Source organism: Streptomyces sp. NPDC053426 (genome assembly GCF_055585405.1).
Window position 1 is genome coordinate 1 of the sequence record NZ_JBVJKE010000006.1, and the last position, 115,343, is coordinate 115,343.

At 73.3% G+C, this 115,343-nt stretch carries 90 protein-coding genes, 1 tRNA gene and 1 pseudogene; 51 read left to right on the forward strand and 41 right to left on the reverse strand.

Annotated features, from left to right (window positions below):
• Positions 1-138 precede the first annotated feature (138 nt).
• Positions 139-723, reverse strand: coding sequence for a biotin transporter BioY (locus tag ACZ62B_RS13845; RefSeq protein WP_344563244.1), 585 nt, complete (start codon positions 721-723; stop codon positions 139-141).
• A gap of 381 nt (positions 724-1,104) precedes the next feature.
• On the opposite strand from ACZ62B_RS13845, the gene ACZ62B_RS13850 reads away from it, so the two are divergent.
• A complete protein-coding gene (locus ACZ62B_RS13850; RefSeq protein WP_344563246.1) occupies positions 1,105-2,484 on the forward strand; it encodes an amino acid permease in 1,380 nt (459 codons plus the stop codon).
• A gap of 230 nt (positions 2,485-2,714) precedes the next feature.
• Positions 2,715-2,957 (forward strand): hypothetical protein, encoded by a 243-nt coding sequence (locus ACZ62B_RS13855; RefSeq protein WP_344563248.1) that lies wholly within the window; start codon positions 2,715-2,717, stop codon positions 2,955-2,957.
• A gap of 3 nt (positions 2,958-2,960) precedes the next feature.
• Here the strand turns inward: ACZ62B_RS13855 and ACZ62B_RS13860 are convergent, their stop codons facing one another.
• Positions 2,961-3,608, reverse strand: coding sequence for a mycothiol-dependent nitroreductase Rv2466c family protein (locus ACZ62B_RS13860; RefSeq protein ID WP_344563249.1), 648 nt, complete (start codon positions 3,606-3,608; stop codon positions 2,961-2,963).
• Between the two features lie 138 nt (positions 3,609-3,746).
• Between ACZ62B_RS13860 and pepN (ACZ62B_RS13865) the strand changes: the two genes are divergently transcribed.
• Both pepN (ACZ62B_RS13865) and ACZ62B_RS13870 read left to right on the forward strand, forming a co-directional pair.
• Positions 3,747-6,341 carry an aminopeptidase N gene (pepN, locus tag ACZ62B_RS13865; protein WP_469690399.1) on the forward strand — a complete coding sequence of 865 codons (2,595 nt, stop codon included), beginning with the start codon at positions 3,747-3,749 and terminating at the stop codon, positions 6,339-6,341.
• Positions 6,342-6,520: 179 nt separating this feature from the next.
• Positions 6,521-7,573: a hypothetical protein gene (locus ACZ62B_RS13870; RefSeq protein WP_344563255.1), complete on the forward strand. Its 1,053-nt coding sequence runs from the start codon at positions 6,521-6,523 to the stop codon at positions 7,571-7,573.
• A gap of 89 nt (positions 7,574-7,662) precedes the next feature.
• Here the strand turns inward: ACZ62B_RS13870 and ACZ62B_RS13875 are convergent, their stop codons facing one another.
• A complete protein-coding gene (locus tag ACZ62B_RS13875; RefSeq protein WP_468878318.1) occupies positions 7,663-8,838 on the reverse strand; it encodes a serine hydrolase domain-containing protein in 1,176 nt (391 codons plus the stop codon).
• A 165-nt stretch (positions 8,839-9,003) separates the two neighbouring features.
• The gene (locus ACZ62B_RS13880) at positions 9,004-9,456 is read right to left on the reverse strand and encodes an NUDIX hydrolase (protein WP_199822052.1); all 453 of its coding nucleotides are present in this window, start codon (positions 9,454-9,456) and stop codon (positions 9,004-9,006) included.
• A gap of 252 nt (positions 9,457-9,708) precedes the next feature.
• On the opposite strand from ACZ62B_RS13880, the gene ACZ62B_RS13885 reads away from it, so the two are divergent.
• Complete coding sequence (locus ACZ62B_RS13885; protein ID WP_469690402.1) at positions 9,709-13,032, forward strand: S8 family serine peptidase; 3,324 nt, start codon at positions 9,709-9,711, stop codon at positions 13,030-13,032.
• A gap of 64 nt (positions 13,033-13,096) precedes the next feature.
• On the opposite strand, the gene ACZ62B_RS13890 is transcribed toward ACZ62B_RS13885, so the two are convergent.
• Both ACZ62B_RS13890 and ACZ62B_RS13895 read right to left on the reverse strand, forming a co-directional pair.
• Positions 13,097-14,047 carry a hypothetical protein gene (locus ACZ62B_RS13890; RefSeq protein ID WP_469690404.1) on the reverse strand — a complete coding sequence of 317 codons (951 nt, stop codon included), beginning with the start codon at positions 14,045-14,047 and terminating at the stop codon, positions 13,097-13,099.
• A gap of 1 nt (position 14,048) precedes the next feature.
• A complete protein-coding gene (locus ACZ62B_RS13895; protein ID WP_030858072.1) occupies positions 14,049-14,591 on the reverse strand; it encodes a sigma-70 family RNA polymerase sigma factor in 543 nt (180 codons plus the stop codon).
• Between the two features lie 334 nt (positions 14,592-14,925).
• Between ACZ62B_RS13895 and ACZ62B_RS13900 the strand changes: the two genes are divergently transcribed.
• The gene (locus ACZ62B_RS13900) at positions 14,926-15,942 is read left to right on the forward strand and encodes an aspartate-semialdehyde dehydrogenase (protein ID WP_344563266.1); all 1,017 of its coding nucleotides are present in this window, start codon (positions 14,926-14,928) and stop codon (positions 15,940-15,942) included.
• 55 nt (positions 15,943-15,997) lie between these two features.
• On the opposite strand, the gene ACZ62B_RS13905 is transcribed toward ACZ62B_RS13900, so the two are convergent.
• Positions 15,998-16,243: a type II toxin-antitoxin system PemK/MazF family toxin gene (locus ACZ62B_RS13905; RefSeq protein WP_469690407.1), complete on the reverse strand. Its 246-nt coding sequence runs from the start codon at positions 16,241-16,243 to the stop codon at positions 15,998-16,000.
• A gap of 171 nt (positions 16,244-16,414) precedes the next feature.
• Between ACZ62B_RS13905 and pepN (ACZ62B_RS13910) the strand changes: the two genes are divergently transcribed.
• Positions 16,415-19,003 carry an aminopeptidase N gene (pepN, locus tag ACZ62B_RS13910; RefSeq protein WP_469690410.1) on the forward strand — a complete coding sequence of 863 codons (2,589 nt, stop codon included), beginning with the start codon at positions 16,415-16,417 and terminating at the stop codon, positions 19,001-19,003.
• 12 nt (positions 19,004-19,015) lie between these two features.
• On the opposite strand, the gene ACZ62B_RS13915 is transcribed toward pepN (ACZ62B_RS13910), so the two are convergent.
• The 4 genes from ACZ62B_RS13915 to ACZ62B_RS13930 form a co-directional block, all read right to left on the reverse strand.
• The gene (locus ACZ62B_RS13915; RefSeq protein WP_468723472.1) at positions 19,016-19,921 is read right to left on the reverse strand and encodes an alpha/beta fold hydrolase; all 906 of its coding nucleotides are present in this window, start codon (positions 19,919-19,921) and stop codon (positions 19,016-19,018) included.
• Between the two features lie 165 nt (positions 19,922-20,086).
• Positions 20,087-20,377 carry a winged helix-turn-helix domain-containing protein gene (locus ACZ62B_RS13920; protein ID WP_344563281.1) on the reverse strand — a complete coding sequence of 97 codons (291 nt, stop codon included), beginning with the start codon at positions 20,375-20,377 and terminating at the stop codon, positions 20,087-20,089.
• A gap of 11 nt (positions 20,378-20,388) precedes the next feature.
• Entirely contained in the window at positions 20,389-20,850 is a 462-nt protein-coding gene (locus ACZ62B_RS13925) for a hypothetical protein (RefSeq protein WP_344563283.1), read from the reverse strand.
• Positions 20,851-20,918: 68 nt separating this feature from the next.
• Entirely contained in the window at positions 20,919-21,881 is a 963-nt protein-coding gene (locus ACZ62B_RS13930) for an EamA family transporter (protein WP_468723469.1), read from the reverse strand.
• A 110-nt stretch (positions 21,882-21,991) separates the two neighbouring features.
• Here ACZ62B_RS13930 and ACZ62B_RS13935 point away from each other — a divergent pair, with 110 nt between their 5' ends.
• On the forward strand, positions 21,992-22,498 hold the full coding sequence (locus tag ACZ62B_RS13935; RefSeq protein WP_468878299.1) for a MarR family winged helix-turn-helix transcriptional regulator: 507 nt from the start codon (positions 21,992-21,994) through the stop codon (positions 22,496-22,498).
• 24 nt (positions 22,499-22,522) lie between these two features.
• Here the strand turns inward: ACZ62B_RS13935 and ACZ62B_RS13940 are convergent, their stop codons facing one another.
• From ACZ62B_RS13940 to ACZ62B_RS13955, 4 genes are all read right to left on the reverse strand, one after another.
• Entirely contained in the window at positions 22,523-23,968 is a 1,446-nt protein-coding gene (locus ACZ62B_RS13940) for an FAD-dependent monooxygenase (RefSeq protein ID WP_469690414.1), read from the reverse strand.
• Between the two features lie 136 nt (positions 23,969-24,104).
• Entirely contained in the window at positions 24,105-24,380 is a 276-nt protein-coding gene (locus ACZ62B_RS13945) for a hypothetical protein (RefSeq protein ID WP_344563290.1), read from the reverse strand.
• Positions 24,381-24,664: 284 nt separating this feature from the next.
• The gene (gene malQ / locus ACZ62B_RS13950) at positions 24,665-26,758 is read right to left on the reverse strand and encodes a 4-alpha-glucanotransferase (RefSeq protein WP_469690416.1); all 2,094 of its coding nucleotides are present in this window, start codon (positions 26,756-26,758) and stop codon (positions 24,665-24,667) included.
• A 1-nt stretch (position 26,759) separates the two neighbouring features.
• The gene (locus tag ACZ62B_RS13955; RefSeq protein WP_468723463.1) at positions 26,760-27,041 is read right to left on the reverse strand and encodes a hypothetical protein; all 282 of its coding nucleotides are present in this window, start codon (positions 27,039-27,041) and stop codon (positions 26,760-26,762) included.
• Positions 27,042-27,278: 237 nt separating this feature from the next.
• On the opposite strand from ACZ62B_RS13955, the gene ACZ62B_RS13960 reads away from it, so the two are divergent.
• The 6 genes from ACZ62B_RS13960 (at position 27,279) to ACZ62B_RS13985 (ending at position 34,617) form a co-directional block, all read left to right on the forward strand.
• Positions 27,279-30,266, forward strand: coding sequence for a beta-N-acetylglucosaminidase domain-containing protein (locus tag ACZ62B_RS13960; RefSeq protein ID WP_469690418.1), 2,988 nt, complete (start codon positions 27,279-27,281; stop codon positions 30,264-30,266).
• Positions 30,267-30,337: 71 nt separating this feature from the next.
• On the forward strand, positions 30,338-30,946 hold the full coding sequence (locus tag ACZ62B_RS13965) for an RNA polymerase sigma factor (protein ID WP_468878287.1): 609 nt from the start codon (positions 30,338-30,340) through the stop codon (positions 30,944-30,946).
• The gene (locus ACZ62B_RS13970; protein ID WP_468878284.1) at positions 30,943-31,839 is read left to right on the forward strand and encodes a zf-HC2 domain-containing protein; all 897 of its coding nucleotides are present in this window, start codon (positions 30,943-30,945) and stop codon (positions 31,837-31,839) included. Before ACZ62B_RS13965 ends, ACZ62B_RS13970 begins: the two co-directional genes overlap by 4 nt.
• A 50-nt stretch (positions 31,840-31,889) precedes the next feature.
• Positions 31,890-32,657: an ABC transporter ATP-binding protein gene (locus tag ACZ62B_RS13975; protein ID WP_468878882.1), complete on the forward strand. Its 768-nt coding sequence runs from the start codon at positions 31,890-31,892 to the stop codon at positions 32,655-32,657.
• Positions 32,654-34,015: a hypothetical protein gene (locus ACZ62B_RS13980; protein WP_468878281.1), complete on the forward strand. Its 1,362-nt coding sequence runs from the start codon at positions 32,654-32,656 to the stop codon at positions 34,013-34,015. The genes ACZ62B_RS13975 and ACZ62B_RS13980 overlap by 4 nt, the downstream gene beginning before the upstream one ends.
• Positions 34,012-34,617, forward strand: a complete 606-nt coding sequence (locus ACZ62B_RS13985) for a hypothetical protein (RefSeq protein WP_468878278.1) — start codon at positions 34,012-34,014, stop codon at positions 34,615-34,617. Before ACZ62B_RS13980 ends, ACZ62B_RS13985 begins: the two co-directional genes overlap by 4 nt.
• Positions 34,618-34,920: 303 nt before the next feature.
• On the opposite strand, the gene ACZ62B_RS13990 is transcribed toward ACZ62B_RS13985, so the two are convergent.
• Positions 34,921-35,457, reverse strand: coding sequence for an HNH endonuclease (locus tag ACZ62B_RS13990; RefSeq protein ID WP_344563310.1), 537 nt, complete (start codon positions 35,455-35,457; stop codon positions 34,921-34,923).
• A 313-nt stretch (positions 35,458-35,770) separates the two neighbouring features.
• Between ACZ62B_RS13990 and ACZ62B_RS13995 the strand changes: the two genes are divergently transcribed.
• The 14 genes from ACZ62B_RS13995 to ACZ62B_RS14060 all read left to right on the forward strand — a co-directional run bounded on the left by ACZ62B_RS13995 (position 35,771) and on the right by ACZ62B_RS14060 (position 55,606).
• The gene (locus ACZ62B_RS13995; protein WP_468878274.1) at positions 35,771-36,859 is read left to right on the forward strand and encodes a mechanosensitive ion channel family protein; all 1,089 of its coding nucleotides are present in this window, start codon (positions 35,771-35,773) and stop codon (positions 36,857-36,859) included.
• A gap of 206 nt (positions 36,860-37,065) precedes the next feature.
• Positions 37,066-38,280: an ROK family transcriptional regulator gene (locus tag ACZ62B_RS14000; RefSeq protein ID WP_344563314.1), complete on the forward strand. Its 1,215-nt coding sequence runs from the start codon at positions 37,066-37,068 to the stop codon at positions 38,278-38,280.
• Between the two features lie 51 nt (positions 38,281-38,331).
• Positions 38,332-39,669, forward strand: coding sequence for an ABC transporter substrate-binding protein (locus tag ACZ62B_RS14005; protein ID WP_344563316.1), 1,338 nt, complete (start codon positions 38,332-38,334; stop codon positions 39,667-39,669).
• Between the two features lie 6 nt (positions 39,670-39,675).
• Positions 39,676-40,620 carry a carbohydrate ABC transporter permease gene (locus ACZ62B_RS14010; RefSeq protein WP_469690422.1) on the forward strand — a complete coding sequence of 315 codons (945 nt, stop codon included), beginning with the start codon at positions 39,676-39,678 and terminating at the stop codon, positions 40,618-40,620.
• Complete coding sequence (locus ACZ62B_RS14015) at positions 40,617-41,510, forward strand: carbohydrate ABC transporter permease (RefSeq protein WP_344563320.1); 894 nt, start codon at positions 40,617-40,619, stop codon at positions 41,508-41,510. Before ACZ62B_RS14010 ends, ACZ62B_RS14015 begins: the two co-directional genes overlap by 4 nt.
• Positions 41,511-41,512: 2 nt before the next feature.
• Positions 41,513-42,778 carry a 6-phospho-beta-glucosidase gene (locus ACZ62B_RS14020; RefSeq protein WP_469690694.1) on the forward strand — a complete coding sequence of 422 codons (1,266 nt, stop codon included), beginning with the start codon at positions 41,513-41,515 and terminating at the stop codon, positions 42,776-42,778.
• Positions 42,769-43,740, forward strand: a complete 972-nt coding sequence (locus ACZ62B_RS14025; RefSeq protein WP_344563322.1) for an N-acetylglucosamine kinase — start codon at positions 42,769-42,771, stop codon at positions 43,738-43,740. Before ACZ62B_RS14020 ends, ACZ62B_RS14025 begins: the two co-directional genes overlap by 10 nt.
• A 657-nt stretch (positions 43,741-44,397) precedes the next feature.
• Positions 44,398-45,837 (forward strand): hypothetical protein, encoded by a 1,440-nt coding sequence (locus tag ACZ62B_RS14030; protein WP_469690424.1) that lies wholly within the window; start codon positions 44,398-44,400, stop codon positions 45,835-45,837.
• A 35-nt stretch (positions 45,838-45,872) separates the two neighbouring features.
• The gene (locus tag ACZ62B_RS14035) at positions 45,873-46,916 is read left to right on the forward strand and encodes a glutamate ABC transporter substrate-binding protein (protein WP_344563326.1); all 1,044 of its coding nucleotides are present in this window, start codon (positions 45,873-45,875) and stop codon (positions 46,914-46,916) included.
• Positions 46,917-46,990: 74 nt separating this feature from the next.
• The gene (locus ACZ62B_RS14040; protein ID WP_344563328.1) at positions 46,991-48,325 is read left to right on the forward strand and encodes a hypothetical protein; all 1,335 of its coding nucleotides are present in this window, start codon (positions 46,991-46,993) and stop codon (positions 48,323-48,325) included.
• Between the two features lie 22 nt (positions 48,326-48,347).
• Positions 48,348-50,888: a serine/threonine-protein kinase gene (locus ACZ62B_RS14045; protein WP_344563330.1), complete on the forward strand. Its 2,541-nt coding sequence runs from the start codon at positions 48,348-48,350 to the stop codon at positions 50,886-50,888.
• Positions 50,889-50,891: 3 nt separating this feature from the next.
• Positions 50,892-52,358, forward strand: coding sequence for a PP2C family serine/threonine-protein phosphatase (locus ACZ62B_RS14050; protein WP_468723437.1), 1,467 nt, complete (start codon positions 50,892-50,894; stop codon positions 52,356-52,358).
• A gap of 112 nt (positions 52,359-52,470) precedes the next feature.
• Positions 52,471-53,820, forward strand: a complete 1,350-nt coding sequence (locus tag ACZ62B_RS14055; RefSeq protein ID WP_344563334.1) for a vWA domain-containing protein — start codon at positions 52,471-52,473, stop codon at positions 53,818-53,820.
• A gap of 82 nt (positions 53,821-53,902) precedes the next feature.
• Positions 53,903-55,606 (forward strand): FHA domain-containing protein, encoded by a 1,704-nt coding sequence (locus ACZ62B_RS14060; protein WP_469690427.1) that lies wholly within the window; start codon positions 53,903-53,905, stop codon positions 55,604-55,606.
• 9 nt (positions 55,607-55,615) lie between these two features.
• Here the strand turns inward: ACZ62B_RS14060 and ACZ62B_RS14065 are convergent, their stop codons facing one another.
• Positions 55,616-56,578, reverse strand: a complete 963-nt coding sequence (locus ACZ62B_RS14065; RefSeq protein WP_469690429.1) for a methyltransferase domain-containing protein — start codon at positions 56,576-56,578, stop codon at positions 55,616-55,618.
• A 56-nt stretch (positions 56,579-56,634) separates the two neighbouring features.
• On the opposite strand from ACZ62B_RS14065, the gene ACZ62B_RS14070 reads away from it, so the two are divergent.
• The 4 genes from ACZ62B_RS14070 (at position 56,635) to ACZ62B_RS14085 (ending at position 64,726) form a co-directional block, all read left to right on the forward strand.
• The gene (locus ACZ62B_RS14070) at positions 56,635-57,048 is read left to right on the forward strand and encodes a globin (RefSeq protein WP_344563762.1); all 414 of its coding nucleotides are present in this window, start codon (positions 56,635-56,637) and stop codon (positions 57,046-57,048) included.
• Between the two features lie 263 nt (positions 57,049-57,311).
• Positions 57,312-60,614: an FtsX-like permease family protein gene (locus ACZ62B_RS14075; protein ID WP_469690431.1), complete on the forward strand. Its 3,303-nt coding sequence runs from the start codon at positions 57,312-57,314 to the stop codon at positions 60,612-60,614.
• A gap of 1 nt (position 60,615) precedes the next feature.
• Positions 60,616-63,363: an FtsX-like permease family protein gene (locus ACZ62B_RS14080; protein WP_469690433.1), complete on the forward strand. Its 2,748-nt coding sequence runs from the start codon at positions 60,616-60,618 to the stop codon at positions 63,361-63,363.
• 391 nt (positions 63,364-63,754) lie between these two features.
• A complete protein-coding gene (locus tag ACZ62B_RS14085; RefSeq protein ID WP_344563764.1) occupies positions 63,755-64,726 on the forward strand; it encodes an ABC transporter ATP-binding protein in 972 nt (323 codons plus the stop codon).
• 19 nt (positions 64,727-64,745) lie between these two features.
• On the opposite strand, the gene ACZ62B_RS14090 is transcribed toward ACZ62B_RS14085, so the two are convergent.
• The 7 genes from ACZ62B_RS14090 to ACZ62B_RS14120 form a co-directional block, all read right to left on the reverse strand.
• Entirely contained in the window at positions 64,746-65,411 is a 666-nt protein-coding gene (locus tag ACZ62B_RS14090) for a DUF8010 domain-containing protein (protein WP_468878246.1), read from the reverse strand.
• Positions 65,408-65,830 carry an acyl-CoA thioesterase gene (locus tag ACZ62B_RS14095; protein WP_344563346.1) on the reverse strand — a complete coding sequence of 141 codons (423 nt, stop codon included), beginning with the start codon at positions 65,828-65,830 and terminating at the stop codon, positions 65,408-65,410. Before ACZ62B_RS14095 ends, ACZ62B_RS14090 begins: the two co-directional genes overlap by 4 nt.
• A 4-nt stretch (positions 65,831-65,834) precedes the next feature.
• Positions 65,835-67,499, reverse strand: coding sequence for an energy-dependent translational throttle protein EttA (gene ettA, locus ACZ62B_RS14100; RefSeq protein WP_344563348.1), 1,665 nt, complete (start codon positions 67,497-67,499; stop codon positions 65,835-65,837).
• A 331-nt stretch (positions 67,500-67,830) separates the two neighbouring features.
• Entirely contained in the window at positions 67,831-69,246 is a 1,416-nt protein-coding gene (locus tag ACZ62B_RS14105; protein WP_344563350.1) for a Cys-Gln thioester bond-forming surface protein, read from the reverse strand.
• A 280-nt stretch (positions 69,247-69,526) separates the two neighbouring features.
• Positions 69,527-70,006 (reverse strand): single-stranded DNA-binding protein, encoded by a 480-nt coding sequence (locus ACZ62B_RS14110; RefSeq protein WP_468878243.1) that lies wholly within the window; start codon positions 70,004-70,006, stop codon positions 69,527-69,529.
• A 226-nt stretch (positions 70,007-70,232) separates the two neighbouring features.
• Positions 70,233-72,086: a YfjP family GTPase gene (locus ACZ62B_RS14115; RefSeq protein WP_469690436.1), complete on the reverse strand. Its 1,854-nt coding sequence runs from the start codon at positions 72,084-72,086 to the stop codon at positions 70,233-70,235.
• A gap of 3 nt (positions 72,087-72,089) precedes the next feature.
• Complete coding sequence (locus ACZ62B_RS14120) at positions 72,090-73,700, reverse strand: dynamin family protein (RefSeq protein ID WP_344563355.1); 1,611 nt, start codon at positions 73,698-73,700, stop codon at positions 72,090-72,092.
• Positions 73,701-74,022: 322 nt separating this feature from the next.
• On the opposite strand from ACZ62B_RS14120, the gene ACZ62B_RS14125 reads away from it, so the two are divergent.
• Together ACZ62B_RS14125 and ACZ62B_RS14130 are read left to right on the forward strand one after the other, a co-directional pair.
• Positions 74,023-74,095 (forward strand) — tRNA-Arg (locus ACZ62B_RS14125).
• Positions 74,096-74,298: 203 nt separating this feature from the next.
• The gene (locus ACZ62B_RS14130) at positions 74,299-75,228 is read left to right on the forward strand and encodes an alpha/beta fold hydrolase (protein WP_344563357.1); all 930 of its coding nucleotides are present in this window, start codon (positions 74,299-74,301) and stop codon (positions 75,226-75,228) included.
• A 183-nt stretch (positions 75,229-75,411) separates the two neighbouring features.
• On the opposite strand, the gene ACZ62B_RS14135 is transcribed toward ACZ62B_RS14130, so the two are convergent.
• From ACZ62B_RS14135 to ACZ62B_RS14160, 6 genes are all read right to left on the reverse strand, one after another.
• Positions 75,412-75,684, reverse strand: a complete 273-nt coding sequence (locus ACZ62B_RS14135) for a hypothetical protein (RefSeq protein WP_344563359.1) — start codon at positions 75,682-75,684, stop codon at positions 75,412-75,414.
• A 146-nt stretch (positions 75,685-75,830) separates the two neighbouring features.
• Positions 75,831-76,094 carry a hypothetical protein gene (locus ACZ62B_RS14140; RefSeq protein ID WP_344563361.1) on the reverse strand — a complete coding sequence of 88 codons (264 nt, stop codon included), beginning with the start codon at positions 76,092-76,094 and terminating at the stop codon, positions 75,831-75,833.
• 190 nt (positions 76,095-76,284) lie between these two features.
• Positions 76,285-77,151: a tyrosinase family protein gene (locus ACZ62B_RS14145; protein WP_344563363.1), complete on the reverse strand. Its 867-nt coding sequence runs from the start codon at positions 77,149-77,151 to the stop codon at positions 76,285-76,287.
• Complete coding sequence (locus ACZ62B_RS14150) at positions 77,135-77,650, reverse strand: tyrosinase family oxidase copper chaperone (RefSeq protein ID WP_469690440.1); 516 nt, start codon at positions 77,648-77,650, stop codon at positions 77,135-77,137. Before ACZ62B_RS14150 ends, ACZ62B_RS14145 begins: the two co-directional genes overlap by 17 nt.
• 95 nt (positions 77,651-77,745) lie before the next feature.
• Complete coding sequence (locus tag ACZ62B_RS14155) at positions 77,746-78,018, reverse strand: hypothetical protein (RefSeq protein WP_344563367.1); 273 nt, start codon at positions 78,016-78,018, stop codon at positions 77,746-77,748.
• Between the two features lie 144 nt (positions 78,019-78,162).
• A complete protein-coding gene (locus ACZ62B_RS14160; RefSeq protein WP_468886306.1) occupies positions 78,163-78,867 on the reverse strand; it encodes a hypothetical protein in 705 nt (234 codons plus the stop codon).
• Positions 78,868-79,206: 339 nt separating this feature from the next.
• Here ACZ62B_RS14160 and ACZ62B_RS14165 point away from each other — a divergent pair, with 339 nt between their 5' ends.
• The 8 genes from ACZ62B_RS14165 to ACZ62B_RS14200 all read left to right on the forward strand — a co-directional run bounded on the left by ACZ62B_RS14165 (position 79,207) and on the right by ACZ62B_RS14200 (position 88,955).
• On the forward strand, positions 79,207-80,292 hold the full coding sequence (locus ACZ62B_RS14165; RefSeq protein ID WP_344563371.1) for a DUF3344 domain-containing protein: 1,086 nt from the start codon (positions 79,207-79,209) through the stop codon (positions 80,290-80,292).
• 47 nt (positions 80,293-80,339) lie between these two features.
• Positions 80,340-81,584, forward strand: coding sequence for a glycosyltransferase (locus ACZ62B_RS14170; RefSeq protein ID WP_469690443.1), 1,245 nt, complete (start codon positions 80,340-80,342; stop codon positions 81,582-81,584).
• Entirely contained in the window at positions 81,581-83,005 is a 1,425-nt protein-coding gene (locus ACZ62B_RS14175) for an exopolysaccharide biosynthesis polyprenyl glycosylphosphotransferase (RefSeq protein WP_344563375.1), read from the forward strand. Before ACZ62B_RS14170 ends, ACZ62B_RS14175 begins: the two co-directional genes overlap by 4 nt.
• A 6-nt stretch (positions 83,006-83,011) precedes the next feature.
• Positions 83,012-84,361, forward strand: a complete 1,350-nt coding sequence (locus ACZ62B_RS14180) for an O-antigen ligase family protein (RefSeq protein ID WP_344563376.1) — start codon at positions 83,012-83,014, stop codon at positions 84,359-84,361.
• Positions 84,358-86,343 carry a murein biosynthesis integral membrane protein MurJ gene (murJ, locus tag ACZ62B_RS14185; RefSeq protein WP_469690445.1) on the forward strand — a complete coding sequence of 662 codons (1,986 nt, stop codon included), beginning with the start codon at positions 84,358-84,360 and terminating at the stop codon, positions 86,341-86,343. The genes ACZ62B_RS14180 and murJ overlap by 4 nt, the downstream gene beginning before the upstream one ends.
• The gene (locus ACZ62B_RS14190) at positions 86,327-87,091 is read left to right on the forward strand and encodes a polysaccharide deacetylase family protein (RefSeq protein WP_469690447.1); all 765 of its coding nucleotides are present in this window, start codon (positions 86,327-86,329) and stop codon (positions 87,089-87,091) included. Before murJ ends, ACZ62B_RS14190 begins: the two co-directional genes overlap by 17 nt.
• Positions 87,091-88,230 carry a glycosyltransferase gene (locus ACZ62B_RS14195; RefSeq protein WP_469690449.1) on the forward strand — a complete coding sequence of 380 codons (1,140 nt, stop codon included), beginning with the start codon at positions 87,091-87,093 and terminating at the stop codon, positions 88,228-88,230. The genes ACZ62B_RS14190 and ACZ62B_RS14195 overlap by 1 nt, the downstream gene beginning before the upstream one ends.
• A 74-nt stretch (positions 88,231-88,304) precedes the next feature.
• Positions 88,305-88,955, forward strand: a complete 651-nt coding sequence (locus ACZ62B_RS14200) for a YveK family protein (protein ID WP_469690451.1) — start codon at positions 88,305-88,307, stop codon at positions 88,953-88,955.
• A gap of 16 nt (positions 88,956-88,971) precedes the next feature.
• Here ACZ62B_RS14200 and ACZ62B_RS14205 read toward each other — a convergent pair whose 3' ends face one another.
• Entirely contained in the window at positions 88,972-90,336 is a 1,365-nt protein-coding gene (locus ACZ62B_RS14205; protein WP_469690454.1) for a glycoside hydrolase family 26 protein, read from the reverse strand.
• Between the two features lie 171 nt (positions 90,337-90,507).
• On the opposite strand from ACZ62B_RS14205, the gene ACZ62B_RS14210 reads away from it, so the two are divergent.
• Positions 90,508-91,812, forward strand: coding sequence for a carboxylate--amine ligase (locus ACZ62B_RS14210; RefSeq protein WP_468878218.1), 1,305 nt, complete (start codon positions 90,508-90,510; stop codon positions 91,810-91,812).
• A gap of 2 nt (positions 91,813-91,814) precedes the next feature.
• Complete coding sequence (locus ACZ62B_RS14215) at positions 91,815-93,080, forward strand: NAD(P)-binding domain-containing protein (protein ID WP_344563768.1); 1,266 nt, start codon at positions 91,815-91,817, stop codon at positions 93,078-93,080.
• Between the two features lie 103 nt (positions 93,081-93,183).
• Here the strand turns inward: ACZ62B_RS14215 and ACZ62B_RS14220 are convergent, their stop codons facing one another.
• The 3 genes from ACZ62B_RS14220 to ACZ62B_RS14230 form a co-directional block, all read right to left on the reverse strand.
• Positions 93,184-94,143: a chaplin family protein gene (locus ACZ62B_RS14220; RefSeq protein WP_344563391.1), complete on the reverse strand. Its 960-nt coding sequence runs from the start codon at positions 94,141-94,143 to the stop codon at positions 93,184-93,186.
• Between the two features lie 153 nt (positions 94,144-94,296).
• The gene (locus ACZ62B_RS14225; protein WP_344563393.1) at positions 94,297-95,178 is read right to left on the reverse strand and encodes an ABC transporter permease; all 882 of its coding nucleotides are present in this window, start codon (positions 95,176-95,178) and stop codon (positions 94,297-94,299) included.
• Positions 95,175-97,820: an alpha/beta fold hydrolase gene (locus ACZ62B_RS14230; RefSeq protein ID WP_469690459.1), complete on the reverse strand. Its 2,646-nt coding sequence runs from the start codon at positions 97,818-97,820 to the stop codon at positions 95,175-95,177. Before ACZ62B_RS14230 ends, ACZ62B_RS14225 begins: the two co-directional genes overlap by 4 nt.
• A 246-nt stretch (positions 97,821-98,066) precedes the next feature.
• On the opposite strand from ACZ62B_RS14230, the gene ACZ62B_RS14235 reads away from it, so the two are divergent.
• Together ACZ62B_RS14235 and ACZ62B_RS14240 are read left to right on the forward strand one after the other, a co-directional pair.
• A complete protein-coding gene (locus ACZ62B_RS14235; protein ID WP_344563397.1) occupies positions 98,067-99,521 on the forward strand; it encodes a basic amino acid/polyamine antiporter in 1,455 nt (484 codons plus the stop codon).
• A gap of 48 nt (positions 99,522-99,569) precedes the next feature.
• Entirely contained in the window at positions 99,570-100,835 is a 1,266-nt protein-coding gene (locus ACZ62B_RS14240; protein WP_344563399.1) for an arginine deiminase, read from the forward strand.
• Here the strand turns inward: ACZ62B_RS14240 and ACZ62B_RS14245 are convergent.
• Positions 100,832-100,918 (reverse strand): annotated as a pseudogene (locus ACZ62B_RS14245) (DUF397 domain-containing protein); the annotation flags it as partial. The gene ACZ62B_RS14240 and the pseudogene ACZ62B_RS14245 overlap by 4 nt on opposite strands.
• Here ACZ62B_RS14245 and ACZ62B_RS14250 point away from each other — a divergent pair.
• The gene (locus ACZ62B_RS14250; protein WP_469690462.1) at positions 100,907-101,047 is read left to right on the forward strand and encodes a hypothetical protein; all 141 of its coding nucleotides are present in this window, start codon (positions 100,907-100,909) and stop codon (positions 101,045-101,047) included. The pseudogene ACZ62B_RS14245 and the gene ACZ62B_RS14250 overlap by 12 nt on opposite strands.
• 109 nt (positions 101,048-101,156) lie before the next feature.
• On the opposite strand, the gene ACZ62B_RS14255 is transcribed toward ACZ62B_RS14250, so the two are convergent.
• The 3 genes from ACZ62B_RS14255 to iolC form a co-directional block, all read right to left on the reverse strand.
• Complete coding sequence (locus tag ACZ62B_RS14255; RefSeq protein ID WP_468878207.1) at positions 101,157-102,557, reverse strand: APC family permease; 1,401 nt, start codon at positions 102,555-102,557, stop codon at positions 101,157-101,159.
• 302 nt (positions 102,558-102,859) lie between these two features.
• On the reverse strand, positions 102,860-104,362 hold the full coding sequence (gene mmsA, locus ACZ62B_RS14260) for a CoA-acylating methylmalonate-semialdehyde dehydrogenase (protein ID WP_469690464.1): 1,503 nt from the start codon (positions 104,360-104,362) through the stop codon (positions 102,860-102,862).
• Between the two features lie 391 nt (positions 104,363-104,753).
• On the reverse strand, positions 104,754-105,704 hold the full coding sequence (iolC, locus tag ACZ62B_RS14265) for a 5-dehydro-2-deoxygluconokinase (protein ID WP_468723485.1): 951 nt from the start codon (positions 105,702-105,704) through the stop codon (positions 104,754-104,756).
• Between the two features lie 403 nt (positions 105,705-106,107).
• Between iolC and ACZ62B_RS14270 the strand changes: the two genes are divergently transcribed.
• The gene (locus ACZ62B_RS14270) at positions 106,108-106,308 is read left to right on the forward strand and encodes a helix-turn-helix transcriptional regulator (protein ID WP_344563407.1); all 201 of its coding nucleotides are present in this window, start codon (positions 106,108-106,110) and stop codon (positions 106,306-106,308) included.
• A gap of 31 nt (positions 106,309-106,339) precedes the next feature.
• On the opposite strand, the gene ACZ62B_RS14275 is transcribed toward ACZ62B_RS14270, so the two are convergent.
• Positions 106,340-107,386 carry a zinc-dependent alcohol dehydrogenase family protein gene (locus ACZ62B_RS14275; protein ID WP_469690466.1) on the reverse strand — a complete coding sequence of 349 codons (1,047 nt, stop codon included), beginning with the start codon at positions 107,384-107,386 and terminating at the stop codon, positions 106,340-106,342.
• Between the two features lie 157 nt (positions 107,387-107,543).
• Here ACZ62B_RS14275 and ACZ62B_RS14280 point away from each other — a divergent pair, with 157 nt between their 5' ends.
• Both ACZ62B_RS14280 and ACZ62B_RS14285 read left to right on the forward strand, forming a co-directional pair.
• Positions 107,544-107,783, forward strand: a complete 240-nt coding sequence (locus ACZ62B_RS14280) for a heavy-metal-associated domain-containing protein (protein ID WP_344563411.1) — start codon at positions 107,544-107,546, stop codon at positions 107,781-107,783.
• A gap of 110 nt (positions 107,784-107,893) precedes the next feature.
• A complete protein-coding gene (locus tag ACZ62B_RS14285; RefSeq protein ID WP_469690468.1) occupies positions 107,894-110,137 on the forward strand; it encodes a heavy metal translocating P-type ATPase in 2,244 nt (747 codons plus the stop codon).
• 714 nt (positions 110,138-110,851) lie between these two features.
• Here the strand turns inward: ACZ62B_RS14285 and ACZ62B_RS14290 are convergent.
• Positions 110,852-112,141: a citrate synthase gene (locus tag ACZ62B_RS14290; protein WP_344563415.1), complete on the reverse strand. Its 1,290-nt coding sequence runs from the start codon at positions 112,139-112,141 to the stop codon at positions 110,852-110,854.
• 219 nt (positions 112,142-112,360) lie between these two features.
• Positions 112,361-114,640 (reverse strand): SF1B family DNA helicase RecD2, encoded by a 2,280-nt coding sequence (gene recD2 / locus ACZ62B_RS14295; RefSeq protein WP_469690470.1) that lies wholly within the window; start codon positions 114,638-114,640, stop codon positions 112,361-112,363.
• 66 nt (positions 114,641-114,706) lie between these two features.
• Between recD2 and ACZ62B_RS14300 the strand changes: the two genes are divergently transcribed.
• Entirely contained in the window at positions 114,707-115,297 is a 591-nt protein-coding gene (locus tag ACZ62B_RS14300) for a Uma2 family endonuclease (RefSeq protein ID WP_344563419.1), read from the forward strand.
• The last annotated feature ends 46 nt before the right edge of the window (positions 115,298-115,343 follow it).

A 115,343-nucleotide genomic window follows, 5' to 3' on the forward strand; every position in this document is an offset into this window, starting at 1 on the left:
GGGTGAGTGCTGTGGTGTTACGGGGGAAATGTGACGGGGATTGGGGCGCGGCTGGGGGGGGGAAAAAGGGGGGGGGGGGGGGGGGGGGGCCCCCCCCCCCCCCCCCCCCCCGGGCCTCTTCCCGTGGAACCCGGGCGGTCACCGCTTGTCGACGAACTTCCAGGCCGTCGGCAGTACGCCCATCGCCAGGGCCGCCTTCAGGGCGTCGCCGACGAGGAACGGGGTGAGGCCGGCCGCGATCGCGGCGGAGGCGGACATGCCGGTGGCGAGGGCCAGGTAGGGCACGCCGACGGCGTAGACGACCGCCGAGCCGAGCACCATGGTGCCCGCCATGCGCCAGGCGGAGCGGTCGGCGCCGCGGCGGGCCAGGGCGCCCACGACGACGGAGGCCAGCAGCATGCCGAGGACGTAGCCGAAGGACGGCATGCCCATTCCCGACTTGCCCTCCGCGAACCACGGCACGCCGGCCGCGCCCACCAGCGCGTACACCGCGAGGGAGGCGAAGCCGCGGCGGGCGCCGAGGGCGGTGCCGACGAGGAGCGCCGCGAAGGTCTGGCCGGTCACCGGCACCGGGGAGCCGGGGACGGGCACCGCGATCTGGGCGGCGAGGCCGGTGAGCGCGGCGCCGCCGAGCACGAGCGCGGCGTCCCGGACGCGGGAGGCCGGGAGGAGGTCCGCGAGGACCTGTCCGGATCGGGCGGACGTGACGGTGGCGGTGCTCATGAGGTCTCCGCGGGGTGAGGGCAGTTGGGGACACCGCGACGCTATACCGGCGCCCGCGCGCCGATCACCGTCAGCGCTCGACAAAGGCGCCGACGCGGTCTTGGTGGGCTCCGGACAAAGGGCGGGGCGATGAGGTGCGTGGGGTGACGCCGGTCACTGAGGTGAGGTGGTTTCGCCGACACCTCCGGGTGGTACGGCGGCTGTAGGGATCCACCAAACGGGCCGTACGGCGCCTCGCGCCGCGTGACGACCGCCCAGTAACCGGAGCATCACCCTCCGGATGACACGTGTCCATATGCTGGGCGACCTCTTCGTGCGCGCGAGAGGGCCGCCCAGACTGGGTGACGTTTTGCCGTCTCCCTCATTGGACGAGTCGCGCCCATGCCCAGCACCACCACCGAGACGCCCCCGAAGGCGGACGGCGTCTCCCTCTCGCACGGCCTGAAGCAACGCCATCTGTCGATGATCGCCCTCGGCGGGGTGATCGGCGCCGGGCTGTTCGTCGGCTCCGGTACGGCCATCGCCGCCGCCGGCCCGTCCGTCGTCGTCGCCTACACCCTCTCCGGCCTCCTGGTGATGCTGGTGATGCGGATGCTGGGCGAGATGTCCGCCGCGCATCCGTCGTCGGGCTCCTTCTCCGCGCACGCCGAGCGGGCGTTCGGTCCCTGGGCGGGGTTCACCGCCGGCTGGTCGTTCTGGGTGCTGCTGTGCACGGCGGTCGGCCTGGAGGGCATCGGCGCCGCGACGATCGTCACCGGCTGGCTGCCGGGCACGCCCGAGTGGGCGTGGGTGGCGCTGTTCATGGTGGCGTTCTGCGGGACGAACCTCGCGGCGGTGAAGAACTTCGGCGAGTTCGAGTTCTGGTTCGCGGCCCTCAAGGTCGGCGCGATCTCCCTGTTCCTGGTGCTCGGCGCGCTGGCGATCGCCGGTGTGCTGCCGGGCACGGACTCCCCGGGCACCTCCCACCTCACCGACCTCCTCCCCAACGGCGGCGAGGGCCTGGTGATCGGGCTGCTCGCCTCCGTCTTCGCGTACGGCGGTCTGGAGACGGTGACCATCGCGGCGGCCGAGTCGCAGGACCCGGTCAAGGGCGTGGCGGGCGCGGTCCGTACGGCGATGTGGCGGATCGCGCTGTTCTACATCGGCTCGATGGCGGTCGTCGTCACCCTGGTCCCGTGGGACTCCCCGGCGGTCGTCGAGGACGGTCCGTACGTCGCCGCCCTGAACCGCCTCGACATCCCGGGCGCCGACCAGGTGATGAACGTCGTGATCCTGGTCGCGCTGCTGTCCGCGATGAACGCCAACATCTACGGCGCCTCGCGCATCGGCTACTCGCTGGTCGAGCGCGGACAGGGCCCGAAGGCGCTCGGCCGGGTGTCGGGCGGGGTGCCGCGGGTCGCCGTACTGGCCTCCTCGGCCTTCGGCTTCCTGTGCGTGCTGCTGAGCTACTGGCGTCCTGACGACGTCTTCGCCTGGCTGCTGAACACCATCGGCGCGGTGATCCTGGTCGTCTGGATCTTCATCGCCGCCTCCCAGCTGCGGCTGCGCCGCCGGCTGGAGCGCGAGGCGCCGGAGCGGCTCACGGTGCGGATGTGGGCGTTCCCGTGGCTCACCTGGGTGGCGCTCGCCGGTATGGCGGCGGTCTTCGTCCTCATGGCCCGGGAGCCGGACACACGGGTGCAGCTCTACTCGACGGGCGCCATGACGCTGCTCCTGGCGGCCGGGGGATACGCCTGGCAGCGGGCGCGCGCCCGGAGCTGACGCCCGCCCCGACGGCCCTCGCGTGAACACGCGGGGGCCGTTTCGCGTGCCGGGGGCTCACGGACGGCCCTTTCCGCTGTTAGCGTGTAGTTGCAAGTAATGTGCAATAAGAGTCGCGCCCCGTGATCGTCTTCTCACCGTTCACCCGGCGGGCGGAAAGAGGGAGGCCCCCGCGAGGACAGGACTCGCGGGGGCTTCCGGTATGCGGCAATCCGGGTCACTGTTACGCAATGACGACACAGAGGACGACCACGGAGTTCTGCTGGACCTGCGACTCGGAACAGCCGCACCGTCGACTCGACAAGGCGGAGGAGACGGCGCTCAAGGAACGACTGGGCCGCGTGAGCGTGAACGAGTTCCGGCTCTGCGTGAACGTACTGGACCCGGACACCGGGAAGCAGTGCCGCAACCTGCGTACCGGCTGGGACAAGAAGCCCTTCACCCCGCCCATCAAGCTGCCCGTGATCGAGTGACCGTCACAGGTTGCTGAAGTCCGGCCCCTTCGTCCGCGTGCGCTTGATCTCGTAGAAGCCGGGGACGGAGGCCACCGCGAGGGTGCCGTCCCACAGGCGGGCGGCCTCGTCGCCCTTGGGCGCCGGGGTGACGACCGGGCCGAAGAAGGCGATCTCCTCGCCGTCGGGTCCGGGGACCGCGATGACCGGGGTGCCGACCTCCTGGCCCACCTTCTCGATGCCCTCCTTGTGGGAGGCGCGCAGCTCGGGCTCGTAGGGGGTGGAGTCCCAGTGCTCCATGAGGGACTCGGGCAGGCCGACGTCCTTCAGGGCGGCAGCGACCGTCTCCCTGCCCGGACCCTCGTCCTGGTTGTGGATGCGGGTGCCGAGCGCGGTGTAGAGGTCGCCGAGCACCTCCGCGCCGTGCTCCTGCTGGGCCGCGATGACCACCCGGACCGGACCCCAGGCCTTCACCTCGAGCATCTCGCGGTACTCGGCGGGGAGCTCGTCGAGCTTGTCCTCGTTGAGGACGGCGAGGCTCATCAGATGCCAGCGGACCTCGATGTCCCGCACCTTCTCCACCTCCCGCACCCAGCGGGAGGTCATCCAGGCCCAGGGGCACAGCGGGTCGAACCAGAAGTCGACGGGCGTGGCGGGGGTCTTGTCCGGCATGTCGCTCCTCGAAGAAGGAAAAGTGTGTCCGGGGTAACAACGTGAAGGGTCCCGGCCATTCCCGCCCGCCCCCTGTCAGGAGCGCATGGCAGGATCGGTCCTGATCATCCATGTCGACGACGCATGAGGAGTCCGCCCGTGCCCGGTGAAAATCTGACCCGTGACGAGGCCCGGGAGCGGGCAGCCCTGCTGTCCGTCGACGGGTACGAGGTGTCCCTGGACCTGCGTTCGGCGGTCGGCGAGCACAGCGGCGGAGGGCCGCGCACCTTCCGCTCCGTCACCACCGTCCGGTTCCGCTGCGCCGAGCCGGGAGCGAGCAGCTTCGCGGACCTGATCGCACCCGGCGTGACGGCCGTCTCCCTCAACGGGCGGGACCTCGACCCCGGCCAGGTCTTCGACGGCTCGCGGATCGCGCTGGAGGACCTGGCCGCCGAGAACGAGCTCGTCGTCGACGCGCAGTGCGCCTACTCCCGCACCGGCGAGGGCATGCACCGCTTCGTCGACCCCGAGGACGGCGAGGTGTACCTCTACACCCAGTACGAGCCGGCCGACTCCCGTCGCGTCTTCGCCAACTTCGAGCAGCCCGACCTCAAGGCCCCGTACCGCTTCGAGGTGCGCGCCCCCGAGGGCTGGACGGTGTGGAGCAACGGCGCCGGTGAACTCGCCGACGGCGTGTGGCGGTTCGCGGAGACCAAGCCGATCTCGACGTACATCACGTGCGTGGTGGCCGGCCCGTACCACTACGTGACCGACTCCTACGAGCGGGAGTTCGAGGACGGTACGCGGCTGGAGATCCCGCTCGGCGCGATGTGCCGCAAGGGTCTCGCCCCGCACTTCGACGCCGACGACGTGTTCCTGGTGACCAAGCAGGGCCTGGACTTCTTCCACGACCACTTCGACTACCCGTACCCGTTCGGCAAGTACGACCAGGCGTTCGTGCCCGAGTACAACCTGGGCGCGATGGAGAACCCGGGGATGGTGACCTTCCGGGAGGAGTTCATCTTCCGGGGCAAGGTGACGCGGGCGTCGTACGAGGGCCGGGCCAACGTCATCCTGCACGAGATGGCGCACATGTGGTTCGGCGACCTGGTCACCATGGAGTGGTGGGACGACCTGTGGCTGAAGGAGTCCTTCGCGGACTTCATGGGCGCGTTCTCGCTGGTCGGCGCGACCCGCTTCACCGACGGCTGGATCACCTTCGCCAACCGCCGCAAGGCGTGGGCGTACCGCGCGGACCAGCTCCCCTCCACGCACCCCATCACCGCCGACATCCGCGACCTCCAGGACGCCAAGCTCAACTTCGACGGCATCACCTACGCCAAGGGCGCCTCGGTGCTCAAGCAGCTGGTGGCGTACGTCGGCCAGGACGCGTTCCTGGAGGGCGCCCGGCGCTACTTCAAGCGGCACGCGTACGGCAACACGCGCCTCGGTGACCTGCTGTCGGTCCTGGAGGAGACCAGCGGGCGGGACATGGCCGCCTGGTCGCGGGCCTGGCTGCAGACGGCCGGCGTCAACTCCCTCACCCCGCAGGTGCTGCTGCGCGAGGACGGCAGGATCGACGAGCTGGCGATCGTGCAGGAGGCCGCCGAGTCGTACCCCGAACTGCGCCCGCACCGGGTGGCGGTGGGCCTGTACCGGCGCACCGAGGACGCCGGGGGGCTGCCGGCGCTGGAGCGGTACGCGCAGGCCGAGACGGACGTCGAGGGCGCGCGTACGGTCGTGGCGGAGCTGGCGGGCGCCGAGGCGCCGGACCTGGTGCTGGTCAACGACGACGACCTGACGTACTGCAAGACGCGGTTCGACGAGACCTCGCTGGCGGCGCTGCGGCGCGGCCTCGGCCACATGACCGACCCGCTGGCCCGCGCCCTGTGCTGGTCGGCGCTGTGGAACATGACGCGGGACGCGCTGCTGCCGGCCCGGGAGTTCATCGGCCTGGTGGTGAAGTTCGCGGGCCAGGAGACCGACATCGGCGTGCTGCAGATGCTGCACGCGTGGGCGGAGTCGGCGGCGGTGCACTACACCGCGGCCGAGCGGCGGGCGGAGGCCGGGCGGGAGCTGTGCCAGGCCGCCTCCGTCCAGATGTACTCCGCCGAGGCGGGCAGCGAGCACCAGCTCGCGTGGGCGCGGTTCTTCGCGCGCGTGGCCGATCTGCCGGCCGACTTCGAGCTGCTGACCTCGCTGCTCGACGGCACGGTGACCCTGCCGGGCCTGGAGGTCGACCAGGAGCTGCGCTGGGCGTTCCTGGAGCCGCTGGCCGCGCACGGCGTGGCGGACGAGAAGCGGCTGGACGCGGAGCTGGCCCGCGACGACACCGCGTCCGGCAAGCGGCACCACGTGCGCTGTCTGGCCGCCCGCCCGTCGGCGGCGGTCAAGGCGCAGTGCTGGGCGCAGGTCGTGGAGTCGGACGCACTGTCCAACGCGCTGGTGGAGGCCACCATCTCGGGCTTCGCGCAGGCGTCCCAGCGGGAGCTGCTCGCGCCGTACGCGGAGAAGTACTTCGCGGCGATCGAGCGGGTGTGGACCGAGCGGTCGATCCAGATCGGCATGGACGTGGTGCGGGGCCTGTTCCCCTCCTACCAGGACTCGCAGGCGACGCTGGACGCGACGGACGCGTGGCTCACCTCCCACGAGGACGCGGCCCCGGCCCTGCGCCGCCTGGTCCTGGAGTCCCGCGACGACCTGGCCCGCGCCCTGCGCGGCCAGGCCTGCGACGAGGCCGCCGCCGGCCGCTGAGTGCCGCGGCCGGCCGTTCCGTCACCGTTACAAGATGCCCGTGACCCCTGGTCCGTACCCGAACGGACCAGGGGTTTCCGGTATCCGAACATACGTCCTTCAGGGCGGCCTTGTCCTCATTTGTCGACGAGCCTGTAACAGGGGTTCAAGGACGGCCCGGAGGCGGGAAATTGCCGGGCATGAACCACAACACCCCGCTCTCCCCCCGCCCCCTGCACCACCTCTCCGCCGGCGCCGGACGCCGGGTGCTGACCCACGCGCAACTGCGCGCCCACGGCGTCTCGGCCGCGAAGGCGAGCGAGCGGTGCCGCCCCGGCGGGCCCTGGCTGCAACTGCTCCCGGGCGTCGTCCTGCTCCACCCCGGCCCGCCGACCAGCGAGGAGCGGCTGCACGCGGTGCTGATGTACGCGGCACGGGAGCGGACCGTGGGCGTCCCCGTCCAGCCCGGTACGGAGAGTCCTCCCGCGTCCGCCTACGGGGAGGCGATGATCACCGGGCCGGCCGCGCTGACCCTGCACGGCTTCTCCTCCTCTCCCCCGCTGCCGTCCCTGGAGGCCTTCGACGTCCTGGTCCCGCGGCTGCGCCGGCTGCGTTCGACGGGCTGCGCCCGGATCGTCCGTGCCTCCGAGCTGCCCGTCCCGGAGCAGGTCACGGGCCTGCCGGTGGCCCCGGTCCCGCGCGCGCTGGCCGACGCCGTGGCCGGCCTGCGGGACGCGGGCACGGTACGCCGGCTGCTCACCGAGGCGGTGCGCGGCGGCTTCTGCGACCCGGCGGCGGTGGTGCGCGAGCTGACCGCGGCGAAGCTGCTGAACCGGCCGCACGTGGTGGACGCGGTGGACTCGCTGCTGGCCGAGGGGCGGACGCTGGCGGAGTCCCGGCTGTACCGGATGGTGCGCGAGCACGGCCTGCCCGACCCGTGCTGGAACGTCGACCTGCGGCTGCCGGGCGGACCCCACCTCGGCGGGCTGGACGCGTACTGGCCGGAGCACGCGGTGGCGGTGGAGCTGGACACCCGCGCGCCGCGTCCGGGCCGGCGGCCCGACGACGAGGCCGAGTGGTCGGAGTACGCCCGCAAGCGCGAACACCTGGAGCGCCTCGGCATCACGGTCGTCCACATCACCCCGCGGGGGCTGCGGGACGCGATGGAGCAGCAGGCGGTGGTGGTCCGTACGGCGCTGATCGCCTCAGCCGACCGCGACCCGTCGGCGCATGTCGTGGTGCTGCCCCGGTAGGGGGCCGGGGCGGCACCGTCAGGAGGGGGTGGAGGGGCCGCCGGGAGCCGTCGCCCGGTGGCCCCTCCCGCGTGTCCGGGCCGCGGGCGTCAGTCGCCGCAGAACTCCGCCTCGATCACCGCCTCGGTGTCCCCCGCCCAGTCGCCGTTGAAGTTGAACGCCAGGGAGTGCCGGCCGTCCTTCGTCGTGACGGCCTCGGACAGGGAGCCGTGGATGCCGCCGCCGTGGCCCCAGACGTCCACGCCGCAGCTCAGCGTGGTCCTCATCAGGCCCAGGCCGTAGGCGTGGGTGGCGTCCACGGGGATCATGGTGGTCATCTCGCTCAGCTGCTCCCGGGGGAGCAGCCGGCCCGTCAGCAGGGCGCGGTAGAAGCGGTTGAGATCCTTGGAGTCGGAGATCATCTCGCCCGCCGAGTAGGCGATGGACGGGTTGAGGCGTGTGACGTCGTACGTGGGGCCGGTCGCGGTCTCCGCCAGCTTGGAGTAGGCGCGGCTGCTGGGGCGGGGCAGGGAGGTACGGGTGCCGGGGACCGAGGTGGCGGTCAGGTGCAGGGGGTCGATGACGCGCCGGCGGACCTCCTCGCCGTAGGGGCGGCCGGTGGCCTTCTCGATCACCATGCCGGCCAGGACGTAGTTGGTGTTGGAGTAGTTCCAGGAGGTGCCGGGCTCGAAGTCCGGCTCGTGGGCCAGGGCGATCCGTACGAGTTCCTCCGGGGCCAGGGTGTCGTAGCGGTGCTCGAAGAAGCCGCCCTCCTTCGTGAAGTACGTGCGGCCGAAGTCCTCGTCCGCCGTGTAGTTGAAGACGCCGCTGGTGTGGTTCAGCAGTTGCCTGAGGGTGATCCGGGTGCCGTCGTGACCGTTGCCGGTCACCAGGCCGGGCAGCCAGGTGTCGACGGTGTCGTCCAGGGACAGCTTCCCCTCGGCCTCCAGTTGCAGCAGCACCGTCGCCACGAAGGTCTTGGTGATGCTGCCGACCCGGTAGCGGTCCTGCGGGGAACGCTTCCGTTCCGTGCGGAGGTCGCCCACCCCGGCTGTCGCCGCCCAGGTGCCCCTCCCGTCCCGCGCCGTCGCCGTCACACCGGGCACGCCCGCGGCGACCGCGGCCTTCATCGCCCCGCGGGTCGCCTGGTGGTCGCCGGTGCCGGTGGCGGCGGTGGTGTTCCCCGTTCCGGCCCCGGTGTCCGAAGGCGCCGCCACGGCGGGGGCCGCCAGGGCCGCCGAAAGGGCCACCGCCACCGTCGCCACCGCTGTCGTCCGCATCCGCATGCTCGTGTCTCCCCTGTTCATCGGGCATGGTCGCGGGGAGGGACCGCGGACGGGCCGGCGGGGTTGCCGCCGGACGCGGTGGTTGACCGGGTTTCGGCCTTTCTCCGGGGGCGGTTCGGCAGTGCGGTCCTCCGGGCGCCGGCCGGGTCCGCACCCGCGCCTCCCCTACGCGGACTCCACCCGCCCCGCCGCCGGACGTTCCCGCCACAGCCGCAGCCCGATGTCGACCATGCGGACGCGGACCAGGTCCGGGACGGCGTCCAGGGGCTGCCAGGCGGCGAGGTCGGTGGAGCCGCCGATCTCGTTGCGCAGTTCACCGCCGGTGATCCGGCCCTCGTAGACCAGCCGTACGCCGTGGTGGTCGACGGAGCGGCCGAAGCGGGCGGGGAAGGTGCGGCGGGTGGAGTTCACCCCGAGCAGGCCGGTGACCTCGATGCGGTAGCCGGTCTCCTCCTCGACCTCCCGCCGCACGGTGTCGTAGGGATCCTCGCCGTGCTCCATGCCGCCGCCCGGCAGCACCCACTCGGGGACACCGCCGGGGCCCGGTGACCGGGCGAGCAGGAACTGTCCGTCGCGCACCACCACGGCGTAGGCCGCCACCCTCAGATTCCGTCGCATCCGGGGACGTTAACCCGGCGGCCGGTACCGCGTGGGCCGCATGGGCGACTTGTCGCCTTCGGCGCCCCATCTCCCCATAAGGGCATCGGGGGTTTTCCCCATACATCCATTTCGACTCGGCCAACTCTCGCCAAACACCCGCCCCTTGCGTAAGGCTCGACGATCGTCCGGAATCGCGTTCCGGACCGTCGCGACCAGGGTCGATCGGCTCCGGTCGCTCCACGATCGTTCCTTTACTCACAAGGGATGCCGATGACCCACTCCCCACAGCGCGAACCGATACCGGGCGCCAGACGCGTGGCCCGTATCGCCGTGGCCGCCGGTCTCGTCGCCGCGCTCTCCGCGGCCGGGCCGATCCCCCTGGCCATGGCCGCCGACGCGCCGCCCGCCGTCCCCGCCGACGCGGACGTCAAGTCCGCGCACGACAAGCTCGGCGCGGACGACGCGGACCTGCTCGCCGAGGCCAAGGCCGACGGCGCCAAGAACGTCACGATGATGATCGCCACCACTCCCGGCAAGACCGAGCAGGTCGCCGGGCAACTGGACGCGGTCAAGGGCGGTTCGGTCGGCCGGACCCACGACGAGCTCGGCTACGTCCGGGCCACCGTCCCCACCGGCAAGGCGGACGCGGCGATCGCCGCCGCCGCCAAGCTCTCCTCCGTGCACGGCGTCGACCTGCGCGAGGAGATCCCGCTGGACGACCCGACACCGAGCGCGGACACCGCGGAGCGGGCCGGGGGCGAGCACCGCGGGCACGGCGACCGCACCTACCCGGCACCCGGCAAGCGGACGCCCGCGGAGAACCCGTACAACCCGTCCTTCGAGACCGGTGCCGTCGAGTTCGTCGAGGACAACCCGAAGGCGGACGGCCGCGGGGTCACCATCGGCATCCTCGACTCCGGCGTCGACCTCGGCCACCCCGCGCTGCAGAGGACCACCACCGGCGAGCGCAAGATCGTCGACTGGGTGACGGCGACCGACCCGATCGTGGACAACGACCGGACCTGGCGTCCGATGGTCTCCTCCGTCTCCGGACCGACCTTCACCTACGGCGACAAGACCTGGACGGCGCCCGCCGGTTCGTACCGGATCAGCACGTTCCTGGAGTCGTACACCGCCGGCGGCGACGCCAAGGGCGACGCCAACCGCGACGGCGACACCACCGACTCCTGGGGCGTCCTCTACGACGCCGCCGCCGGCACGGTCCGCGTCGACCTGAACGGCAACCAGGACTTCGGCGACGACACCCCGATGAAGCCGTACAAGGACGGCTTCCAGATCGGGTACTTCGGCACCGACGACCCGAGGACCGACATCGCCGAGCGCCAGCCGTTCGTCGTGGAGATCCGCGAGGACGTCCCGATGGACCCCTACGGCGGTGACTGGACCGGCAAGACGGCCGACTTCGTCAACATCGGCGTCATCGAGTCCGAGCACGGCACCCACGTCGCCGGCATCACCGCCGCCAACGGCCTGTTCGGCGGGCGGATGGACGGCGCCGCCCCCGGCGCGAAGATCGTCTCCTCGCGCGCCTGCACCTGGTCCGGCGGCTGCACCAACGTGGCGCTCACCGAGGGCATGATCGACCTCGTCACCGAGCGCGGCGTCGACATCGTCAACATGTCCATCGGCGGCCTGCCGGCGCTCAACGACGGCAACAACGCCCGCGCCGAGCTGTACACCCGCCTGATCGACACCTACGGCGTCCAGCTGGTGATCTCCGCGGGCAACTCCGGCCCCGGCGCCAACACCATCGGCGACCCGTCGCTCGCCGACAAGGTCATCTCCGTCGGCGCGTCCGTCTCCAAGGAGACCTGGGCCGCCAACTACGGCTCCGTAGTGGAGAAGAAGTACGCCATGATGCCGTTCTCCTCGCGCGGTCCGCGTGAGGACGGCGGCTTCACGCCGACGCTGGTCGCGCCCGGCGCGGCGATCAACACCATCCAGACCTGGATGCCGGGCGCCCCGGTCGCCGAGGCGGGCTACGACCTGCCGGCCGGCTACGGCATGCTCCAGGGCACCTCGATGGCCTCCCCGCAGGCCGCCGGCGCCTCCGCGCTGCTGCTGTCCGCCGCGAAGCGCGAGCACATCGACCTCACGCCCGCCGAGCTGCGCACCGCCCTCACCTCCACCGCCGAGCACATCAAGGGTGTGCAGGCCTACGAGGAGGGCGCCGGCCTCATCGACGTCGAGGACGCCTGGGACGCCATCCGCGACGGCGCCACGGCCCACACGTACACGGTGAAGGCGCCGGTCGACACCGCGATCGACCAGTTCCTGGAGACCCCCGGCTTCGGCACGGGCCTCTACGACCGTGAGGGCGGCCTGAAGGCCGGGCAGAAGAAGACGTACGACATCACGATCACCCGTACGTCCGGCCCCGACCGCGCGGTCCGGCACGAGCTGGACATCGAGAACAACGAGGGCCGCACCTTCCGCATCGTCGGCGACGACGACGTCCGGCTGCCGCTGAACGAGCCGGTCACCGTCAAGGTCCAGGCCGCGCCGCGCTCGGCCGGCATCAAGAGCGCGATCCTGGAGGCCGACGACCCGCGCACCGAGGGCGTCGACCAGCAGATCCTCACCACCGTGGTCGTCTCCGAGCCGCTGGAGCACACCTTCTCCACGTCCGGCACGGCCCAGCGCAACAGCACCACCTCCTACTTCGTCACCGTGCCCGAGGGCGCGAGGACGCTGGAGGTCGCGATGAGCGGGCTGAAGGACGGCAGCCAGACCCGGTTCGTCGCCATCCACCCGTACGGCGTCCCGGCCGACCCGACGTCGACGATCAACTGCTACCCGAACTACGACAACCCGGCCAACACCTGCCGCCCCGACGTGCGCTCGTACGCGGACCCGCAGCCGGGCGTGTGGGAGATCGAGGTCGAGGCCCGGCGCACCTCGCCGCTGCTCGACAACCCGTACGAGCTGGACGTCGCCGTCCTCGGCGCGGCCTTCGACCCGGAGACCGTGACCGTGTCCGAGGCGAAGGTCGGCACCCCGGCCGCCGTCTCGTGGACGGTGACGAACGAGTTCGCCGCGCTGGAGGGCGAGCTGGTGGGCGGCCCGCTCGGCTCGTCGAAGACGGACCGGCCGGCCATCGCGACCGGTGACACGCACACGACCACGGTCGAGGTGCCCGAGGGCGCCACCTCCCTCGACGTGGCCATCGGCAACGTCTCGGACACCTCCGCCGACCTGGACCTGACGGTCTACGACGCCGCCGGCGACCAGGTCGCCCAGTCCGCCGACGGCGACTCGGAGGAGTCGGTCTCCATCGCCTCCCCGGCGGCCGGTACGTACACCGTCGAGGTCGTGGGCTACTCGGTCCCGGCCGGTTCCACGGAGTACGACTACCGTGACGTGTTCTTCTCCGCCTCGCTCGGCTCCGTCACCGTCGACGGCTCCGCGCCGGTGGAGCTCGGCACGGGCGACTCGGCCACCGTCTCCGGCGACGTCACCGTCGCGGCGGCGGCTCCCGAGGGGCGTGCGTTCTTCGGGCGCGTGCAGCTGGTGAACGCGCGCGGCACGGTCGCGGGCGTCGGCAGCGTGGCGATCGGGAAGGTCGTTCCGTAAGGAACGGGCCGGTTCTTCCGGGAGGGGCGGGCGTCCGTTGCGGGCGCCCGCCCCTTCGTCGTGCTCAGCCGCAGGTGAGGGTGCGCGACTCGGGGAGCGAGGCGGTGATCCGGACCCGCTCGGGGGCGATGTCCGCCTCCCCCACGATCACCGTGTCCGGGCGGACGCCCTCGGCGGGCATGCCGACCAGCACCTGGTCGCCCTCGTGCAGCGGGGCGTCACCGGCGAGGTCCCGGAGGAAGGCGACCTCGCCCCCGCCCTTGTAGTAGCGGCTCGCCTGCAGCGTGACCCGCTCCGCCCCGGCCCCCGGTACGGGGTCCACCGCCAGCACGGTGCCCTCGGCGACGAGGCGGGCGCAGGCGAGGTAGCGGGGGCTGCCGAAGGCGGCCCCGCCCGCGTCCTCACCGCCCGCCTCCTTGGAGTCGGCCCGCGCGGCGGAAGCGCCCGCGTCCGAGTCGGACATCCCCCCGGTCTGCGTCACGAGCCACCCCATGCCGACGACGACGGTGGCGGCAGCGGCGGCCACGAGGGCACCGAGGGCGGCCTTGAGGGGCCGACGCCGGCCACGGTGCGGCCCACGGGAGCCGCGCACGGTACCGGGACGCCCACCGGCCGGGTGCCTCATCGCCGGCCGGGCGGCCGGCGGGTTCGCGGGCTCGTGCCCGGTCTCCGGGCCGTTTCCGCTCCCGGCCCGCGCCCCGGAGTCCGGTCCGTCCCCGGGCTCCGGTCCGCCGCTCGGCCGCCCGGCCCCGGCTCGCCCCGCCGGTTCACCGGCCCCCTCCCCGTCCGCCGTCTCCTCGCCGGGGGCCGCGAGGGCGTCCCCGATCAGCGCCAGCTGCTCCCTCAGTACGGTGATGTCGGCGGCGGCCGCCCGGTGCGCGGCCGTGAACACCGGGTCCTGCCGGGCCCGCGCGGGCAGCGGCTCGTCGAGGACGGCGGCCATCAGCGCGTCCATGCCGTCGTACTCGACGCTCTCGGCGTTCTCGGCGTCCCGGGGTTCGTCGTGGGCGGGCATGTCAGACCACCTCGTCCTCGTGCAGGCGGGTGCGCAGGGCGCGTACCGCCGTGTGCAGCCTGCTCTTGACCGTGCCCTCCGGGACGCCGAGCTGCTCGGCGATGGACCGGACCGGCAGATCGGCGTAGAAGCGCAGCACGACCACCTGGCGCTGCGCGTCGGGCAGCTCGTCCAGGCCGCGGGCCACGGCGAGGGAGAGCAGGCTGGTCTCCTCGCCGGAAGGGGCCGCCTCCGCCGGACGGAGCGCGGCGAGGCGCTCGCCCAGCCGCTCCTGGCGGCGTTTGGCCCGGTGCCAGTCCATGGCGAGGTTGGAGGCGACCACCGCCGCCCACGCCGAGACGTCCCGCGGCGCCTCCCGCCCGCTCGCGGCGCGTTCCAGCAGCCGCAGGCGGACCTGCTGCACCCCGTCCGGCAGGTCCGCCTGCGGTACCCCGCCCAGCGCGAGCACCGCCCGCACCCGGCGTTCCTGCGCCGCGTCCAGCGGGTCGTCGTCCGTGGCGACGTACGACGACCCCCGGCCGCGCCGGATCCTTCCGCGCAGCACCGGCCACCCCCCTCACGCTGTTTCCTCTACGACGCCGCTTCCGCCCGGAACGTTCGGCCGGGTTCTCCGGATCCGGCCGAGGCGTACGTCACACCTTCGTGTGACCGGGACCGGACCGGGCAGGGGACCTTGCGGTCCACGGCCCCCGACGGCTGAATTTCTGCAGCTCAGGGGCGTGGCGGCCGAAGGTCCGCAACCGGTGGCCGCCGCCGGTGTGTCCCACTTCGCGGGCGGGGTCCGCAAAGAATTGGACAGGTGGGCCGTGGTCGGCCGCATGATGGAAGAGCCTCGGCCAGGCATTCGGACACGAATCAGGACACAGTAGGGAGTCGCCGTGAGGGTCGGAATCGTCGGAGCCACCGGTCAGGTGGGCACGGTCATGCGCAGGATCCTCAAGGAGCGGAACTTCCCGGTCACGGAGCTGCGCCTGTTCGCCTCGGCCCGCTCGGCCGGCACGGAGCTGGACGGCGTGACGGTGGAGGACGCGTCCACCGCCGACTACAGCGGCCTGGACATCGTGCTGTTCTCCGCGGGCGGCGCGACCTCGAAGGCGCTGGCCGAGAAGGTCGCCGCGCAGGGCGCGGTCGTGATCGACAACTCCTCCGCCTGGCGCAAGGACCCCGAGGTCCCCCTCGTCGTCTCCGAGGTGAACCCGCACGCGATCGCGAACCGCCCCAAGGGCATCATCGCCAACCCGAACTGCACGACGATGGCCGCGATGCCGGTCCTGCGTCCGCTGCACGCGGAGGCGGGCCTTCAGGCGCTGGTCGTCGCCACGTACCAGGCCGTGTCCGGTTCCGGCCTCGCGGGCGTCGCGGAGCTGCACGGCCAGGCGCAGAAGGTGATCGACGAGGCCGACAAGCTGACCCACGACGGCTCGGCGGTCGACTTCCCCGAGCCCGGCGTCTACAAGCGCCCCATCGCCTTCAACGTGCTGCCGCTGGCCGGCAACCTCGTCGACGACGGTCTGAACGAGACCGACGAGGAGCAGAAGCTGCGCAACGAGTCCCGCAAGATCCTGGAGATCCCCGAGCTGAAGGTCTCCGGCACGTGCGTGCGCGTCCCGGTGTTCTCCGGGCACTCGCTGCAGATCAACGCCCGTTTCGCCCGCCCGATCAGCGCCGAGCGCGCGACCGAGCTGCTGGCGGACGCCCCCGGTGTCGTCCTCACCGACATCCCCACCCCGCTCCAGGCCGCCGGCCAGGACCCGTCGTACGTCGGCCGGATCCGCCCCGACGAGACGGTGGAGCACGGCCTCGCGCTGTTCGTCTCCAACGACAACCTCCGCAAGGGCGCGGCGCTGAACGCCGTGCAGATCGCGGAGCTGGTGGCGGCGGAGCTGAGCGCGTAACACCGCGGGCATGACCGAGGGGGCCGTCCACCCGTGGACGGCCCCCTCGGGGCGTTCAGAGCGCCAGGTGCCGCCGCAGCGCCACGTCGATATCGGCCATGCGCTGTCGGGGGACGGCACCGACCCGTTGCAGCAGACGCTCCGGCGCGACGGCGCGCACCTGCTCGCACTGCGCCTTGGAGTCCTTGGGCAGACGACTCTCGTCGGCGACGCGGGGGACGGCCGGGCGGCCGGCGTCGTCGAGGGTCAGCAGTTCCTTCCGGACGGCCGGGGGGACGGGGCGTGCGGTGTGGGTCGTCATGCCCCCAGACTCGCTCCCGCCCGCCCCGGCCGCCGGCGGGTTCCGGACGTCGAGCCCACCCTCGCCCGCCGGACGACACAGGGGAATCCCCATGGTCCGGCTCGGTCATCGCCTCATCCCGATGTCGCGTGGAAGGATGGCGCAACCCACACATATCGAGGAGATGACCGCGTGCCTGGCACAAACCTGACTCGCGAAGAGGCGCGGCAGCGGGCGAAGCTGCTGACCGTTGACTCGTACGAGATCGATCTCGACCTCTCCGGCGCGCAGGAGGGCGGTACCTACCGGTCCGTGACCACGGTGCGCTTCGACGTCGCCGAGGACGGCGACGGCGCGGAGTCCTTCATCGACCTGGTGGCCCCCACCGTGCACGAGGTGACCCTCAACGGGGACTCCCTCGACCCCGCCGAGGTCTTCGCGGACTCCCGTATCGCCCTGCCTGGCCTGCTGAAGGGCCGCAACATCCTCCGGGTGAGCGCCGACTGCGCGTACACCAACACCGGTGAGGGTCTGCACAGGTTCGTCGACCCGGTCGACGACCAGGCGTACCTGTACACCCAGTTCGAGGTGCCGGACGCCCGCCGCGTCTTCGCGAGCTTCGAGCAGCCCGACCTGAAGGCGACCTTCCAGTTCACCGTGAAGGCGCCGGAGGGCTGGACCGTCGTCTCCAACTCGCCCACGCCGGAGCCGCGGGAGAACGTCTGGACGTTCGAGCCGACCCCGCGCATCTCGTCGTACATCACGGCGCTGATCGTCGGCCCGTACCACTCCGTGCACAGCGTCTACGAGAAGGACGGCCAGTCCGTCCCGCTCGGCATCTACTGCCGTCCGTCGCTGGCCGAGTACCTCGACTCCGACGCGATCTTCGAGGTCACCCGGCAGGGCTTCGACTGGTTCCAGGAGAAGTTCGACTACGCGTACCCGTTCGCCAAGTACGACCAGCTCTTCGTGCCGGAGTTCAACGCGGGCGCGATGGAGAACGCGGGCGCGGTGACCATCCGCGACCAGTACGTCTTCCGGTCGAAGGTGACGGACGCGGCGTACGAGGTGCGTGCGGAGACCATCCTGCACGAGCTGGCCCACATGTGGTTCGGCGACCTGGTCACCATGGAGTGGTGGAACGACCTGTGGCTGAACGAGTCGTTCGCCACGTACACGTCCATCGCCTGCCAGGCCGCGGCGCCCGGTTCGCGCTGGCCGCACTCGTGGACGACGTTCGCCAACTCGATGAAGACCTGGGCCTACCGCCAGGACCAGCTTCCGTCCACGCACCCGATCATGGCGGACATCCGCGACCTGGACGACGTGCTCGTCAACTTCGACGGCATCACGTACGCCAAGGGCGCGTCCGTGCTGAAGCAGCTCGTCGCGTACGTCGGCGAGGACGAGTTCTTCCGGGGCGTGCAGGCGTACTTCAAGCGCCACGCGTACGGCAACACGCGCCTGTCCGACCTGCTGGGCGCGCTGGAGGAGACCTCGGGGCGCGATCTGAAGACGTGGTCGAGGCAGTGGCTGGAGACGGCCGGCATCAACGTGCTGCGCCCGGAGATCGAGACAGACGGTGAGGAAGGGGCCGGTGTCATCACCTCCTTCGCCGTCCGCCAGGAGGCCCCGGCGCTCCCGGCCGGCGCCAAGGGTGAGCCGACGCTGCGCCCGCACCGCATCGCGATCGGCCTGTACGACCTCGACGAGGCGACGGGCAAGCTGGTGCGCGGCGAGCGCGTAGAGCTGGACGTCGACGGCGAGCTGACGGCCGTACCGGAGCTGACCGGCAAGCGCCGTCCGGCGGTCGTCCTCCTCAACGACGACGACCTGTCCTACGCCAAGGTGCGCCTGGACGAGCAGTCGCTGGCGTTCGTCACCGAGCACCTGGGCGACTTCGCGGAGTCCCTCCCGCGTGCCCTGTGCTGGGCCTCCGCCTGGGACATGACGCGGGACGCGGAACTCGCCGCCCGCGACTACCTGTCCCTGGTGCTGTCGGGCATCGCCAAGGAGTCCGACATCGGTGTCGTGCAGTCGCTGCACCGCCAGGTGAAGCTGGCGATCGACCTGTACGCGGACCCCAAGGCCCGCGAGGCCCTGCTGGCCCGCTGGACCGACGCCACGCTGGCCCACCTGCGGTCCGCCGAGCCGGCGAGCGACCACCAGCTCGCGTGGGCGCGGGCGTTCGCGGCGACGGCCCGTACGCCGGAGCAGCTCGACCTGCTGGAGGGCCTGCTGGCCGGTACGCAGACCGTCGAGGGGCTGGCCGTGGACACGGAGCTGCGCTGGTCGTTCGTGCAGCGGCTGGCGGCGGTGGGCCGGTTCGACGAGGCGGAGATCGCGGGCGAGTACGAGCGGGACCGGACGGCGGCCGGTGAGCGGCACGCCGCGACCGCCCGCGCGGCCCGCCCGACCGAGGAGGCCAAGGCGGAGGCGTGGGCCTCGGTCGTCGAGTCCGACAAGCTGCCGAACGCCGTCCAGGAGGCGGTCATCGCCGGCTTCGTCCAGACCGACCAGCGGGAGCTGCTGGCGCCGTACACGGACCGGTACTTCGAGGTGCTGGCGGACGTCTGGGAGTCCCGCTCGCACGAGATGGCCCAGCAGATCGCGGTCGGCCTCTACCCGACGGTCCAGGTCTCCGGCGAGACCCTCGACAAGACGGACGCCTGGCTGACGTCCGCCGAGCCGAACGCGGCCCTGCGCCGCCTGGTCTCGGAGTCCCGCGCGGGCGTGGAACGCGCGCTGCGCGCCCAGGCGGCGGACGCGGCGGCGTCCTAGCCGGTACGCGCGTCAGGGGCGCCCGGTGCCGTTCCGGGCTCCCCTGACCTCCGGCCGCTGCCGGCCGTCCCCGGCCAGGAACCCGGCGACGGTCCGGACGAAGTCGTCCGGACCGTCCACCCACGGGTTGTGCGCGGCGCCCGCCTGGACGACGTGCTCGCCGCGCGGGAAGAGCCCCGCCACCTCGGCGGCGGAGTCCGGACGCGGGGAGCCGTCCAGCGCACCGGACACGACGAGGACGGGCGCGTCCAGTTCGCCCAGTACCGCGCGGGCGGCGTCCGCGCCGTCGAAGGCTCCCGGGGCCAGGTAGGCGGCCGCAGCTTCCTCGTCGAACCACTCCGCGCACGCGGCGGCGTGCTTCTGCGCGGCGGCGTCCCAGCGGCCGTAGGACAGGCGGTCGAGCAGCGCGAAGTCCGCCTCGCCCGCCTCCCCCGACACGGCCCGCTCGAAGGCCGGCCGGACGTCCTCGTACCAGGGCTCGTCGCGGCGCAGCTCCAGCGCCTCGCGGCGCCGCTCGACGGGGAAGTCGATCCCGGCGGTGCGCGCACGCGCGCAGACCAGGACGAGCGAGCGCACCCGCTCCGGATACCGGGCCGCGTAGGCCAGTACGAGGTCACCGGAGGCCGAATGGCCGAGAAGGTCCAGCCGCTCCAGGCCGAGGGCGGTCCGGAGCGCCTCGATGTCCTCGGCCTGTCTGTCCACGCGGAAGCCCGCGGGATCGGCGGGCCCGGCCGAGTCCCCCGTGCCGCGCAGGTCCAGCAGCACCAGCTCCTGCCGTGCGGCCAGCCCACCGAGGTCGCCGAAGTAGGCGGAGGGCATCATCGGACCGCCGGGAACGCAGACGAGCGGTTGATCACCCCCGGAGCCCTTCCGGTGGTAGGCGAGTCGGATCCCGTCGGGCGCGTCGAAAGTCGGCATGAGCCGGATGCTCGCAGGCGGGGTGACGATCCGCCACGCCATTTACCGATCACGCACGGGCGGGAGCCGGCCCCGGCGGTCACCGGACGCTCCAGCGGTGGAGGTGGCACCGGTCGGGCGACAGCGCGCTGTGGACCGGGGCGTGGAACGCGGACCCCGTGCCGGTCAGGTGTCCTGCGGGCGGTCGGCGAGGGGGCGGCCGACGATCTGCTGGAGGGCGTCGACGTACGCGGTGAAGGCCCGGCGGCCCTGGGCGCTGAGCTTGAGCCAGGTGCGGGGGCGCTTGCCGACGTAGCCCTTGCGGATCTCGACGTAGCCGGCCTTCTCCAGGGCGGCGGCGTGTTTGGACAGCACCGAGTCGCTGATCTCCAGGCTGTCCCGGACGAAGGAGAACTCGGCCTCGGTCGCCGCCGCCAGGAGCGAGACGATCTGGAGCCGGGCGGGTGCGTGGATCACCGGATCGAGGTTCACCGGACCACCCTCCCCGCCGAGTGGGCCAGCACCTGGTTCTCCGCCCAGCGGGTGGTGGCCGCCGCGTAGAGGGCGGCGACGGCCCCGGCGACGGCCTTCTGCCAGACGGCGGAGTCGGTGAACGAGCCGGCGACGACCGGGACCAGCCCCCAGACGGCGAAGATCGAGACGAACCACAGGGCCGTCCGGACACCGGCGTTCACGGTCCAGGTGCGCGGCCTCCAGCGGACGCGCATCCGGGCGGCCAGCGCGCCGGTGAGGAGGGCCAGGCCCGCGACGTCCGCCACGGTGAGCGCGATCTGAGCGGTGCCGTCCAGTTCCGCGGCGATCGCGGCGACGGTGACCAGGGCGACCGTGCCCGGCAGGTACCAGAGCGGGAGGCGCTGGGCGGCGTAGGCCCTCTGCTGGACCCGCTCGATCTCGGAGAGGGTGTCGGCGGGGCTCGGCGTCGCGTCCATGCGGGAGATACCTGCTTCCTCGTGAACTACTTGACGCAATGGAAAGTACCCGCCCACTTTCCATTGCGTCAAGTAGTTTCCACCGAGGGAGTGGAGGGGTGCCGGCGCAGGGCTTCGGCGCCATCGGACGACGCGGCGCGGGAGGGCGCGGGCGCCGCAGGGGCCGTCCGGGCGGACGGGGCGGCACTCTGCCCCGCCACCGTCGCGCCGAACGCCAGCGCCATGCCCGTCAGCTGCAGCGGCGTCAGGCTCTCGCCGAGGGCCGCCCAGCCGACCACCGCCGCCGTGAGGGGGCTGAGCGGGCCGAGGAAGGTGACCTGGGTGGCGGTGAGGCGGCCGATGCCCCGGAACCAGAGCCAGTACGCGATCGCCGTGTTCGCCAGGGCGAGGTAGAGGTAGCCGCCGACCGCCGGGGCGTCCAGGGCCGGCGGGGCACCCTCGGCCAGGAAGGCGACGGGCGCGATCAGCAGGCCCCCGGCCGTCAGCTGCCAGCCCGTCAGGGCGAGCGGGCCGACGCCCTCCGGGCGGCCCCAGCGCTTGGTGAGGACGGTGCCGGCGGACATCGAGGCGGTGGAGGCGAGGGCCGCGGCGACACCCAGCACGTCCAGCGCGCCGGCCGCCTTCAGGACCACCAGGCTGACGCCGAACGCGGCCACGACCCCGGTGACCACATTGCGGACCGTCGGCCGCTGCCCCAGCAGCAGCGCCGAGAGGCCGACCACGAGCAGGGGGCCCGCCGAGCCGACCACCGCCGCCATGCCACCGGGCAGCCGGTACGCGGAGAGGAACAGCAGCGGGAAGAAGGCGCCGATGTTGAGCGCGCCCAGCACCGTCGCCTTCCACCACCAGGCCCCGCGCGGCAGCACCCGGACGAGTGCGAGCAGGACCAGCCCGGCGGGCAGGGCGCGCATCAGGCCGGTGAACAGGGGCCGGTCGGGCGGGAGGAACTCCGTGGTCACGGCGTAGGTGGTGCCCCAGGAGACGGGGGCGAGGGCGGTGAGCGCGATGAGGGTGGCACGGTTCGCGGCCATGACGGGCGCACCTCTTCCGAGTAGGTCGATGACAAGTAGCTTAGTCGCAAGCTACTTGCCGTCAATCCACTTTCTTGCGGCTGACCGGTTTTCGGCGGATACTCCTGCCCATGACCCCGGAGCAGCGCCCCCAGGACCCCGTCGACGCGATCATCGAGCAGTGGGCGCGGGTGCGGCCCGATCTCGACACCGCCGGCATGGAGGTCTTCGGGCGCGTCTTCCGGCTCGCGCGCGCCATGGGCGACCGGATGGAGAAGGAGTACGGCAAGTACGGGATCTCCCGAGGGGAGTTCGACGTCCTCGCCACCCTGCGCCGCTCCGGGGAGCCCTACACCCTCTCCCCCCGCCAGCTCTCGGCCACGCTGATGCTCACCACCGGCGGGATGACCGGCCGCCTCGACAAGCTGGAGCGCGCGGGACTGCTCCGCCGCTCCCCCGACCCGCACGACCGCCGCGGACTGCAGGTCACGCTCACCGAGGCGGGCCTGCGCCTGATCGACGCGGCGGTCGGCGCGGGTCTCGCCGTCCAGACGGAGGCCCTGTCCACCCTGGAGGGGGAACGGGCGGGGGAGCTGGCCGACCTGCTGCGGGAGCTGCTGCTCGCGACCGAGAGGTAGGGGCCGCCCCTCCTCCCCGGCCCCTCAGCCGACGTGCGCGGCGAGCGCGGCCTCGACGTCGGCCGCACCGGCGGCGTCCGACGCCCAGGCCACGTATCCGTCGGGGCGCACCAGCACGGTCGTACGGCGGCTCCCGGACGCCCAGCGTTCCACCGCGAGCCGTTCCTTGCGGGCGCCCCCGTCGTCGTACGGCTCCGGCGTGATCAGTACGAAGCGGCCGCCGCGCAGCGCCTGGTGCAGGCGGCCTCCGCCCCCGAGCGCCACGTCGGGGACGCGCAGGCCGGTCATGCGGTGGGCGCCGAGGGGCGCGGCGTACCGGACGCCGACGCCGGTGACCTGGCCGAGCGTCCTGCGGCGGACCGGGGCGACATGGGTGACCACCGCGGCCAGGGCCGCGCGCAGCGCCAGGGTCGTGGAGCGCCGGGCCATGGCGAGCCGGACGATGCCGCCGCTGCTGCGCAGCACCGCCCGGCCGACCGGGTGCCGTTCGGCGTGGTACGTGTCGAGCAGGGAGTCGGGGGCGCGGCCGTCCAGCACCTGGACGAGCTTCCAGCTCAGGTTGGCCGCGTCCTGCATGCCGGTGTTCATGCCCTGTCCGCCGGCCGGGGTGTGCACGTGCGCGGCGTCCCCGGCGAGGAGGACGCGGCCCACGCGGTAGGCGGGCGCCTGGCGTTCGTCGCTGTGGAAGCGGGACGTCCAGCGGGCGTCGTGCATGCCGTGGTCCCGGCCGAGGGCCAGGCGGGCGATCTCCTTGACCTCTTCGAGGTCGAGGGGTGTGTCGTCGGGGACGTCGTGGGCCCGGTTCCAGCCGATGACCCGGTGGTAGCCGTCGCCGAACGGCGCGAGGAAGGCGAAGGCGTCCCCGACGGCGTTCACGGTGAGCAGCGTCCCCGGCGGCTCGGCGAGCCGTACGTCCGCCAGGACCACGGACCGGATGACGGAACGTCCGGGGAACGGCAGCCCGACCGCCTCCCGCACGGTGCTGCGCATTCCGTCGGCGCCGACGACGTACGCGGCCCGCAGCTCCCCGCGCTCCCCGCCGGGACCCTGGGTGGTGAGGGTCACGCCGTCCGCGTCCTGGGTCAGTCCGGTCGCCTCGGTCTCGTACCGGAAGTCCGCGCCGGCCTCGACGGCCCGCCGCAGCAGGGCCTTCTCCACCTCGTACTGCGGGACGACCAGGAGATGGGGGAATCGGGAGGGGAGCGCGCGGAGGTCGAGTTCGAGCCGGTCGAACAGGCGCAGCCGGTCGAGCGGGCGGCCGACCGCCTCCAGCTCGTCGGCCAGGCCCCGCACGTCGAGCTGTTCGAGGGTGCGGGCGTGCAGGACGAAGGCGCGGGAGAGGTTGCTGATCCCGCGGGCGCGCTTCTCGACGACGGTGACGGGGACGCCGGCGGCCGCCAGGTCACCGGCCAGCAGCAGGCCGGTGGGGCCGGAACCGACCACGGTCACGGTACGGGTGGTGCCGTTCATCAGGACCTCCTCGGTGCCATCTGCGAGGAGATCGCGCCGGGGCGCGACGCGCAAGGGCGCGTCCCGGCAGCGCGGAGGGCGCCGGCCCCGCGTACGGCGGTGACGGCGCCCTCTTCAAGAGCGGGTGAGCCCCGGATCAGGCCTTGGCTTCGGCCTTGGTGCTGATGTTGGAGCTGGTCGTGTCCTTCTTCTTGTGCGACTTGTCGCCGACCATCACCAGGGCGGCGATGATCACGAACAGCGCGATCGGGGCCACGACGTAGAGGCCCAGCGTCTCGACGACGCTCAGGCCGGTGCCGGGGTCGTCGCCGTCGTCGCGGGTGAGCGCGAGCGCGGGGGACGACATGAGCAGCATCATCAGCGTCGTACCGGCTGCCAGGGCGCCGGCGCGCAGGGCGTTCTTCTTGTCCACGGTGCCCAAACTATCCAACACGGTCGGACTCCGCGCGGGCGGGGTGCCCGATAGGCGCTTCCGCGCCCCCACGCTCCCGCGTTCCCGCGGGCAGTCGTGCCTCCCCCAGTGCCTCAAGGGCCTGGGAGGTGCCCCCGGGGCGGCACGGGTGGGCGCGACAGCACCCCGTAAGCGCCGGGCTGCGCGGACACCCCCGCCCAGCACCGACGCCGTGAGCGGCCAAGCGGGCGTTACGGGGGCTGCCGCCCCCGGGCCCCCGCTTCGGCCCTGAACGGGCCTCGTCCTCAAACTCCCCCAGAGGGGGCACCCCCAGACGGGCTGTCCGGCCTCAGCACATCCATAAGTGCCCGGAGTCTCGCCGACCCCGTCAGTTCCTCCAGCGTCACCGGCCTCCCCCGCGCGTCCGCGATCGGCAGGCGCCAGTTCGGGTACTGGTCCCAGGTGCCCGGCAGGTTCTGCGGGCGTCGGTCGCCGATGCCGTCGGGCAGCCAGACCCCGATCATCCGGGCCGGTGTGCGCAGCAGATACCGGTGGACGGCCTGGATCTCCGTCTCCTCGGAGGCCCCCGCCCCCACCAGCCCCAGCCGCACGAACAGCTCCCGCCACTCCGCCGTGTCGGCCGCCGCCTCCGCCCGCTCCTCCGCCAGCGGCCGCGTGAGCAGCCCCAGACTGTCCCGCAGCTCCACGTGCTCCCCGCTGAGCCGCGCGGCCGTCGGCGGCAGGTCGTGGGTGGTGGCGGTGGCCAGGCAGTCCGCGCGCCAGTCGTCCGGCGGCAGCGGGCGCCGGTCGCCGTCCCAGTCCCGTTCGAACCACAGCACCGACGTGCCGTACACGCCCCGCTCCCGCAGCGCCTCGCGCACACCGGGTTCGACGGTCCCCAGGTCCTCGCCGATCACCATCGCCCCGGCCCGGGACGCCTCCAGGACGAGGACGGCGAGCATCGCCTCGGCGTCGTAACGGACGTACGTGCCCTCCGTGGGCGGGTGGCCCTCGGGGACCCACCAGAGCCGGAACAGGCCCATGACGTGGTCGATGCGCAGGGCGCCCGCGTACCGGAACAGTCCTCGGAGCAGGGCGCGGAACGGGGCGTACCCGGACTCGGCGAGCCGGTCGGGGCGCCAGGGCGGCAGGCCCCAGTCCTGGCCGCGCGCGTTGAACGCGTCCGGGGGCGCGCCGACGGACATGCCGGCCGCGAAGTACTCCCGCTGCGCCCAGGCGTCGGCGCCGCCGGGGTGGACGCCGACGGCGAGGTCGTGGACGATCCCGACCGGCATCCCGGCCTCGCGCGCGGCCCGCTGGGCGGCGGTGAGCTGGATGTCGGTGAGCCAGACGAGCCGGGAGTGGAAGTCGACGCGGTCCGCCAGCTCGCGCCGGGCGCGGGCGGTCCCGGGCGAGCGCGGGTCGCGCAGCTCGGCGGGCCAGCGGTGCCAGTCGGCGCCGTGGGCCTCGGCGAGCGCGCACCAGGTGGCGTGGTCCTGAAGGGCCTGGCCCTGTCCGGCGCGGAAGTCGTCGTAGGCGGCGCGGCGGCCGGGCCCGAGCGGGACCCGGTGCAGCAGTTCCAGCGCCTCCCGCTTGGCCTCCCACACGGCGTCCCGGTCGATCAGGGCGCCCTGGTCCAGCACCGCCTCGCGCAGCCGTCCGGCCCGCTCCAGCAGGGCGCGTACGCGGTCGCGGTCGTCGACGTACGCGAACTCGGGGACGTCCTCGATCCGCAGGTGGACGGGGTCGGGGAAGCGGCGGGAGGAGGGGCGGTAGGGGGAGGGGTCGGTCGGCGAGCCGGGGACGGCCGCGTGCAGGGGGTTGACCTGGACGAATCCGGCGCCGAGGGCGCGCCCGGCCCAGCCGGCGAGTTCGCCGAGGTCGCCGAGGTCGCCCATGCCCCAGGAGCGGCGGGAGAGGAGGGAGTAGAGCTGGACCAGGAGGCCGTACGAGCGTCCGGGCGGCGCGGGCAGCCCGGTCGGGGCGACGATCAGGTGGGCGTGGGCGGTGCGGCCGTCGGGGGTGGTGACGGTCACCTCGTGGACGCCGGGCGGGAGGTGCTCGGCCCGGTCGCGGGTCTCGCCCTGTTCGGTGCGGACGAGCAGCCGGGTGTCCCGGGGAAGCGCGGCGAGGGCGGCCGGGATGCCGGCGCCCCAGCCGACCACGGTGGGGGGCAGCAGCCGCTCGCCGAGTTCCCGTTCGCGGGCGGTGAGGGCGGCGCGTACGGCCTTCGGGGTGGCCGTGTCCACGCCGAGGGCGGCCAGCGCGAGGGTGACGGCGGTGGCCGTGGCCGCGACCGTGCGGTCCGGGGAGGGGTGGTACGAGGTGGCGACGCCGTGCAGGGCGGCGAGCCGGGACAGGTCCTCGGAAGGGGGCTCGGCCGGCCGTGGCGCGCTCACCCTAGGGCTCCGGGCGGTACTGGGCCGGGAAGGAGTCGAGTCCGGAGGAGTCCGAGGTGTCCAGGAAGGCGTCGGACTCGCTGGTCAGGGGGGCGGCGTCGGCGAGCGGCGGTTCGCTGGTGAGGGGCTCGGCGTCGGGCATCGGCGGTTCGCTGGTCAGCGGGACCTCGGCGCAGGGGCCTTCCGCGCTGAAGACGCAGAAGTGCGGCTCCTCGAAGTCGGCGGAGGGCTCCGCCGCGGGTTTGGACAGGGCCGGGGAAGGAACGTAAGCCGGTGCAGCCACAGGTGGCCTCCTCGTCGAGCACGGCGCGCGGATCACGCGGGGCGTGCGGGTCGTGCGGGTTATCCCGCAGCCCTACCCAGGGGGCGCGATGCCAGACGCACAAAGTCTTCCAACGTGGTCCTGATCACATTCTCCCCTCTTCCCCTCCCTCCACAGTGGGACAAACGCGCCACAACGACCACCCTCATTGACACGTTCACCACAGAGATGGTGGGCTCGGGCTTTCCCGGTAACGGAATGGACACGGCCGCACCGGCCACCGGGCCGGGCGACCCGTCGAGCGACCAGGAGGACCCCGTGCGGCTACGGCGTGGGAGGACGGCGAACGCGACGGCGAACGCCAGGAGGACCGCCCTCGCCCTCGCCGTCCTCGCCGGAACCCTGGGCGCCGGAACCCTGGGCGCCGCGCCCGCCGCCGTGGCCGCGCCGCCCGCGCCGGGCACCACCGCGTCCCCGGGCACCACCGCGTCCCCGGCCGCCGACACGGTGCGGGCGGCGGAGCCGTCCGTGTGGCCGCGGCCGCACTCCCTGCGTGCGAACGGCGCCCCGGTCGCGGTGACCGAGGAGGTCGCCCTGGTCGCGGACGCGACGGCGGACCCGTACGCCCTCGACGCGCTCCGCGCGCTGCTGCGGGAGGCGGGCGCGCGCTGGTTCACCGCCTCCGGCGCACAGGCGCCCGAGGGGGCGCTCGTGGTGCGCGTGGGCAGGGAACGCGCCCCGGGCGACCCCCGGCACGCCCTCCCCGCCGGCGGCTACGCGCTGACCGTCGGCGAGGGTGCCGTCTCCCTGTCCGGCGCGGACGGCGACGGCCAGTTCCACGGCGTGCAGACGCTGCGCCAACTGCTGCGCCCGGACGGCACCACGTTCACCGCGGCCGTCGTACGCGACTGGCCCGGCACCGCCGTGCGCGGCATCACCGAGGGCTTCTACGGCACCCCGTGGACGCACCGGCAGCGGCTGGCCCAGCTCGACTTCATGGGCCGCACCAAGCAGAACCGGTACCTCTACGCGCCCGGCGAGGACCTCTACCGGCAGGCCCGCTGGCGGGAGCCGTACCCGGCCGAACGGCGGGCGGAGTTCCGGGAGCTGGCGGAACGGGCGCGGCGCGACCACGTCACGCTCGGCTGGGCGGTGGCGCCGGGGCAGGCGATGTGCTTCGCCTCGGACGGCGACCTGCGGGCGCTGACCCGCAAGCTGGACGCGATGTGGGCACTGGGCTTCCGCGCCTTCCAGCTCCAGTTCCAGGACGTCAGCTACAGCGAGTGGCACTGCGGGGCGGACGCCGACCGGTTCGGGTCGGGGCCCGGTGCCGCCGCCCGCGCCCAGGCGCACGTGGCGAACGCGGTGGCCCGGCACCTGGCGGAGCGTCACCCGGACTCCGCCGCCCTGTCCCTGATGCCCACCGAGTTCTACGAGGACGGCTCGACGGCGTACCGGCGTGCCCTCGCCGAGGAGCTGGACGCGGGCGTCGAGGTGGCGTGGACCGGGGTCGGGGTGGTGCCGAGCACCATCACGGGCGGCCAACTGGCGAAGGCACGGGAGGTGTTCGGGCATCCGCTGGTGACCATGGACAACTACCCGGTGAACGACTACGCCCCCGGCCGGATCTTCCTCGGTCCCTACCAGGGCCGCGAACCGGCCGTCGCCGCGGGCTCGGCCGCGCTGCTCGCCAACGCGATGGAGCAGCCGGAGGCGTCCCGCATCCCGCTGTTCACCGCCGCCGACTTCGCCTGGAACCCGCGCGACTACCGCCCCCAGGAGTCCTGGCGGGCCGCGATCGCCGACCTCGCCGGCGGTGACGCCCGGCGCGGGGAGGCCCTGTCCGCGCTCGCCGGGAACACCGCGTCCTCGGTGCTGGGCGGCGAGGAGTCGGCGTATCTGCGGCCGCTGATCGAGGCGTTCTGGCGGGCCCGTACGACCGCCCCCGGCACGGACGGGACGGAGGAGGAGGCGCGGCTGCGCGCGGCCTTCACCGTCCTGCGCGAGCTGCCGGAGCGGCTGTCCGGGACCGGGCTCGCCGCCGAGGTCGACCCGTGGTCCCGGCGGCTGGCCCGTTACGGCGAGGCGGGCACCACGGCCCTGGACCTGCTGCGCGCGCAGCGGGCCGGGGACGCGGGCGCCGCCTGGACGGCGTACCGGCGGCTGGGCGAGCAGCGGGCGGGACTGGAGTCCTCCCGGGTGACGGTCGGCGAGGGGGTCCTCGACCCGTTCCTGAGCCGGGCGCGGCAGGCGTACGAGAGCTGGGCGGGCATCGCCCACGAGCCGCCCGTGCGGTCCGGCGGCGACCGAGTCCTCGACCTCCCGCGCGCCCGCGCGATGGACGCCGTGACGGTGCTCAGCGAGCCGGGCACGCGGGGGGCCGTGGAGGTCCACGTGCCGGGCGAGGGGTGGCGCCGCCTGGGCGCGCTGTCCGCGTCGGGCGCCACCGAACTGCCGCCCGGCGACCGCCCGGTGGACTCCGTCCGGGTCACCGGCGCCGACGCCTCCCGGGTGCGGCACCTGGTCCCCTGGTTCGCGGACGCGCCCGCCGCCTCCCTGGAGCTGCCCGAGGACCGCGCGGACACCGACATCGGCGGCACCCGGCGGCTGACGGTCGCGCTCGGCTCGCCGCACCCCGACGAGGTGCGCGGCCGGCTGACCGCGACGGCGCCGAAGGGGGTCGGGGTCCGGGTGCCGAAGGACGCGCTGACCGTCCCGCGCGGCACGCCGGTGGAGGTACCGGTCGAGGTGACGGTGGAACCGGGCACGCCCACCGGGTCGTACGACGTCCGGCTCACCTTCGCCGGCACCACCCGCACGCTCACGGTCCACGCCGTCCCCCGCACCGCGGGACCCGACCTGGCCCGCGCCGGCCGGGCGAGCTCCTCGGCCGACGAGACCCCCGACTTCCCGGCCCCGGCGGCGAACGACGGCGACCCGGAGACCCGCTGGTCGTCCCCGGTCGACGCCGACGCCTGGTGGCAGGTCGAGCTGGAGCGCCCGGTGCGGCTGGGCAAGGTCGCGCTGCACTGGCAGGAGGCGCACCCGTCGGCGTACCGCGTGGAGGTGTCGGCGGACGGCCGCACCTGGCGCACGGCGGCGACGGTACGGGACGGCCGCGAGGGCCGGGAGACGGTCCGCATGGACGAGCCCGGCGTCCGCCACATCCGCGTCCAGGGCGAGAAGCGGGCGACGCGGTACGGCTACTCGCTGTGGTCGGTGGAGGCGTACGCGGTCGCCCGGTGAACGGACCGCCACCACGGTGAACCGGCGCCCCGGGGACCGTCGATAGACGGGGTGTGAAACTGTTCCGCCCCGTGGGGGGCCATCGGGAGAAGGACGAGGGGGACGTCGACGCGGCGCTGCTCCGGGCCGTCGCGGGCGGTGACCCGGCGGCGATGGCCGCGCTGTACGACCGGCACGCGGGCTGGCTGCACGCGCGGCTGAGCCGGCGCTGCGCCGATCCCGAGACCGTGCGGGAAGTGCTCCAGGACACGTTCGTCACGGTGTGGCGGTCGGCAGGCGCCCACCGCGGTGAGCAGGCCGGCGGCTGGCTGTGGACCATCGCCGCGCGGCGCCTGGTCGACACGTACCGGGCGCAGGAGCGTGCCGCTCGGCTGCGGACGGCACCGATGGAGGAGGCGTGGGACCGCTGCCCACCGGCCGGGGCCGCGTCGCCGTCCGCGGAGGACAGGGTGCTGGCGGGGCTGGAGTACGGCGATGTGGGAACCGCCCTGGACCGGATCTCGCCCGAACTGCGCGCGGTGCTGCGCGCCACCGTCGTCGACGGGCTGAGCACCCGTGAGACCGCGCGGCTGCTGGGCATCCCCGAGGGAACCGTCAAGTCCCGCGCGATGCGCGCCCGCGCCGAACTGCGGGCGGTCCTGGCACAGATGAGCCCGTCACCGATGGGAGGTCCGGCATGACCGGCTGGCACGCGTCCGACCACCTGGTCACCCGTTACGCCGACGGCAGCCTGCCGGAGGCGGACGCGTGGTCGCTGGAGAAACACCTGGAGTCCTGTGGCACCTGCGCCCACCGCGTCTCACACGCGGTGCGCGGGACGGCGGCGGGGACGGTACTGGCCGAGATCCGGGAGGCGGTGCTGGCCGGGACACGGAGGGCCGCACCGGTACCGGCGCCTGTGCCTCCGCCGGCATCCGCGTACGTATCCGTGTGGCGGAGCCTCGGCTCCGGTCCGGTCCGTGCCCTGTGGGCGATGGGGCCCGCCGTGCGGGGGGCGTGGCTGCCCGCCGTCCTGCTCGTGGCCGTCGGCGCGGTCGCGCTCTCCCACGGGGGCGGCCTGCCGGACGCACGGCCCTGGCTGCTGGCGCTCGCCCCGCTCGTCCCGGTCGCCGGGGTCGCCCTCTCCTACGGGCCGCACGCCGACCCGATGCACGAGATCGTCGCGTCCACGCCCTCGGCGGGACTGCGGCTGATGCTGATGCGGACGGCCACGGTACTGGCGGTGAGCCTGCCGCTGCTGACCCTCGCCGGGGTGCTGCTGCCGTCCTCGGACGCCCCGAACGCCGCCGCCTGGCTGCTGCCCGGGCTCGCGCTGACCCTGGCCGCACTCGCCCTGGGCGATTACCTCGGTCTGCGGACCGCCACCCTCCTGACCGGCGGTGGCTGGCTGTGCGCCGTTCTCGGTCCGGTGCTCGCGGCACCGGGCGGACGGCTCACCGTCCAGCTGACCGAGCGGCTCTCCTCCGTCCTCGGCGGCGCCCCCGCGCAGGGCGCCTGGGCGGCCGCGGCCGCCCTGTGCGCCGCGGTGCTGGCCGTGCACCGTCCCGCCTTCCACCGCCTGGAAAAGAACTGAGCGAAGAGTTGAGTGAAGACTTGAGTACGGACCCCGACACCACGATCCGGATCTCCGGCCTGAGCGTCCGGCACCGCCGGACCGTCGCGCTCGACTCGGTGGACCTGGACTTCGGCCCCGGCGTCCACGGGCTGCTCGGCCCGAACGGCGCCGGCAAGACCTCGCTGATCCGCGTCCTCGCCACGGTCGCCGAACCGGCCGACGGCCGGGTGGAGATCCTCGGCCACGACGCCGGCGACCCACGGCAACGCGGCCCGCTGCGCCGCCGGCTGGGCTATCTGCCGCAGGACTTCGGCTACTACCCGGGCTTCACCGTGCGGGAGTTCGTCGCGTACGTGGCGTGGCTGAAGGAGATGCCCGCGTCCGTCATTCCGGCGGCGGTGGAGCGGGCCGTCGCCCGCGTCGGCCTCGCCGACCGTGTCGACGCGAAGGTGCGTCGCCTGTCCGGCGGCATGGTCCGCCGGGTCGGTATCGCCCAGGCGATCGTCAACGACCCCCGGGTGCTGCTGCTCGACGAGCCGACCGCCGGTCTGGACCCGGAGCAGCGGGTGGAGTTCCGTGAGCTGCTGCGCGAACTCGGCGGCTCCTCCACCGTCCTCGTCTCCACCCACCTGGTGGAGGACGTGGCGGCGGCCTGCACCGGGGTCACCCTCGTCGATGCGGGCCGGGTCGCCTACCGCGGCACCCCCGAGTCGCTCTCCGCGCTCGGCGAGGAGGCGGGCGGCATCGGGGACCATCCCATCGAACGGGGTTACACGGCAGCGCTGCGGGCCCACCGCCCGTCGGACGCTCGTATCGGGGAGGGGGCGGTCCGATGAGCCTCGCAGCGGAAACGGAACAGCGGTCCCCCACCGCCGGCACACCACCGCGCCCACCCCTCACCCGGCACCCCCTGCGCGGAGAGATCCTGCGCGGTTTCGCCCCCTTGGCCGGGGCCGCGATGCTGCTGATGCTCCTGGTGGCGATGGGGGTCTCGGCGAGACAGTGGCAGGGCGGCTGGGCGGAGACGCGCGAACGGCTGCACCTGGCCGCCCTGCTGCTCGGCGCGCCCCTCGCCCTGGCGGCGGGCTGCTGGCAGGGCCAGCGGGAACACCGGCGCGGCACGGAGGAACTGCTGGCGACGACCGCCCGCAGCCGTACGGCCGGTCACCTGGCGTCGGCCCTCCCGGTCGCCCTCTGGCTGGTCGCCGGGTACGCCCTCGCGGCGGCGGCCGCCTGGCTCGCCACCTGGTACTGCGCCATGGGCGACCGGCCCCGCCCGGCCACCCCGCTCATGGACGCGGCCGTCCTGGTGTCCGTGGCGCTGCTGGGCCATGTGGCGGGCCGACTGGTGTCCTGGCGACTGACGGCACCGCTGCTGGCGGCGGCCGGATACGTCGGCCTCGGCATGCTGGAGCACGGCAACCGGGACACCGTCCGCTACCTCTCCCCGCTCGCCGACGGCCCGCTGACCTCGGTACCGGTGTGGTGGCAGCCGCTGGTGACGGTGGTGTGGACGGGCGGTCTCGCGACGGCCGCGGTCCTCGCGTGCACCGCCCGCCGCCGCACGGTGGCGCTGCTGCCGCTGGCCGCCGCGACCGCCGCGGGCGCGCTGCTGCTGCAGACCGGCGACGACATGTGGCACACCGACCCTCTGGCCCGCCGCCAGGTGTGTGACACCTCCACCACCCCCCACATCTGCGTCAACGCCCGCTACGAGAAGCTGCTCCCCCAGGTCACCGAGGCACTCTCCGGACTGACGGACCGCCTGGAAGGCGTAAAGAACCTCCCGGTCCGCTTCGAGGACCTACCCGGCCGACCGGGTCCCGACGAGGTCGAACTGCCGATGACGACACCGATCGGCTGGTCGGTGGTGCGAGGCCGGCTCACCGACCCGGAGCAGTTCGCTTGGTCGGCCGGGGGGATGCTGCACGGCCGGTACGAGTGCGATCGCCTGGACAGGCGGGCGATGAGGGTGGACGAGGCCGTGGAGCACTATCTGGCACCCAGCCCGTCGACGCAGAAGTTCGACGAACTGCAGGCCCGAGGGGACGAAGCCCACCGCGCCGAACTGAAGAAGGAACTCGCCGCCCGCGCCCGCCTGTCCTCCATGAGCGCCGAGGACCGTCGCGCATGGCTCTCGACGTACTTCGCAGGCCGCGGCGACTGCGACCCGAGCGCGGTGCCGGCGCCATGACCCACGGCCTCGTCCTCTACGCCCGTTCCCGCATCCTCCCCCGCACGGTGCTCGTGCTCCTCGCGACGGCCGCCCTCGCCGTCTGCGGCGCCCGGGGCCTGAACGCCTACTTCGACCCGTACCGCCAGGTTCCGGTGGTCGCCCTGGCCCCCCTGTTCGCGGCGGCGGTCATCGGCACCAGCCTGCACAGCGCCTCCGAGGAACTGGACCGCACCGCCGTACGCCCCTGGTGGCGCCGGCGCCTGCTCCACCTCCTGGCCCTGACCTGCTGCGCGGCACTCCTGCTCGCGGCAGCCGTCCACGGCCACCCGTCCCCCTTCGGTTCCCCGGCGATGATCCGCAACACCCTCGGCTGCACCGGCCTGACGGCCGCCGCGGTCACCCTCCTCGGCGCCCGCCTGAGCTGGCTCCCGGTCTTCGCCTACGTGAGCGCGGTGTACATAGGCTCCGCAAGTGCCCGGGGCCCCCTGGTCCAGCTCTGGGCCTGGCCCGTACAACCAGCCGGGCGGCACGTCGCCTGGGTGACCGCCGTCGTGCTCCTGGCAGCGGGCACGGCACTGTACGCCGTGCGCGGGGCGCGGCCGGAGGGGCGGCGCGACTGACGCGCCGCGCGGGGGCTCGCCACGGTCCCGGGGGAACGGGGGTTCCCCGGGACCGGATGGTCCGGACCGTCGTCGGGCCGCGCGGCTCGTCTCCGGGTGAGGGGCGGCCGGGAACCGCCGGCGACGTCGCCCTCGGTCACCGCACCCCGCGGGTCGAGGACCGTCGGCATGACGGGGTACGCCGAGTGGGACGTCCCGGCCCGGGACCCGTCCGCGCGAGCGTGAACACCTGACGCCGACGTGTTCGCGCCGCGCGGAGCGCCCGGAACCGGGCCCCTGTCATGCGTGGGCCCGGATACGGCGTCAGGCGGAGATGCCGTCGATCCGGGCCATCGCGTCGTCCGCGCCGTACGGCTGCAGGTAGGGCAGCCAGCGCGGGTCCCGGTGGCCGGTGCCGATGATGCGCCAGGCCAGGCCGGTGGGCGGGGCGGGTTTGTGGTGCAGGCGCCAGCCCAGCTCGATCAGGTGACGGTCGGCCTTCACGTGGTTGCAGCGGCGGCAGGACGCCACCACGTTGTCCCAGACGTGCTTGCCCCCGCGGCTGCGCGGGATGACGTGGTCGACGCTGGTTGCGACGCCACCGCAGTACATGCACCGGCCCCCGTCACGAGCGAACAGCGCCCGGCGGGTGAGGGGAACGGGCCCCCGGTAGGGGACCCGCACGAAACGCTTGAGCCGGACCACGCTGGGTGCGGGGACTGTGATGGTCGCGCTGTGCAGATGGGCGCCGGTCTCCTCGAGGCAGACTGCCTTGTTCTCGAGGACGAGCACGAGCGCGCGGCGGAGCGGTACGACGCCGAGCGGCTCGTACGACGCGTTGAGGACCAGGACATGCGGCACGGACGGCCTCCTTGTACGCCGGCGGCGCGTGGCTCGCGCCGGGACGATCCGTAGTCAGTCTCCCCTCATGCCTGGTGGACGCGCCACCATGTCCCGGTAACGGGCTGGGAGTGTTTTCGACCACATCCCGATTCATCCCCAGGATCATGGCCTGTTCAAGCGCGGGTGAGGACTGTCTCTTCTTCACACATGGTGCCGATCCCCGCACAATGCCCCGTTAGTGTGGTGGTTCTGCCCGTCCGGTGACCCGATCGTGACCTTGAAGACCTTGACCGCCGCATCGTGGGCAGACATGCACCTGGAGGTACCTGCCGTGTCCTTGTCCGCCGTCCTGTCGGCCGCCGATCCGTCGCCGACGCCCTCGGAGTCCGGGACACCGCGGGTGCCCTCGCTCCAGGACGCCCAGGAGAGCGCCACGAACGCCGCCGGCTGGGTCGAGGAGAACTGGTCGACGTGGCTCGCGATCGGGCTCAGGGTCCTGCTGATCCTGGTGATCGCGATGGTGCTGAGAGTCGTGGTGCGGCGGGCGATCACCAAGCTGGTCGACCGGATGTCCCGGACCGGCCAGGCGGTGGACGGCACCGCGCTCGGCGGCCTGCTGGTCAACGTCGAGCGGCGCCGGCAGCGCTCGCAGGCGATCGGCTCGGTGCTGCGTTCGGTGGCGTCGTTCCTGATCATGGGCACGGCCGCGCTGATGGTCCTCGGCACCTTCCAGATCAACCTGGCCCCGCTGCTGGCCTCGGCCGGTGTCGCGGGTGTGGCGATCGGCTTCGGCGCGCGCAACCTGGTGACGGACTTCCTCTCCGGCGTCTTCATGATCCTGGAGGACCAGTACGGCGTCGGCGACACCGTCGACGCGGGGGTGGCGTCCGGTGAGGTGATCGAGGTCGGGCTGCGGGTGACCAAGCTGCGCGGCGACAACGGCGAGATCTGGTACGTCCGCAACGGCGAGGTCAAGCGCATAGGCAACCTCTCCCAGGGCTGGGCGACCGCGGGCGTCGACGTCACGGTCCGTTCCGACGAGGACCTGGACCGGGTGAAGGCCGTGCTGAGCGAGGTCGCCGAGAAGATGGGCAAGGAGGAGCCCTGGAACGAGCTCCTGTGGAGCCCGATCGAGGTGCTCGGCCTGGACTCGGTGCTGCTGGAGTCGATGGTGGTCCGCCTCTCCGCGAAGACCATGCCGGGCAAGTCCCTGACGGTGGAGCGGGAGCTGCGCTGGCGCATCAAGCGGGCCTTCGACGCGCGGGGCATCCGCATCGTCGGCGGCGCCACGGCCACGGAGGACGCGCCGGCCGCCGATCCGACGGCCGGCATGGCGGCCCCGTCCGTCTACGCGAGCTCGGTCTCCCCGCAGTCGATCGCCGCCTCCCCGCTGCCCCCGCCGACGAGCACCACGAAGTAACCGCCGGCTCGCGAAGGGCGGCACCCGGAACTCCCCGGGTGCCGCCCTTTCCCGTACTCCCCTCTTGACGCCCCTTCCGCGCCGGGCTTACGTTCCTCCCCACCGATAGGAAACTTTCCTAACAGTGATCGCGACCGCCCGGGATGGACGTCCCGCACCGGCCGCTGAGAAGCTGGGCGGCCGAGGAAGGGCAGGTGTCGCACCCCATGGCAGGAACCGCCGGTACGCCGGGCACCCCGCGTGTGCTGCGCGCCATGAACGACCGCACCGCCCTGGACCTCCTGCTGGAGCACGGGCCGCTGTCCCGCACCCGGATCGGCAAGCTCACCGGCCTGTCCAAGCCGACCGCCTCCCAGCTCCTGGCCCGCCTGGAAGCGGCCGGACTGGTCCTCGCCACCGGCACCACCGAGGGCCGCCCGGGCCCCGGCGCCCAGCTCTACGAGGTCAACCCGGCCGCCGCGTACGCCGCCGGACTGGACGTCAACCACCGGCGGATACGCGCCGCCGTCGCCGACGTCACCGGCCGCACGGTCGGCCGGCACGAACTGCCCGTCCCCGGCCGCCGCTCCGGCGTTCCCGTCGTCCAGCAGGTCACCGACGCCCTGGACGGCGCGGTGAAGGCGGCGGGGCTGTCCCGCGCCGACGTCCACCGCCTGGTCATCGGGACGCCGGGCGCCTTCGACCCGAACACCGGCCGCCTGCGCTACGCCTCCCACCTGCCCGGCTGGCACTCCCCCACGCTGCTGGACGAACTGGCCGCCGCGCTGCCGATGCCGTTCGAGTACGAGAACGACGTCAACCTGGTCGCCCTGGCCGAGCAGCGTCTCGGCGCGGCCCGCAGCCACTCCGACTTCGTCCTGCTGTGGAACCAGGAGGGCCTGGGCGCCGCCCTGGTGCTCGGCGGCCGGCTGCACCGGGGCTGGACCGGAGGCGCCGGCGAGGTCGGCTTCCTCCCCGTGCCGGGCACCCCCCTGGTCCGCCAGGTCACCAAGGCCAACAGCGGCGGCTTCCAGGAGCTGGCCGGCTCCCAGGCCGTCCCGCGACTCGCCCGCGAGCTGGGCGTCGAGGACATCCCGCAGGACCCGTACCCCGAGACGGCCGCCACCCTCCTCGCACGCGCGGCGGCGGCCCCCGACGACGACAGGCTCCACCGCCTCCTGCGCACCTACGCCACCCGCCTGGCCACCGGCCTCGCCTCCCTGGTCTCCGTCCTCGACCCCGAACTCGTCGTCCTGAGCGGCACCGGCCTCACCTCCGGCGGCGAGGCGCTGCGCACCCTGATCCAGGCCGAACTGGAGGAACTGGCCGCCTCCCGCCCCCGCCTGGTCGTGGGCGACGTCCATGAACACCCGGTCCTGCGCGGCGCGCTCGAAAGCGCGCTGGCGACCGCCCGCGACGAGGTCTTCGACACCTCCCGCTAGCCCCACCCCTTCCCCTTCCGCCCTCCCACCCCTGCCCAAGGGAGCACAGTCATGCCCGGAATATCCAGAAAAGCGACCCTCGCGCTGGCCGCCACCGCCTCCCTCGCCGTCCTCACCACGGCCTGCACCGGCCAGTCCGAGACCGGCGCCACGGACGACCCGAACGCCGAGACGACCATCACCTTCTGGCACGGCTGGAGCGCCCCCGCCGAGGTGAAGGCGGTCCAGGAGAACGTGGACCGCTTCGAGAAGGCGCACCCCAACATCAAGGTGAAGGTCGTCGGCAACATCAACGACGACAAGCTCAACCAGGCCCTGCGCGCGGGCGGTTCGAACGGCCCCGACGTGGTCTCCTCGTTCACCACGTCCAACGTCGGCAAGTTCTGCTCCTCGGGCGCCTTCCTCGACCTGAAGCCCTTCATCGAGAAGTCGAAGCTCGACCTCGAGGCGACGATCCCGAAACCGATGCTGGACTACACCCAGTTCGAGGGCGTCCGCTGCGCCCTCCCCCTCCTCGGCGACGCCTACGGCCTCTACTACAACAAGGACGCCTTCGAGGCGGCGGGCATCGCCGAACCCCCCAAGACCTGGTCGGAGTTCGCCGAGGTGGCCAAGAAGCTCACCAAGTCCGAGGGCGACACCTACGACCGGCTCGGCTTCATGCCGAACTACCACGGCTACGAGACGGTCGTCGACCACTACATGTCCCAGTGGGACCACGCCTACTTCGACGCCGACGGCAAGTCCAACATCGCCAAGGACCCGGCCTTCGCCGAGATGTTCACGTACCAGAAGAAGCTCGTCGACGACCTCGGCGGCTTCGACAGGCTGGAGAAGTACCGCAACACCTTCGGCGACGAGTGGGGCGCCGAACACCCCTTCCACACCGGCCAGGTCGCCATGCAGCTCGACGGGGAATGGCGCCTGGGCATGGCGAAGGACGCCGGCGTCGACTTCGAGATCGGCACCGCGCCCCTGCCCGTCGCCGACGACGAGGTGGACGAGTACGGCAAGGGCTTCCTCTCCGGCACGATCATGGGCATCGCCCCGCAGAGCAAGAAGCAGAACGCCGCGTGGGAACTGGTGGAGTACATGACGACCGACACCGAGGCCGTCGTCTCCTTCGCCAACGCCATCCGCAACGTGCCCTCCACCTTCGAGGCCCTGAAGTCCCCCGACCTGAAGACGGACCCGGCCTTCAAGACCTTCCTGGACATCGCCCAGCACCCCGAGTCGAACACCCCGCCGGCCTCCGTCAACGGCTCCACGTACCAGACGACGCTCCAGGACTTCGGCTTCCAGTACGAGTCCGGCAAGGTGAAGGACCTCGAGGCGGGCCTGGCGAAGACCGCCGAGCAGATCGACCGCGACATCGAACAGGCGAAGTAGCGGTCCATGTCCACGACCACCCTCCGTACGAAGCACCGCGCCTCGGCGCTCCGGACGCTCGCCTTCCTCTCCCCGTGGCTCATCGGCTTCGGCGTCTTCTTCGCCTACCCGCTGGTCTCCACGGTGTACTTCTCGCTGATGAGGTACGACGGCTTCGGCGTCCCGGAGTTCCGGGGCCTGGACAACTGGGCGTACGTCTTCCAGGACTACCCGCTGTTCTGGCCGGCCCTGCGCAACACCCTCTGGCTGGTCCTGGTCATGGTGACCTGCCGGGTGGTGTTCGGCCTCGGCGTCGGCCTGCTCATCACCAGGATCAAGACGGGCACGGGAGTCTTCCGCACCCTCTTCTACCTCCCCTGCCTGGCCCCACCGGTCGCCGCGACGCTCGCCTTCGTCTTCCTCCTCAACCCCGGCACCGGCCCGGTCAACGCCGTACTGGAGGGATGGGGCGTGCCGGCGCCGGGCTGGTTCACGGACGCCGCCTGGTCCAAACCGGCACTGACCGCGCTCGCGCTCTGGGGCGTGGGCGACCTGATGGTCATCTTCATGGCCGCCCTGCTGGACGTCCCCAAGGAGCAGTACGAGGCGGCGTCGCTGGACGGGGCGTCCCCCTGGCAGCGCTTCCGCTTCGTCACCCTCCCCAACATCTCCCCCATCGTGCTGTTCGCCGTGGTCACGGGCGTGATCCAGACGATGCAGTACTACACACAGCCACTGATCGCGGGAAAGGTCGCCTCGGGCGTCATCGGCGGCTCCGGCCAGCAGTTCGAACCGGGCTACCCCGACAAGTCGACCCTCACGCTCCCCCAGCTCGTCTACAACCTCGGCTTCCAGCGCTTCGACTACGGCTCGGCCTGCGTGGTGGCCCTGGTCCTCTTCGCCCTGGCGATGGCGTTCACGGCGCTGCTGATGCGCCGCCGGGGCGGACTGATCCAGGCAGGTGACCGATGACCCAGCTACTGGACGAACCCGTACGCCTCACCGCGCCGCCGCCGCCCGAGCGGCGCACCGCACGCCGCCGGGCCCTGCTGGAGTGGATCGCCGTCCACGCGCTCGGCGTGGCCGCCGCGCTCTTCTTCACCCTGCCGTTCGTCTTCGTCGTCCTCACCTCGCTGATGAGCGACCAGCAGGCCCTCACCCGCGACCTGGTGCCGGACACCTGGGAGTGGGACAACTACCGCAGGGTGTGGGACACCCCCGGCTTCCTCACCTGGTGGCGCAACACCCTGCTCTACGCCGGTCTCGGCACCGTGCTCACGGTCGTGTCCTCGCTCCCCGTGGCGTACGCGCTCGCCAAGTTCCGCTTCCGGGGCCGCAACCTGTCGGTCATGCTGGTGATCTCGATGATGATGCTGCCGCCCCAGGTGGTCATCATCCCGATGTACCTGTTCTGGGCGAAACAGCTGGACCTCTCCGGCACCCTCTGGCCCCTGATCGTCCCGATGGCGTTCGGCGACGCCTTCTCGATCTTCCTCCTGCGCCAGTTCCTCCTCACCATCCCCGACGAGTACCTGGACGCGGCCCGCGTGGACGGCTGCGGCGAACTCCGCACCCTCCTCAGGGTCGTACTCCCCATGGCCAAGCCCGGCATAGCGGCCGTGGCCCTCTTCCAGTTCTTCTACGCCTGGAACGACTACTTCGGCCCGCAGATCTACGCCTCGGAGAACCCGGCCGCCTGGACCCTCTCCTACGGCCTGGAATCCTTCAAGGGCGCCCACCACACCGACTGGAACCTCACCATGGCGGCGACCGTGCTGGTCATGGCCCCCGTGATCCTCGTGTTCTTCTTCGCCCAGAAGGCGTTCGTGGAGGGCGTCACCCTCACCGGAGTCAAGGGATGACTATGAAACTCACCGTGGTCGGCGGAGGCTCGACCTACACCCCCGAACTCGTCGACGGCTTCGCCCGTCTGAGGGACACGCTCCCGATCACCGAGCTGGTCCTCACCGACCCCGCGACGGAGCGCCTGGAGCTGATCGGCGCCCTGTCCCGCCGCATCTTCGCCCGTCAGGGCCACCCCGGCACCATCACCACCACCGCCGACCTGGACGCGGCGGTGGACGGCGCCGACGCGGTCCTCCTCCAGCTCCGGGTGGGCGGCCAGGCCGCCAGGCAGCAGGACGAGACCTGGCCCCTGGAGTGCGGCTGCGTGGGCCAGGAGACGACCGGCGCCGGCGGCCTGGCCAAGGCGCTGCGCACGGTCCCGGTGGTCCTGGACATCGCCGACCGCGTACGGCGGGCCAACCCCGACGCCTGGATCATCGACTTCACCAACCCCGTGGGCATCGTCACCCGGGCACTGCTCCAGGCCGGCCACAAGGCACTGGGCCTGTGCAACGTGGCCATCGGGCTCCAGCGCAAGTTCGCCGCGCTCCTGGACACCGACCCCACCGCCATCCACCTGGACCACGTGGGCCTGAACCACCTCACCTGGGAGACGGCGGTACGCCTGGGCGGCCCGGCGGGCGAGGACGTCCTCCCCCGCCTCCTCTCCGCCCACGGCGACACGATCGCCGCCGACCTCCGCCTCCCCCGCCCCCTGCTGGACCGCCTGGGCGTGGTCCCGTCCTACTACCTGCGCTACTTCTACGCGCACGACGAGGTCGTACGGGAACAGCGCACCAAGCCCTCCCGGGCGGCCGAGGTGGCCGACATGGAACGCCGCCTCCTGGCCCTCTACGCCGACCCGACGCTCGCCGAGAAACCGGCCCTGCTGTCCCAACGGGGCGGCGCCTACTACTCGGAGGCGGCCGTGGACCTGGCGGCGGCGCTCCTGCGCGGCGCGGGCTCCCCCCACCAGGTGGTCAACACCCTCAACAACGGCACGCTGCCCTTCCTCCCCGACGACGCGGTGATCGAAGTACCGGCGGCGGTGGGCCCCGAGGGCGCCGTCCCGCTCCCCGTCCCCTCCGTGGACCCCCTGTTCGCGGGCCTCATGGCCGGCGTCACCGCGTACGAGGACCTGGCCCTGGAGGCGGCCCTGCACGGCACCCGGAACCGGGTCTTCCGTGCGCTCCTGGCCCATCCCCTGATCGGCCAGTACGAGTACGCCGACCGGCTCACCGACGAGCTCGTCGCACACAACCGGGAGCACCTCACGTGGGCCTGACCGCGGGCGTCCTCGCCATCGACGCCGGCAACAGCAAGACGGACGTGGCGGTGGTCGCCCACGACGGGACGGTGCTGGCGACGGCGCGGGGGGAGGGGTTCCGGCCGCCGGCCGTGGGCCTGGAGGCGGCGATGTCCGCTCTCGCCGAGGCCGTCGACCGGGCGCTCGGCGCCGCCGGCACCCCGGCCGTCTCCCACGTCTCGGCCTGCCTGGCCAACGCCGATCTGCCCGTCGAGGAACAGCTCTTGGCGGCGGCGCTGGCGGAGCGGGGCTGGGGCGCGAGTGTCGAGGTGCGCAACGACACGTTCGCGATCCTGCGGGCGGGGGTGGCCGAACCCCGGGGAGTGGCCGTCGTCTGCGGGGCGGGCATCAACTGCGTGGGGATGCTTCCCGACGGCCGTACGGCCCGCTTTCCGGCGGTGGGGCGGATCTCCGGGGACTGGGGCGGGGGTTGGGCGCTCGCGGAGGAGGCGCTCTGGTACGCGGCGCGTGCTTGGGACGGGCGGGGAGCGCCCACCGCTCTGGCCCGCGCCCTGCCTTCCCACTTCGGGCTTCCCGACATGCCCGCGCTGATCGAGGCGCTGCACCTCGAGCATGTGCCCGCGGCCCGGCGGCACGAGTTGACTCCGGTGCTCTTCGGTGTCGCGGCGGAGGGGGACGGGGTCGCGCGGGCGATCGTCGACCGGCAGGCCGAGGAGATCGTGACGATGGCCGTCGTCGCGCTGACGCGGCTGGGGCTGCTGGACGAGGAGACGCCGGTGCTGTTGGGGGGTGGGGTGCTGGCGGCGCGGCACCCCCGGCTCGACGACCGTATACACGGCCTGCTGGCCGCCCGGGCACCCAAGGCGATGCCTCGGGTGGTCACCGCGAGCCCTGTACTGGGGGCGGCCCTGCTGGGGTTGGACCACCTGGACGTGCCCGAGGAGGCACACGAGCGGCTGCGCGGGCATTACGAGGCTTGACGGCCCCGCGCGTCGGGGTGGGCCGGGGGGTGTTCGCGCGGCCCGGCGCACTTTACGGGGTGCCCCGCGTTGCTGCGGGCCGGGGCGGGGTTGCGCGGCCCGGCGCCTTACGGGTGCCCCGTGTTGGTGTGGGCCGGGGGGTGTTCGCGCGGCCCGGCGCTTGCGGGGTGCCTCCCCCACTCTCGGCTTCGCTCGAGCGGGAGGTACCCCCACCGCCCACCCGTGCCGCCCCAGCGGCACGACTGCCCGCGGAGGACGGCGCCTACGGCGGGGAGGGGACGGGGCGGGGGTGGCCGCCCGCAGTGGCTGGCGCGTCCGCACCCCGCGCCCCCACCAAGGAACGCAGTCGCGCCAGTCCGAGGACGGGCACCCCCGACGCGGCCCCGACCCACCCACCGACCGTGGGCGCTACGCACGCCCCCACCGAAGCCGCACAGGCGCCGCAGGCATAAAACCCAAGCCCCCACCGAACCGAACCCCGCACCACAGCCACCCGCATGGGAACCGAACTGATTTCCTGGGCGTGTTCGTGGGCAGGGTGGGGGCGGGGGTTCTCGGCGGTCGCGCTGCGATCGGATCAAGATCGTGCCAAGGCCGGTGCATATGTCAGTCGCGGCGGCGATACTTGCCGCGAGGGATGACCATGGGGGAGGTCACATGACACACACGCCGAACGGCACGGCGCCACCCGGCACCGCCACGCCCACGCCCACGCCCGTGTCCACGCTGCCCGCGGTGCCGCCCCAGCCCACCCCCGCCCCCACCCCGCCACCGCCGGAGGCCCGCCGCACCGCCTTCGCCGAGGGCGTCGACCGCCTCCGCAGGGCCTCCACCACCGAACCCGGCCGCCTCCGCATCATCGGCGCGCTCCTCGCCGCCCTCGTCGTCGCCTTCGGCGCGGTGACCGCCTGGCAGATGACCGACCGGGCCGAGGCCGCCGACGACGTCCTCACCAGCAGCCAGCCCCTCAGCTCGGACGCCGCCGACATCTACCGCTCCCTCGCCGACGCCAACACCGCCGCGTCCAGCGGCTTCCTGGCCGGCGGTCAGGAGACCGCCGCCTCCAGGGTCCGCTACGAGAACGACATCCGCACGGCCGCCGCGAAGCTCGTCAACGCCGCGGCCAACTCGGACCCCGACTCCCCCTCCGCAAAGACGATCACCAAGCTCAACCGCCTGCTCCCCGAGTACAAGGGCCTGGTCGAACGCGCCCGCACCTACAACCGCCAGGGCTTCCCCGTCGGCGGCGCCTACCTGCGGTACGCGAACGAGAAGATGCAGAAGGAGATGCTCCCGGCGGCGGAGGACCTCTACACCAAGGAGAACCAGCGCCTCCGCGACGACTACGCGGACGCGACCCCCTACCCCTGGCCCGCCATCGCCCTCGGCGTCGTCACCCTGGCCGCCCTCGCCTGGGCCATGCGCCGCAACTACCTGCGCACCAACAGGGTCCTCAACCACGGCCTGGTGGCGGCGACAGCGGCGGCCGCGGTCGTCCTCCTCTGGCTGACGGCCGGCCACACCCTCGCCCGCTCGAACCTCGACGACTCCTACGACCACGGCGTCCGCTCGCTCAACGTGCTGCACGACGCCCGGATCGCCTCCCTGAAGGCGAGGGGCAACGAGAACCTGACCCTGGTGGCCCGGGGCGCCGAGACGACGAAGGTCGGCGACGAGACGTTCGACGCCTACGACCACGACTTCGGCCGCGACATGGACGCCCTCGCCAAGGGCCTGGCACAGGCGCAGCGCCTCGCGGACGACGACAGCGGCGAGAAGCCGGTCGACGCGGCGGTGGGCAACATGACGGAGTGGAGGAAGCGCCACGCGGCGGCCCGCGAGCAGGACGAGAACGGCAACTACCAGCAGGCGCTGGACATGGTGATCGGCGCGAAGGGCGCGACCGGCGAGTGCTTCGACGGTGTCGACGAGAACCTGGCCACGGCGCTCGCGCACGAGGAGAGCGAGTTCGCGCAGGCGGCCGGCGACGGCCGGGACGCGCTGACGGGCCTGCCGGCCGGCGCGGCCGTCCTCGCCGTACTGGGCGCGGCCGGCGCGGTGCTGGGCATCGGCCGCAGGCTGTCGGAGTACCGATGAACGGACGCGTGAACGAGCCGAAGGGGGCCATGACGATGATCGCACGACACCTGCGGGCCCGCCTGAAGGGCTGGGGCGGAGTGGGCGCGATGGCGACCGCCTGCGCCCTGGCCCTGGTCTTCGCGCTGGTACTGGCCTGCACCGGCCCCCCGGCCGGCGGCCCCTCGAGGACCACCGGCCAGACCGTCTCCCACGCCGCGCGGACCCAGGCGGACGAGGACTGCACGGCCCCGGAGAAGCAGACCCTCTCCCCCTCTGACGCCGACGGCCCCACCATCGAGGCGATCAAGAACCGTCGGGGCGAGAAGCGCAAACTGATCGTGGGGGTCGACCAGAACAGCTACCGCTGGGGCTACCGCGACCCCAACAGCGGCGAGAGCGGCACCCTGGAGGGCTTCGACATCGACCTGGTGCACCGCATCGCCGAGGACATACTCGGCGACCGGGACGCGGTCCAGTTCAAGGCGATCCCGACCGACCAGCGCATCCCGGCGATCCAGGCCGGCCGCGTCGACATGGTCGTCCGTACGATGACGATCAACTGCGCCCGCATCAAGGACGTGGCGTTCTCCGCGCCGTACTTCAAGACGGGCCAGCAGGTCCTGGCCCCGAAGTCCTCACCGATCAAGGGGTACGACGAGACGCTCGCGGACCAGGAGATCTGCACGGCGACGGGCTCGACCGCGTACGCGAAGCTGGAGACGGACAAGGAGACGGGCGACCTGCCGGCGTCCACCGACATCCGCACCACCGTCCCCAACCAGCTCGACTGCCTGGTGCGGCTGCAGCTCGGCGAGGTCGACGCGGTGGTCACCGACGGCGCGCTCGCGGCCAGCCAGGCCGCGCAGGATCCGACGGTCCAGCTCAAGGGCGAGGCCTTCACGACCGAGTACTACGGCGTGGCGATGAAGAAGGACGCGGACGACCTGGTGCGCCGGGTCAACCGGATCCTGGTGGACTTCCGCGAGGACACCACGGACGGCTGGCAGGACGCGTACACCGAGTGGCTGTCGGCCACGCTGGGCGACGACTCCTCCGAGTCGAGGCCCCCGGCCCCGGAGTACCTGCGCGAGAACTGACCCCGGAGCAACCCGACCCGACCCCAGCCGGACGCACCCCCAACCGTCAACAACCCCCCAGCGAGAGGTGATCGATGGCCGACGCGGATCCCACCGGGCCGGTGATGGACCGGGACGAGGTGGACCGTGCGCTGGCGCGGCTCGGCGCGGAGCACGAGGCGATCGAGACCTCGCTCCTCGCCCTGCAGGACCACGCGGGCCGAAGACTCCTGGAGGGCGCGCGGCTCACCGGCATCACCGAGGAGCGCTGGACGGCCACGGAGGCGTCGATCACGCTGCTGTGGACGTACTTCGACGCGTACACGGACGCGCTGCGCACGGCCCGGGACATCCGCTCCCGCCGCCGCTGGTCCAGCCGTGAGGACCTGGTGGAGCTGACGGAGCTGCTGCGCGGCGAGTCGGTGACCGTGGCGGGCAGCGCGGCGGCGACCGCCAACGCGCCGACGCTCCACGCCGCCCCCGGCAAGCTCAGCGAGCGGTACTCGCTCACCACCCTCGTCGACCGTATGAACGAGCTGTACGCGACCTCGCTGGACATGGTCGTCGCCGCCGACGCGGTGTGGTCGGCGCTGCCCGCCCGGATCGACCTGCTCGCCGCCGAGCTCCAGCGCACCGGCCGGCTCGCGCACTCGGTCGGGGTGCGCCCGGGCGAGCATCCGGCGGGCGACGACCTGGAGCGGATCACCCGCACGCTGGCGAAGCTGCGCGAGCAGGTGGTGTCGGACCCGCTGGCGTACTGGAACAAGGCGGAAGGCAGTTCGGCGCCGGGTGGCGGACGCCCCGACACCACGGTCTACGACCGTGAGGCGCGCGCGCTGGAGGACGTGCGCCGGGAGATCGACGCGGTGCTGACGGTCCGCCAGGACGCCGAGAAGCGGATCGTCAGGCTGCGGGACGTGCTGTCCCGCGCCGACCGCACCCTCGCCGAGGCCCGTACCGCGCGCGGCGAGGTGCTGGCGAAGATCGCCGCGACGGAGGTGCCGGTGGTCAGCGGGCCGCCGACCGTGCTGCAGGAGCAGCTGTCGACGGCCGCCGAGTACCGCAGACACGCCCAGTGGCACCGCCTGTCCCCGCTCCTGGAGTCCCTGGAGCAGAAGGCGGAGGACGAACTGCTGCGCGCCCGTGAGTCGTTGACCGCGGTGACGGCACCGCTGGCGGTCCGTGCCGAGCTGCGCGGCCGGCTGGACGCGTACAAGGCGAAGGTGGCCCGGCACGGTCTGGCGGAGGATCCCGTCCTGGTGGAGCGGTACGAGAAGGCGCGCCGCATGCTGTGGAGCGCGCCCTGTGATCTGCGCGCCGCCGACCGGGCGGTGCTGCGCTACCAGCAGGCGGCGGCGGAGGTCCTCGGCACGGCGCCCCGGGTGCCGGGCCAGGGCGTGCCCGACGACCGGAGGGAATCCGGCGCATGAGCGACGAGGGGGAGGCCGCGTCATGAGCGAACCGGAGAACCGGGCAGCCGGGGCCGGGTGTCAGCGCCCCGAGTGCGGGGGCGCGTACGAGGACGTCGGCGGCGGCGAGCTGTACTGCGACACCTGTGGCCTCGCCCCGGTGGTGTCGCCGACCGGCATGGTCGGCTCGGCCCCGACCGGCGTCACGGTGGGGGGCCGCGACTCGCGCGGCTCGGCGGGCAGCGGACGTTCCAGTGGCCGCAGCGGCCGGAGCGGCCGCAGTTCCCGGACGTCGTCCCAGTCGTCGAAGTCCCGCCGTTCGGTCTCCGGGCGGCTCTCCCGCTCGCTGTCAGGCCGGACCACGAACCGCTCGGTGTCGGTGCGCGGTTCCGGCTCGGGCGCCGCCTCGTCCGGCCGGGGCCGCCTCGGTGCCGGTCTGGTCGAGGTGCCGCCGATCCCGCGCCCCGATCCGCGCGCGATGGTGCTGGACGATCCCGAGGTGCCCGAGCGGAAGCGGTTCTGCTCGCGCTCGGACTGCGGGGCGCAGGTGGGCCGGGCCCGCGGCGGCCGGCCGGGGCGCACGGAGGGCTTCTGCACCAAGTGCGGCCACCCGTACTCGTTCGTCCCGAAGCTGCGGGGCGGGGACGTCGTGCACGGCCAGTACGAGGTGGTCGGCTGTCTGGCGCACGGCGGTCTGGGCTGGATCTACCTCGCCGTGGACCGGGCGGTCTCGGACCGCTGGGTGGTGCTGAAGGGCCTGCTGGACACGGGCGACCAGGACGCGATGGCGGCGGCGATCTCCGAGCGGCGCTTCCTCGCGGAGATCGAGCACGCCAACATCGTGCGGATCTACAACTTCGTGGAGCACCTCGACCAGCGCACCGGCTCCCTCGACGGCTACATCGTCATGGAGTACCTGGGCGGCAAGTCGCTGAAGGAGATCGCCAACGGCCGCCGCACCCCGGAGGGCAGGCGCGATCCGCTGCCGGTGGAGCAGGCGTGCGCGTACGGCATCGAGGCCCTCGAGGCGCTCGGCCATCTGCACAGCCGGAACCTGCTGTACTGCGACTTCAAGGTCGACAACGCGATCCAGACCGAGGACCAGCTCAAGCTGATCGACATGGGCGCGGTGCGCCGGATGGACGACGAGGAGTCGGCCATCTACGGCACGGTCGGCTACCAGGCGCCGGAGGTCGCCGACGTCGGTCCTTCGGTGGCGTCGGACCTGTACACGGTGGCCCGTACGCTCGCCGTCCTCACGTTCGACTTCCAGGGCTACACGAACGTCTACGTGGACTCGCTGCCCGACCCGGACAACATCGAGGTCTTCCGGCGGTACGAGTCGTTCTACCGCTTCCTGGTCCGCGCCACCGACCCGGACCCGGCCCGCCGGTTCTCCTCCGCGCAGGAGATGGCCGAGCAGCTGACGGGCGTGCTGCGCGAGGTGGTCTCCCTGCAGTCGGGCCGGGCGCGTCCGGCGCTGTCCACGCTCTTCGGCCCGGAACCGCGGGTGACGGACACGGAGTTGTTCCCCGCGCCGGGCGGGGACGTCTCCCGCCTGGGCGCCCGCCCGGACCGCTCCCGCAAGTCCCGCGGGTCCCGTGAGGGCGCACCTCACGCGCTCCCGCCCGCCGCCCTCGTCAAGCCCGTCGACTGCGCCGCCGCCGCGCTCGCCCTGCCCGTGCCGCACGTCCACCCGTCCGACCCCAACGCCGGTTTCCTCGCGGGTCTGCTGGCGTCCGCGCCCGGTGAGCTGATCAACGCGCTCGCCGCCGCGCCCGCCCCGTCGGCGGAGACCCGGCTGCGTGAGATCCGCGCCCGGCTGGAGACCGGCGAGTGGCCCACCGCGCTGGCGGTGCTGGGCGCGCTGGAGGAGCGGGACCCCGACGACTGGCGGGTGGTCTGGTACCGGGGGGTGGCCTCGCTGGTCACCGGCGACCACGAGGGTGCCGCGCTCGCCTTCGACGCGATCTACGACGCGTTCCCCGGCGAGATCGCGCCGAAGCTGGCGCTCGGCGTGTGCGCGGAGGTGCTGGGCCAGCTGGACAACGCCGCCGAGTACTACCGCCTGGTGTGGTCGACCGACCCGAGCCATGTGAGCGCCGCGTTCGGGCTGGCTCGGGTGCGGTTGGCGGCCGGGGACCGCGGCGGCGCCGTGCGGACGCTGGTGTCGGTGCCGGAGTCCTCCATCCACTACACGGCCGCGCGGGTGGCGTCCGTCCGGGCGCGGTTGCGCGGGCGTACGGCAGCCGCCGGTGACGTACCGTTCCTGGACGACCTGAGCGCCGCCGCCGGGCAGGTCGAGGCCCTGGAGGCGTACGGTCTGGATCCGGCACGGCGCGAGCTGTTGGCGGCCGAAGTCCTCGGTTGCGGGCTGGACTGGGTACTCTCCGGGGGCCAGGGTTCCGCTCCTCCCGCCGCCGCCGGGGGACGGACGCTGCTCGGCAGCGGCCTGGACGAGCGGGGCCTCCGTTTCGGCCTGGAGCGTTCGTACCGCACGCTGGCCCGGCTGGCGCGCAGCGGCGAGGAGAGGATCGACCTGGTGGAACGTGCCAATCGTTACCGCCCCCGGACATGGGTGTAGTTGATGTCGCAGATGCCTCAGCAGGCCGCTCTGTCGAAATGCCCGAGCTGCGAGGAACCCCTCGAGTCGGGTGATCGTTTCTGCGGTGCGTGCGGATACGACCTGTCCGTGGTCCCCGCACGGCCGCGGGACGAGCCGACGACCGCCATGAACGGCTCGGTGCCGCCGCAGGCTTCGGCGGACCGTGACCGGCCCCGGCCGCCGTCGGCCCCGCCCGCCGCGCCGTCCTGGCCCACCACCCCACCGGCCCACCACCCGGCCGGCACCCCCCTGCCCGACACGCCGGCCGGCCGGGGAACACCGGCCCAGGGTGCCCCCGTACCGCCGCCCCCGGCGCAGGTGACGCCCGTGCCGCCGTCCCGGGCCGAAGGCGCCCCCGTACCGCCGGAGTCGGCTGGTGCCGTGCCGCCGCCCCCGTCGGCGGAGCCCCCCGCGCCGTCGTCCGGGGTGCGGTTCGACCGGCGTGCGCGGTCGGAGGAGCGGGCCGCGCAGCCCGACGAGTATCCGCTCCAGGCGCCGGACCCGCGGGTGGCGGCCGAGTCGGCGGGGACCGGTGCCGCGGTGTGTGTGGCCTGCCGTGCGGGACGGGTCGACGACGACGGCTACTGCGAGAACTGCGGCCACGCCCAGCCACGCGAACGGGACCACATGGAACAGGAAAGCGGACCGATCGGCGCGGTCAGCGACCGCGGCCTGCGCCACCACCGCAACGAGGACGCCTTCGCCGTGAGCACCACGGCGCTGCCCGACGGCTCCCCCGCCTCCGTGGCGATCGTCTGCGACGGCGTCTCCTCCGCGACCCGCCCCGACGAGGCGTCACTCGCCGCCTCCCGCGCGGCGAACGAGTCCCTGCTCGCGGCCCTGCCGCGCGGCACGCACCCGCAGCAGGCGATGCACGACGCGATCGTCGCCGCCTCCGAGGCGGTCAACGCGCTGGCCGACGAGCCCGCGGCGGCCCGTGAACACGCCCCGCACCAGAACGCCCCGGCGTGCACCATCGTCGGCGCCGTGGTGACGGCCGGTCTGCTGGTGGTCGGCTGGGTCGGCGACAGCCGCGTCTACTGGATCCCGGTCGACCGCTCCACCCCGGCGGCCCGGCTCACCGAGGACGACTCGTGGGCCGCGCAGATGGTCGCCGCGGGCCTGATGGGCGAGGCCGAGGCGTACGCCGACCAGCGCGCCCACGCGATCACCGGCTGGCTCGGCGCCGACGCGTACGAACTGGAGCCGCACACCGCCTCGTTCAAGCCGGACCGGCCCGGTGTGGTCGTGGTCTGCACGGACGGCCTGTGGAACTACGCGGAGTCGGCCGACGAGATGGCCGAGGCCGTGCCCGCGGACGCGGCCGTACGACCGCTGCACGCCGCCCGGGTACTGGTCGGTCACGCCCTCGACGGCGGGGGCCACGACAACGTAACAGTGGCCCTCGTGCCGTTCCCGGCCGTCCCGCAGGGGGCAGGATCGGCCTGAGGCCGCTTACGGGACGCCTCGCACGGGGAAGCATCGACGGACCGGAGGGGACCGGTCCGTCATCCGTCGTCGCCCCGCGCCGTCGGGGCACCCAAGGGGGATCGAAACAGGCATGGCCAATTTCTCGAAATCGAACGTGCCGCAGTTCTCGGTGGACGTGTACCAGAACGAGTACCTGCCGGAGGGCGGCCGCGAGGTCAACGCCATCGTCACGGTGACCGCGACCGGCGGCGGCACCATCGGCAGCGCGGTGGCGGCGCCCCACCTCTACCCGCCCGGCCAGGGCCCGTCGGCGGCCGTGGTCCTCATGGTCGACTGCTCGGGCTCGATGGACTACCCGCCGACCAAGATGCGCAACGCCCGCGACGCGACGGCCGCCGCGATCGACGCCCTGCGCGACGGCGTGAACTTCGCGGTGGTCGGCGGCACGCACGTGGCCAAGGAGGTGTATCCGGGCGGTGGCGGCCTGGCGGTCGCCGACGCCGCCACCCGCGAGCAGGCCAAGCAGGCGCTGCGGAAGCTGAGCGCGGGCGGCGGCACGGCGATCGGCACCTGGCTGCGGCTGGCCGACCGGCTGCTGGCGTCGGCGGACGTGGCGATCCGGCACGGCATCCTGCTCACCGACGGCCGCAACGAGCACGAGTCGGCGGAGGACCTGAAGGCGGCCCTGGACGCCTGCGCCGGGCGTTTCACCTGTGACGCCCGCGGTGTGGGCACCGACTGGGAAGTGAAAGAAGTCACAGCCATCGCCTCCGCCCTCCTCGGCACCGCCGACATCGTCGCCGATCCGGCCGGTCTCGCCGCCGACTTCACGCGGATGATGGAGACGGCGATGGGCAAGGAGGTCGCGGACGTCTCGCTGCGGCTGTGGACCCCGGTCGGCACGACGGTGAGGTTCGTCAAGCAGGTCGCGCCGACGGTCGAGGAGCTGACCGATCGCCGTACGGAGGCGGGTCCGCGCGCGGGCGACTACCCGCTGGGTTCCTGGGGCGACGAGTCCCGCGACTACCACGTCTGCGTCGAGGTGCCGCCCGCGAACATCGGGCAGGAGATGCTGGCGGCCCGGCTGTCGCTGGTGATCCCGCAGTCGTCCGACGGCAGCGTGCGCAACCTCGGGGCGCAGGGTCTGGTCCGGGCCGTGTGGACGGACGACATGGCCGCCTCGACCTCGATCAACCCCCAGGTCGCCCACTACACCGGGCAAGCGGAACTGGCGGAAGTCATCCAACAGGGTCTGGATCTCCGCAAAGAGGGGGATATCGATGGAGCGACGGCCAAACTGGGCAGGGCCGTGCAGCTCGCGAGCGCGTCCGGCAACGCGGATACTGCGAAACTGCTTTCGAAGGTGGTGGACGTGGTCGACGCCGCGACGGGTACTGTGCGACTGAAGGCGAAGGTCGAGGAGGCCGACGAGATGACGCTCGAGACTCGGTCGACAAAGACTGTTCGTGTAAAGAAGTGATCCGTAAGTAGTCGAGCCCGACCCCTCGGGGTGGGAGAAACCGGCCGGAACCGGCCGGACAAGGAGAGGGGGAAGCGCCGACATGCCGACCTGCCCGAACGGACACCAGTCGGGTTCCGACGACTGGTGCGAGGTGTGCGGTCACCGCATGGCGGGTGCCGTGCCCCCACCTCCTCCCCCGCCGCCGCCCGCACCCGGTGGCGGCGGTTACGGATTCCCGCCGCCCGGCGGCGGTCCCGGCGGCCCTGGTGGTTTCGGCGGCGGCCCCGGCGGCGGCCGGACGGAGCTGTGCCCGCAGTGCCGTACGCCGCGTGAGGGCGCGGCGCCGTTCTGCGAGGAGTGCCGGTGGAACTTCCTGACGAACACGGCGACCTCGTACACCCCGGCCGCCCCGCGTCCGCCGGCCCCCGGCCCGGGTCCGGGCGGTCCCTTCCAGCAGCCGCCCGGCGGACCGTCGTACGGCGGCGGTGACTCGTACGACTATCAGGGCTCACGCCCCTCACAGATGAACCGCCCCGCCGAACCGATCCCCCCGGGCCCGCCCGGCTTCGGCGGCGACCCCTCACGACCGGTACCGCCGCCTCCGGGTCCGGGCGGGCCCGGAGGTCCGGGCGGACCGAACGGACCCGGTGGTCCGAACGGACCTGGTGGCCCCGGCGGCTTCGGCGGTCCCGGCGGCCCTGGAGGCCCCGGCGGTCCGAACGGCCCCGGTGGCCCGGGCGGCTTCGGCGGTCCTGACGGACCTGGTGGACCCGGCGGTCCGAACGGCCCCGGCGGGCCCGGTGGCTTCGGTGGGCCCGATGGGCCGCCAAGGCCTAACGGTCCCGGCGGGTCCGGCGGTCCTGGCGGCTTCGGTGGTCCGGGCGGTCCGAACGGTCCCGGCGGGCCCAACGGACCCGGTGGCCCCGGCGGGTCCGGCGGTCCTGGCGGCTTCGGTGGGCCTGGTGGCCCGAACGGCCCGGGTGGACCCGGTGGTCCTGGTGGCCCGAACGGTCCCGGCGGCTTCAGCGGCCCCGGTGGTCCGAACGGTCCGGGTGGACCTGGTGGCCCGAACGGTCCCGGCGGCTTCGGTGGCCCCGGCGGCCCCGGTGGTCCGAACGGACCCGGTGCTCCGCAGGCGTTCCAGCCCGGATCGTCGGCCCCGCCCGGGTTCCCGCAGGAGACCGGCCGCCCCCAGCCGGGCGGGTCGCCCTTCGGCGGCGGTGACGACGACTGGGTGATCTCCCCGCCGACCGGCGGCCCCGGTGGTCCCGGCGGCCCCGGTCCCGGTCCCGGTGGCCCGAACGGTCCCGGTCAGCGCGGCGGTTACGGCTATCCGCAGCCCGGCGCGACCCAGGCGCCGCCCGGGCCCGGCGGCTTCCCGCAGCAGCCGCAGGGCCCGGCGACCTGGACCGCGACCATCGGTCCGGACCGCGAGTACTTCATGGCGATGATGCAGCGCTCCGGCCCCGAGGCCGCGGGCCTGAACCTGCCCGCGTACTCGCCCGAGCAGCAGCGCACGCTCACCGGCAACCAGATCACCATCGGGCGCCGTCGCCACTCCACCGGCGACACCCCCGACATCGATCTGTCGACCCCGCCGGAGGACCCGGGCGTCTCCCACCAGCACGCGGTGCTGGTGCAGCAGCCGGACGGCACCTGGGCGGTCGTCGACCAGAACTCGACGAACGGCACGACGGTCAACGGCTCGGACGAGCCGATCCAGCCGTTCGTCCCGGTCCCGCTCCAGGACGGCGACCGGGTCCACGTGGGCGCCTGGACGACGATCACCATCCGCCGGGGCTGAGCACCGGCGCTAGGCGGCGGGCACCGGCCAGGCGTGCGGCCCTGCGGGGTCGTCCAGCCAGGCTCGGTCGCCCTCGGCGTCGACGGTGAGGCCGTAGCGTTCGCGCTGCGGCCTGCCCTCGCGCTCCCAGAGGCCGTACGCCTCCCGCGGTTCGAGGGCACCGGCGGTCAGCGCCAGCAGGAACCGGAACAGATCGCTTCCCCGGGCCACGGCCGGCAGCCCTTCCGGATCGGGCTGCTCCTGCCACGAGCGGCTCGCGCCTCGCAGCGGGACGAAGTAGGCGGGCGTGTGCAGGAAGCGCCCCTCGGCGTGACCCGCGTCGCGCACGGTGAGCACGACCAGGCCGGTGGCGAACGGGGCGAGGATCCGGCCGCCCGGACGGCACTGGGCGAGCCAGGCGCGCGGGACGGACGGCAGGGCGCAGGTCGCGATGATCCGGTCGAAGGGGGCGCGTGCGGGCACCCCGCGCGCGCCGTCGCCGGTGACGACGGCCGGACGGTGTCCGGCGGCGGCCAGGTGCCGGGCGGCCGGCTCGGTGATGTCCGGGTCGAGATCGACCGTGGTGACCAGGTCGTCGTCGCCGAGCCGGTGGGCGAGCAGGGCGGCGTTGTACCCGCTGCCGGTGCCGATCTCCAGGACGCTCTGCCCGTCCCGCACCTCCAGGCCGGCCAGCATCAGCGCCATGAGGGAGGGCTGGCTGCTGGAGGAGAGCAGCTCGCCGTCGCGCAGCCGGATCGCCAGCGGGGTGTCCTCGTACGCGCCGCGCAGCCACCGCTCGCGCGCCTCGGGGTCGGGGTTCTCGCCCCACCGGCGTTCGTAGCCGCCGACGACGCCCACGTAGTAGTACGGCACGAACAGGTGGCGCGGCACGGCGGCGAACGCCTCCCGCCACACCGGGTCGGCGTCGAAGGCCCCGCTCGCACCGATCTCCCGCACGAGCGCGGCCCGCAGCCCGCGGTCCTGTCCACCCATGTCTCCACAGTAGGGCGGTCCTAGGCCTCAAGTCCTATGCCGGCGTGTCTGAGACCATGGACGACGTGACAGAGATTCGGCGCGGCACGCTTCAGGAGCAGACCTTCTACGAGCAGGTCGGCGGGGAGGAGACCTTCCGCCGGCTCGTCCACCGTTTCTACGTGGGGGTGGCCGACGATCCACTGCTGCGGCCCATGTACCCCGAGGAGGACCTGGGCCCGGCCGAGGAGCGGCTCGTGCTGTTCCTGATGCAGTACTGGGGCGGCCCGACCACCTACAGCGAGAACCGCGGCCACCCGCGCCTGCGGATGCGCCACGTCCCGTTCAAGGTCGACCGGGCGGCACACGACGCATGGCTGAAGCACATGCGCGACGCCGTCGACGAACTGGGCCTGCCCGAGGAACACGAACAGACGTTGTGGAAGTACATGACGTACGCGGCGGCATCCATGATCAACTCCCCGGACTGAACCAGCCCCTCCGGCACAATCCAGCCCCTCTGGGGGTGCCCCCTCTGGGGGAGTTTGAGGAGCGGGGTCCGGGGCGGAGCCCCGGGACGGGACGGGAAGGGGCGGCGGGGCGAAGAAAACCCTCCCCCTCCCCGATCGCATTCCGGTACCCCGACCCCGATTTCCGATCACGATCCGATCAAACCCACCCCCCGAACGGTTACCCCCACCCCACCCCCTCTGACAACATCACCCGAAGGTCCGGACAACCACGGGGGGTTGCGGTGCCATCCGCAGGGGACTCGGCGAGATTCACACTCGCCCGCGCACACGCGCACAAACCCCTCCTCGCGGCCGCCCTCCTCACCGTCCTCCTCACCACGGCCGTCCTCGCCACCCTCACCGCCTACTCCACCACCATCGGCGACGCCTCCCTGCGCCACGCCCTGGCGGCCCCCCGCGACGCCGCCGACACCACCCTCACCGTCAAGGCCGAGACCGTCCCGGCGGCGAGCCGCACCGCCGCCGACACCGCCGTACGCGAAGGCACCCGCGAGGCCTTCGACGGACTGCCGGTGACGCTGCGCACCCTCGTCCGCTCCGGCCCGTACGCCCTCCCCGGCTCCCTCCGCTCCCCGGACGAACGCGCGAGGACGGACGAACCCGACCTCACGCACTTCGCCGCACTGGACCGCACCCAGGTGCGGATCACCGAGGGCCGGATGCCCGCGAAGGTCACCGGCGCGGAGATCGAGGCCGCCCTCCCGGAGACCGCCGCCCGCGCCCTCGCCCTGGAGCCGGGCGCCCGCCTCACCCTGGACAACCGGCTCGACGGACCACCGGCGAAGATCCGGATCACCGGCCTGTACCGGCCCGTGGACACCGCCGCGCCCTACTGGCGGCTGGACGACCTGAACGGCCGCGGGATCGTCAAGGGACACTTCACGACGTACGGCCCCCTGCTCGCCGACCCCACCCTGTTCACCGGAGCCGGAGCCGGAACCGGAACCGGGGACAAGGTCAGCACGGGCCCCTCGGGATGGCTGGCGTCGGCCGACTTCTCGACGATGACGACCGAGCGGATCGACGCGCTGCGCGAAGCCGTGCGCGAAGGCATCGCCGACCTGCCCGAGGCCGAGGCACTGGACGGCACGGCGACCGCCACGAGCGAGCTGCCCGCCGCGCTGGACCGCATCGAGCGCTCCCTGCTCGTCTCCCGCTCCACGCTGCTGGTCATCGCGCTCCAGCTCGCCCTCCTCGCCGCGTGCGCCCTGCTGCTGGTGGCCCGGCTGCTGAGCACCGAACGCGCGGGCGAGACCCTGCTGCTGCGGGCCCGCGGCGCCTCCCGCGCCCAGGTGGCCCGGCTCGCCGCCCTGGAGGCGCTGCTGCTGGCCGTGCCCGCGGCGGCCTGCGCCCCGCTGCTCGCGGGACCGCTCGTCCGGCTGCTCGCCGGGCAGGGCGCGCTGGCCCGGATCGGGCTGCGCCTGGACGCCTCCGTCGGCGCGGTCGCCGGACGCGGCGCGGTGTGGCTGGTGGCGGCGGGCGTGGCGCTGGGCTGCGCGCTGGCCGTCACGGTCCCGGCGCTCGTCTCCTCCTTCACGGCCGGCCGTGCCAGACCGCTGCCGGGCGTGGTGCGCGCGGGCGCGGACGTGGGTCTGCTGGTGGTGGCCGGTGTGGCGTACTGGCGGCTGAGCCGCCGGCCCTCCGGTGCCGTCGGCGAGGACCTCGGCGTCGATCCGCTGCTCGTGGTCACCCCGGCGCTGGCGCTGCTCGCCGGTACGGTGCTGACGCTGCGGCTGCTGCCGCCGGCGGCGCGGCTGGCCGAGCGGTGGGCGGCCCGCGGCCGGGGGCTGCCGGGGGCGCTGGCGGGCTGGCAGTTCAGCCGCCGCCCGATGCGCGGGGCCGGCCCGGTGCTGCTGCTGGTGCTCGCCGTGGCGCTGGGCATGCTGGCGATCGGCCAGGGCTCCTCGTGGGAGCGCTCGCAGGACGAGCAGGCGGACTTCCGGGCCGGTGCGCCGGTGCGGGTCCTGGCCACCGGGGAGGACGTGTTCGGCCGCGGTCAGGCGTACGCGGCCGTGTCCGGCGTACGCGCGTCCGCTCCCGCCTTCCGTACGACCGTGCCGCTGTCCGGCGGGCGGACGGCGACCGTGCTGGCGCTGGACACCGCGCACGCGGCGGACACGGTGCTGATGCGTTCCGACCTGGCGCCGGTGCCGGTGCCCGCGATGGTGTCCGAGCTGCCGCCGAAGGGCGCCGCGGCGGGCGTCCGCGTGCCGGCGGGCACCGCGCGGCTGGCGCTGACGGCGGCGCTGCGGGGCGCGGACGCGGGGGCCTCGGTCGACGTCAGTGCCACCGTGGAGGACTCCTACGGCACCCCGTACACGCTCGGCCTCGGCGGGCTGCCCGCCGACGGACGCCCCCACGACCTCGCCTTCGACCTCGCGGCGGCCGCCGAGGCGCCGCTGGGCGCGCTGACGCTGACCGGGCTCCGGCTGGAGCTGGTCCAGCCGGTCGGGAAGGCCGAGCGGCACCGCCTCACCCTGGCGGCGCTGACCGCCACGGACACCGGCGGCCGGGAGCGGGAGCTGTCGCTGCCGGACGAGTGGAAACTGTCCGTCCGCGCCGGTGGCGCGGTGTCCTCCCCCGGCGGGGACACCGGCCCCGACCGGCCCCGCGTGGTCTCCGACGACCCGACGACCGTCGTCTACGGCACCGGCTACCTCCCGGCGGACCTGGCCTGGCGTCCCTCTCCGCTCACCGTCGGCCTCCAGGTGCCGCAGCCGTCGTCGTCCGAGGTCACCGCCGTGGCGACGGACCGCTACCTCGCCTCCACGGGCGCGCGGGCGGGGCAGCGGGTGGACGTGCGGATCGGCGGGGTCACCGTGCCGCTGCGGCTCGTGCGGGCGGTGCGGGAGCTGCCGTCCACGCCGGTCGGCGGGAAGGACGACGGCGGGGCCCTCCTCGTCGACCTGCGGTCCGTCAACCGGATGATCCAGGCGCGCCAGGGGGAGAGCGTGCTGCCGAACGAGTGGTGGCTGGCGACCGAGCCGGGCGCGTCGGCGCGGGTGGCGGAGGCGCTGCGCGGCCGGCCCGACATCGATCCGTCCCGGGTGGTGGTGCGGGACGAGATCGCCGAGGAGCTGCGCGACGACCCGTTCGGCGCCGGGCCGGGCACCGCGTTCGGGGCGGCGGCCCTCGCGGCGGCGGCGCTGACGGCGGTCGGGTTCGCGGTGAGCGCGGCGGGGTCGCTGCGGGAACGGTCCGCCGAGTTCGCGGTGCTGCGCGCGCTCGGCGCCTCCCGGCGGCGGCTGGCCCGGGTGGTGCTCGTCGAGCAGGGGGTGCTGGTCGGTCTGGCGCTGGCGGTGGGCGTCCTGCTCGGCGCGGTGCTGGCCCGTGCGGTGATCCCCCTGATCATGCTGACCACGGAGGCCACCCGCCCGGTCCCCGGAGTCCTGGTGGAGCTGCCCCCCGCCCGGGTGGCCGCCCTCCTGGCCGCCGTGGCCGCGGCCCCCCTGCTGATCACGGCCGTACTGGCCCTGCGCAGGGCGGACCCGGTGACGTCACTGCGGGAACGGGGAGGCGAGTGACGTGAGCGAGCGGACTTTGGGGCGGGTGCGGGTGGGCGTGCCCTGGGTGCGTACCCGGTTGCGGTCGGCGCCCGGCGCGGCCGCGGCGCTCGCGGTGCTGGTCGCGGTGACCGCGTTCCTGGCCGCCGCGCTGCCGCTCGCGGTCGACCGGTACGGCGACGCGGGGCTGCGCCGGTCGATGGAGGTGGCCGGGCCCGGCCGCACCACCGTCCAGCTGTACGCCTCCCGGCCCGACGGCGTCGTACCCCTCGAAACGTGGGAGGAGCAGCTGCGCGAGGACGCCGTGCGCGGCCCCTACGCGAAGCTCTTCGCGCTGCCCGGCCGTTCCCTCCCGCTCGACCCGGACCAGTCGTCCTACGGTGTGCGCACCACCCGGCGGCTGGCGGCCCCGGAGCCGTATCTGTCCCGGCCGGACGGGATCGCCCCGCAGTTCCACCTCGTCGCCCCGAGCGGGCTCGCCGGCCACTCCCGGCTGCGGGAGGGCCGGCTGCCGAAGGCCCCGGACGGCGTCACCGCGTCGACGACGGAGGTCGAGGCCGCCGTCACCGCGGAGACGGCCCGGAAACTGAACATCGAGGTGGGCTCGGTCCTCCACGTGCCCGGTGTGGAGCGCGCCCCGCTCGCGGTGCGGGTCACCGGCGTCGTCGAACCGCGCGCGCCGCGTCAGGCGTACTGGTCGACGGACCCCGTGCTGCGCGGCCCGAGCCTGATGACCGTGCCCGGCGATCCGTCGCGCAGCGTGTTCTGGGTCGGCGCGCTGCTGCTGCCCCCGGACGCGGCCCCGGCGCTGCTGGGCACGGGCGGGCTCCCGGAGCGGTACTGGATGCTGGCCCCCGAGGTGTCCGCCCTGCACGGCTACGACCTGCCGCGGCTGACGTCGGCCGTCGCCTCCCTGGAGGCGGGTCCGCTGCTCCAGCGGGCCCGTGCGGTCGCCGCGCCGACCGTGGAAGCGGAGACCTCGCTCGACGAGGTGTTCGCCGAGTACACCGGGCTGCGTTCCGTCATCGGTCCCCTGGTGGCCGTCGCCGCCTTCGGCACCGGCACGGTCGCGGCCGTCGTCCTGCTGATGGCGGGCGGTCTCGCCGCCGACCGGCGCCGCGCCGAGCTGACCCTGCTGCGTGCCCGCGGCGCCTCCCTGCGCGGTCTCACCGGACGGCTGCTGGCGGAGACGGCGGTGGTCGCCGTGCCGGCCGCCGCCCTGGGCCTGGCCGCCGCCCGGCTCGCGGTCGGCGGGGGCCGGTCGTCGTACGCCGTGGCCGCCGCCGGTGCCGTCGCCCTGCTCGCCTCCGTGGCGCTGCCGCTGCGGGCCGTCGCCGCGCACCGCGCGGTACGGGTGCACGCCGCCCGTGACGACCTCGCCTCGGCCCGCCCGTCACGGCGTCGCACGGTCGCCGAACTCACGCTGCTCACGCTGGCGGCGGGCGCGGTCGTGGCGCTGCGCACGCGCGGTGCGCCGGACGGCGAGGGGGCGTCCGGGGACGGGCTGGTGTCGCCGGCCCCGGTGCTGGTGGGGGTGATCGCCGCGCTGGTGCTGGTGCGGCTGTACCCGCTGCCGCTGCGCGGGCTGGCCCGTCCGGCCGGGCGGCTGCGGGGTGTGGTGGGCCCGCTGTCGCTGGCCCGCGCGGGCCGTACGTCCGGGTCCGCGGTGCTGCCGCTGCTCGCCCTGCTGACGGCGCTGACCACGGCCGCGTTCGGCGGTTCCGTCCTCGCCGGTGTGGCCGACGCCCGGGACCGCGCGGCCGTCCTCGCGGTCGGCGCCGACGCCCGCGTCGAGGGGATGCAGCCGTTGCCGTCGGGGCTCGCCGAGCGGGTCCGGCGCGCACCCGGCGTCCGGGACGTCACCGCCGTGAGCGTCTCCTACGACGGCATGCCCCCGGGCGGCCGGCTGACCGTGCCGGTGGCCGGGGTCGACCCGGCCGGTTACGCGGCCCTCAGCCGGCACACGGACATCGGCGCCTTCGATCCGGAGGTGCTGAAGGCGTCCGGTGCCGGTGCCCTGCCCGCCCTGGCCTCCCCGGAGGTCGCCGACCGCTACGGCACCCGGCCGTTCCGGGTGCGCCTGGAGGACGGCAGTGACATCACCGTACGGATCGTGGAGGTGCGGGAGCGGACCCCGGTGCTGGCCGGGCTGGACTTCCTGGTCGTGGACCGCTCCGGGCTGCCCGACGGCCCCGGCCGTCCGACCACGCTGCTGGTGACCGGGGGCCGGCCGGACGCGGGGGCGCTGCGCGAGGCGGCGGGCGGTGCCGCGCGGGTGCAGCTCCGGACGGAACAGTTCGCGCGGTACGTCGACTCGCCCCTGCAGTCCGGCGCCGAGCGCGTCTACACGGCGGCGGTGGCGGCGGGCGCCGGGTACGCGGTGCTCGCCCTGCTGCTGACCCTGCTGCGCGCCGCGCCCGAACGCGCCGCGCTGCTGGCCCGGCTGCGCACCATGGGCCTCACCCGCGCCCAGGGCCGCCGCCTGCTCGTCCTGGAGTCCCTGCCGCAGGCGCTGCTCGCGGCGGCCGGCGGCACCGCCACGGCGTGGGCCGCCATCCGGCTGCTGTCGCCCGGCATCGACCTGACGGCCGTCGCCGTCTCCTCGTCCGCGTCCCCGGCGGGGCGGGCGGCGCTGCGCACCGACCCGGTGTCCCTGCTGGTACCGGCGCTGGCCGTGGTGGCCGTCACCGTCGGGATCGCGGCGGCACAGGCCTGGTGGACGGGACGCAGAGGATCGGTACGGGAGCTGAGGGCGGGCGATGCCCGATGATCCACCAGGCACCCTCCCCGACGCCTCCCCCGGCACCCTCCCCGGCGGCGCCTCCTTCGCTGTCCCGCCCCTCACCCCCGACATTCCGCTCCTCGCCCTCCCCCGCCTCACTCCGGCCGCCACGGCCGTGGCCCGGCCGCCCCCGTTCCGGGCCCGGGGCCCGGGGATCGGGTGGCCGGACGGCGGCCGTGCCCGCGACGCTTCCCTCGACGTCCCGCCCCTCACCCGCGACATTCCGCTCCTCGCCCGCGTCCTCTCCGGCCTCACCCCGGCCGCCACGGCCGTGGCCCGGCCGCCCCCGTTCCGGGGCCCGGGTGGCCGCACGGTCTCCCGGCGGCCGGGGCCGCCCGTACGGTGCCGCAGCGACCGACTCCCGCCCAGGAGGCCCCCGATGACCTCGGACCCCACGCTCGCCGAGCTGGCCGGCCGCGTCGCCGCCGACCGCGACCGCCCGGCCTACGGCCATGACGCGCTCATCACCTGCGACCGCCTGGTCCGTGTCTTCACCGCGGACGGGGTGGAGGTGCAGGCGCTCCAGGGGCTCGACCTCCTGGTGCGGGAGGGCGAGTTGATGGCGCTCGTGGGCGCGTCCGGCAGCGGCAAGTCGACCCTGATGAACATCCTGGCCGGCCTGGACACCCCCACGGCCGGCGCGGCGCGCGTGGCCGGCCGTGATCTGCTCACGATGACCGCCCGGGACCGCCTGGCCTACCGCCGTGAGGTCGTCGGCTTCGTCTGGCAGCAGACCTCCCGCAATCTGCTGCCCTATCTGACCTCGGCGCAGAACGTCGCCCTGCCGATGCAGCTCGCCGGCCGCCGCGGCGACCGCGCCCGGTCCGGTCGCCGGGCCCGCGCCGAACGCGCCCTGGAACTGCTGGAGCTGCTGGAGGTGGCGGACTGCCGCGACCGCCGCCCGCATCAGATGTCCGGCGGTCAGCAGCAGCGCGTCGCCATCGCCGTGGCCCTCGCCGGCGACCCTTCCGTGCTCCTCGCCGACGAACCCACCGGCGAACTCGACTCCCACACCGCGGAGCAGATCTTCGCCGCGTTCCGCACCGCGAACGAACGGCTCGGCACGACCATCGTGATCGTCACCCACGACCAGGCGGTGGCGGGCGAGGTCCGCCGCACGGTCGCCATCCGCGACGGCCGTACCTCCACCGAGGTGCTGCGCCGCAGCGAGGTCGACGCGGCCACCGGCCACGAGACCGTCGTCGCCCGCGAGTACGCCATGCTCGACCGCGCCGGACGCCTCCAGCTTCCCGCCGAGTACACCAAGGCGCTGAACATGCGTGACCGCGTCGCGCTGGAGCTGGAACCCGACCACATCGCCGTCCGTCCCGACGACAGCGAGGGACGGTGAGCGGGTGCGCGGACCGCCCTCAGCGCACGCTGAGGCCCAGCGCCCCGAGGCCCGCCCGGCGCACGGCGACCGACCCGTAGGGCGTGCGCAGCCGGAGCCACGCCCCCGAGGAGAACAGTCCCTGTTCCCCGCCCCGCAGGAACCCCAGCGACTGGGCGGCGTGCACCGCCCGCACCGGAAGCCCGGTCTCCGCGACCGTGCGGGACCAGATCTCCCGCCCGATCCGGTCGAGCTCCGCCCTGGTCCGCAGCTCGGGCGCCAGTTCCTCCGTACGGGAGCGGAACTCCGCGACCGACGCGGCGACGAGCCCGCTCAGCTCCCGCGGCGCCGGCAGTCCTGGCTCGGCCCGCCAGCCGCCGCGCGGCGGCAGCACCCCGGCCCACGGCGGTCCGGTCACCGCGCCCGGCACGACGGCCGTGGCGGCGGACTCGTCCACCGACTCCAGCAGCTCACCGGCGGACACGGTCACGTCCAGCGTGACGTCCAGCCCGTTCTCGTACGGCTTCGCCAGCCGTACGGCGCGGATGGCGAGCACCTCGAAGGAGGGCGGCCGGCCGAAGACGGCGAGCGCCGTGCCGGCCGCCTGCAACCGCACCGCGGCGGAACGGTCGTAGTGCAGCAGCCGGGAGAGGAAGGCCGCGAGGTCCGCGGCCTCCCTCTCGTCGGCGAGGTGGAGCACCGTCATGCGGCGACGGCCTCCTCCTCTTCACCGGCGGTGTCGTCCGTGTACTCCTGGAGGAACTCGCGCTCCTCCGCGGTGAGACGGCGCGGACGCTGCGCCTCGAAGTCGAACGGCACGATCACCGTCGACGCGCGGACGTAGACGAGGTCGTCGTCCTTCACCTCGTAGGTGAGGGTGAAGGACGCCGCCCTGATCTCCGTGACCCACAGCTCGATGTCGACCGGGTGGTGCCGGTGGACGAGCTGCCGCTTGTAGTCGATCTCGTGGCGCGCCACCACGGACCCCTGCTTGAAGTCCTTCTCCGGGCGGAACAGGAAGTCGATACGGGCTTCCTCCAGGTAACGGAGGAACACCACGTTGTTGACGTGGCCGTACGCGTCCATGTCCGCCCAGCGCAGCGGGCAGCGGTAGATGTGCCGCAAGAGATCAGCCCCGGGTCAGCTTCTTGTAGGTGGCGCGGTGCGGGCGCGCGGCGTCCGGGCCGAGCCGCTCGACCTTGTTCTTCTCGTAGGACTCGAAGTTGCCCTCGAACCAGAACCACTTGGACTCGCCCTCGTAGGCGAGGATGTGCGTGGCGACCCGGTCCAGGAACCACCGGTCGTGGGAGACGACCACGGCGCACCCGGGGAACTCGAGCAGGGCGTTCTCCAGGCTGGAGAGCGTCTCGACGTCGAGGTCGTTGGTCGGCTCGTCGAGGAGCAGCAGGTTGCCGCCCTGCTTGAGGGTGAGCGCGAGGTTCAGGCGGTTGCGCTCACCGCCGGAGAGGACCCCGGCCGGCTTCTGCTGGTCCGGTCCCTTGAAGCCGAAGGCCGAGACATAGGCACGGCTCGGCATCTCGACCTGGCCGACGTTGATGTAGTCGAGCTCGTCGGAGACGACCGCCCACAGGGTCTTCTTGGGGTCGATGTTGGCGCGGCTCTGGTCGACGTACGAGATCTTGACGGTCTCGCCGACCTTGATGGAACCGGAGTCCGGCTCCTCAAGACCCTGGATCATCTTGAACAGCGTGGTCTTGCCCGCGCCGTTCGGCCCGATGACCCCGACGATGCCGTTGCGCGGCAGCGTGAACGACAGGTCGTCGATGAGGAGCTTCTCGCCGAAGCCCTTGGTGAGGTTGTTGATCTCGACGACCACGTTGCCCAGGCGCGGGCCCGGCGGGATCTGGATCTCCTCGAAGTCCAGCTTCCGCATCTTGTCGGCCTCGGCGGCCATCTCCTCGTACCGGGCCAGACGCGCCTTGGACTTGGCCTGCCGCCCCTTGGCGTTGGACCGCACCCACTCGAGCTCTTCCTTGAGGCGCTTCTGCCGCTTGGCGTCCTTGGCGCCCTCGACCTTGAGGCGGGCGGCCTTGGTCTCCAGGTACTTGGAGTAGTTGCCCTCGTAGCCGTGCAGCCGGCCGCGGTCGACCTCGCAGATCCACCCGGCGACGTTGTCCAGGAAGTACCGGTCGTGGGTGACGGCCACGACGGTGCCCTCGTACTTGGCGAGGTGCTGCTCCAGCCAGTTCACCGACTCGGCGTCGAGGTGGTTGGTGGGCTCGTCGAGCAGCAGCAGGTCGGGGGCCTCCAGCAGCAGCTTGCACAGCGCCACGCGGCGCTTCTCGCCACCGGAGAGGTTGGCGACCGGCCAGTCGCCGGGCGGGCAGCCCAGCGCGTCCATGGCCTGCTCGAGCTGGGCGTCGAGGTCCCAGGCGCCTGCGTGGTCGAGCTGCTCCTGCAGCTTGCCCATCTCGTCCATGAGCTCGTCGGTGTACTCGGTCGCCATCTGCTCGGCGATCTCGTTGAACCGGTCGAGCTTGCCCTTGACCTCGGCGACACCCTCCTGGACGTTCTCCAGGACGGTCTTGTCCTCGTTCAGCGGGGGCTCCTGGAGCAGGATGCCCACGGTGTAACCGGGCGTGAGGAAGGCGTCGCCGTTCGACGGCTGCTCCAGCCCCGCCATGATCTTGAGAACGGTCGACTTACCGGCGCCGTTCGGACCGACGACACCGATCTTCGCCCCCGGCAGGAAGCTCAGGGTGACGTCGTCGAGGATCACCTTGTCGCCGTGCGCTTTGCGCGCCTTGCGCATGGTGTAAATGAACTCAGCCAAGAGAAACCGTCCGGCAGCTTGAAATCTGGCAGTGGGCAGATACACCCCATCTTGCCGCACCGCCACCCCAGGGACGAAACGCGTCAGCTTCGACTCCTCTGACCTGGGGTTTCCCGAATGGCGCCGGAGCCCCGCCGGTCACTGCCGGCCGGTACCGGCGTCGAACGCCCCGCGCCGGCACCTCCGGGAAAAGGGAGAGCGTCAGCCGGCAGTCGGCGTGGCCGGGGCTCACCCGCTGCCGGACCGACCAGTGCCGGACGGTCCCGTCCACCACGAGGCGGCGGATACGTCGATCGTTCCTCATCGAGCCGCTCCGGGCACCGGGGGTGTCTCAGTCGTCGGAGGGGGTGTTCCTGCGGCGGGTGATGACCAGGCCCGCTCCGCCGAGGACGACCAGGGCGATCGCGGTGCCGGCGATCCACGGGGTGGCGCTGGAGGAGCCGGTCTCGGCGAGGTTGGTGTCGGTGGGGGTGTCGGTCAGGGGGGTGGGGCTCGGGCCCGTGAGGGTGTGGGTGGTGGTGCCGATCTCGGCGGCCCGGGTGAGACAGTCGAGCATGCCGGTGAAGCGCTGTTCGAAGCCGTTCGGGCCCGTGACCGTGAAGTCGTAGGGCCGGTCCTCGCTCAGCGGGACCGTCACCGTGCGGGACTCGCCGCCCGCGACGGTGTGCTCCTCGCCCGCCACTTCGAAGGTGAACGGCTCGTCGTCCTGGTTGGCGACGGTGACGTCCACCCCGACCTCGGCGCAGTTCTCGCGGGCGGACAGCGCGGGTATCGCGCCCTTGAGCGCCCAGGTGGCGCTCGCCGTCGCCGAGACCGTCGACTCGCTGGAACCGGCCAGGATCTGCGTCTGGCTCCGGCTCTCGGAGACGAAGGCGCGGCCGACCGGCACCGTCGTCGAGGCCTGCGCGGTCAGCTCGGCGGTGTCGGCCGCCGCGTCCTCGGGCACCTCGAAGAAGATCCGGCTGCCGTCGGTGGCGGTGGTGACGGGCTCGCCGTCCTCGTCCACGATCCGTACCCCGGTCGTGGTGGCGTCCGCCGGCGGGGAGACGGTCACGCTGCGCGCGTCGGTGCGCACCGTCACCGGGCCGATCCGCTCGCCCGGGCGGCCGGAGACCGCCGGCGGGTCCAGGGCCAGCGACGCCTTCGGCTCCGCCTGATCGCGGGCGTTCTTCTGCAGGTAGTCGGCGAGCTGCTCGGCCTGGGGGTCGACGGCGTCCACGGAGACGTCGTCGGAGTACCGCCAGATGGCCACCTGGGTGCCGGCCGCCGCGTCCTGCTCGGTGAGCCGGCCGCGTACGCCTGCCTTCTTCGCGAGTGCCGCGAGGTCGTTGACCTGCGGGTAGGAGTTCCGCAGGATCCAGCGGATCCGGCCGGCGTCCTCGTTGGTGCCCAGCGAGGTCCCGCTCCAGGCGGTCTCGTGGTACTTGGCGTCCTTCTGCGTGGGCGTCTGGATGTCGACGCAGTACGTCTGCAGCATGCCGCCGCCCTCGACGGACATCTCGAACAGTCCCGCCGACACCTGCTGGTCCCCGGCGGCGCCGCGTATCACGGCCGCGCCGTAGGTCTTGAGTCCGCCTATGGTCGCGGCCGCCCCGCTGTGGTCCGGCGCCGTCCCCTCGTCGGCGGCGGCTGCCGTCCCGGCACCGGCCAGTACGGCTGTGGCGACGAGTCCGGTCACCAGCGCCCCTGCGGCGAGGCGGGCCGGCCCGCGTCCGCGCGCGGGCCCCGCGGAGAACGAAGCAAACACCGAAATCCTTCCCGGGCGGGACCCGTTGACGTGGGGGGCTGACGGTCCCACCAGCAGAATCACCGGCCCCGGGGGTGCCGGGAGCCATGCCCGGCATCCTAAGGAGGCGGCGATGCGCGCTTGCCGATGATCGCGTCGGAGGACTGATCCGACTCGGAATCGTTATCGCGGAAGCCGTCGCGAGCAGGGCTTATCGACAAATCCACCCAGGATGTTCCGGTACGCATCCGCCGATAAGCCCCGGTTCGGTCAGCGGTGGTTCCGGGGCCCGTCGCTGACCTCACGTCACCGCCGCCGGTTCCGGGCGGCGTTGGGGCGCGGTTCCGTCCGCGGTCGCCGAACTTCCCGCTCCGCTTTCCCAGTTGGGTTCGGGACGCTCCGGCACGGAGGCCTGCTCCGGTCGCTGGGCGCGCCGGAAGGCGGTCGTGCCCCGGGCGAGGTCGTGGCCGATCGACACCGCGTCGATGTCCGCCGACATCCACCCCTGCTGTCCCTCGCGCGTCTCCGTACGCACCTTCAGCCGGCCCTGCACGATCACCGGTTCGCCCACCGACAGCGACGCCGCCGCGTTGGTGGCGAGCTGCCGGTTCGCCCACACCGTGAAGAAGTTGGTGTGTCCGTCCGCCCAGGCGCTCTTCTCCCGGTCCCAGTACCGGGACGTGACCGCGATCCGGAACCTGGCCGCGGGGCCGGACGCCGTCTCCCGGTACACCGGCCCCGTCGCCACGTTGCCCACCACGCACACCATCGTCTCGTTCATCGTGTCTCCCTCCCTCGCCCGGGCCCGCCGGCCGCGCACGGCGGCACCGGCGCCGGGCTGATGCGCGTACGGGCCCGTCCCGTACGGCTGCCGTCCGGCAGGGCGACCGCGGACCGTCCCGCGATCGCCGCGAAGCCAGACTGCCTCCGTCGGGCCGGGCCCGCTGAGCGCTGTGGACCACCGCCGGCCTGTGGACATCCCCGCCACCCGAAGGAGGCGCTCCGCCTCAGTCCCGGCCGGCTCCCGTCCCCGTCCCCGCCCCCACACCCACGACCCGCCCGTACTGCTCCCGTACCTCCCGGTACCGCAGCAGCTCCGCCGCCACCGGATCCAGGACGCGGGCCCGGCCGCACCCCGAGGCCGCCTCCCGCAGCCGTCTCTCCGCCTCCTGCCCGTACCGCCGGGCGGGCCCCCGGGCCGCCATGCGGCAGCTCCACTCGACGAGCGGGCCGCCGACGATGCCGATCGCCATCAGCAGCACCGGCACCCCCAGGTTCGGCGCCATGACCCCGATGATCTGCGCCAGCAGCCACAGCCCGCCGACGAACTGAAGCACCGTCATCGACACCTGGACGAGTACGGCCAGCGGCCACCACCCGGGCCGCGGCGGCCTTCCCGGCGGCAGTCCCGCGCGTACGGCCAGCTCGTCCAGCGCCTCCGGCAGGCCCTGGGAGCCGCGTACGGCCGCCTCCCGCACCGCCAGCGCCCACGGCGGCGGCAGTCCGGCCGAGGCGCGGTCGGCCACCGTGCGCACCGCCTGTTCCACGCGCTGCCGGGCCGTCGCCTCCTCGTCGGGCCGGCCGCGCGGGGCGACCCGGCCGGTGGACGGCTCGCCCCGCTCCTGGCACCAGCGCCACAGCCGCAGCCAGGGCGTGCCGCACGCGCGGTTGGCGTTGCGCAGCCAGGCGCGTTCGGCCGCCTCGCCCGTGGCGGTGGCCCCCACGGCGTCCGCGAGCCGGTCGGCGAACTCCTCGCGCGCCTCCTCGCTCAGCCCGGTGCGCCGCCGGGTGGCGTACACGGGCCGCAGCCGGGCCGCCGCGATGTCCACGTCCGCGGAGATCCGCCGGGCCGGGGCCCCGCGTTCGGCCACGAACCGGGCGAGTGATTCCCGCAGTTCGCCGACCCCGTCCCCGGTGAGCGCGGACAGCGCCAGCACGGTCGTGCCGGGTTCGCCGTACTCCCCCAGGACGATGCCGTCCTCGTCGAGCAGCCGCCGCAGGTCGTCCAGGACCTGCTCGGCGGCCTCCCCGGGCAGCCGGTCGGTCTGGTTGAGGACGACGAACATGACCTCCGCGTGGGCCGCCATGGGCCGCAGATAGCGCTCGTGCAGCATGGCGTCGGCGTACTTCTCGGGGTCGACGACCCAGATGACCGCGTCGACCAGGCCCAGGACGCGGTCCACCTGCTCCCGGTGCTGGACGGCCGCCGAGTCGTGGTCGGGCAGGTCGACCAGGACCAGCCCGCGCAGCCGCTCGTCGGCGTCCGCGGTCGCCTGGAGGGGGCGCCGCCTGAGCCTGGGCGGGATGCCGAGGCGTTCGATGAGACTCGCCGCGCCGTCGCTCCAGCTGCACGCGATGGGCGCGGCGGTGGTCGGCCGCCGTACGCCGGTCTCCGAGACGGGCACTCCGGCCAGCGCGTTGAACAGCTGCGACTTGCCGCTGCCGGTGGCGCCCGCGATGGCGACGACGGTGTGCCGTCCGGAGAGCCGGCGCCGCGCGTTGGACTCCTCGATGACCCGGCCCGCCTGTGCGAGGGTCCGGTTGTCGAGCCGGGCGCGGGAGAGCCCCACCAGCTCGCGCAGCGCGTCGAGCCGCGTCCGCAGCCAGGGGTCGTACGCGAGCGGGGCCACGGCCTGCGGCACGGGTGTGCGGGCCGCCGCCACCCCGCCCTGCTCCTCGTCGGCGCTCCCGTTCACCCGGCGCGCGATCAGCCCGTCGTCCCAGGGGCTCGCGGTGTCCGTACGGGGCGGCCCCCCGGCGTCACGGTCGGAATGCCCGGGGTGCTCGGGGTGCTCGGGGTGCTCGGGGTGCTCGGGGTGCTCGGGGTGCTCGGTGTGGTCCTGGTCAGTGACGGCGGTCACCGGTCACCTCTCCTTCTGCAGTACGGACAACGCGGCGATGAGTTCGGCCTGGGGCTCCGCGTGCACCTCGAGCGCGTCGAGCGGGGCGAGCCGGCGTTCGCGTTCGGTGTGCATGACACGGTCCACGTGCGCGACGAGCAGCCGTCCGCCCCGGTCGCGCAGCCGCAGCGCGCCGTGCGCGCCGATCCGCTCGGCGAGCCCCTCTCCGGCGGTCCGGGCCCGGCGGCCGCCCAGCAGTGCCGTGGCGACCAGCGCGGCGACCGTCTCGGGGTCGGGCGCGGCGCTTCGGTCCAGCTCCCGCACCTCGTCCTCGGCGTACTCCTCGAGCTCGCGCCGCCAGCGCCGTACGGCCAGCCCGATGCGGTGCTCGGCGCTCTCGGGCGCGGCACCGCTGCCCGCGAGCTCGGGGGCGTCCGCCGCGGGCTCGCGCCGCCAGGCGTCGTCGACGCGCTCGTCGGCGGCGGCGACGGCGCACAGCAGCAGCGCGCTCAGGCTCTCCACCAGGGTGTCGAGGAGTTCGCCCGGTGCGCAGTCCAGGGGGAAGGCGCGCCACCGTCTGAGCGCGTCGCCGGCGAGTACGGCTCCGGCCTGCAGCCGGCCCCGCACGCGCGCGTGCTCGCTGTCGTACGCCGCGTCGACGGCGGCGGTGAGCCGCAGCGCGGCCGCGTACTGCGCGGCGGCGGCACCGGCCAGTTCGGGCATGCGGGTGTCGAGGGAGCCGAGGACGCCGTACGCGGTGCGGGCCATCACGTGCTGCCGGGCGGCGGGATCCAGCGTCTGGTGGACCAGCCAGGTCCGCAGCGAGGCCACGGCGGTGGCGGGCAGCAGTCCGCCGCCCCAGGCCGACTCGGGCAGCTCGGGCACGGTGAAGCGCGGCACGTGGCCGAGTCCGGCCTTGGTGAGCAGGGCGCCGTACTGCCGGGAGACCTCGGAGACGACCTGGTGGGGTACGCGGTCCAGGACGGTCACCAGGGTGACGTCGTACTCCTTGGCGGTGCGCAGCATGTGCCAGGGCACGGCGTCGGCGTAGCGGGCGGCGGTGGTGACCATGACCCAGATGTCCGCGGCGCTGATGAGTTCGGCGGCGAGGACCCGGTTGTCGGAGACGAGGCTGTCGATGTCGGGCGCGTCCAGGAGGGCGAGGCCGGGCGGCAGGGTGTCGGCGGTCTCGACGTGCAGCACCCGCGCGGGGTCCTCGCCGGGCAGGAGCAGGTCGTCCGCGGGGTCCCGGTGGTGGGGCACCCACACGCGCGTGAGGTCGGGCAGCACCCGCATCCCGCTGAACCAGTGGTGGTCCTCCGGGTGGCAGACGAGCACCGGTGTCCGGGTCGTGGGCCGCAGTACGCCCGCCTCGCTGACCCGGCGGCCCACCAGGGAGTTCACCAGGGTGGACTTCCCGGCTCCGGTGGATCCTCCGACGACGGCCAGCAGGGGCGCTCCGGGGTCTCTCAGCCGGGGCACCAGGTAGTCGTCGAGCTGCGCGAGCAGTTCGTCGCGGTTGGCACGCGCGCGTGCGGCCCCCGCCAGGGGCAGCGGGAAGCGTGCGGCGGCGACACGGTCGCGCAGGGCGGAGAGTGCGTCGAGCAGCTGGGGCCGTACGTCCAAGGTCACCACATGCGAAGAATGCCCAATTTTAGGGGAATTCTGAAGCATATGTGTATGCCTGCGCGCCGACAGGACACAAGGGACGGAAGGGACGACCGCGACGCGTGTACCCCCCAGGCATAACGAGTGCACAACACCCGGTGGCGCGAGAGACCAAAAGCGGTGCACGATTCGTACCTGCCTGCGATTATCAGGACCGCTTCACCGAACCTCCACATCGAGCCACGGAGGCGAGGCAACAGGGACAAGGATGCGGGAGCCCTATCCTTGTCTCCGGCGACGTCACGGACAGGCCCGAACCCGGGCACCACGACGACAGGCCACCACACCGGCCCCCGTAGCTCAGTGGATAGAGCAGGCGCCTTCTAAGCGCTTGGCCGCAGGTTCGAGTCCTGCCGGGGGCGCAATCTCCTCCTGACCAGCGGAAACGCTGGTCCTTTTCATTTCCGGCGCGATGCGCATCACTGCCAGGCCAAGCGCCTTGCCTCACTCCGGTCCGCGAGCCCTGTCGTCAGGATCGCCCACCTTGGAGTGATTACACCGGATTTGCCATGATCCTGGTAATCATGGATCGGTTCGCTGTCTTTCGCCCTTCCCGGAGCCGTTCATGCGTACTGCCGTCACCGCCGTCCAGGACTCCGTGGAGGAGCGGGATCTCACCTTCGAGGGGTTCGCGTACACGTGCCGGATCGTCCACCAGGGCGCGCCGCAAACGGCTCCGCTGCTGCTGCTCGGAGGGTCGTCGCAGGACCGGTACTCCTGGCAGAGCCACGAGAGATGGCTGGCGCCGTTGTGCACGCTGATCACCGTGGACCTGCCCGGTTACGGCAGCTCGGACTTCCTGCCGGCCCGCTACGGCATCGACTTCCTCGCCGACGCCGTCCAGCACATGCTGACGGAGATCGGCGTGCCCGAGGTGAACCTGTTCGGCGGCTGCTTCGGTGAGGTCGTCGGCCTCCGCTTCGCGCAGCGGCATCCGGAGCCCGTCCGGCGCATCGTCTTCGGCGGCGCGGCGATCCGCCTTCCCGACATCTACACCGACGCCGTACCGCGCGTGTCGCGCGCGCTCGAACAGGGTGACATCGAGGGGGCCGCCGAAGGGCTGGTCCGGCTGTTCATGTCGAACCCGGGCGCCGGCAAGGTCCGTAAGCACGCGGCGGTGGCGCGCCTCCTCCACCGGCAGTTCATGAACCAGACGCCGGACGAGCTCAGGAAGGCCGTCGAGCACAACACGAGGCTCGTGACACACGGCTGCTACGAGCCCCTGCCCGTGCCCGACGTGCCCTCGCTGGTCTTCACCGGCGAGTACGACACCCTGTGCACCCCGGAGATGGGCCGCGAACTCGCCGCGACGATGCCCTCGGCGCGGTTCACCACCGTCAAGGAGGCGGACCACCTGGTCACGGTCGAACGCAGTCAGGAGTCCGCGGACCTGATCGGCCGCTTCTGCACCGACCGCCCCATCGACGGCCTGCCGTACTGCGGCACCGTCGAGTCGCCGCGCGCCGACACCGTCCACGCGGCGGCCTGTCGTTGAGGATCCGCCTCCGTCCGGTGACGCGGGCCCGTGAGGGCGCGTCACCGGGGAGGCGCGTTCTCGCGTCCGGCACCCGCGCAACGCGCGACGGCCGGGACCCGATGTCGGGTCCCGGCCGTCGCGGGGTGGCTCACACGCCGGTCGCCGACGCGGGAAGGACGCCTCGGCCGTCTCGGCGGGAAGTCAGGACTTCTTGGCAGGGAGGGTGACGAAGCTGTTGCAGGACATCTCGCCCGAACCCGAGCAGCTCTGCGACTGCTTGTTCACGATCTGTACGTTCCCGGCCTCGTTGGTGAGCTTGTACTCGCTCACCAGAACGCAGCGACGGTTGCCGTTGTCGTCCTCGACGCACTTGGCCGCCTCGCCGTTGGCGAGGGCCTGACCGGCACCGAGACCCGCCAGGGCGAAGCTCCCCAGGATCCCGGCTGTCACTGCGATCTTCTTCGAAATGAACATCTGCTCTTTTCCTTTACGGTCGACTCTCCGTGACTGGCCGGCGGAGTCGGTCCGAATGCCTGGAGCGGCGCTAAGCCGCACAGGCCCGGGACCCGAGCCCTGAGGCCGGATCCCGGGACCTGCCTACATCACTTGGTCAGCGCTGGTCAGCCGAGACCGAAGCCGGCGTTGCACTCCTGGGCGGTGTTGCCCGCGGACTGGGTCGCAACGCCGAGGATGTTGGCGTTGACCTGCAGGTCGCTGACGTTGATGAGGCCGCCAACGCCCGAGTCGTTCGCCTCGCACGAGGTGCTCTGGTCGTTGTCGATCTTGACGCTCGGCTGGTCACCGGCGTGGCTGACGCCAGCACCGAGGAAGCCAACGCTGCCGAGCATGGCCACGACGACGGCGGCCTTCTGGAACTTACGCATTACCTCTCCGTTTCTCGTTCATGTCGGCACAGTCCGTTATGGGCTGTTCACCAACGGTCACGACTATAGGTGATGCTTTGAGGCGGTTCGCAATCAAAACGCCCAATTGCGCATCTTCCCTGTGAAGTTGCAGGTCAGCGCGGTGTGAAGGGGTATCAGATGGCCGAACGGGAGACGTGGACGAGCCGTGTCACGCGTAGCGGTACGTCGCGCTGACGTCCTCCAGCTCTCCGGGGGTCACGTCCCACGGCGGCAGCCTCTCGTGGCGGGAGACGATCCGGCCGTGCTGCTCGTCGCCGGAGCCCGGCGCGGTCGCGGGCCGGTAGCGGGCCCCGCCGTGCCTGCGCTGCCAGCGGTACCACTGCAGGTCGACGAAGGCGTGGTGGAGCCAGAAGACGGGGTCGTTGACGGAGGCGGCGGAGAGCATGGTCCCGCCGACCCAGCGGTGCACCCGGTTGTGGTTGCGCCACGAGACGCTGCCCCGGCCGGTGCCCCAGCCCTCCAGCCGGTTGCGGAAGCCCCGCGTGACCGTCGAGTCCCAGGGCGCCACGTCGTAGGCGGACTCCTTCAGCGCCCACTCCAGATCGCGCTTGCCCGGCAGGGCGATCGGGTCGGCTCGGCGGCCGAGGTCCCGGGTGAGGAACTCCGTCTCGGTCACGTTCACCCGGATCGTCCAGTTCCCTTCCCGGTACGCGAACGGACCCGTCGTCACCTGGCGGTCGGAACGGCGCCCGTCGCCGCCGAGCAGGTCCGCGGTCCACGGCGCGGAGCGGGCCGTGCGGTCGCGGGTCCAGTCCCAGTACGGCAGGGTCACCGAGGAGTCCACCCGGCGCAGGGCCTCCTCCAGGTCGAGCAGGAACCGGCGGTGCCAGGGCAGGAAGGAGGGCGCCATGTGGGCGGTGCGCAGTCCGCGCTCGCCGTCGGAGGAGTAGTACGCGATGTGCGTGCGCACGAATTCGTCGTACTCGCCCCGCCGCTTGACCTCGAGCAGCGCGTTCACGAACCGGCGCTTCTCGGTCGCCGTGAGGGTGGCGGCGTCCTTACGCACGTACGCCATGGATGCCTCCCCGGTGCTCGTGCCGCGGCCGCGTGCCCGCGTCGCGCAGCCGCTCACCGGGGGCGAGGGCGTCCACGGCGGCGCGGGCGGCGTCGAGCGGTGTGGGGTAGGAGCAGTAGTGGTCGACCATGCTCAGCCAGGTGCCGTCGGCCCGGCGCATCAGGTGCAGGGGGCGGCCGTCCACGGTGACGTGCCAGTGGCCGTCCGCGGCCCGCGCCCCCTGGATGCGGCGGCCTCGGTGCGTCCGGTCGAAGGAGGCGCGGCCGGGGGCCCTCCCGGGGGCGGGGCGCGGTACGCGGAAGGCGGTGAGCAGCGGTGCCAGGGCCGCGGCGAGCGCGCCGGCGCGCAGTCCGCGTGCCACGTCCCTCCGCGTTCTGCCCTCCGATGCCGATACCGGTGCCGATGTCGGTGCCGATGTCGGTGTCGGTGCCGGTGGTGCCAATGCCGGTTCCGGCGGTGGCTGCGTGTCTTTCGGGGTTCCGTCGATGTCGATGACCATCGGTCCAACTCCCTTTGTCCATACGGTTTTCCGTAGCGGCAAACGGAATCCGGCCCCCAGTGGAAACTGGGGGCCGGATTTCGCGGGGGTGCTTTTCAGGCGTGCAGCCCCAGGTCGCCGTGGACCGGCTTGGCCTCGTTCACCGTGGCCGCCGCTTCCTTCGTCGTGCCGAGCAGCGATTCGTCGTCGGTGTCGACGAGCGCCGTCTCCGACTTGTGCCCCTCCATCAGCTCGAAGGGGACCGCGGTGCGCAGGCCGGTGTCCACGCCGGTCTGCGCCAGGTCGAGGGACTCCGCGTACGCGGGCGCGGCGGCACCGGCGGCGATCAGGGTTCCGGCAAGGACGGCGGCAGCCTTCAGGGACTTCATCGTGTTCCTTTCTTCGGCAACGCGGGGGTCGGTCGCCGGAGGGGAATTCTGTCGCCGTGCCTAACGATCCCCGGCCGGAGCGGAAACCGTGGAGCGAGAGATTGGCAAGTCCTCATATGAGAGTTTTTCGAGGACGGCGGGGTTTTACGAGGATGCCGCGGGCGGCAGCAGCAGCGAGGTGAGCGCGGGGAACGTGACGCCCGGGAGCAACGGCGTCTGCGCGGGGGCGGCCGGCGCGGGCAGGGTCGACGCCTGGGGCTCGGTGTCGAGCAGGGCGTCGACGAGGTCGTGCGCCCAGGCCGCCAACTCGCTGCCCAGCGTGGGCTCCTGAGTGGTGCTCCCGTCCGCGTCGGTGTCGGGCCGGAGCAGTTCGAGGAGGCTGTCGAGGGCCTCCCGCAGGGCGGTCAGCTCCTCGCTCGTGAGGTCGTCCCCGGAGAGGGTCAGCTCCGCGTCGTCCGTCGTCGTGGCCGACGGCGACGGCGACGACTCGGTGGTGGTGTCGGTCTCCGTGGTGGTCTCGGTGGTCGTCGCCTCGGTCGCGGCCACCGGGTCCTCGTCGGCCGCCTTCGCCAGGACGTCCTTCACCGCGGCGCCCAGCTTCCTGGCCTCACCGGAGGACACCTGGCCGTCGTCCTTCTCGAGTACGGCCTTCAGCAGGTCGACGACCGGGGCGAGTGCGTTCTCGTCCCCGTCGGCGGTCCTGGCCTGTGCGAGCAGCGCGGCGGAGGACGCCGCGCGGTCGTGCGCGGTGTCCGTGTCGGCCGCCACGGCGGCCGGGCCGGCGAGTCCGGCGAGGAGGGCGGCGCACAGTGCGCCGAGTGCGATGCGCCGGGCAGGCAGAGCGCGCATGGAGGTTCCTTTCGCAGGCTTCGGATCTTGAAGCCCACCGTGAGAGCGCCCGGGGGCTCCCGCAACCGGAGGTGCGCCATTCGGTTCCCCGCCCCTCGTCCGTCGCGCGTTCGCCCGGCGGGTCCCCGGGGAAGCGGTGGGCCGGGCCGGCCAACCCCTTCTCCTTCCCCTGAAGAGGCTTCACGATTCCAACACACTCACCACCTTTCACCGAATTTCGGTGAATTTGTCCGTTTGATGACTAGAGTTGCGAACCTCCGAAGCACCCTCATGGGCGGCCGCATCGCACTCGTCCCGCTGCCTGCCACCGCCACCCCGTTCCGAAAGGCTCCGACGGTCATGCGTCAATCCCTGGGCCAGATGCTTCGCCGTGCGGCGGTGGGCGTCCTCTCCCTCGCGGCTATGTGGGCCCCCTGCGGCTCCGCGGCCGCCGCGCCGGTCGCGCCCTCCCCGGAGGCCGACGGCCTCGCCTTCTCCCAGCGGTACCGCGCGGTCCAGCACGGCGGCATCGTGCGGGCCGCCAACGCCTCCGCCACCTGCCGCGCCCAGGCGTCCTCCTGCCGGGACGTGCAGGCCGGCGCGCAGGGGGTGAACGGCGACTTCGACATGTCCTACATCGACGTCGACAGCGACCCGAACACGTACAACTCCTCCCGCGCGGAGGTCCGGCTGCCGGCCGGCTCCCGGGTGACGTACGCCCGCCTGTACTGGGGCGGCAACCTGCTGGCCGGCGAGCAGAAGCCGTGGCAGGACAACGGGCGGGTGCTGATCGCCGAGCCCGGCGGGGAGTACAAGGAGCTGCTCGCCGACACGGTGGTGGGGCACCGGGTGGCGGACGGCGCGGACGCCTTCCAGGCCTCGGCGGACGTGACGGCGCTGGTGCGGGACAGCGCGCCGGGCCTGTACACGGTGGCGCAGGTCAACGTGGCCATGGGCAGGTCGGCGGCCGGGACCTGGGGCGGCTGGACGCTGGTGGTGGCGTACGAGAACCCGGCGGAGCCGCTGCGGCACCTCGCGCTCTGGGACGGCTTCGCCCCGCTGGGCGGCCGCGCGGGGGTCGAGATGCCGCTGAGCGACCTGCCGTTCCCGGCGGGCGCCGGGGGCCGGGCGGGGCTGGTGGCGTACAACGGCGACCGCGGCACCGCCGGCGACTCGCTCGTCCTCACCGCGGGTCCCACCCCCACCGCGTTCACCGACCGGGCCAACCCCTTCGACGACGTCCTGAACTCCACCATCGCCGACCCCGGCGACGCCTCCCCTGCGCGGGTACCGGCGTACGCCAACACCCTCGGCTACGACTCCGACGTGTTCGACCTCGAAGGGGGCCTGCCGCGCGCCGGTGACCGGGCGGCCTTCCGGCTCACGTCCGAGCGGGACGCGGCATGGGCGGGCGTGCTCTTCGCCGCCGTCGACGCCCGGCGGTGAACGCGTCCGCGCCCGGCGCCTTCGGGCGCGAGGGAACCGAGGGAACCGTGCCCGCGGACCCGTCGCCCGACGGCCGCCGGCCGCGGGTCCTGCACCTCACCCAGCCGGTGGACGGCGGAGTGGCGCGTGTCGTGACGGACCTGGTCCGGGCCCAGCTCGCGGACGGCCTGGACGTCACCGCGGCCTGCCCCGACAGCGCGCTCACCGGCCGGCTGCGGTCGCTCGGCGCGCACGTACGGCACTGGGGGGCGACGCGTTCGCCGGGCGTCTCGCTGGCGCGGGAGGTACGGCAGCTCGCCCGGCTGATCGACGAGGTGCGCCCCGATCTGGTGCACGCGCACAGCGCGAAGGCCGGGCTCGCCGGACGGCTCGCGGTGCGCGGACGGATCCCCACGGTGTTCCAGCCGCACGCCTGGTCGTTCGAGGCGGTGGGCGGGGGCACGGCGGCCCTCGCGCTGCGCTGGGAGCGGTGGGCGGCACGCTGGGCCGCGCGGGTGGTGTGCGTGAGCGAGGCGGAACGCGCCACCGGCGTGCACGCCGGGATCACCGGCCGCTGGACCGTCGTGCCCAACGGCATCGACCCCGACCGTTTCCGCCCGGCGCCCGCGGGACCCGTACGGGCCGGGCTCGCGCCGCTGGCCGGGCCGGGCGCCGAGGCGCCGCTCGCCGTGTGCGTGGGCCGGCTGTGCCGGCAGAAGGGGCAGGACGTCCTGCTGCGGGCCTGGGACGCCGTACTGCGCCGGGTGCCCGACGCCCGTCTCGTCCTGGTCGGCGACGGCCCGGACCGTGACCGGCTGCGCGCGGCCGCTCCCGAGTCCGTGCTGTTCGCGGGGGCCGTCGCGGACGCCTCCCCCTGGTACCAGGCCGCCGACCTCGTCGTCCTGCCGTCCCGCTGGGAGGGCATGGCGCTCGCCCCGCTGGAGGCGATGGCCTGCGGGCGGCCCGTGGTCGTCACGGACGTCGACGGCGCCCGCGAGAGCCTGCCGCCGTCCTTCGCCGCCCCGTGCGTGGTGCCGCCGGAGGACCCCCGGGCCCTGGCCGGGGCGGTCGGCGAGCTGCTGCTCGACCCGGTGCTGCGCGCGTCCCTCGGCGACCGGGGCCGCCGGCACGTGCTGTCCCTCCACGACGTGCGGCACACCGCGCGGGCGGTCGCCGACGTCTACCACGACCTGCTCGGCACCCGGCCCGCCGCGACCAGGACACGCCCGTGCCGGGCGGACCGGGGCGCCGAGGCCGACCGGACGTCATCGCGCGTCGAGCCCTTTGAGCACAGGGAGTCCATCCACTCGTGACCGCCGAACGTACCGTGGCCTCCCCCGGCGTACCGCCGCGGGACCACGGATTCTTCCCGCCCGTCTCCGTCATGCCGCCGCGCGGCACCGACACCGGCCCCCGGCTGCCCACCACGCCGCCCCGGACGGCCTCACCGCTGCCGCTGCTCGTCGCGGACGGTGCCGCCGTCCTGCCCGCCGCGCTGGTGGTTCCCGGGGCCCAGCGCCACCCACTGCTCGTCGCCCTGCTGATCGCGGTGTCGCTGCTGCTGCGCCCGCGTGACAGACGGCCGCCGGTGCCGGGGCTGCTGGAGGAACTGCCCGCCGTGTGCGGCCGGGTCGCGGTGGCCTGGTCGGCCGGCGCGGCGCTGTGGGCCGCTTACCGGCCGGAGCAGGCGCTGTCCGCCGGCACCGTGCTGACGGGGCTCGCCGTGCAGGCGGCGGCGGCCTGTGCGCTGCGCGCGGCCGTGCACGGGCGGCGGCGGGCCGCGCTGCTGCACCGCCCGCACGCCGCGCTCGTCGTCGGACCGGCCGCGACCGCGCAGCGGGTGGCCGCCGCCGTGCTGCGCCACCCGCGCTGCGGGGTGCGGCCGGTGGGGATCGTGGCCGGGCAGCAGGACGGCGCCGAGGGCGTGCCGGTGCTGCGCACGGAGGAGGAGGTCGAGCGGGCGGTCATCCAGAACGGGGTGCGGGCGGTGCTCGCCGTCCACCCCTCGGTACGGAACGAACAGGGGCCGCTGCTGCGGGCGCTGGCCGCGTCGGGCTGCGCGGTCTGGGAGGTCGACGCCGGCCCGGCGCCGTACCCGGCGCGGGAGCGGTTGGCCGGATTCCCCTGCCGGCGGCTGGACTTCGCCCCGGCGCGCGACGGCGGCCCCGGCAAGCGGCTGCTCGACGTCCTGGTCTCGGGGACGCTGCTGCTGCTGGCCGGTCCGCTGCTGCTGGTGTGCGCGGTGACGCTGCGGCTGGCTGACGGGCCGGGGGTGGTGTTCCGGCAGGAACGCATCGGCCGGAACGGGGAGCCGTTCACGCTGTTGAAGTTCCGCACCCACCGACCGGTCGACGAGCACGAGTCGGCGACCCGGTGGAGCGTGGCGGGCGAGCACGAGATGCGCTGGTTCTGCCGCATGCTGCGGCGCACCTCTCTGGACGAACTGCTCCAGCTGTGGAACGTGCTCCGCGGCGACATGAGCCTGGTCGGACCGCGGCCCGAACGGCCGTACTTCGTCGCGCAGTTCAGCCAGACGTATCCGGGTTACGCGGCCCGGCACCGGATGCGTACCGGCATCACCGGGCTGGCGCAGATCCACGGACTGCGCGGCGACACCTCGATCGAGGACCGGTGCCGGTTCGACAACGCCTACATCGACGACTGGTCGCTGTGGCGGGACGTCTGCATCCTGCTGCGCACCGCGGCCACGCTGGTCCGCCCGACGGGGAGCTGACGCCACGTGAGCCACGCCCTCGTCCCGCCGCCGCTGCCGCGCCCGGCCGCCGCCCTGGTGCCGGCCCTGCCGCTGGTGGCGGTGGTCGTCCTGGCGGGCCTGCCGCCGACGGGGGACGGCGCGGGGCCCGCCGACGTGGTGTCCGCGCTGGTGGTCGGCTACTGCGTGATCCGGCTGCTGCGGGAACGGCGGCGCCCGCTGTCGCCCGTCGCCGCCGTGGTGCTGGGGCTGCCGGTCGTGGGGCTGGCGCTCGCCGCCATGGGGGCGGCCTCGCCCCAGGCGGCGCTCGACGGCATGTCCCGCTATCTGCAGATCTTCGTGCTCGTCCCGGCCGCCGTGCTGGTGCTGCTCCGTGGCCGGGCCGACTTCCGGGTGCTGGCCTGGTCGTTCGTGGGGCTCGCGCTGTGGCAGGGGGCCGTCGGGACGCACCAGTACGTCACCGGGACCGGTGCCTCGTACCAGGGCGAGAACGTCCGGGCGGTCGGCACCTTCGGAGCCACGGACGTGATGGGCATGGCGACGGCGGTGTCGCTGGGCGTGGTGTGCGCGGCGGGGATCGCGCTGGGGCGGGCCCCGGTGCGGCAGCGGGCGGCCGCCGCCGGGTGCGCCCTGCTGCTGGTGCTGCCGCTGGCGCTGTCCTTCAGCCGGGGCGCGTGGATCGCGACCGCGCTGACGTGCGCGGTGCAACTGGCGCTGGCGGGGCTGCGGCGCGCGCTGAAGGTGGCGGCGGCCGTGGTCGCCGCGGGCGTCGTGCTGATGGGCGGGTTCGGGGTCGGTACGGCGATGCTTCAGGAGCGGATCGACAGCATCACGGAGGTCACCGACACGCCCGACCAGTCCGTCGTCGACCGGTACACCCTGTGGGCGGCGGCGACCGGCATGTGGCGCGAACACCCGCTGACCGGAGTGGGGTTGAAGGGCTTCCCCGAGTACCGCGACGGGCACGCCACCCTGGCGCTGTCCTCCGGCAGCGACATCGGGGGCGCGGGCGAGGAGTACCACAGGCAGGCGCTGCTGTCGCCGCACAGCATGTATCTGCTGGTGCTGAGCGAGCAGGGCCTGATCGGACTGCTGACGCTCGCCGGGGGCTGGCTCGCGCTGCTGGTGTGCGCGCTGCGGCGCCTGCGGCGGGCCCGCCGCAGGGGCCCCGGCCTCGACTGCGCGCTCGTCGCCGTCGGCCTGCTGCTCTGGCTGCTCACCGACTTCGTCTACGGCGACATCGGCGGCCCCTCGACCGTCCTGACCGGTGTGGCCCTGGGCCTGACGGCGTGGTGGGCGCTGTCCCGCGACGACCGGCCGTACACCGCCCGGCGCGACGAGGCATCCGAGCGGGTCGAGGAGGCCGCGACACGATGACAGTGCTGCCGTCCCGGACTCCCGGCTCCGACACCACCGGCCCCGAACCCGGCGGCCTCAAGACCGGCGGCCCCGCCCCTGACCGGCCCGCGGACCCCGGTCTCACCGGCCTCGCGGCCGACACACGCACGACGACCGACGATCCCGCAGCCGGCCGGTCCCGGGCCGACGGCCCCGTACCCGGACGGACCACGACGGGCGGATCCACGACGGGCGGATCCACGACGGGCGGGCCCCAGCCCACGGACCCCGAACTCACCAGCCCCGCAACCGGCGGACCCGTGTCCGGCGCGGTCGGGCTGCGTGAAGCACCGGGCGGCGGGGGCGAGGGGGCGGCCGGTGACGGGGGTGAGCCGGGCGGGGTGTCGCGGAGGTTCCTCGCGCGGGCCGCGTTGGGGACGGCGGTGTTGTCCATCGCCGGGTCGTTGCTCGGGCTGGTGCGGGACCAGTCGCTGGCGCGGTTGTTCGGGGCCGGGAGCGACACGGACGCCTTCCTGGTCGCGTGGACCGTGCCGGAGATCGCCGCGACGCTGCTGATCGAGGACGGGCTGGCGATCGCGCTGATCCCGGCGTTCAGCATGGCGCTGGCGCGCCGGGCCCGGGGCGTGCCCGGCGACCCGGTGCGCGAACTGGTCAGGGCCACCCTGCCCCGGCTGTGCCTGGCCTTCACCGCGGTGACGGCGCTGGTCGCCGCCGGGGCCCCGTACCTGGTCCGCGCCCTGGCGCCCGGTCTGCCCGACCCCCGCCTCGCCGTCGACTGCACCCGGCTCACCGCGCTCAGCCTGCTGGCCTTCGGGCTCGCCGGGTACTGCAGCGCCGTCCTGCGGGCGCACCGCCGTTTCTTCGCGCCGGCGGCGATCTACGTCGCCTACAACACCGGCATCGTGGCGACGATGTTCCTGCTGGGCGGGGAGTGGGGGGTGCGGGCTGCGGCCGTCGGGGTCGTGGTGGGCGGCTGTCTGATGGTGGCGGTGCAACTGCCGTCGCTGTGGCGGCGACTGGCGTCCCGTGCGCCCGCGTCCGCCGCCGCGGGGGTCGCGGGCGAGGAGCGGCCGGTGCGCCTCGCCCTGATCGCCGCCGTGCTGCTGTTCGCGCTGTGCCGCCAGTCGCAGGTCCTCGTCGAACGGTTCCTGGCGTCCTCCCTGCCCGCCGGGTCCATCTCGCACCTCAATTACGCGCAGAAGGTCGCCCAGATCCCGATGACGCTGTCGCTGATGGTGTGCACCGTCACCTTCCCCGTGGTGGCGCGGGCGCTCGCCGACGGCGACACCCGCCGGGCCCGCGCCCGGGTGGAACGGGACCTGGTGCTGGCGTCCTGTGTGGTGCTGGCGGGCATGTGCGCGGTGATCGCGTGCGCCCCGCAGATGATCGAACTGCTCTTCCAGCGGGGCGCGTTCACCGCGGCCGACACCGCCGCGACGGCGAACGTCATGCGCGTGTACGCCCTCGGTCTGCTCGGCCAGACCCTCGTGGGCGCCCTCGTCCGCTGCTACTTCTCCGCGGGCCGCCCCAGCTGGTACCCCCTGGGCGTGATGGCGGCCGGCATCGTCGTCACGTCCCTGATCGGCGCCGCGACCGTGGGCCGCTGGGGGGTGGCGGGGATCGCCGCCGCCAACGCCCTCGGCATCACCGTCACGGCCGTACTGCTGCTGACCGGCCTGCGCACGGCCCGCCACGGCGACCCGGCCCGCGACCCGGCCCGCGACCCGGGCGGCGTCTCGACCGGCGTCTCGATCGGCGTCCGCGAGGTGCTGGGCCGGCTGAGCCGGCCCGTGCTCGCCTCGGTGCTCGCCGTCGCCGCCGGGGCGTTCGCCGCGAGCCGCTTCGAGTCCCCGGTGGCCGCCCTCGCGGCCGGCTGTCCGGCCGTGGCCGCCGTCTTCGTGCCGCTCGCCCTGTCCGTCCTGGGCGTTCGACGCTCCGCATCCGCACTGCGCTCCGTACGCACCGTCACACGAAGGCTCACACATGGCCGCTTCCGTTGATTCCGTCGCCACCGGCAGACCCTCCGCGCCCCGTCCGGGCCCCGTTCCCTGGGTGGCGATGTACCACTCGGTGGGCGACTGCTCGGACGATCCGTACCGCATCACCGTCACCCCCGGGCGGCTCGAACGGCAGCTGACCTGGCTGCGCCGGCGCGGGCTGCGCGGCGTGTCCGTCGCCGAGCTGCTCGCCGCGCGCGCCCGGGGCGAGGGCCGGGGCCTGGTCGGCCTCACCTTCGACGACGGCTACACCGACTTCCTCACCGGCGCCCTGCCGCTGCTGCGCCGCTTCCGCTGCGGCGCCACCCTCTTCGTCCTGCCCGGACGGCTCGGCGGCGACAACGCCTGGGACCCGCTCGGTCCGCGCAAGCCGCTGCTGACCGCGGACGGCATCCGGCGCGCCGCCGCCGAGGGCGTGGAGATCGGCTCGCACGGTCTCGCCCACGTCGACCTGACCCGCGCGGACGACGCCACGCTCACCGCCGAGGTCGCCGGGAGCCGGGCCCGGCTGGAGGAGCTGACCGGCGTCCCGGCCGACGGGTTCTGCTACCCGTACGGCACGGTCGACGCGCGTGCCGTCGAGGCGGTGCGGAAGGCGGGCTACGCCTACGCCTGCGCCATCGACCCCGGCCCGCTGACCGGCCCGCACGCCCTGCCGCGGGCGCACGTCGGGCAGAACGACACGGCGTGGCGCCTGCACCTCAAGCTCCGGCTGCACCGGCTGCGCCGGCGCCCGGTGGAGGGCCTGTGATGAGGGCGCTGCACATCATCACCGGGCTCGGTGTCGGCGGTGCCGAGCAGCAGTTGCGGCTGCTGCTGCGTCATCTGCCGGTCGACTGCGACGTGGTGACGCTCACCAACCCCGGCGCGGTCGCCGAGGGGCTCGGCGCCGACGGCGTACGGGTCGTGCACCTGGGCATGGGCGGCAACCGCGACCTGGCCGCGCTGCCGCGTCTGGTCCGGGTGATCCGGGCCGGCGGCTACGACCTCGTGCACACGCATCTGTACCGGGCCTGTGTCTACGGCCGGCTCGCCGCGCGGGTCGCCGGGGTCCGCGCGGTCGTGGCGACCGAACACTCCCTGGGCGACACCCAGATGGAGGGTCGCAGGCTGACGGCGGGGGTGCGCGCGCTGTACCTGGCGAGCGAGCGGCTCGGCTCGGCGACGGTCGCCGTCTCCCCGACGGTGGCCGACCGGCTGAAGCGCTGGGGCGTGCCCGCCCCCCGTATCGAGGTCGTTCCCAACGGCGTCGACCTGGACCGTTTCCGCTTCGACCCGCAGCGGCGGGAGCGCACCCGGCGGCGCCTCGGCCTGCCGGAGGGCGCGTTCGTCGTCGGCGGTGTCGGCCGGCTCGCCCGGGGCAAGCGGTTCGACGTCCTCGTCCGGGCGCTGGCCCTGCTGCCGGAGGACCACTGGCTGCTGCTGGTGGGCGGCGGCCCCGAGGAGCACGTGCTGCGCCGCACCGCCCGTGAGGCCGGGGTGGCGGGGCGGGTCCTGTTCACCGGCGAGCGTCCCGGCGTGCCCGACGGCTCCCCCGGCCCCGACCTGCCCTCGCTGGCCTCGGCGATGGACCTGTTCGCCTCCCCGTCCGCGGAGGAGGCCTTCGGCCTGGCGGCCGTGGAGGCGCTGGCGTCCGGACTGCCCGTGCTCTACGCCTCCTGTCCGGCGATCGAGGACCTGCCCCCCGGGACCTGCGCCGGCGCCCGGCGGGTGCGCGGCGGTCCCGGGACGTACGCCCGCGCGATCGCCGAGGTCCGTACGGCGGGCCCCGGACCGCGCACGGCCGGCCGGGCCGCGCACCACTACAGCATCACCCGCAGCACCGCCCGCCTCATGGACGTGTACACGGCGGCCGTCGCCGGTCCGCCGACGTCCGCCGCCGCACCGTAGGCCTCCGCCCCACTCCGGCGCACTCCGCCGTACTCCGCCGCACTTCGCCGTACCTTCGAGGGAGCAAGCCCGTCATGACCGACACCCCGACCCGTCGGCTCCGTCCGTCCCTGGACCGTGTCAGAAAGCCGCCGGCCTGGTCCGCGCTGGTGGCGGGCACGCTCCTCGGCGGTCTGCTCGGCGGCGCGTACGGCGCGTTCACACCCCCGGCGTACACGGCCACCAGTTACGTCGTCGCCGTACCGACCGACAAGGCGACCCCGGACGCGGCCCGCGGTTTCGCGCAGGCGTACGGCCGGGTCGCCACCCAGCTCGCGGTGCTCGGCGACGCGCAGGTGTGGGCCGGTGTGCCGGTGCGCACGCTGCGGGACAGCGTCCGCACGGCGACCTCGCCGGACGCGCCGATGGTCGCCGTCACGGCCACCTCCGCGCGGCCCGAGCTGGCCGTCGACATGGCCAACGCGGTCTCGCGCGCGCTGACCCGGCACGCCGAGGACACCAAGGGCAGCACCCAGGTCCGGCTCGTGCAGTTCTCGCGCGCGGTGAAGCCGGGCAAGCCGTCGTCCGCGACGTCGGAGGTGACCGCGCTGGTGGGGGCGAGCGCGGGCGGCCTGCTGGGCGGCCTGGTGCTGCTCGCCCGGCCGAGGCGGTCCGTCCGGGACGACGACCCCGCCCCCGCCGCCTCGGTGCCCGGCCCGGCCACCGCCGCCGATGTGCAGCGGTGACGCGGCCGGGGTGGTCCTACCGGGTGCGCGACCACCAGTCGAAGCGGAGGCAGAGCCTTCCGCCGAGCCAGTACTCCACCCACTGGCCCAGGTCCAGCGGCGAGCAGTTCTCCGGCGGCAGCGGTGTCTCGGGCGTGGTCGGCGCGGGAGTGGGCGCCGGGGTCTGCGGCGTGGTGTCCGGCTCCTCCTCGTGGGTGCGGCCGAAGAGGACGGACTTGTAGACGCGGGACGAGTCCGGGTTGTCGTCGCACTGCCACACCCCGTGCGGGCAGTAGTCGGTGAGCGTGTTGTAGAGCGGCTTGTGCCGGTCGATCCACGCGAGCATGCGCCGCATGTACTCGGGATTGTCGCCGTTGCGGAAAAGCCCCCATTCGGGATAGGAGATCGGTTTTCCGTGGGCCTTCGCGAAATCCACGTGGGCCTGGAGCCCGTACGGCTCCTTCACCTGTTCGTCGAAGGAGCGCCCGGCCGGCTGGTCGTAGGAATCCATTCCGATGATGTCGACCGTGTCGTCCCCGGGGTAGCACTCGGTCCAGGGAACGGCGTCCCGGCCGCGGCTCGGTGTGAAGTCGAACCGGAATTCCTGGCCCGGCACCGCGCGCATGGTCTTCACGATCCGGTTCCAGTACTTCTTCCAGGATTCCGGGTCGGGACCGCAGCGGTGGGTGTAGGTGACGCCGTTCATCTCCCAGCCGAGCACCAGGACCGTGTCCGGCACCTTCAGCTCGACCAGCCGCTCGGCGAGGGCACGGAAGTGGTGGTCGAACTCCCCGGCGGCGCCCCGCCGCAGCAGCTGCCGGACCTCGTGGTCGGGGACGCCCTCCTCGTTGCGCTCCTGCATCGGGACGTTGAGGACGAGCATCCGGTCGTCCCCGGCGTTGCGCCAGCGCGCCCACGACTCGAGGAAGCCGATGTCCCCCTCGATGTCGCTCCAGTGGTTGCCGGGCAGGTAGGTGTGGCCGACGCGCATCTCGGCCCCGCCCAGCCAGCGGCTGAGCTGCCCCATGCGGGCCACTCCGCGCGCGTCGGAGGCGAGGAAGGCGCCGAAGGCCGGGATGTCACGGAGCGACATCGGCGGGGCCGGTACGGGCACCGACGGGAAGCCGACGACCGGGGCGTCCGGAACGTCGAGGGCCTTCGGGGGCGCGGGGACGGCAGGGGTCACGGGAACAACGGGGGCCGTGGGGACCGTGGGGACCGTGGGGACCGTGGGGACCGTGGGGGTGACCACGGGCCCGTCCGGGGCCGGCGCCGCCGGACGGAGGTCGTCGGTCCGCACCGCCCCCGCCGCGGGACCGGCCGCCAGGGCGGCGGACACGACGACCGCCGCCGCGCCCACGGCCATCCCGCGGGCCCGGACCCGCCTGTGCTGTGGGGCCATTGGCTGCTCCTCTTCCTCACTCGCGTCCGCCTTCTGCCTGACGTCCTCGCTCTTGACGAACAGTCATATGAATTCAGGCACAGGACATACGACGGTGCCAATATCACTGCGGCTTTCGAGTGCCGGTCTCGCCCGTGCGGGTGAGCCGGCACCAGAAGAAAGTGAGTATTCGTGTCGCTGCTCGACACCCGTGTCCCCGCCGTACTGCTGCGGACCGACCGGAATCCCTTTCACCACGGAACACTGGGGGCCGTGCGGTCGCTCGGCAGGGCGGGAGTGGAGGTGCATGTCGTCGCCGATTCCACGGGAAGTCCCGTTCGCCGCTCGCGTTATGTCCACCACATGCATTCCCCGCCGCCACCGGAGGCATCCGCGGAACAAATCCTCGCCGTGCTGCGCCGGGTGGCCGGCCGGGTGGGACGCCCGGCCGTGCTGATCCCGCTGGACGACGCCACCGCGATCGCCGCGGGCCGGCTGCGGGACGACCTCACGCCCTCCTACCTGCTGCCCGAGATGCCGGCCACCCTGCCCGAACGCGTCGCCGACAAGGCGGAACTGGCCGCCGTGTGCGCCGCCGCGGACGTTCCGCACCCGCTCACCCTCGTCCCGGACAGCCCGCGGCGGGCGGCCGACGACGCCCACCGGCTCGGGCTGCCGCTGGTCGCGAAGTGGAGCCGCCCCTGGCTGCTGCCGGCCGGCGGCGGACTGCGCAGCACCCGACTGGTGCACACCGCGCGGCAGGCCCGGGAGCTGCACGCGCGCACCGCGGAGGCGGGAAGCCCGCTGCTGCTCCAGGCGTATCTGCCGCCGGGCGAGGACCGGGACTGGTTCTTCCACGGTTACGCCGACCGTACGGGGACCGTGCGCGCCGGCGGTCCGGGCCGCAAGCAGTCGTCCTGGCCGCGCGGCGCGGGACTGACCGCGGTGGGCCGCTGGACCCCCAACCCCGAGGTCCGGGCGCTCGCCGAACGGATCACCGGCGAACTCGGCTACCGCGGCGTCTTCGACCTCGACTTCCGCCGCTGCGGCACGACCGGCCGCTACCACCTCCTCGACTTCAACCCGCGCCCCGGCGCCCAGTTCCGGCTCTTCTCGGACAGCGCGGGACTGGACGTCGTACGCGCCCTGCACCTGGACCTGACCGGACGGCCGCTGCCGGACGGGGATCCGGTGGCCGGGCGGTCGTTCGTGGTGGAGAACTACGCGCCGTTCGCCGCGCTGCGTACGGCGTCGGCGTCCGGCGGGCGCGAACTGGCCTGGTACGCCGGGGACGACCGCGCCCCCGGATGGGCGATGTGGGCCCTGTGGGCCCGTCATGTGTCCGGCCGGCTGCGGCAGCGGCTGGGCCGCACGGCGGCCTCCGTACCGGCGCCCCGCCCGGTCCCCCGGGCGGTCCCCCGGGCGGTCCCCGGGGCGGCCGCTCCCTCCCTGACCTCCCCGACCTCCCCGACCGACGACGAGAAAGCGAGCAGCTGATGATGTACGACCTTCTGGTGGTGGGCGCCGGTCCGTACGGTCTGTCGATCGCGTCCCACGCCGCGGACGCCGGGCTGAACCTGCGCGTGTTCGGCCGGCCCATGGCGTCCTGGCGGGACCACATGCCCGGCGGCATGTTCCTGAAGTCGGAGCCGTGGGCGTCCAACCTGTCCGACCCGGGCGGCCGCTGGCGGCTGGACGCGTACTGCGCCGAGCAGGGCCTGACGGCACGTCACGCCCACCCGATCCCGGTGGAGGCGTTCGCGTCGTACGGCCTGTGGTTCGCCCGCAACGCCGTGCCGGAGGTGGACGAGCGCACGATCGCCCGGATCTCGTCCGGCGCCGACGGGTTCACGGCGGTCACCGAGGACGGGCAGGCGCTGCACGCGCGGACGGTGGCGCTGGCGGTCGGGGTGATGCCGTTCATCGAGGTGCCGCCGGCCCTGCGCGGCCTGCACCCCACGCTGGTGACGCACAGCAGCCACCACAGCGACCTGGGCCACTTCCAGGGCAAGGACGTCACGGTGATCGGCGGCGGCCAGGCGGCCCTGGAGACGGCGGCGCTCCTCGCCGAACAGGGCACGCGGGTACGGGTGCTGGCGCGGGCGGAGCGACTGCGGTGGAACGATGTGCCGCCGGCCTGGGAGCGCCCGTGGTGGCAGTCGGTCCGCTCGCCGCACAGCGGTCTCGGGCCCGGCTGGCGGAACTGGTTCTACTCCGAGCGCCCCGGCCTGTTCCGGCGGCTGCCGCAGACGTCCCGGTCGCGGATCGCGGCCACGGCGCTGGGTCCCGCGGGCGCGTGGTGGGTGCGGGACCGGGTGGAGCGGGCGGTGGACCTGCTGCCGGGCCAGGAGGTCACGGCGGCCGCCGCGGTGCCGGGCGGGCTGCGCCTGGACCTGACCGGCCGTGACGGTGCCCGGCGCTCCCTGGAGACCGAGCACGTCATCGCCGCCACCGGGTTCAAGGCGCACCGCGACCGGCTCGGTCTGCTCTCCGCCGAGCTGCGCGGGACGTTGGCGGTGCTGCCGGACGGTTCCCCGGCGCTCGGCCACAGCTTCGAGTCGTCGCATCCGGGGCTGTTCCTGGCGGGCCTGGTGACCGCGTCCGGTTTCGGTCCGGCGATGCGGTTCGTGCACGGCGCGACGTTCACGGCGTCGACGCTGGTCCAGGGGGTGCGCCGGCGGCTGAGGTCGACGCCGGTGCGCGGGACGGTTCCCGTGCCGGGCGGCGGCAGCCGCAGCGGGGCGCCGTCGCCGGTGAGCGGCTGACGGGCGCCGACAGCGACGCGTCCCCCGGACCGGTCTCGGTCCGGGGGACGCGTCGTCGTACGGGCACGGCTGCCGGGTGGGGCGGGCCCGGCAGCCGGCGGCCTCAGCGGCGGGAGGCGGCGCGGCCGCGGCGGTAGACCATCGCGCCGCCGGCGATCAGGACGGCGCCGGCCGCCGAGGCGGCGATCATGCCGTCGCTGCCGGTCTCGGCCAGGTGCGGCGGGTTGCCGGGCACTTCCGCCTCCTCGGCCGGGGGCTTCTCGACCTCGTGGGCGGGAGGCATCCTGACGTGGGTGGGCGGCGGCGTCTCCTTCTCGGGCTCGTCCTCCTCGCCGTAGCCGCCGTAACCGCCGTCGTTGACGCAGGTGGTGCCGTAGGCGTCGCCGTAGCCGCCGTTGAACAGCCCGATCGCGTCGATGCTGTTGTCGCACGCGTTCACCGGCAGGTGGACGGGCACCTGCACGTTGTTCCCGGAGAGCACTCCGGGCGAGCCCTCGGCGGCGCCCACCGCGCGCGCACCGTCACCGGAGTCGCCGTGGTCGCCGTAGGAGGAACCGGCGGTCGAGGAGTCGCCGTGCGACCTGTCCGCGGACTTCTCCGCCTCGTCGTGGGAGCCGTAGGAGCCGTTGACGCACGTGTTGTCGGACGCCTCGTTGAACGCCCCGACCACGCTGACGCCGTTGCCGCACGCGTTCACCGGCGCGTGGACCGGCGCCTGCACGTTGTTCCCGGACGCCACTCCGGGCGAGCCCTTGGCGCCGCCCACCGCGCGCGCACCGTCACCGGAGTGGCCGTGCGCGCCGTCCTCGGATGTGTGGGAGCCGTTGACGCACGTGTTGTCGGACGCCTCGTTGAACGCCCCGACCACGCTGACGCCGTTGCCGCACGCGTTCACCGGGACGTGGACCGGCGCCTGCACGTTGTTCCCGGACAGCACACCGGGAGAATCCTCGGCACCGCCCGCCGCGTACGAGTCGGCGAGGGCGGGGGTTCCGTACAGGGACAGAATGCCCGTGGCGGCGGCGGCCGCCACGAACACTCCCCTGCTCAGGGTCTGTCGCAATGTGGTTGTCTTCCTGCTTGAAGAAATGGGAGCGGCCACGCGTTCTGGCCCTCCGCTGCCGCATGGCCTACTCCTTCATCAACCCGACTCGACGGAATCGGTTGCGCAGGTTCACCCGGTTGGACCGCGCGGCAGGAGCGCGGTCCGGGGGCGTCAGGACACCACGTCCTTGCGGACGAACCCGCGGAACGCCAGCGCGAACAGCACCAGCGCGTACGTCACGGACACCGACGCGCCCTGGATCATGCCGGACCACTCCGGGGTCGGCTGGACGGCGTCCGCCCAGGCGAACTGCCAGTGCGCGGGCAGGAAGTGACGCCAGTCGCCGAGGGCGGTGACGGCGTCCAGGACGTTGCCGACGATGGTCAGGCCGACCGCTCCGCCGACCGCGCCCAGCGGGGCGTCGGTGCGGGTGGACAGCCAGAACGCGAGCCCGGCGGTGACCAGCTGCGACACGAAGATGTACGCCACGACCACCACGAGCCGCTGCGCCGCCGTGCCGGGATCGAGCGCGCCGCCGGTGGGGATCTGCAGCGGGCCCCAGCCGTAGGCGGCCGTGCCGACGACGAGCGCCACCACCGGCAGCAGCACCATCGCGGCCAGGCTCAGCCCCAGTCCGACGATCAGCTTGGACCACAGCAGCCGCATCCGGGGCACCGGCGCGGCGAGCAGATAGCGCAGGGAGGACCAGCCGGCCTCCGAGGCGACCGTGTCGCCGCAGAACAGGGCGACGGGGATGACCAGCAGGAAGCCCGCGGACACGAACAGGTTCACGGCGGCGAAGTTGGCGCCGGAGGCGGTGGCCGTGTCCATCAGGTTCACCCGGCCGCCGGGACGGTCGGGCTCGCCGCCGATCGCGAAGGCGACCACCAGCACGAACGGCAGGACGGCGAGGATCGCGCCCATCACGAGGGTGCGGCGGCGCTTGAGCTGGCGGACCAGCTCGACCCGGAGGGGCAGGGTGCGGCCCGCGCGGTAGCCGGCGGCGACCTCGGCCCGCTCGGTGGGCTCGGCCCGCTCGGTGAGCGTGCTCATGCGGAACCTCCGATCAGGGTGAGGAAGGCGTCTTCGAGGCGGCGGTGCGGGCCCACCGACGCCACGGGCACCTCCAGCCGGACCAGTTCGGCGACCAGGCGCGGGGCGGTGCCGTCGGCGTCGAGCCGGACCAGCAGCCCCTCGTCGGTGCGGACGGCCGAGGCGACGCCCGGCAGCGCGGCGATCTTCTCGGCGACCGGCTCGTCCACGGGCGCCTCCGTCCCGACCAGCAGGGTGTCGCCGGAGCCGACGATCTCCCGCACCGGACCGGCCTGGACGAGCTGCCCGCGGTCCATCACCACGAGGTGGGTGCAGGACTGCTCGACCTCCGACAGCAGATGGCTGGAGACGATCACCGTGCGCCCGGCGGCCGCGTACCGGATCATCACCTCGCGCATCTCGCGGATCTGCGGCGGGTCGAGTCCGTTGGTCGGTTCGTCGAGGATGAGCAGGTCCGGAAGGCCGAGCATGGCCTGGGCGATGGCCAGGCGCTGGCGCATGCCCTGGGAGTAGGTGCGCACCGCGCGGGCGAGCGCGTCGCCGAGCCCGGCGATCTCCAGGGCCTCCTCCAGGTGGGCGTCCTCGGCCGGACGTCCCGTGGCCCGCCAGTACAGCTCCAGGTTCTCCCGCCCGGACAGGTGCGGCAGGAAGCCCGCGCCCTCGACGAAGGCGCCGACGCGGGACAGCACGGGGGCGCCGGGGCGGACGGCGTGGCCGAAGACGCGGATCTCGCCGCCGTCGGGCCTGATGAGGCCCATCAGCATGCGCAGGGTGGTCGTCTTGCCTGCTCCGTTCGGCCCGAGCAGGCCGAGCACCTGCCCCTTCTCCACGCGGAAGGACAGCTCCCGCACGGCGTACCGGTCCGAGGAGCGGGCGTACCGCTTGCTCAGGCCGGTGATCTGGAGCGGGACGTCGGCCAGTTCCGGGTCGGGCGCCGGTGCGGTGGTGCGGCGGCGGCCGGTGAGCAGCAGCCCGAGGGCGATCAGGACACCGGCGACCGGCAGCCACACCACCCACGCGGGCAGCGGCGCCGCGGCGGTGGTCACGCCGGGGGCGGTGGGCACCGTGAGGTCGCTCTTCAGGGAGACGGTGTACGTCGCCGGGGCGGCCGGGGAGGCGTAGCCGAGGTCGGTGGAGGACAGGACCAGGCGCAGCCGGTGCCCCTCCTCGACCTTGTGGTCGACGGCCGGGAGGGTGAGCTTCACGTCCTTGCCGGCCTTGGCGTCCTCGACGCGGACGGGCGCGACGAGCTGCGAGGGGAGCACCTGCTGCCGTCCGTCCGGGCCGACGTCGTACACCTTGCCGAAGAGGACGGCGTCCTCGCTGCTCGACCTCACGTGGACGGTGACGGTCGGCGATCCGGTGATCCGCAGGTCGTCGGCGACCGGAGCGGAGTCGAAGCGGGCGTACTGGCCCGGGAAGTCCAGGGAGATGCCGACGCCGAGCGAGGAGAGCTGGGCGAGTCCGCCGGAGCCGCCGAGGCCGGGCAGGGAGGAGACGGCGGGCGGGTTGGCGCCGGCCGGGTTGGCGAAGCTCTGCTCGCGTCCGGTGAGGGGGACGGACCGGCCGCCGTTCGTCAGCCCCGGGTAGGTGTCGGCGCTCGCGCCGTTCAGCACGGCCTCACCGTCGGTGGAGTCGACGCCTCCGGTGCGGGTGACGCGGAAGGCGGGGCCGGTGTCGACGTTCTTGTCGTCCTTCAGGTACCGGTCGAACCAGGTCCGTACGCGCTGTTGCAGACGGTCCGTCTCCGGGTCGCCGCCGTCGTGGCCGCCCGCGATCCAGTCGACGTCGACGGGGGCGCCGTTGGCACGGATCGCCTCGGCGGCGGCGTCGGCCTGGCCGAGCGGGAAGAGGGAGTCGGTCTGACCCTGCATCAGCAGCGTGGGCACGTCGATGCGGTCGGCGACGGCGACCGGCGAACGCGCCTCCAGCAGCTCGCGCGCCTCGGCGTCCGGGACACCGGACTCGGCGACCCGCTGGTACATCGCGCACAGCGCGGGCTCGAACCGCTCGCAGCCGCCGCCGGAGTTGACGAAGACGCCCGCCCACAGCTTCTTGAAGACGCCGTTCGGGAAGAGCGCGTCGGCGAGGTCGAAGTAGGTGATCGCCGGGGCGATGGCGTCGATCCGGTCGTCGTACCCGGCGCCGAGCAGCGCGACGGCACCGCCGTACGAGCCACCGGCCATCCCCACCCGCGGGTCGCCGTCCTCGTCGAGCTCGACCTCGGGCCGCTCCGCCAGCCAGTCGATCAGCCGGGAGACGTCGGCGACCTCGCCCTCGGGGTCGTTCAGCCCGATCTTCCCGGTGGACTCGCCGAAGCCGCGCGCGGACCACGTCAGCACGGCGTACCCGTCGCGCGCGAGGTCCTCGGCCTGCTCCCGCACGTCGTCCTTGCTGCCGCCGAAGCCGTGCCCGAGCAGCACGGCGGGCCGGCGGCCACCGGGCCCGGCGGTGAAGTACGAGGTGTCGACGCGCACCCCGTCGCCCACGCTCATGACCCGGTCGGCGCGGCGGACCGCGGGCGCGTCGTCGGAGGCGACGGCGGTCCACGTACCGGCACCGGCGAGCACGACGACGGCGGCCGCGGCGGCGATGACCCGTCGCGGCCGCGGCCACCGCGATCCGGGCAGTCGAAGATCCATGCGTCAACGGTACGGGGCGAACCTGTCGGACGGATGTCGACCGGAGACCGAACCCGGGCACCTCCCGGGGGCGTACGGGAGGTCCGCCGCGTACCGCGTCCGTGGTACGCGGACGGCGTGCGGACCGGGGCGGGCGAGTCACCACGACACCGTCCGGAATCTGCGTATGATCACTTTTCATCCGGTATGCCGCACACGTATCGGGGAGTGGACCGGCCCGGCCAACGACTCGACCGAGGACCCCGTATGAGCGACGCCGATGCCACGGACACGGCGACCGCCGTCCAGAAAGAGGCGGCGAAACTGACCCTGCCGACCCTGACGGCCATGGTCGTCGGCTCGATGGTCGGCGCCGGGGTCTTCTCCCTCCCGGCCCGCTTCGCGGAGGAGACCGGCGTCGCCGGTGCCCTCATCTCCTGGGCCGTGGCCGGCACCGGCATGCTGATGCTCGCGTTCGTCTTCCAGACCCTGGCGGTGCGCCGGCCCGACCTCGACGCCGGTGTGTACGCCTACGCCAAGGCCGGCTTCGGCGAGTACCTGGGCTTCTTCTCCGCGTTCGGCTACTGGGCGAGCGCCTGCGTGGGCAATGTGACCTACTGGGTGCTGATCATGTCCACGGTGGGCGCGATCTGGCCCGCGCTCGGCGAGGGCGACACCCTGCTCGCCATCGTCCTGTCCACGCTCGGGCTGTGGCTGTTCTACAGCCTCATCCGGCGCGGGGTGAAGGAGGCCACGTTCATCAACAAGATCGTCACGGTGGCGAAGGTCATCCCGATCGTCGTCTTCGTCATCCTGGCGCTCTTCTACCTCGACGCCGGCGTGTTCGCCGACAACTTCGGCGGCGCCGACTACGCGGGCTCCCTGTTCAGCCAGGTCCGCGGCACCATGCTGATCACCGTGTTCGTGTTCCTCGGGGTCGAGGGCGCGAGCGTCTACTCGCGGCACGCCAAGCGCCGCGAGGACGTCGGACGGGCCACCGTCCTCGGCTTCCTGAGCGTGTTCGCGGTCTTCGCCTCGGTCACGATCGTCTCGTACGGCATTCTCCCCATGGGCGAGATCGCCGAACTGCGCCAGCCGTCCATGGCCTCCGTCCTGGAGGCGGCGGTCGGCACCTGGGGCAAGGTGTTCATCAGCACCGGCCTGATCGTCTCCGTGCTCGGCGCCTACCTCGCCTGGGCCCTGATGGCCGCCGAGGTGCTCTACGTGGCCGCCCGGGACGACGACATGCCCCGCTTCCTCCGGCACGCCAACGCCGACGACGTCCCCGTGCCGGCGCTGCTGATGTCCACCCTGCTGACCCAGGTGGTGCTGATCATCACCTGGTTCTCGGACAACGCCTTCAACTTCGCCCTCAATCTCACCAGCTCCCTGACGCTCATCCCGTTCCTGCTCGCGGCGGCCTTCGCACTGAAGATCACGCTGCGGCCGGACCGCCTCACCCGCGGCCGGACCACCCGCGCCGGGCTCGCCGTGGCCCTGCTGGCGACGCTGTACACCGCGTTCCTGCTCTTCGCGGCCGGCCTGAAATTCGTCCTGGTCTCCTTCATCCTCTACGCGCCCGCCACGGTCCTCTTCGTCATGGCACGGCGCGAACAGGGCCGACGGGTGTTCTCACCCCGTGAACTCGTCATCCTCGCGGTCTCCCTCACCGGTGCCGTGCTCGGCGTGATCGCCCTGGCCGTCGGCTGGATCGAACTGTGAACCACCGCTTCGCACTGTGCACCACCGCTCCGCACGAAAGGCACGCCCGTGACACCCGACCCCACCACCGGCTCCGCCCGCCCGCTCGGTGTGCACTCCGAGGTGGGCCGGCTGCACAAGGTCCTGGTGTGCGCGCCCGGCCTCGCCCACCACCGGCTCACCCCGAGCAACGCGGACGACCTGCTCTTCGACGACGTGATGTGGGTGGAGAACGCCCAGCGCGACCACGCCGACTTCGTCGCCGAGCTGACCCGACGGGGCGTCGAGGTCGTCGAACTGCACGAACTCCTCGCGCAGACCATGGCCCTGCCCGGAGCCCGCGACTGGCTGCTCGACCGGAAGATCGTCCCCAACGAGGTCGGACTGGGCCTCATCGACTCCACCCGCGCCTTCCTGGAGACCCTCCGCCCGCACGCCCTGGCCGAGTTCCTCATCGGCGGCCTCGCCACCACCGACCTGCCCGAGGAGTACCGGCCCGGCTATGTGGCCCTGGCCCGGGAGTCCACCGGGACCCGCGAGTACCTGATGCCGCCGCTGCCCAACACCCTCTACACCCGGGACACCACCTGCTGGCTCTACGGCGGGGTCACCCTCAACCCGCTGTACTGGCCCGCCCGGCACGACGAGACCCTGCTGATGAAGGCCGTCTACACCTTCCACCCCGACTTCCGGGACGCGACCGTCTGGTGGGGGGACCCCGAACTCGACTGGGGCCAGGCCACCTTCGAGGGCGGCGACATCATGCCGGTCGGGGCCGGTGTGGTCCTGATGGGGATGAGCGAACGCACCTCCCGCCAGGCCGTCACCCAGGTCGCCAAGGCCCTCTTCGACCAGGGCGCCGCCGAACACGTCATCGTCGCCGGCATGCCGAGACTGCGGTCCGCCATGCACCTGGACACCGTGTTCACCTTCGCCGACCGCGACATCGTGACCCTGTACCCGAAGATCATGGACGGGGTGCACACCTTCTCCCTGCGGCCCGGCGACAAGGAACCGGGACTGGAGATCACCGACGAGCGGCCGGCGGCGTTCACCGACGTGGTCGCCAAGGCGCTGGACCTGCGGGAGCTACGGGTCATCGAAACCGGCGGCGACGTCTACGCCTCCGAACGCCAGCAGTGGGACAGCGGCAACAACGCCGTCGCCCTCGAACCCGGCGTCGTCTTCACCTACGACCGCAACACCCAGACCAACGCGCTGCTGCGCGAGGCAGGCGTCGAGGTCCTCGAGATCGTCGGCGCGGAACTCGGCCGCGGGCGGGGCGGCGGGCACTGCATGACGTGCCCGTTGATCCGCGAGCCGGTGCGGTTCTAGGCGGGCCCAGGACCCTTGAGGGTGCCGGGGAAGGCCGTCCGGGCGGTGGCGGGGAAGCGGAGGACGGGGCCGTGCGGGAACTTGCTGTCGCGGACGGGGACAACGGCGGGGAGGCCGGCGGCGACCCGCTCCTCCTGAGGGACGGCCTGGTGCGCGACGGTGAGCCGCGACGGCCGGCCGACGGTCCCGCGGGTCCGGGCCGTCGGCCGTGACCCGCGTCCCGGCCGGCCGGAACGCGGGTCTTCGTGACCGGTGCACCCGCCCGGCGTGTCACTGAGGGTCCCTGATTCACCGGTGCGCGGTCCCTCCCTCGGCCGGCGGTCAGGAGCGGGCGTCCTCCGGCAAGGTCACCAGCCAGCGGGTGGCGGGGCGGGGGCGGAGGTAGAAGGCCCAGTAGAGGGTGGCGGCCGCCATGATGCCGCCGGTCCACAGGAGGTGGGCCGGCTCCTGCTGGGTGAGGACGTAGGCGAGGACCACGATCAGGAGGGCCGGCACGGCGGGCCACAGCGGCATGCGCCAGGAGCGGGCGTGGCGGTGGGCGCCGCGGCGGGAGAGCAGGGAGGCGACGGCGACGAGCAGGTACATGCCGGTGACGGAGACGCCCGTGACCCCGTACAGGGTGTCCAGGTTCACGAAGCACAGGACCGCGCCGGGGACGCCGACCGCGAGGGTGGCGACCCAGGGGGAGCCGAAGCGGCCGAGCCGGGAGAAGACGGCGTTCACCGGCTCGGGCCAGGCCTTGTCGCGGGCGGAGGCGAACAGGACGCGCGAGTTCTGGATGACCATGACGATGCCGGCGTTGACGATCGCGAGCGCCACGCAGAGGCTGACGAAGGTGCCGACGGCGGAGTTGGACCAGGCGGTGACCATGGCGGAGATGTCGCCGCCGGTCAGCTCGGCGAGGTCGGAGGCGCCGAGGGTGATGGCGACGACCGGGACCAGGATGATGACGGCGGAGATGCCGAGGGTGGCCAGCACCGTGCGGGCGACGTTGCGGCGCGGGTGCTCCAGTTCCTCGGAGAGGTAGACGGCCGAGGCGAAGCCCTGGGTGACGAACAGGGCGATGGCGAGGCCGGAGACGACCAGCAGGGCGGTCACGGCGTCCGGGCGGCCGTCGGCGCCGGCGACCTCCAGGGAGGCCAGGCTGCCGAGGCCGCGCTCGCTGTGGGCGAAGCCCAGCACCGCCACCACGGCCGCCGCGATGACCTCCAGGACCAGGAAGACGCCGGTGATCCAGGCGTTGGCGCGCAGGTCCAGCAGGCCGGCGAGGGTGGCGAGCAGCATGACGGCGGCGCCGGTCCAGGACGGGTCGAGGTGGGCGATGGGGGCGAGGTAGTCGGCCGTGCCCATCGCGATCACCGGCGGCACGATCATCACCACCAGCAGGGACAGTACGAAGACCAGCCAGCCCGCCAGCCGTCCGGCGAGCGTGGAGACCATCGCGTACTCGCCGCCGGCGCTGGGGACGAGGGTGCCCAGTTCCGAGTAGCAGAACGCCACGGCGACGCAGAGCAGCGAGCCGATGGCGATGGTGAGGGCGGTGGCGGTGCCCAGGGAGCCGAACAGGTCGGGGACGACCACGAACAGTGTCGAGGCCGGTGTCACGCACGAGAGGGTCAGCAGTGTGCCGCCGACGACCCCGATGGAGCGCTTGAGCTTCTGGGGGCTGTCCGGGGCCGCCGGGGTGACGGCGGTCTCGGCGGGGCGGAGCGTGTCGGTCATGCGGCGGTTCCGATCGACTCGTGCGACAAGAAGTGAGGGCCGGGAGCGCTATCGCCTCCGGCGGATCAGGTCGTACGTCGTGTGTCCGCTCCCGGTTTCGCAGAATGGAATCCGACGGAAACCGTGACGTCAATGGGTCTTCACCTGCGGAATTCGTTGACCACGAGCCCTTTGAATGCCCATCCGGACACAACGGGGCGCCAAGCAAGCGGCTTTCCCTTCCTGCGGTAACCGCAGGGAGGACCCGCAAAAAAATAGGGCCGTCCGCATAACGGACGGCCCCGGGGGGTGTTCGGTGACGCTCAGTGGTTGCGCGGGAAGCCCAGGTCGACGCCGGTGGGGGCGTCCGCCGGGTCGGGCCAGCGGGTGGTGACGACCTTGCCCCGGGTGTAGAAGTGCGTGCCGTCGTTGCCGTAGATGTGGTGGTCGCCGAAGAGGGAGTCCTTCCAGCCGCCGAAGGAGTGGTAGCCGACGGGGACCGGGATCGGGACGTTCACGCCGACCATGCCGGCCTCGACCTCGAGCTGGAAGCGGCGGGCGGCGCCGCCGTCGCGGGTGAAGATCGCGGTGCCGTTGCCGTAGGGGGAGCCGTTGATGAGGTCCAGGGCCTCCTCGTAGGTGTCCGTGCGCAGGACGCACAGGACCGGGCCGAAGATCTCGTCCTGGTAGGCCGAGGCGGACGTCGGCACCTTGTCGAGGAGGGAGATGCCGATCCAGTGGCCGTTCTCGTGGCCGTCCACCGTGTGGCCGGTGCCGTCCAGGACGACCTCGGCGCCCTCGTCCGCCGCGCCGGCGACGTAGGAGGCGACCTTGTCGCGGTGGGCCTTGGTGATCAGCGGGCCCATCTCGGAGGTGGGGTCGTTGCCGGGGCCGATCTTGATCTTCTCGGCGCGCTCGCGGATCTTCTGCACCAGCTCGTCGCCGATCGCGCCGACGGCGACGACCGCGGAGATCGCCATGCAGCGCTCGCCCGCCGAGCCGTAGGCCGCGGAGACGGCCGCGTCGGCCGCCGCGTCGAGGTCGGCGTCGGGGAGGACCAGCATGTGGTTCTTGGCGCCGCCGAGGGCCTGGACGCGCTTGCCGTTCGCGGAGGCGGTGGTGTGGATGTAGCGGGCGATCGGGGTGGAGCCGACGAAGGAGACCGCCTTGACGTCGGGGTGGGCCAGGAGGCGGTCGACGGCCACCTTGTCGCCGTGGACGACGTTGAACACGCCGTCGGGCAGGCCGGCTTCGGAGAGGAGTTCGGCGAGGCGGACCGAGGCGGACGGGTCCTTCTCGCTCGGCTTCAGCACGAACGTGTTGCCGCAGGCGATGGCGAGGGGGAACATCCACATCGGCACCATCGCCGGGAAGTTGAACGGCGTGATGCCGGCGACGACGCCCAGCGGCTGGCGGATGGACGACACGTCGACGCGGGTGGCGACCTGCGTGGACAGCTCGCCCTTGAGCTGCACGCTGATGCCGCAGGCCAGCTCGACGATCTCCAGACCGCGCGCCACCTCGCCGAGCGCGTCGGAGTGCACCTTGCCGTGCTCGGCGGTGATCAGCTCGGCGATCTCGTCGCGGTGGGCGTCGAGCAGCGCGCGGAACTTGAAGAGGATGGTGGTGCGGGCGGCCAGGGAGGTCTGGCCCCAGCTCAGGTACGCCTCCTTGGCGGCGGCGACCGCGGCGTCGACCTCCTCGACGGAGGCGAACGCGACCTTCGTGGTGACCTCGCCGGTCGCCGGGTCCGTCACCGGGCCGTACGTACCCGAGGCGCCTTCGGCGGTCTTGCCGCCGATCCAGTGGTTGACGATCTTCGTCATGACCGAGAACTCCTTCGCAGATGGCGGCGACGGGTGGAGACGTGCCGTTCGTACAGCTCGTGCGCCTCGGCTGCGGGCGGACGCGCCGCGGCCTCGGCCACGGATCCATACCACCAGGTCCGGACCGCCGGACGGGCCCGACACAGTGTCGGCCGTTTCGGGGCCCGCATAGACATGTGGGAGTTCGGCGGGACCTCCGGCGCGGGGCCGCGGCGGGCGGGGAGTCGTCGCTCGCTCTTCGCTCCTGCCAAAGCGAAGCGGCCTCCCGCGCCGGAGGCGATCGGTGGGGTGGTGCCGGTGGTGCCGGTGGTGCCGGTGGTGCCATTGGCCCCGGTGATGCCCGTGGTGCCGGTGGTGTCGGGCGTGGCGTCCCGGGGGACGTACGGGCCGGTCATGTGACGGCCCCGGCGGCGAGCGCCGCGTCGATCTCGTCGGGGGTGGGCATCGCGGAGGAGCACTCCAGGCGGGAGGCGACGATGGCCCCGGCGGCGTTGGCGTGCCGCATGGTCCTCTCCAGGTCCCAGCCGGCCAGCAGGCCGTGGCAGAGCGAGCCGCCGAAGGCGTCGCCGGCGCCCAGGCCGTTGAGGACGGTCACCGGCAGCGGCGGGACCTCGGCCGACCGGCCGTCGCGGTCCACGGCCAGGACGCCCTTCGGGCCCTGCTTGACCACCGCGATCTCGACCCCGGCGGCGAGCAGGGCGCGGGCGGCGGCGTGCGGTTCGCGTTCCCCGGTGGCGACCTCCACCTCGTCCAGGTTGCCGACGGCGACCGTGGTGTGGCGCAGGGCCTCGCGGTAGAAGGGGCGGGCGGCGTCGGGGTCGGTCCAGAACATGGGGCGCCAGTCGAGGTCGAAGACCGTGGTGTGGGACCTGGCGCGGTGGGCGAGGGCGGCGAGGGTGGCGGTGCGGCTGGGTTCCTCGCTCAGGCCGGTGCCGGTGACCCAGAAGACGCGCGCGTCGCGGATGGCGTCCAGGTCGAGTTCGTGGGCGTCGATCTCCAGGTCGGGGGCCTTGGGCCGGCGGTAGAAGTAGAGCGGGAAGTCGTCCGGCGGGAAGACCTCGCAGAAGGTGACCGGGGTGGGCAGGCCGGGGACGGGGGTGACCCAGCGGTCGTCGACGCCGAAGTCGCGCAGCGCCTCGTGGAGGTAGGTGCCGAAGGGGTCGTCGCCGGTGCGGGTGATCACGGCGGTACGGCGGCCGAGGCGGGCGGCGGCGACCGCGACATTGGTCGCCGAGCCGCCGAGGAACTTGCCGAAGGACGTGACCTGCGGCAGTGGTACGCCCGTCTGGAGCGGATAGAGGTCCACCCCGATCCGCCCCATGGTGATCACGTCGTACGGCATCGCGTCCCCTTCGTACGGCTCCACGTCTGTGTGGTCCTCCCCGGTTTCTAGCCCCGGGTACGAAGCCCTGTCAATGTTTTGTCCGGACATTCGGACGAGACTTTGTCGAGTCCTGCCCGGATCCGCCGCCGCGGGGTCCGGGCAGGCCGCCGCGAGGGAAGTCAACGCGCCCCGCCGACGGACCGGCGTGCGCCTGTGTGGCATCCCTGTCACAAACACTCCCGTGCTGTCACGGGCGTCACACGTGCGCGGGCCTTCCGTCACACCCGGCGCACAACCCCTGCCCCGCCGCCGACGGGCCTCGTTCACCGGGCACAACGCATGTCTGATCACCAGCGCACGCCCGGCTCCCCCTGACGGCCGCCCCCGGCCGTCGCCGTGGTGCGCGCGGGGAGGTGCCACCATGACCGACCGATCGCTGTGGTCCTACAAGGACATCGCGGCCCACATCAAGGTGCAGCCGGACACCGTCCGCTCGTACCGCAAGCACGGGCTGCTGCCCCCGCCCGACCACGTGGAGGCGGGCAAGCCCTACTGGTACGCCGACACCGTCCGGGCGTGGGTCGCCTCCCGGCCGGGCAACCGGGGGCGCGGGGGCGGCTGACCTCCCGTCGTCCCTTCGGGCAGGACCCCGATCAGCCCCAGGGCTCGATGACGGTCACGCCCGCCCCCGCCCCCGCCCCGCCCATCGCCGCGAGGGCGGGCGGGGCGGCGTCCAGGGTGATGGTGGAGGTCACCAGCAGATCGGGGCGGAGCACTCCGGCGCGGACCAGTTCCAGCATCGGCGGGTAGGTGTGCGCGGCCATGCCGTGGCTGCCGAGGAGTTCGAGTTCGAGGGCGATGGCGCGGGCCATGGGGACGGGTGTGGTGCCCGTCGGTGAGGGCAGCAGGCCGACCTGGACGTGGCGGCCCCGGCGGCGCAGGCCGTCGACCGAGGCGGCGCAGGTGGCGGGTGCGCCGAGGGCGTCCAGGGAGAGGTGGGCGCCGCCGCCGGTGAGGTCGCGGACCGCCTCGGCGGGGTCCCGCACGGCCGCCGCGTCCACGCACTGCGCGGCGCCGAACCTCCGCGCCAGGTCGAGGGCGCCCGGTGACACGTCGACGGCGACGACGCGCGCGCCGGCCGCCGCGGCGATCATCACCGCCGACAGGCCCACCCCGCCGCAGCCGTGCACGGCCACCCACTCCCCCGCCGCCACCCGGCCCCGCTGCACCACCGCGCGGTAGGCCGTGGCGAAGCGGCAGCCGAGCGAGGCGGCCGTCGCGGAGGACATCCCGTCGGGGACCGCGACGAGGTTCACGTCCGCGTGGTCCAGCGCCACGTACTGGGCGAAGGAGCCCCAGTGGGTGAAGCCGGGCTGGGTCTGGCGCTCGCACACCTGCTGGTCGCCGGCCGCGCAGGCGGGGCAGGAACCGCAGGCGCAGACGAAGGGGACGGTGACCCGGTCCCCGGCGCGCCAGCCGGTGACCCGCGCGCCGACCGCCTCGACGGTCCCGGCGAGTTCGTGGCCGGGGACGTGCGGGAGGGTGATGTCCGGGTCGTGGCCCTGCCAGCCGTGCCAGTCGCTGCGGCACAGGCCGGTGGCCTCGACGCGGACCACGACCCCGTGCTCCGCGGGCTCCGGGTCCGCGACCTCCCGCACCTCGGCCGGTTCCCCGTACCGCTCGAACACCACCGCCCGCATGACCCGCCCCGCCTTCCGCTCGGCCCGACCGTCGTGGATTTATACCCCTAGGGGGTATAAGCTGGGTGACGGGAGGGTCTCGAGGTCCCCCGTGACCCGCATGGGCCCGCACGCACCACCCCCACCCATCATCCACACCTCGACGAGGAGCAACGACATGACCTCCCAGACCGACACCCAGGGCTCCGTCACCACCGTCTACAAGGTGAGCGGGATGAGCTGCGGGCACTGCGAGGGCGCCGTCTCCGGCGAGATCTCCCAGATCCCCGGCGTCAGCTCGGTGCAGGCGGTCGCCTCCTCCGGCGAGGTGACCGTCGTCTCCGCGGCCCCGCTCGACGAGGAGGCCGTCCGCGCCGCCGTCGACGAGGCCGGCTTCGAGCTGGCGGGCACCGCCTGAGCCGGTCCTGAGCCCTGCGCGGCGTGAACCGGGCCGTACACCGGCCACCCGTTCCCTTCGGCCCGGCGCGCCGCCCGCACTCGGATCCCGGAGTCCCTGGAGATACGGACATGACCAGCACCACCGCCCCCGAGGCACCGGCCGCCGGACAGCCGGCCCTCTCGGAGGTCGAGCTGCTCATCGGCGGAATGACCTGCGCCTCCTGCGCGGCCCGCGTCGAGAAGAAGCTCAACCGCATGGACGGCGTCACCGCCACGGTGAACTACGCGACGGAGAAGGCCCGGATCACCTACCCGCCGGGCACCGAGGTCGCCGACCTGATCGGCACGGTGGTGCGGACCGGCTACACCGCCGAGGAGCCCGCGCCTCCGCGGGACGAGACGCCCGTCGCGGGGGAAGCCGACCCCGAGCCGGCCGCCCTGCGCCGGCGCCTCGCCGTCTCCGCGCTCCTCGCCCTCCCCGTCGTACTGCTGGCGATGATCCCGCCGCTGCAGTTCGACAACTGGCAGTGGCTCTCGCTCACCCTCGCCGCGCCCGTCGTGGTCTGGGGCGCCGCCCCCTTCCACCGGGCCGCCTGGACCAACCTCCGGCACGGCGCGGCCACCATGGACACGCTGGTCTCCGTCGGCACACTCGCCGCGTTCGGCTGGTCCCTGTGGGCGCTGTTCCTCGGCGACGCGGGCATGCCCGGCATGCGTCACCCCTTCGAACTCACCGTCGCCCGCGGTGACGGCGCCTCCACGATCTACCTGGAGGTCGCCGCGGGCGTCACCGCGTTCATCCTGCTCGGCCGCTATCTGGAGGCCCGCTCCAAGCGCCGCGCGGGAGCGGCCCTGCGGGCGCTGATGGAGCTGGGCGCCAAGGACGTGGCCGTACTGCGCGAGGGACGGGAGGTGCGGATCCCGGCGGAGCGGCTGGCCGTGGGCGACCGGTTCGTCGTACGGCCCGGGGAGAAGATCGCCACCGACGGCACGGTCCTGGAGGGCGTCTCCGCCGTGGACGCGTCCATGCTGACCGGCGAGTCCGTCCCGGTGGACGTCACCGTCGGCGACGCCGTCACCGGCGCCACGGTCAACGCGGGCGGACGGCTCGTCGTCGAGGCGACCCGGATCGGCGCCGACACGCGGCTCGCGCGGATGGCGAAGCTGGTCGAGGAGGCGCAGAACGGCAAGGCGCAAGTGCAACGCCTCGCCGACCGGATCGCCGGGGTCTTCGTCCCCGTGGTGCTGCTGATCGCGGCCGGCACCTTCGGGACGTGGCTCGGCGCCACGGGCGACACCGTCGCCGCGTTCACCGCCGCCGTCGCCGTACTGATCATCGCCTGTCCCTGCGCCCTGGGGCTCGCCACGCCGACCGCGCTGATGGTCGGCACCGGGCGCGGCGCCCAGCTCGGCATCCTCATCAAGGGCCCCGAGGTCCTGGAGTCCACCCGCAAGGTCGACACCATCGTCCTCGACAAGACCGGCACCGTCACCACCGGCCGGATGACCCTGCTCGCCGTCCACACCGCCGACGGCACCGACGAGGCCGAGGTGCTGCGCCTCGCGGGCGCCCTGGAACACGCCTCCGAGCACCCCGTCGCGCGGGCGATCGCCGCGGGCGCCGAGGAGCACACTGGGGCGCTGCCTCGCGTCGAACACTTCGAGAACGTCCCCGGCAGGGGCGTACGCGGGCGCGTGGAGGGCCACGAGGTGGCCGTGGGCCGCCTCTTCGACGAGGTGCCGCCGGAGCTGGCGCGGGCGAAGGAGGAGGCCGAGCGGGACGGGCGTACGGCCGTCGTGGCCGGCTGGGACGGGGTGGCACGCGGTGTCCTCGCGGTCGCCGACGCCGTGAAGGAGACCAGCGCCGAGGCGGTGCGCGAGCTGCGCGCGCTGGGGCTCACGCCGGTGCTGCTGACCGGTGACAACAAGGCCGTCGCCGAGGCGGTGGCGCGGGCCGTGGGCATCGACCGGGTGATCGCCGAGGTGCTGCCCGAGGACAAGGCCGACGTCGTACGACGGCTGCAGGACGAGGGGCGCAGCGTCGCCATGGTCGGCGACGGCGTCAACGACGCGGCCGCGCTGGCCGTCGCCGATCTGGGTCTCGCCATGGGCACCGGCACGGACGCGGCGATCGAGGCGGGCGATCTGACCCTGGTCCGCGGTGACCTGCGGGTGGCCGCGGACGCGATACGGCTGTCCCGCAGGACGCTCGGCACGATCAAGGGCAATCTGGTGTGGGCCTTCGGCTACAACGTGGCCGCGCTGCCGCTGGCCGCGGCCGGGCTGCTGAACCCGATGATCGCCGGGGCGGCGATGGCGTTCTCCTCGGTCTTCGTGGTGACGAACAGCCTGCGCCTGCGGGCGTTTCATTGAGGTCTCGAGTTGGGGTGTACCCCTGTCGTCCGGTACGCCCCTCACATAAGCTCTTCACACGGCTCGCGCATCTTCCTTACGCTTGGGTCCCGTGAGCGGTTTGCGGACTCTTGCGCCTTTGGGGGACGTATGCAAGAGACGCAGATCACAGTGATCTGAACGTAACCATCGAAGGGGTTCGAAGGTCTAAGTTGGCGATGTCGGGCAGCGTCTTGGGGGGCGCTTCCTGACATCTGGGGAATGTCTTGGGGGACTTTCTCCGGAGATTGCGTTGCCGGGGCACGTACCCAGCGGGGAGCTTTGAGCGGCCCTCCCGAACGTGCGCTGTCCCGGCAGACCGCACACACCGACGAGTGCGACGGGTTCAGGTCCGTCCGTACTCATACAGCGATTCAGGCGCTGTCCTCACAGACGCCCGGCCGGATCCCGTGGGGGGAATCCGCACCGGGACATGGGAAGGCGCCCTGGCTCGTCGGCCCGTGGGGGGACCGTCGGCCAGGGCGCCTTCTTCCTTGCTGCCGTACGTCACGCCGATGGGCGCGGTCTTCCGTGCGGCTTGCGGCTTGCGGCTGGGCCGCATGCCTGAAGGGGCGCGGGGCCGTATCGATATGCGGCTCCGCCGCGTGGGCGCGACCAGCCACAGACCGGCCGACAGCCGCCCACACCCCTTCAGCGACGAGCTACTAGGCGCACCGCGCACCCCACCGGCAGGTGTCAGCGCTCCTCGACCGGGACGAAGTCGCGCTCGACGACGCCCGTGTAGATCTGGCGCGGGCGGCCGATGCGGGAACCCGGCTCCTTGATCATCTCGTGCCACTGGGCGATCCAGCCGGGGAGACGGCCGAGCGCGAAGAGCACGGTGAACATCTCGGTCGGGAAGCCCATGGCCCGGTAGATCAGACCGGTGTAGAAGTCCACGTTCGGGTAGAGGTTGCGCGAGACGAAGTAGTCGTCGGAGAGCGCGTGCTCCTCCAGCTTCAGCGCGATGTCGAGCAGCTCGTCGGACTTGCCGAGGGCCGACAGGACGTCGTGCGCCGCCGCCTTGATGATCTTCGCGCGCGGGTCGAAGCTCTTGTAGACCCGGTGGCCGAAGCCCATCAGGCGGACGCCGTCCTCCTTGTTCTTCACCTTGCGGATGAAGGAGTCCACGTCGCCGCCGTTGGCCTGGATGCCCTCCAGCATCTCCAGCACCGACTGGTTGGCGCCGCCGTGCAGCGGGCCCCACAGGGCGGAGATGCCGGCGGAGATCGAGGCGAACATGTTCGCCTGCGAGGAGCCGACCAGGCGCACGGTGGAGGTCGAACAGTTCTGCTCGTGGTCCGCGTGCAGGATGAGCAGCTTGTCCAGAGCGGCCACGACGACCGGGTCGAGCTCGTAGTCCTGCGCCGGGACCGAGAACGTCATGCGCAGGAAGTTCTCGACGTAGCCGAGGTCGTTGCGCGGGTAGACGAACGGGTGGCCGACCGACTTCTTGTACGCGTAGGCCGCGATCGTCGGAAGCTTGGCGAGCAGCCGGATGGTGGAGAGGTTGCGCTGCTGCTCGTCGAACGGGTTGTGGCTGTCCTGGTAGAACGTCGACAGCGCGGAGACGACCGACGACAGCATGGCCATCGGGTGGGCGTCGCGCGGGAAGCCCTTGTAGAAGTTCTTGACGTCCTCGTGCAGCAGGGTGTGCTGCGTGATCTCGCCCTTGAACGCGGACAGCTCGTCGACGGTCGGCAGCTCGCCGTTGATCAGCAGGTAGGCGACCTCCAGGAAGGTGGATCGCTCGGCCAGCTGCTCGATCGGGTAGCCGCGGTACCGGAGGATGCCGGCCTCGCCGTCCAGGTAGGTGACCCCGGATTTATAGGCGGCGGTGTTGCCGTAGCCGCTGTCCAGTGTCACCAGACCGGTCTGGGCGCGGAGCTTCCCGATGTCGAAGCCCTTGTCGCCGACGGTGCTGTCGATCACCGGGTAGGTGTACTCGCTGCCGTCGTACCGCAGTACTACAGAGTTGTCGCTCACGTCTTCCCTCACCGACCTAGTGCCTCATCTTCGAGGTGCCCTGACTGTCTCCACCATCCCCCACTCGGCGCAGGAGAGTGCACTCGGGGTCGACCATCGGGCCTATCGGCGGCACTGAGTGCCGCCAACTTGCCCATCCTGCCCCCTCTGTCCCCTGTCCGGAAGGGCTCTGTGACCTTCGTGACTCATTTGATCGATCATTTTTTGATGACGGACCGCTCACAGGGATGACGCGGGGGCCGAGAGGCGGGAGCCGGCGAGGCGGAAGTCCAGCGCCGTGCACCGGCGGCCCGCCGAGACCGTGCGCACCGCCTGTCCGATCGCCTTGCGGGAGCCGACGAGGACGACCAGCCGCTTGGCCCGGGTGACCGCCGTGTAGAGCAGGTTGCGCTGGAGCATCATCCAGGCGCCCGTGGTCACCGGGATGACGACCGCCGGGTACTCGCTGCCCTGGGAACGGTGGATGGTCACGGCGTAGGCGTGCGCCAGCTCGTCCAGCTCGTCGAACTCGTACGGCACCTCCTCGTCCTCGTCGGTCAGCACCGTCAGGCGCTGGTCGACCGGGTCGAGGGCGGTGACCACGCCCACGGTGCCGTTGAAGACACCGTTCTCCCCCTTCTCGTAATTGTTGCGGATCTGGGTGACCTTGTCGCCGACGCGGAAGACCCGGCCGCCGAACCGCTTCTCGGCGAGGTCGGGGCGGCCGGGGGTGATGGCCTGCTGGAGCAGCCCGTTGAGCGTGCCCGCGCCGGCCGGGCCCCGGTGCATGGGGGCGAGGACCTGCACGTCACGACGGGGGTCGAGGCCGAACTTCGCCGGGATGCGGCGGGCCGCGACGTCCACGGTGAGCCGGCCGGCCTCCTCGGTGTCGTCCTCGACGAAGAGGAAGAAGTCCTTCATGCCGTCGGTGACGGGGTGCTGCCCCGCGTTGATCCGGTGGGCGTTGGTCACCACGCCGGACTGCTGGGCCTGGCGGAAGACGCGGGTGAGCCGGACGGCGGGGACGGGGCTGTCGTCGGCGAGGAGGTCGCGCAGGACCTCCCCCGCGCCGACGCTGGGGAGCTGGTCCACGTCGCCGACGAAGAGCAGGTGGGCGCCCGGCGGTACGGCCTTGACCAGCTTGTTCGCGAGGAGGAGGTCCAGCATGGACGCCTCGTCGACCACCACCAGGTCGGCGTCGAGCGGGCGGTCCCGGTCGTAGGCCGCGTCGCCGCCGGGCTTGAGCTCAAGGAGGCGGTGGACGGTGGAGGCCTCGGCTCCGGTCAGCTCGGCGAGGCGCTTGGCGGCGCGGCCGGTCGGGGCGGCGAGGACGACCTTGGCCTTCTTGGCGCGGGCCAGCTCCACGATCGAGCGGACGGTGAAGGACTTGCCGCAGCCGGGACCGCCGGTGAGGACGGCGACCTTCTCGCTCAGCGCCAGCTTGACGGCGGACTCCTGCTCGGGGGCGAGGTCCGTGCCCGTACGGCCCTTCAGCCAGCCGAGCGCCTTCTCCCAGACCACGTCCCGGAAGGCCGGCATCCGGTCCTCGTCGGTGCGGAGCAGGCGCTGGAGCTGGGCGGAGAGGGCCAGTTCGGCGCGGTGGAAGGGGACGAGGTAGACGGCGGTGACGGGGTCGCCCCCGTCGGGGGCGGGCACCTTCTCCCGTACGACACCGGGGTCCTCGCCGTCCTCCTCCGGCTCGGCGGCGAGCTCGGCGAGGCACTCGATGACGAGGCCGGTGTCCACCTGGAGGAGTTTGACGGCGTCGGCGATCAGCTTCTCCTCGGGGAGATAGCAGTGCCCCTGGTCGGTGGCCTGCGAGAGGGCGTACTGCAGGCCGGCCTTCACCCGGTCGGGGCTGTCGTGCGGGATGCCGACGGACTGGGCGATCTTGTCGGCGGTGAGGAATCCGATGCCCCAGACGTCGGCGGCGAGCCGGTACGGCTGGTTCTTCACGACGGAGATCGAGGCGTCGCCGTACTTCTTGTAGATCCGTACGGCGATGGAGGTGGACACCTCGACGGTCTGGAGGAAGAGCATGACCTCCTTGATCGCCTTCTGCTCCTCCCAGGCGTCGGCGATCTTCTTGGTCCGCTTGGGCCCGAGCCCGGGGACCTCGATGAGGCGTTCGGGCTCCTCCTCGATGATCGTGAGGGTGTCGATGCCGAAGTGCTGCGTGATGCGGTCGGCGAAGACGGGGCCGATGCCCTTGACGAGGCCGGAGCCGAGATAACGCCGGATGCCCTGGACGGTGGCGGGGAGGACGGTCGTGTAGTTCTCGACGTGGAACTGCTTGCCGTACTGGGGGTGCGACCCCCAGCGCCCCTCCATCCGCAGCGACTCCCCGACCTGGGCGCCGAGCAGCGCGCCGACGACGGTGAGCAGATCACCGGCGCCTCGGCCGGTGTCGACCCGGGCGACCGTGTAGCCGTTCTCCTCGTTGGCGTACGTGACCCGCTCCAGCACGCCTTCGAGCGTGGCGAGCCGGCGTTCACCGGGGGCGGCGGACTGGTTGGGCATGGTCCGACGGTACCGGTGGGGACTGACAGGGCGGCCGGAGAGTCGCCCCCTCCGTACTCTGGGCTCATGGACTACGCCAAGATGCGCGCCATCGCCGAAGAGCTCGGGACCTACTCGGAGCAGCTCGAGGGGTCGTGGAGCGTCGAGATCGGGCCGTCCGGTCCGATACTGGCGATGACGTGCCCCTCGAAACGTCACGAGGGAACAATCCGCCGCATCCGTAATCAACTCAATGCGCAGCTCCCCGCCACCCACCCGGGCTACGTCTGCGAGAACGGCCCTGAAATCGAGCATCCGGCGATCGGCCGCATGCGCCGCCCTGATGCTGTCGTCATCCCCGAGGCCGTCCTCGACGAAGAGGGCCTGGCCGTCGACGCGACGCAGGTGCTGGCCGCTGTCGAGATCGTCTCGCCGTCCAGCCCGAGCAACGACTACGACGAGAAGTTGGCCGAATACCCGGCCATGGGCATCCCGCACTACATGATCGTCGACCCGCGCACCGGCACGATCGAGGTGCACTCCGAGCCGTGCAAGGGCCGCTACAGCAGCAAGGAGCCGTACATCTTCGGCGACTCGGTGCCGTTCGGGCCGTGGACGGTGGAGACATCGGAGTTCCGCAGGTACGGCAGGGACGGTCACGGCTCGGTCCGCGATTGACGGTGGGGGTGGCTCCGTCCGGGCGGGGAGCTGATCCGGAGTGTGG

Excerpts from the sequence above, each read along its gene's own strand:
- ACZ62B_RS13850 (WP_344563246.1), top strand. The coding sequence starts at position 1,105 with ATGCCCAGCACCACCACCGAGACGCCCCCGAAGGCGGACGGCGTCTCC.
- ACZ62B_RS14035 (WP_344563326.1), top strand. The coding sequence starts at position 45,873 with ATGATCGCACGACACCTGCGGGCCCGCCTGAAGGGCTGGGGCGGAGTG.
- ACZ62B_RS14225 (WP_344563393.1), bottom strand. The coding sequence starts at position 95,178 with ATGAGCACGCTCACCGAGCGGGCCGAGCCCACCGAGCGGGCCGAGGTC.
- ACZ62B_RS13960 (WP_469690418.1), top strand. The coding sequence starts at position 27,279 with ATGGACACGGCCGCACCGGCCACCGGGCCGGGCGACCCGTCGAGCGAC.
- ACZ62B_RS13985 (WP_468878278.1), top strand. The coding sequence starts at position 34,012 with ATGACCCACGGCCTCGTCCTCTACGCCCGTTCCCGCATCCTCCCCCGC.
- ACZ62B_RS14135 (WP_344563359.1), bottom strand. The coding sequence starts at position 75,684 with ATGTTCATTTCGAAGAAGATCGCAGTGACAGCCGGGATCCTGGGGAGC.
- ACZ62B_RS14010 (WP_469690422.1), top strand. The coding sequence starts at position 39,676 with ATGTCCACGACCACCCTCCGTACGAAGCACCGCGCCTCGGCGCTCCGG.
- ACZ62B_RS14040 (WP_344563328.1), top strand. The coding sequence starts at position 46,991 with ATGGCCGACGCGGATCCCACCGGGCCGGTGATGGACCGGGACGAGGTG.
- ACZ62B_RS13970 (WP_468878284.1), top strand. The coding sequence starts at position 30,943 with ATGACCGGCTGGCACGCGTCCGACCACCTGGTCACCCGTTACGCCGAC.
- ACZ62B_RS14300 (WP_344563419.1), top strand. The coding sequence starts at position 114,707 with ATGGACTACGCCAAGATGCGCGCCATCGCCGAAGAGCTCGGGACCTAC.
- ACZ62B_RS14110 (WP_468878243.1), bottom strand. The coding sequence starts at position 70,006 with ATGAACGAGACGATGGTGTGCGTGGTGGGCAACGTGGCGACGGGGCCG.
- ACZ62B_RS14195 (WP_469690449.1), top strand. The coding sequence starts at position 87,091 with ATGAGGGCGCTGCACATCATCACCGGGCTCGGTGTCGGCGGTGCCGAG.
- mmsA (WP_469690464.1), bottom strand. The coding sequence starts at position 104,362 with ATGACGAAGATCGTCAACCACTGGATCGGCGGCAAGACCGCCGAAGGC.
- ACZ62B_RS13860 (WP_344563249.1), bottom strand. The coding sequence starts at position 3,608 with ATGCCGGACAAGACCCCCGCCACGCCCGTCGACTTCTGGTTCGACCCG.
- ACZ62B_RS13940 (WP_469690414.1), bottom strand. The coding sequence starts at position 23,968 with ATGAACGGCACCACCCGTACCGTGACCGTGGTCGGTTCCGGCCCCACC.
- ACZ62B_RS14050 (WP_468723437.1), top strand. The coding sequence starts at position 50,892 with ATGTCGCAGATGCCTCAGCAGGCCGCTCTGTCGAAATGCCCGAGCTGC.
- ACZ62B_RS13855 (WP_344563248.1), top strand. The coding sequence starts at position 2,715 with ATGACGACACAGAGGACGACCACGGAGTTCTGCTGGACCTGCGACTCG.
- ACZ62B_RS14255 (WP_468878207.1), bottom strand. The coding sequence starts at position 102,557 with ATGACCGACACGCTCCGCCCCGCCGAGACCGCCGTCACCCCGGCGGCC.
- ACZ62B_RS14005 (WP_344563316.1), top strand. The coding sequence starts at position 38,332 with ATGCCCGGAATATCCAGAAAAGCGACCCTCGCGCTGGCCGCCACCGCC.
- ACZ62B_RS14030 (WP_469690424.1), top strand. The coding sequence starts at position 44,398 with ATGACACACACGCCGAACGGCACGGCGCCACCCGGCACCGCCACGCCC.
- ACZ62B_RS13845 (WP_344563244.1), bottom strand. The coding sequence starts at position 723 with ATGAGCACCGCCACCGTCACGTCCGCCCGATCCGGACAGGTCCTCGCG.
- iolC (WP_468723485.1), bottom strand. The coding sequence starts at position 105,704 with ATGCCGTACGACGTGATCACCATGGGGCGGATCGGGGTGGACCTCTAT.
- ACZ62B_RS14055 (WP_344563334.1), top strand. The coding sequence starts at position 52,471 with ATGGCCAATTTCTCGAAATCGAACGTGCCGCAGTTCTCGGTGGACGTG.
- murJ (WP_469690445.1), top strand. The coding sequence starts at position 84,358 with ATGACAGTGCTGCCGTCCCGGACTCCCGGCTCCGACACCACCGGCCCC.
- ACZ62B_RS14085 (WP_344563764.1), top strand. The coding sequence starts at position 63,755 with ATGACCTCGGACCCCACGCTCGCCGAGCTGGCCGGCCGCGTCGCCGCC.
- ACZ62B_RS14065 (WP_469690429.1), bottom strand. The coding sequence starts at position 56,578 with ATGGGTGGACAGGACCGCGGGCTGCGGGCCGCGCTCGTGCGGGAGATC.
- ACZ62B_RS14020 (WP_469690694.1), top strand. The coding sequence starts at position 41,513 with ATGAAACTCACCGTGGTCGGCGGAGGCTCGACCTACACCCCCGAACTC.
- ACZ62B_RS14280 (WP_344563411.1), top strand. The coding sequence starts at position 107,544 with ATGACCTCCCAGACCGACACCCAGGGCTCCGTCACCACCGTCTACAAG.
- ACZ62B_RS13935 (WP_468878299.1), top strand. The coding sequence starts at position 21,992 with ATGACCCCGGAGCAGCGCCCCCAGGACCCCGTCGACGCGATCATCGAG.
- ACZ62B_RS14230 (WP_469690459.1), bottom strand. The coding sequence starts at position 97,820 with ATGGATCTTCGACTGCCCGGATCGCGGTGGCCGCGGCCGCGACGGGTC.
- ACZ62B_RS13885 (WP_469690402.1), top strand. The coding sequence starts at position 9,709 with ATGACCCACTCCCCACAGCGCGAACCGATACCGGGCGCCAGACGCGTG.
- ACZ62B_RS13980 (WP_468878281.1), top strand. The coding sequence starts at position 32,654 with ATGAGCCTCGCAGCGGAAACGGAACAGCGGTCCCCCACCGCCGGCACA.
- ACZ62B_RS13890 (WP_469690404.1), bottom strand. The coding sequence starts at position 14,047 with ATGCCCGCCCACGACGAACCCCGGGACGCCGAGAACGCCGAGAGCGTC.
- ACZ62B_RS14160 (WP_468886306.1), bottom strand. The coding sequence starts at position 78,867 with ATGCGCGCTCTGCCTGCCCGGCGCATCGCACTCGGCGCACTGTGCGCC.
- ACZ62B_RS14155 (WP_344563367.1), bottom strand. The coding sequence starts at position 78,018 with ATGAAGTCCCTGAAGGCTGCCGCCGTCCTTGCCGGAACCCTGATCGCC.
- ACZ62B_RS14070 (WP_344563762.1), top strand. The coding sequence starts at position 56,635 with ATGGACGACGTGACAGAGATTCGGCGCGGCACGCTTCAGGAGCAGACC.
- ACZ62B_RS14190 (WP_469690447.1), top strand. The coding sequence starts at position 86,327 with ATGGCCGCTTCCGTTGATTCCGTCGCCACCGGCAGACCCTCCGCGCCC.
- ACZ62B_RS14285 (WP_469690468.1), top strand. The coding sequence starts at position 107,894 with ATGACCAGCACCACCGCCCCCGAGGCACCGGCCGCCGGACAGCCGGCC.
- ACZ62B_RS14015 (WP_344563320.1), top strand. The coding sequence starts at position 40,617 with ATGACCCAGCTACTGGACGAACCCGTACGCCTCACCGCGCCGCCGCCG.
- ACZ62B_RS14045 (WP_344563330.1), top strand. The coding sequence starts at position 48,348 with ATGAGCGAACCGGAGAACCGGGCAGCCGGGGCCGGGTGTCAGCGCCCC.
- ACZ62B_RS14275 (WP_469690466.1), bottom strand. The coding sequence starts at position 107,386 with ATGCGGGCGGTGGTGTTCGAGCGGTACGGGGAACCGGCCGAGGTGCGG.
- ACZ62B_RS14140 (WP_344563361.1), bottom strand. The coding sequence starts at position 76,094 with ATGCGTAAGTTCCAGAAGGCCGCCGTCGTCGTGGCCATGCTCGGCAGC.
- ACZ62B_RS14205 (WP_469690454.1), bottom strand. The coding sequence starts at position 90,336 with ATGGCCCCACAGCACAGGCGGGTCCGGGCCCGCGGGATGGCCGTGGGC.
- ACZ62B_RS14270 (WP_344563407.1), top strand. The coding sequence starts at position 106,108 with ATGACCGACCGATCGCTGTGGTCCTACAAGGACATCGCGGCCCACATC.
- ACZ62B_RS14130 (WP_344563357.1), top strand. The coding sequence starts at position 74,299 with ATGCGTACTGCCGTCACCGCCGTCCAGGACTCCGTGGAGGAGCGGGAT.
- ACZ62B_RS14145 (WP_344563363.1), bottom strand. The coding sequence starts at position 77,151 with ATGGCGTACGTGCGTAAGGACGCCGCCACCCTCACGGCGACCGAGAAG.
- ACZ62B_RS14090 (WP_468878246.1), bottom strand. The coding sequence starts at position 65,411 with ATGACGGTGCTCCACCTCGCCGACGAGAGGGAGGCCGCGGACCTCGCG.
- ACZ62B_RS14060 (WP_469690427.1), top strand. The coding sequence starts at position 53,903 with ATGCCGACCTGCCCGAACGGACACCAGTCGGGTTCCGACGACTGGTGC.
- ACZ62B_RS14215 (WP_344563768.1), top strand. The coding sequence starts at position 91,815 with ATGTACGACCTTCTGGTGGTGGGCGCCGGTCCGTACGGTCTGTCGATC.
- ACZ62B_RS14200 (WP_469690451.1), top strand. The coding sequence starts at position 88,305 with ATGACCGACACCCCGACCCGTCGGCTCCGTCCGTCCCTGGACCGTGTC.
- ACZ62B_RS13875 (WP_468878318.1), bottom strand. The coding sequence starts at position 8,838 with ATGCGGATGCGGACGACAGCGGTGGCGACGGTGGCGGTGGCCCTTTCG.
- ACZ62B_RS13915 (WP_468723472.1), bottom strand. The coding sequence starts at position 19,921 with ATGCCGACTTTCGACGCGCCCGACGGGATCCGACTCGCCTACCACCGG.
- ACZ62B_RS13925 (WP_344563283.1), bottom strand. The coding sequence starts at position 20,850 with ATGGACGCGACGCCGAGCCCCGCCGACACCCTCTCCGAGATCGAGCGG.
- ACZ62B_RS14165 (WP_344563371.1), top strand. The coding sequence starts at position 79,207 with ATGCGTCAATCCCTGGGCCAGATGCTTCGCCGTGCGGCGGTGGGCGTC.
- ACZ62B_RS13880 (WP_199822052.1), bottom strand. The coding sequence starts at position 9,456 with ATGCGACGGAATCTGAGGGTGGCGGCCTACGCCGTGGTGGTGCGCGAC.
- ACZ62B_RS14235 (WP_344563397.1), top strand. The coding sequence starts at position 98,067 with ATGAGCGACGCCGATGCCACGGACACGGCGACCGCCGTCCAGAAAGAG.
- ACZ62B_RS13905 (WP_469690407.1), bottom strand. The coding sequence starts at position 16,243 with ATGACGACCCACACCGCACGCCCCGTCCCCCCGGCCGTCCGGAAGGAA.
- ACZ62B_RS14150 (WP_469690440.1), bottom strand. The coding sequence starts at position 77,650 with ATGGTCATCGACATCGACGGAACCCCGAAAGACACGCAGCCACCGCCG.
- recD2 (WP_469690470.1), bottom strand. The coding sequence starts at position 114,640 with ATGCCCAACCAGTCCGCCGCCCCCGGTGAACGCCGGCTCGCCACGCTC.
- ACZ62B_RS14000 (WP_344563314.1), top strand. The coding sequence starts at position 37,066 with ATGGCAGGAACCGCCGGTACGCCGGGCACCCCGCGTGTGCTGCGCGCC.
- ACZ62B_RS13930 (WP_468723469.1), bottom strand. The coding sequence starts at position 21,881 with ATGGCCGCGAACCGTGCCACCCTCATCGCGCTCACCGCCCTCGCCCCC.
- ACZ62B_RS13870 (WP_344563255.1), top strand. The coding sequence starts at position 6,521 with ATGAACCACAACACCCCGCTCTCCCCCCGCCCCCTGCACCACCTCTCC.